General features: G+C 36.1%; 110 protein-coding genes and 1 tRNA gene (2 of these 111 running past the window's edge). 59 read left to right on the top strand and 52 right to left on the bottom strand.

Annotated elements, in window-relative coordinates:
- Together AC2A1G_RS05830 and AC2A1G_RS05825 are read left to right on the top strand one after the other, a co-directional pair.
- On the top strand, positions 1-693 hold the 3' end of the coding sequence (locus AC2A1G_RS05830; protein ID WP_484045993.1) for a BspA family leucine-rich repeat surface protein. Its footprint begins 981 nt before the window's first position; only the last 693 of its 1674 coding nucleotides appear in the window; the start codon falls outside the window, past its left edge; the stop codon is at positions 691-693.
- 37 nt (positions 694-730) lie between these two features.
- Positions 731-2449, top strand: a complete 1719-nt coding sequence (locus AC2A1G_RS05825) for a BspA family leucine-rich repeat surface protein (protein ID WP_484045992.1) — start codon at positions 731-733, stop codon at positions 2447-2449.
- A 245-nt stretch (positions 2450-2694) separates the two neighbouring features.
- On the opposite strand, the gene purE is transcribed toward AC2A1G_RS05825, so the two are convergent.
- Complete coding sequence (purE, locus tag AC2A1G_RS05820) at positions 2695-3198, bottom strand: 5-(carboxyamino)imidazole ribonucleotide mutase (RefSeq protein WP_484045991.1); 504 nt, start codon at positions 3196-3198, stop codon at positions 2695-2697.
- Between the two features lie 249 nt (positions 3199-3447).
- On the opposite strand from purE, the gene AC2A1G_RS05815 reads away from it, so the two are divergent.
- From AC2A1G_RS05815 to AC2A1G_RS05800, 4 genes are all read left to right on the top strand, one after another.
- Entirely contained in the window at positions 3448-4356 is a 909-nt protein-coding gene (locus tag AC2A1G_RS05815; RefSeq protein ID WP_484045990.1) for a DMT family transporter, read from the top strand.
- Positions 4357-4465: 109 nt separating this feature from the next.
- The gene (locus tag AC2A1G_RS05810; RefSeq protein WP_484045989.1) at positions 4466-5035 is read left to right on the top strand and encodes a hypothetical protein; all 570 of its coding nucleotides are present in this window, start codon (positions 4466-4468) and stop codon (positions 5033-5035) included.
- A gap of 6 nt (positions 5036-5041) precedes the next feature.
- Positions 5042-7162 carry a cation:proton antiporter gene (locus tag AC2A1G_RS05805; protein WP_484045988.1) on the top strand — a complete coding sequence of 707 codons (2121 nt, stop codon included), beginning with the start codon at positions 5042-5044 and terminating at the stop codon, positions 7160-7162.
- Between the two features lie 103 nt (positions 7163-7265).
- Positions 7266-7796 carry a hypothetical protein gene (locus AC2A1G_RS05800; RefSeq protein WP_484045987.1) on the top strand — a complete coding sequence of 177 codons (531 nt, stop codon included), beginning with the start codon at positions 7266-7268 and terminating at the stop codon, positions 7794-7796.
- 22 nt (positions 7797-7818) lie between these two features.
- Here the strand turns inward: AC2A1G_RS05800 and AC2A1G_RS05795 are convergent, their stop codons facing one another.
- Both AC2A1G_RS05795 and AC2A1G_RS05790 read right to left on the bottom strand, forming a co-directional pair.
- Positions 7819-8271: a thioredoxin family protein gene (locus tag AC2A1G_RS05795; protein ID WP_484045986.1), complete on the bottom strand. Its 453-nt coding sequence runs from the start codon at positions 8269-8271 to the stop codon at positions 7819-7821.
- 153 nt (positions 8272-8424) lie between these two features.
- On the bottom strand, positions 8425-10488 hold the full coding sequence (locus AC2A1G_RS05790; RefSeq protein ID WP_484045985.1) for a TonB-dependent receptor plug domain-containing protein: 2064 nt from the start codon (positions 10486-10488) through the stop codon (positions 8425-8427).
- Positions 10489-10754: 266 nt separating this feature from the next.
- Here AC2A1G_RS05790 and AC2A1G_RS05785 point away from each other — a divergent pair, with 266 nt between their 5' ends.
- From AC2A1G_RS05785 to AC2A1G_RS05760, 6 genes are all read left to right on the top strand, one after another.
- On the top strand, positions 10755-11942 hold the full coding sequence (locus tag AC2A1G_RS05785; protein WP_484045984.1) for a homogentisate 1,2-dioxygenase: 1188 nt from the start codon (positions 10755-10757) through the stop codon (positions 11940-11942).
- A gap of 204 nt (positions 11943-12146) precedes the next feature.
- Positions 12147-13421: an acetyl-CoA hydrolase/transferase family protein gene (locus AC2A1G_RS05780; protein ID WP_484045983.1), complete on the top strand. Its 1275-nt coding sequence runs from the start codon at positions 12147-12149 to the stop codon at positions 13419-13421.
- A 308-nt stretch (positions 13422-13729) separates the two neighbouring features.
- Positions 13730-14860 (top strand): 4-hydroxyphenylpyruvate dioxygenase, encoded by a 1131-nt coding sequence (gene hppD / locus AC2A1G_RS05775; RefSeq protein ID WP_484045982.1) that lies wholly within the window; start codon positions 13730-13732, stop codon positions 14858-14860.
- Between the two features lie 71 nt (positions 14861-14931).
- A complete protein-coding gene (locus AC2A1G_RS05770; RefSeq protein WP_484045981.1) occupies positions 14932-15399 on the top strand; it encodes a hypothetical protein in 468 nt (155 codons plus the stop codon).
- A gap of 151 nt (positions 15400-15550) precedes the next feature.
- The gene (gene fahA, locus AC2A1G_RS05765) at positions 15551-16798 is read left to right on the top strand and encodes a fumarylacetoacetase (protein WP_484045980.1); all 1248 of its coding nucleotides are present in this window, start codon (positions 15551-15553) and stop codon (positions 16796-16798) included.
- Between the two features lie 151 nt (positions 16799-16949).
- The gene (locus AC2A1G_RS05760) at positions 16950-17771 is read left to right on the top strand and encodes a flavin reductase family protein (protein ID WP_484045979.1); all 822 of its coding nucleotides are present in this window, start codon (positions 16950-16952) and stop codon (positions 17769-17771) included.
- Between the two features lie 49 nt (positions 17772-17820).
- Here AC2A1G_RS05760 and AC2A1G_RS05755 read toward each other — a convergent pair whose 3' ends face one another.
- The 5 genes from AC2A1G_RS05755 to AC2A1G_RS05735 form a co-directional block, all read right to left on the bottom strand.
- Positions 17821-18207: a lipocalin family protein gene (locus AC2A1G_RS05755; RefSeq protein ID WP_484045978.1), complete on the bottom strand. Its 387-nt coding sequence runs from the start codon at positions 18205-18207 to the stop codon at positions 17821-17823.
- Between the two features lie 10 nt (positions 18208-18217).
- Positions 18218-18799: an LOG family protein gene (locus tag AC2A1G_RS05750; RefSeq protein WP_484045977.1), complete on the bottom strand. Its 582-nt coding sequence runs from the start codon at positions 18797-18799 to the stop codon at positions 18218-18220.
- Positions 18800-18876: 77 nt separating this feature from the next.
- Positions 18877-20322, bottom strand: coding sequence for an aminoacyl-histidine dipeptidase (locus AC2A1G_RS05745; RefSeq protein ID WP_484045976.1), 1446 nt, complete (start codon positions 20320-20322; stop codon positions 18877-18879).
- Positions 20323-20461: 139 nt separating this feature from the next.
- On the bottom strand, positions 20462-20950 hold the full coding sequence (locus AC2A1G_RS05740) for a hypothetical protein (protein ID WP_484045975.1): 489 nt from the start codon (positions 20948-20950) through the stop codon (positions 20462-20464).
- 65 nt (positions 20951-21015) lie between these two features.
- A complete protein-coding gene (locus AC2A1G_RS05735) occupies positions 21016-21621 on the bottom strand; it encodes an LURP-one-related/scramblase family protein (RefSeq protein WP_484045974.1) in 606 nt (201 codons plus the stop codon).
- A 231-nt stretch (positions 21622-21852) separates the two neighbouring features.
- Between AC2A1G_RS05735 and recR the strand changes: the two genes are divergently transcribed.
- Positions 21853-22464 carry a recombination mediator RecR gene (gene recR / locus AC2A1G_RS05730; protein ID WP_484045973.1) on the top strand — a complete coding sequence of 204 codons (612 nt, stop codon included), beginning with the start codon at positions 21853-21855 and terminating at the stop codon, positions 22462-22464.
- Between the two features lies 1 nt (position 22465).
- A complete protein-coding gene (locus AC2A1G_RS05725) occupies positions 22466-23305 on the top strand; it encodes a glycosyltransferase family 2 protein (protein WP_484045972.1) in 840 nt (279 codons plus the stop codon).
- A 299-nt stretch (positions 23306-23604) separates the two neighbouring features.
- Here the strand turns inward: AC2A1G_RS05725 and secG are convergent, their stop codons facing one another.
- The 3 genes from secG to AC2A1G_RS05710 form a co-directional block, all read right to left on the bottom strand.
- Positions 23605-23955, bottom strand: a complete 351-nt coding sequence (secG, locus tag AC2A1G_RS05720; RefSeq protein ID WP_484045971.1) for a preprotein translocase subunit SecG — start codon at positions 23953-23955, stop codon at positions 23605-23607.
- Positions 23956-24077: 122 nt separating this feature from the next.
- On the bottom strand, positions 24078-26123 hold the full coding sequence (locus tag AC2A1G_RS05715) for a M16 family metallopeptidase (RefSeq protein ID WP_484045970.1): 2046 nt from the start codon (positions 26121-26123) through the stop codon (positions 24078-24080).
- 49 nt (positions 26124-26172) lie between these two features.
- Entirely contained in the window at positions 26173-27486 is a 1314-nt protein-coding gene (locus AC2A1G_RS05710) for a M16 family metallopeptidase (RefSeq protein ID WP_484045969.1), read from the bottom strand.
- A gap of 111 nt (positions 27487-27597) precedes the next feature.
- Here AC2A1G_RS05710 and AC2A1G_RS05705 point away from each other — a divergent pair, with 111 nt between their 5' ends.
- The 5 genes from AC2A1G_RS05705 to AC2A1G_RS05685 all read left to right on the top strand — a co-directional run bounded on the left by AC2A1G_RS05705 (position 27598) and on the right by AC2A1G_RS05685 (position 33331).
- Entirely contained in the window at positions 27598-28371 is a 774-nt protein-coding gene (locus AC2A1G_RS05705; protein WP_484045968.1) for a hypothetical protein, read from the top strand.
- Between the two features lie 95 nt (positions 28372-28466).
- The gene (locus AC2A1G_RS05700) at positions 28467-30803 is read left to right on the top strand and encodes an ATP-dependent helicase (RefSeq protein WP_484045967.1); all 2337 of its coding nucleotides are present in this window, start codon (positions 28467-28469) and stop codon (positions 30801-30803) included.
- A 168-nt stretch (positions 30804-30971) separates the two neighbouring features.
- On the top strand, positions 30972-32108 hold the full coding sequence (locus AC2A1G_RS05695) for a helix-turn-helix domain-containing protein (RefSeq protein ID WP_484045966.1): 1137 nt from the start codon (positions 30972-30974) through the stop codon (positions 32106-32108).
- 88 nt (positions 32109-32196) lie between these two features.
- Positions 32197-32736 (top strand): DUF3575 domain-containing protein, encoded by a 540-nt coding sequence (locus AC2A1G_RS05690; protein ID WP_484045965.1) that lies wholly within the window; start codon positions 32197-32199, stop codon positions 32734-32736.
- Positions 32737-32944: 208 nt separating this feature from the next.
- Complete coding sequence (locus AC2A1G_RS05685) at positions 32945-33331, top strand: lipocalin family protein (protein WP_484045964.1); 387 nt, start codon at positions 32945-32947, stop codon at positions 33329-33331.
- A 67-nt stretch (positions 33332-33398) separates the two neighbouring features.
- On the opposite strand, the gene AC2A1G_RS05680 is transcribed toward AC2A1G_RS05685, so the two are convergent.
- From AC2A1G_RS05680 to AC2A1G_RS05665, 4 genes are all read right to left on the bottom strand, one after another.
- Positions 33399-35240 (bottom strand): carbon starvation CstA family protein, encoded by a 1842-nt coding sequence (locus AC2A1G_RS05680; RefSeq protein ID WP_185113749.1) that lies wholly within the window; start codon positions 35238-35240, stop codon positions 33399-33401.
- Positions 35241-35482: 242 nt separating this feature from the next.
- The gene (locus tag AC2A1G_RS05675; RefSeq protein ID WP_484045963.1) at positions 35483-36481 is read right to left on the bottom strand and encodes an alpha/beta hydrolase fold domain-containing protein; all 999 of its coding nucleotides are present in this window, start codon (positions 36479-36481) and stop codon (positions 35483-35485) included.
- Between the two features lie 22 nt (positions 36482-36503).
- Positions 36504-36887: a DUF3037 domain-containing protein gene (locus AC2A1G_RS05670; RefSeq protein ID WP_484045962.1), complete on the bottom strand. Its 384-nt coding sequence runs from the start codon at positions 36885-36887 to the stop codon at positions 36504-36506.
- Positions 36874-37647: a HipA family kinase gene (locus tag AC2A1G_RS05665; RefSeq protein ID WP_484045961.1), complete on the bottom strand. Its 774-nt coding sequence runs from the start codon at positions 37645-37647 to the stop codon at positions 36874-36876. Before AC2A1G_RS05665 ends, AC2A1G_RS05670 begins: the two co-directional genes overlap by 14 nt.
- A gap of 167 nt (positions 37648-37814) precedes the next feature.
- Here AC2A1G_RS05665 and AC2A1G_RS05660 point away from each other — a divergent pair, with 167 nt between their 5' ends.
- Positions 37815-38672 (top strand): alpha/beta hydrolase family protein, encoded by an 858-nt coding sequence (locus AC2A1G_RS05660; RefSeq protein ID WP_484045960.1) that lies wholly within the window; start codon positions 37815-37817, stop codon positions 38670-38672.
- A 236-nt stretch (positions 38673-38908) separates the two neighbouring features.
- On the opposite strand, the gene AC2A1G_RS05655 is transcribed toward AC2A1G_RS05660, so the two are convergent.
- Both AC2A1G_RS05655 and AC2A1G_RS05650 read right to left on the bottom strand, forming a co-directional pair.
- Positions 38909-39238, bottom strand: a complete 330-nt coding sequence (locus AC2A1G_RS05655; protein WP_484045959.1) for a 2Fe-2S iron-sulfur cluster-binding family protein — start codon at positions 39236-39238, stop codon at positions 38909-38911.
- Positions 39239-39250: 12 nt separating this feature from the next.
- On the bottom strand, positions 39251-40306 hold the full coding sequence (locus AC2A1G_RS05650; protein ID WP_484045958.1) for an NAD(P)/FAD-dependent oxidoreductase: 1056 nt from the start codon (positions 40304-40306) through the stop codon (positions 39251-39253).
- A 151-nt stretch (positions 40307-40457) separates the two neighbouring features.
- Between AC2A1G_RS05650 and AC2A1G_RS05645 the strand changes: the two genes are divergently transcribed.
- Positions 40458-41225 (top strand): DUF3108 domain-containing protein, encoded by a 768-nt coding sequence (locus tag AC2A1G_RS05645; RefSeq protein ID WP_484045957.1) that lies wholly within the window; start codon positions 40458-40460, stop codon positions 41223-41225.
- Positions 41226-41971: 746 nt separating this feature from the next.
- Here the strand turns inward: AC2A1G_RS05645 and AC2A1G_RS05640 are convergent.
- From AC2A1G_RS05640 to AC2A1G_RS05620, 5 genes are all read right to left on the bottom strand, one after another.
- A complete protein-coding gene (locus AC2A1G_RS05640) occupies positions 41972-42607 on the bottom strand; it encodes a response regulator transcription factor (RefSeq protein ID WP_484045956.1) in 636 nt (211 codons plus the stop codon).
- Entirely contained in the window at positions 42594-44342 is a 1749-nt protein-coding gene (locus tag AC2A1G_RS05635; RefSeq protein WP_484045955.1) for a sensor histidine kinase, read from the bottom strand. Before AC2A1G_RS05635 ends, AC2A1G_RS05640 begins: the two co-directional genes overlap by 14 nt.
- Before the next feature lie 226 nt (positions 44343-44568).
- Positions 44569-45579: a phenylalanine--tRNA ligase subunit alpha gene (gene pheS / locus AC2A1G_RS05630; protein ID WP_484045954.1), complete on the bottom strand. Its 1011-nt coding sequence runs from the start codon at positions 45577-45579 to the stop codon at positions 44569-44571.
- A 124-nt stretch (positions 45580-45703) separates the two neighbouring features.
- Positions 45704-45970 carry a hypothetical protein gene (locus AC2A1G_RS05625; protein ID WP_484045953.1) on the bottom strand — a complete coding sequence of 89 codons (267 nt, stop codon included), beginning with the start codon at positions 45968-45970 and terminating at the stop codon, positions 45704-45706.
- A gap of 15 nt (positions 45971-45985) precedes the next feature.
- Positions 45986-46642 (bottom strand): YceI family protein, encoded by a 657-nt coding sequence (locus AC2A1G_RS05620; RefSeq protein WP_484045952.1) that lies wholly within the window; start codon positions 46640-46642, stop codon positions 45986-45988.
- Positions 46643-46790: 148 nt separating this feature from the next.
- Between AC2A1G_RS05620 and AC2A1G_RS05615 the strand changes: the two genes are divergently transcribed.
- Positions 46791-47726 carry a sulfate/molybdate ABC transporter ATP-binding protein gene (locus tag AC2A1G_RS05615; protein WP_484045951.1) on the top strand — a complete coding sequence of 312 codons (936 nt, stop codon included), beginning with the start codon at positions 46791-46793 and terminating at the stop codon, positions 47724-47726.
- Between the two features lie 164 nt (positions 47727-47890).
- Here AC2A1G_RS05615 and AC2A1G_RS05610 read toward each other — a convergent pair whose 3' ends face one another.
- Positions 47891-48295, bottom strand: a complete 405-nt coding sequence (locus tag AC2A1G_RS05610) for a hypothetical protein (protein ID WP_484045950.1) — start codon at positions 48293-48295, stop codon at positions 47891-47893.
- Positions 48296-48338: 43 nt separating this feature from the next.
- Positions 48339-48671 carry a zinc ribbon domain-containing protein YjdM gene (locus AC2A1G_RS05605; RefSeq protein WP_484045949.1) on the bottom strand — a complete coding sequence of 111 codons (333 nt, stop codon included), beginning with the start codon at positions 48669-48671 and terminating at the stop codon, positions 48339-48341.
- A gap of 373 nt (positions 48672-49044) precedes the next feature.
- On the opposite strand from AC2A1G_RS05605, the gene AC2A1G_RS05600 reads away from it, so the two are divergent.
- Positions 49045-50250 carry an RsmB/NOP family class I SAM-dependent RNA methyltransferase gene (locus tag AC2A1G_RS05600; protein ID WP_484045948.1) on the top strand — a complete coding sequence of 402 codons (1206 nt, stop codon included), beginning with the start codon at positions 49045-49047 and terminating at the stop codon, positions 50248-50250.
- A 145-nt stretch (positions 50251-50395) separates the two neighbouring features.
- Complete coding sequence (locus tag AC2A1G_RS05595) at positions 50396-52486, top strand: hypothetical protein (RefSeq protein WP_484045947.1); 2091 nt, start codon at positions 50396-50398, stop codon at positions 52484-52486.
- Between the two features lie 74 nt (positions 52487-52560).
- On the opposite strand, the gene AC2A1G_RS05590 is transcribed toward AC2A1G_RS05595, so the two are convergent.
- Together AC2A1G_RS05590 and AC2A1G_RS05585 are read right to left on the bottom strand one after the other, a co-directional pair.
- Positions 52561-54930 (bottom strand): TonB-dependent receptor domain-containing protein, encoded by a 2370-nt coding sequence (locus AC2A1G_RS05590; RefSeq protein WP_484045946.1) that lies wholly within the window; start codon positions 54928-54930, stop codon positions 52561-52563.
- Between the two features lie 64 nt (positions 54931-54994).
- Positions 54995-55924 (bottom strand): hypothetical protein, encoded by a 930-nt coding sequence (locus AC2A1G_RS05585; protein ID WP_484045945.1) that lies wholly within the window; start codon positions 55922-55924, stop codon positions 54995-54997.
- 134 nt (positions 55925-56058) lie between these two features.
- Here AC2A1G_RS05585 and AC2A1G_RS05580 point away from each other — a divergent pair, with 134 nt between their 5' ends.
- From AC2A1G_RS05580 to AC2A1G_RS05540, 9 genes are all read left to right on the top strand, one after another.
- Positions 56059-57723, top strand: coding sequence for a GLPGLI family protein (locus AC2A1G_RS05580; RefSeq protein ID WP_484045944.1), 1665 nt, complete (start codon positions 56059-56061; stop codon positions 57721-57723).
- A 323-nt stretch (positions 57724-58046) separates the two neighbouring features.
- Positions 58047-59717: an asparagine synthase B gene (gene asnB / locus AC2A1G_RS05575; protein WP_484045943.1), complete on the top strand. Its 1671-nt coding sequence runs from the start codon at positions 58047-58049 to the stop codon at positions 59715-59717.
- 96 nt (positions 59718-59813) lie between these two features.
- On the top strand, positions 59814-60689 hold the full coding sequence (locus tag AC2A1G_RS05570; protein WP_484045942.1) for a carbon-nitrogen hydrolase: 876 nt from the start codon (positions 59814-59816) through the stop codon (positions 60687-60689).
- Between the two features lie 21 nt (positions 60690-60710).
- Complete coding sequence (locus AC2A1G_RS05565) at positions 60711-61727, top strand: PDDEXK nuclease domain-containing protein (RefSeq protein WP_484045941.1); 1017 nt, start codon at positions 60711-60713, stop codon at positions 61725-61727.
- Positions 61728-61751: 24 nt separating this feature from the next.
- On the top strand, positions 61752-62816 hold the full coding sequence (locus AC2A1G_RS05560; RefSeq protein WP_484045940.1) for an agmatine deiminase family protein: 1065 nt from the start codon (positions 61752-61754) through the stop codon (positions 62814-62816).
- A gap of 167 nt (positions 62817-62983) precedes the next feature.
- Positions 62984-63799 carry a hypothetical protein gene (locus AC2A1G_RS05555; RefSeq protein ID WP_484045939.1) on the top strand — a complete coding sequence of 272 codons (816 nt, stop codon included), beginning with the start codon at positions 62984-62986 and terminating at the stop codon, positions 63797-63799.
- Between the two features lie 87 nt (positions 63800-63886).
- Complete coding sequence (locus AC2A1G_RS05550; protein ID WP_484045938.1) at positions 63887-65290, top strand: MFS transporter; 1404 nt, start codon at positions 63887-63889, stop codon at positions 65288-65290.
- Positions 65291-65376: 86 nt separating this feature from the next.
- On the top strand, positions 65377-65694 hold the full coding sequence (locus AC2A1G_RS05545; protein WP_484045937.1) for a GNAT family N-acetyltransferase: 318 nt from the start codon (positions 65377-65379) through the stop codon (positions 65692-65694).
- Positions 65695-65794: 100 nt separating this feature from the next.
- Positions 65795-66694 carry a pirin family protein gene (locus AC2A1G_RS05540; RefSeq protein WP_262152559.1) on the top strand — a complete coding sequence of 300 codons (900 nt, stop codon included), beginning with the start codon at positions 65795-65797 and terminating at the stop codon, positions 66692-66694.
- Between the two features lie 57 nt (positions 66695-66751).
- Here the strand turns inward: AC2A1G_RS05540 and AC2A1G_RS05535 are convergent, their stop codons facing one another.
- Positions 66752-67165: a hypothetical protein gene (locus AC2A1G_RS05535; RefSeq protein WP_484045936.1), complete on the bottom strand. Its 414-nt coding sequence runs from the start codon at positions 67163-67165 to the stop codon at positions 66752-66754.
- 305 nt (positions 67166-67470) lie between these two features.
- Here AC2A1G_RS05535 and AC2A1G_RS05530 point away from each other — a divergent pair, with 305 nt between their 5' ends.
- From AC2A1G_RS05530 to AC2A1G_RS05500, 7 genes are all read left to right on the top strand, one after another.
- Positions 67471-68001 (top strand): NADPH-dependent FMN reductase, encoded by a 531-nt coding sequence (locus tag AC2A1G_RS05530; protein ID WP_484045935.1) that lies wholly within the window; start codon positions 67471-67473, stop codon positions 67999-68001.
- 208 nt (positions 68002-68209) lie between these two features.
- A complete protein-coding gene (locus AC2A1G_RS05525) occupies positions 68210-68608 on the top strand; it encodes an OsmC family protein (protein ID WP_484045934.1) in 399 nt (132 codons plus the stop codon).
- A 1-nt stretch (position 68609) separates the two neighbouring features.
- Positions 68610-68891 (top strand): GNAT family N-acetyltransferase, encoded by a 282-nt coding sequence (locus tag AC2A1G_RS05520; protein ID WP_484045933.1) that lies wholly within the window; start codon positions 68610-68612, stop codon positions 68889-68891.
- Between the two features lie 78 nt (positions 68892-68969).
- Positions 68970-69320 (top strand): four helix bundle protein, encoded by a 351-nt coding sequence (locus AC2A1G_RS05515; protein ID WP_484045932.1) that lies wholly within the window; start codon positions 68970-68972, stop codon positions 69318-69320.
- 144 nt (positions 69321-69464) lie between these two features.
- Positions 69465-71039, top strand: coding sequence for a sodium:solute symporter (locus tag AC2A1G_RS05510; protein ID WP_484045931.1), 1575 nt, complete (start codon positions 69465-69467; stop codon positions 71037-71039).
- Between the two features lie 289 nt (positions 71040-71328).
- The gene (locus tag AC2A1G_RS05505) at positions 71329-72180 is read left to right on the top strand and encodes a transketolase (RefSeq protein WP_484045930.1); all 852 of its coding nucleotides are present in this window, start codon (positions 71329-71331) and stop codon (positions 72178-72180) included.
- Positions 72181-72267: 87 nt separating this feature from the next.
- Entirely contained in the window at positions 72268-73212 is a 945-nt protein-coding gene (locus AC2A1G_RS05500) for a transketolase family protein (protein ID WP_262148897.1), read from the top strand.
- 66 nt (positions 73213-73278) lie between these two features.
- Here the strand turns inward: AC2A1G_RS05500 and AC2A1G_RS05495 are convergent, their stop codons facing one another.
- Together AC2A1G_RS05495 and AC2A1G_RS05490 are read right to left on the bottom strand one after the other, a co-directional pair.
- Entirely contained in the window at positions 73279-73695 is a 417-nt protein-coding gene (locus AC2A1G_RS05495) for a DUF2147 domain-containing protein (protein ID WP_262148899.1), read from the bottom strand.
- 149 nt (positions 73696-73844) lie between these two features.
- Positions 73845-75773 (bottom strand): LTA synthase family protein, encoded by a 1929-nt coding sequence (locus tag AC2A1G_RS05490; RefSeq protein WP_484045929.1) that lies wholly within the window; start codon positions 75771-75773, stop codon positions 73845-73847.
- 128 nt (positions 75774-75901) lie between these two features.
- Between AC2A1G_RS05490 and AC2A1G_RS05485 the strand changes: the two genes are divergently transcribed.
- The 5 genes from AC2A1G_RS05485 to AC2A1G_RS05465 all read left to right on the top strand — a co-directional run bounded on the left by AC2A1G_RS05485 (position 75902) and on the right by AC2A1G_RS05465 (position 79674).
- Positions 75902-76621: a CDP-alcohol phosphatidyltransferase family protein gene (locus AC2A1G_RS05485; protein WP_484045928.1), complete on the top strand. Its 720-nt coding sequence runs from the start codon at positions 75902-75904 to the stop codon at positions 76619-76621.
- 51 nt (positions 76622-76672) lie between these two features.
- Complete coding sequence (locus AC2A1G_RS05480) at positions 76673-77437, top strand: exonuclease domain-containing protein (protein WP_484045927.1); 765 nt, start codon at positions 76673-76675, stop codon at positions 77435-77437.
- 350 nt (positions 77438-77787) lie between these two features.
- Positions 77788-78186: a putative signal transducing protein gene (locus AC2A1G_RS05475; protein ID WP_484045926.1), complete on the top strand. Its 399-nt coding sequence runs from the start codon at positions 77788-77790 to the stop codon at positions 78184-78186.
- Between the two features lie 381 nt (positions 78187-78567).
- The gene (locus tag AC2A1G_RS05470) at positions 78568-79173 is read left to right on the top strand and encodes a fumarylacetoacetate hydrolase family protein (protein ID WP_484045925.1); all 606 of its coding nucleotides are present in this window, start codon (positions 78568-78570) and stop codon (positions 79171-79173) included.
- A 63-nt stretch (positions 79174-79236) separates the two neighbouring features.
- Positions 79237-79674, top strand: a complete 438-nt coding sequence (locus AC2A1G_RS05465) for a universal stress protein (RefSeq protein WP_484045924.1) — start codon at positions 79237-79239, stop codon at positions 79672-79674.
- Positions 79675-79739: 65 nt separating this feature from the next.
- Here AC2A1G_RS05465 and AC2A1G_RS05460 read toward each other — a convergent pair whose 3' ends face one another.
- Positions 79740-79973 (bottom strand): DUF6341 family protein, encoded by a 234-nt coding sequence (locus tag AC2A1G_RS05460; RefSeq protein ID WP_484045923.1) that lies wholly within the window; start codon positions 79971-79973, stop codon positions 79740-79742.
- 42 nt (positions 79974-80015) lie between these two features.
- Between AC2A1G_RS05460 and AC2A1G_RS05455 the strand changes: the two genes are divergently transcribed.
- Positions 80016-80921, top strand: a complete 906-nt coding sequence (locus AC2A1G_RS05455; RefSeq protein ID WP_484045922.1) for a DUF6427 family protein — start codon at positions 80016-80018, stop codon at positions 80919-80921.
- A 144-nt stretch (positions 80922-81065) separates the two neighbouring features.
- On the top strand, positions 81066-81650 hold the full coding sequence (locus AC2A1G_RS05450) for a DUF3109 family protein (RefSeq protein WP_484045921.1): 585 nt from the start codon (positions 81066-81068) through the stop codon (positions 81648-81650).
- A 283-nt stretch (positions 81651-81933) separates the two neighbouring features.
- Here the strand turns inward: AC2A1G_RS05450 and AC2A1G_RS05445 are convergent, their stop codons facing one another.
- Positions 81934-84786: a M16 family metallopeptidase gene (locus tag AC2A1G_RS05445; RefSeq protein WP_484045920.1), complete on the bottom strand. Its 2853-nt coding sequence runs from the start codon at positions 84784-84786 to the stop codon at positions 81934-81936.
- Between the two features lie 182 nt (positions 84787-84968).
- Positions 84969-85661 carry a hypothetical protein gene (locus AC2A1G_RS05440; RefSeq protein WP_484045919.1) on the bottom strand — a complete coding sequence of 231 codons (693 nt, stop codon included), beginning with the start codon at positions 85659-85661 and terminating at the stop codon, positions 84969-84971.
- 171 nt (positions 85662-85832) lie between these two features.
- Between AC2A1G_RS05440 and AC2A1G_RS05435 the strand changes: the two genes are divergently transcribed.
- The 3 genes from AC2A1G_RS05435 to AC2A1G_RS05425 all read left to right on the top strand — a co-directional run bounded on the left by AC2A1G_RS05435 (position 85833) and on the right by AC2A1G_RS05425 (position 87116).
- Positions 85833-86360: a hypothetical protein gene (locus AC2A1G_RS05435; protein ID WP_484045918.1), complete on the top strand. Its 528-nt coding sequence runs from the start codon at positions 85833-85835 to the stop codon at positions 86358-86360.
- A gap of 307 nt (positions 86361-86667) precedes the next feature.
- Positions 86668-86874 carry a hypothetical protein gene (locus AC2A1G_RS05430; RefSeq protein WP_484045917.1) on the top strand — a complete coding sequence of 69 codons (207 nt, stop codon included), beginning with the start codon at positions 86668-86670 and terminating at the stop codon, positions 86872-86874.
- Between the two features lie 20 nt (positions 86875-86894).
- A complete protein-coding gene (locus AC2A1G_RS05425; RefSeq protein WP_484045916.1) occupies positions 86895-87116 on the top strand; it encodes a hypothetical protein in 222 nt (73 codons plus the stop codon).
- Between the two features lie 178 nt (positions 87117-87294).
- Here the strand turns inward: AC2A1G_RS05425 and AC2A1G_RS05420 are convergent, their stop codons facing one another.
- From AC2A1G_RS05420 to AC2A1G_RS05370, 11 genes are all read right to left on the bottom strand, one after another.
- Positions 87295-88629, bottom strand: coding sequence for a trigger factor (locus tag AC2A1G_RS05420; RefSeq protein ID WP_484045915.1), 1335 nt, complete (start codon positions 88627-88629; stop codon positions 87295-87297).
- Between the two features lie 140 nt (positions 88630-88769).
- The gene (locus tag AC2A1G_RS05415; RefSeq protein WP_484045914.1) at positions 88770-89330 is read right to left on the bottom strand and encodes a hypothetical protein; all 561 of its coding nucleotides are present in this window, start codon (positions 89328-89330) and stop codon (positions 88770-88772) included.
- A 239-nt stretch (positions 89331-89569) separates the two neighbouring features.
- Positions 89570-91951 (bottom strand): TonB-dependent receptor, encoded by a 2382-nt coding sequence (locus tag AC2A1G_RS05410; protein WP_484045913.1) that lies wholly within the window; start codon positions 91949-91951, stop codon positions 89570-89572.
- A gap of 462 nt (positions 91952-92413) precedes the next feature.
- A complete protein-coding gene (locus tag AC2A1G_RS05405) occupies positions 92414-92722 on the bottom strand; it encodes a hypothetical protein (protein WP_484045912.1) in 309 nt (102 codons plus the stop codon).
- A gap of 308 nt (positions 92723-93030) precedes the next feature.
- Positions 93031-94956, bottom strand: a complete 1926-nt coding sequence (locus tag AC2A1G_RS05400; protein ID WP_484045911.1) for an ABC-F family ATP-binding cassette domain-containing protein — start codon at positions 94954-94956, stop codon at positions 93031-93033.
- Between the two features lie 140 nt (positions 94957-95096).
- Positions 95097-95444: a hypothetical protein gene (locus AC2A1G_RS05395; RefSeq protein ID WP_484045910.1), complete on the bottom strand. Its 348-nt coding sequence runs from the start codon at positions 95442-95444 to the stop codon at positions 95097-95099.
- A gap of 171 nt (positions 95445-95615) precedes the next feature.
- Entirely contained in the window at positions 95616-96296 is a 681-nt protein-coding gene (locus AC2A1G_RS05390; RefSeq protein ID WP_484045909.1) for a response regulator transcription factor, read from the bottom strand.
- A complete protein-coding gene (locus tag AC2A1G_RS05385) occupies positions 96289-97005 on the bottom strand; it encodes a sensor histidine kinase (RefSeq protein ID WP_484045908.1) in 717 nt (238 codons plus the stop codon). The genes AC2A1G_RS05390 and AC2A1G_RS05385 overlap by 8 nt, the downstream gene beginning before the upstream one ends.
- Positions 97006-97040: 35 nt before the next feature.
- Positions 97041-97469: a hypothetical protein gene (locus AC2A1G_RS05380; RefSeq protein ID WP_484045907.1), complete on the bottom strand. Its 429-nt coding sequence runs from the start codon at positions 97467-97469 to the stop codon at positions 97041-97043.
- Positions 97470-97677: 208 nt separating this feature from the next.
- Positions 97678-98412, bottom strand: coding sequence for a hypothetical protein (locus AC2A1G_RS05375; protein ID WP_484045906.1), 735 nt, complete (start codon positions 98410-98412; stop codon positions 97678-97680).
- A gap of 84 nt (positions 98413-98496) precedes the next feature.
- Positions 98497-99114, bottom strand: coding sequence for a DUF5715 family protein (locus AC2A1G_RS05370; protein WP_484045905.1), 618 nt, complete (start codon positions 99112-99114; stop codon positions 98497-98499).
- Between the two features lie 239 nt (positions 99115-99353).
- Between AC2A1G_RS05370 and aqpZ the strand changes: the two genes are divergently transcribed.
- Complete coding sequence (gene aqpZ / locus AC2A1G_RS05365) at positions 99354-100067, top strand: aquaporin Z (protein ID WP_484045904.1); 714 nt, start codon at positions 99354-99356, stop codon at positions 100065-100067.
- A 52-nt stretch (positions 100068-100119) separates the two neighbouring features.
- Here aqpZ and AC2A1G_RS05360 read toward each other — a convergent pair whose 3' ends face one another.
- From AC2A1G_RS05360 to AC2A1G_RS05340, 5 genes are all read right to left on the bottom strand, one after another.
- Positions 100120-100665: a hypothetical protein gene (locus AC2A1G_RS05360; protein WP_484045903.1), complete on the bottom strand. Its 546-nt coding sequence runs from the start codon at positions 100663-100665 to the stop codon at positions 100120-100122.
- Between the two features lie 137 nt (positions 100666-100802).
- The gene (locus AC2A1G_RS05355; protein WP_484046036.1) at positions 100803-101786 is read right to left on the bottom strand and encodes a LuxE/PaaK family acyltransferase; all 984 of its coding nucleotides are present in this window, start codon (positions 101784-101786) and stop codon (positions 100803-100805) included.
- Between the two features lie 180 nt (positions 101787-101966).
- Positions 101967-102752: a UDP-2,3-diacylglucosamine diphosphatase gene (locus tag AC2A1G_RS05350; RefSeq protein WP_484045902.1), complete on the bottom strand. Its 786-nt coding sequence runs from the start codon at positions 102750-102752 to the stop codon at positions 101967-101969.
- Between the two features lie 27 nt (positions 102753-102779).
- On the bottom strand, positions 102780-103226 hold the full coding sequence (locus tag AC2A1G_RS05345) for a 6-pyruvoyl trahydropterin synthase family protein (protein WP_484045901.1): 447 nt from the start codon (positions 103224-103226) through the stop codon (positions 102780-102782).
- A gap of 49 nt (positions 103227-103275) precedes the next feature.
- Positions 103276-103659 carry an acyl-CoA thioesterase gene (locus tag AC2A1G_RS05340; protein WP_484045900.1) on the bottom strand — a complete coding sequence of 128 codons (384 nt, stop codon included), beginning with the start codon at positions 103657-103659 and terminating at the stop codon, positions 103276-103278.
- A gap of 106 nt (positions 103660-103765) precedes the next feature.
- On the opposite strand from AC2A1G_RS05340, the gene AC2A1G_RS05335 reads away from it, so the two are divergent.
- A complete protein-coding gene (locus AC2A1G_RS05335; RefSeq protein WP_484045899.1) occupies positions 103766-104416 on the top strand; it encodes a ComF family protein in 651 nt (216 codons plus the stop codon).
- A 74-nt stretch (positions 104417-104490) separates the two neighbouring features.
- Here the strand turns inward: AC2A1G_RS05335 and upp are convergent, their stop codons facing one another.
- Positions 104491-105141 carry a uracil phosphoribosyltransferase gene (gene upp, locus AC2A1G_RS05330; protein WP_484045898.1) on the bottom strand — a complete coding sequence of 217 codons (651 nt, stop codon included), beginning with the start codon at positions 105139-105141 and terminating at the stop codon, positions 104491-104493.
- Between the two features lie 145 nt (positions 105142-105286).
- On the opposite strand from upp, the gene AC2A1G_RS05325 reads away from it, so the two are divergent.
- Entirely contained in the window at positions 105287-107722 is a 2436-nt protein-coding gene (locus tag AC2A1G_RS05325) for a WG repeat-containing protein (RefSeq protein WP_484045897.1), read from the top strand.
- Between the two features lie 67 nt (positions 107723-107789).
- Here AC2A1G_RS05325 and der read toward each other — a convergent pair whose 3' ends face one another.
- The gene (gene der, locus AC2A1G_RS05320; RefSeq protein ID WP_484045896.1) at positions 107790-109100 is read right to left on the bottom strand and encodes a ribosome biogenesis GTPase Der; all 1311 of its coding nucleotides are present in this window, start codon (positions 109098-109100) and stop codon (positions 107790-107792) included.
- Between the two features lie 283 nt (positions 109101-109383).
- On the opposite strand from der, the gene AC2A1G_RS05315 reads away from it, so the two are divergent.
- Together AC2A1G_RS05315 and map are read left to right on the top strand one after the other, a co-directional pair.
- Positions 109384-109454 (top strand) — tRNA-Gln (locus tag AC2A1G_RS05315).
- Between the two features lie 111 nt (positions 109455-109565).
- Positions 109566-110330, top strand: a complete 765-nt coding sequence (map, locus tag AC2A1G_RS05310; RefSeq protein WP_484045895.1) for a type I methionyl aminopeptidase — start codon at positions 109566-109568, stop codon at positions 110328-110330.
- 2 nt (positions 110331-110332) lie between these two features.
- Here the strand turns inward: map and AC2A1G_RS05305 are convergent, their stop codons facing one another.
- Positions 110333-110830, bottom strand: coding sequence for a hypothetical protein (locus tag AC2A1G_RS05305; RefSeq protein WP_484045894.1), 498 nt, complete (start codon positions 110828-110830; stop codon positions 110333-110335).
- A gap of 119 nt (positions 110831-110949) precedes the next feature.
- Positions 110950-113223, bottom strand: coding sequence for a catalase/peroxidase HPI (gene katG / locus AC2A1G_RS05300; RefSeq protein ID WP_484045893.1), 2274 nt, complete (start codon positions 113221-113223; stop codon positions 110950-110952).
- 399 nt (positions 113224-113622) lie between these two features.
- Between katG and AC2A1G_RS05295 the strand changes: the two genes are divergently transcribed.
- The 4 genes from AC2A1G_RS05295 to murA form a co-directional block, all read left to right on the top strand.
- Entirely contained in the window at positions 113623-114084 is a 462-nt protein-coding gene (locus tag AC2A1G_RS05295) for a heme-binding domain-containing protein (RefSeq protein ID WP_484045892.1), read from the top strand.
- 3 nt (positions 114085-114087) lie between these two features.
- A complete protein-coding gene (locus AC2A1G_RS05290) occupies positions 114088-114501 on the top strand; it encodes a thiol-disulfide oxidoreductase DCC family protein (RefSeq protein WP_484045891.1) in 414 nt (137 codons plus the stop codon).
- Between the two features lie 80 nt (positions 114502-114581).
- Positions 114582-115250: a DUF4290 domain-containing protein gene (locus AC2A1G_RS05285; RefSeq protein ID WP_484045890.1), complete on the top strand. Its 669-nt coding sequence runs from the start codon at positions 114582-114584 to the stop codon at positions 115248-115250.
- Positions 115250-115343 carry the beginning of a UDP-N-acetylglucosamine 1-carboxyvinyltransferase gene (murA, locus tag AC2A1G_RS05280; RefSeq protein WP_484045889.1) on the top strand. 1214 nt of this gene lie beyond the right edge of the window, so the window shows 94 of its 1308 coding nt (coding positions 1-94); its start codon is at positions 115250-115252; its stop codon lies off the right edge, out of view. The genes AC2A1G_RS05285 and murA overlap by 1 nt, the downstream gene beginning before the upstream one ends.

The following is a 115343-nucleotide window of genomic DNA, read 5'->3' as shown; positions in this document are numbered from 1 at the left end:
AATTCTATGTTTTTTACGGCCACCGCATTTAATCAACCCATCGGAAACTGGAATATCTCTAATGTCACTACAACCAATGGCATGTTTTTCACAGCAACTGCTTTCAATCAGGATCTCAGCAACTGGAATACTTCACAGATGACCAATATTCAAAATATGTTCAACGGAGCTTCAAGTTTTAATCAGAACCTGGGAAACTGGAATCTCTCATCTCTTCTTTTGGGACAGGGACTGTTTTTTAATTCCGGCTTAACCTGCCAAAACTACGACAGTACGATCTACGGATGGAGCCTGAATCCCGCAACTCCCAATAACATCAGCCTCCAGAGTGCATCGCCAATGAAATATTCACACCCTTATGCAGTCACAGCCAGAAGCTACCTCATCACTTCAAAAGGCTGGTCGTTCACAGGAGACACCTACGATCCTACCTGTGAATCTGATCTGTCAGTTTCTGAAGCTACTAAAACAAGCGAAATTTCAATCTATCCAAATCCGGTTTCAGATTTTATTTATGTTAAAAATTTAAAAGATATTGACAGCTACAAAATTTTAGATACAAGCGGAAGAATAGTTTTGCAGGAAAAATTTAATGAAGATAAAATTGATGTAAAAAGTTTAACTAAAGGAAATTATCTCCTTCAGATCAAAACCAAAAACGATGTGAAAAATTTAAAATTTATTAAAAATTAAAATATTTCTAAACCAAATCACCTTATACCAAAGATCTATGAAAAAATTATTTTCGGTCATACTTTTAGTATTAACATTTCAAGTCTTTCAGGCGCAAAATGAATTTATTACAATCTGGGAGCCCGGATTTACGACTACTCCTGCAATCACTGTAAACGCACCTTATCAGGCAGGTATCAATCAAATCTGGTTTCCCGGCATAGGAGAAAATTACACCATTGAATGGGAAGAGGTAGGCTCTCCACAAAACAACGGCATAATGACCAATGTAACATCCACAAGCCAGGTTCTGATAGATTTCGGACCTGTTAAGGAAGGCAGCAATGGACCCACAAGATACAGGGTAAAAGTATCCAACGGAAATGGTATTTTCAGACAGATTAAATTTGCCAGCTATTTGCCTTTAAACCCAAACATCGAAGTAAATGTTCCCATTCTTCAGTTTTATGGTAATGTAGAAAAAATAAGAGAAATTGAACAATGGGGAAATATTGTATGGAGCTCTATGCAATGTGCATTTACCAATTGCCAGAAGTTGCAGCTTACGGCTACCGATTCACCCAATCTCAGCATGGTTACAGACGCGTCACTCATGTTTTACAGAGACTTTGAATTTCTGGGAGCAAGCTCAATGCAAAACTGGGATACTTCCAACATTCAGAATTTCAGTTTTATGTTTGCATCGCATTATAACGGGTTAAATTTTTCAGTCAACGCAAATCCTTTTAATTCCCCGTATATAACCAACTGGGATATGTCTTCAGCTACAAATTTAAGCTACATGTTTACCGGAAAAGGTCTTTTCAATCAAAACCTCAACAGCTGGGATGTTTCGAATGTGCAGAAAATGAACTGGATGTTTACTTTCTGTACAAACTTCAATCAGCCGCTGAATAACTGGAACACAGCAAGCCTTCAGGATATGCATTATATGTTTGGTCATGCCTCAGCATTTAATCAGCCTATCAACAGCTGGAATACTTCTCAGGTGATCAATCTTAACCGTACGTTTGCATATGCGGCAGCTTTCAATCAACCTTTAGATGCATGGAATGTGGGGACTGCGACAAAAATGACAGAGACATTTACACATGCGACAAGTTTTAATCAGCCACTTAATTCATGGAATGTAGGTAATGTAACCAATATGAGCGGTATGTTTCATACAGCTTCAAGTTTTAATCAGCCATTATCATCATGGAACACAAGTAAAGTTACCAGTATGTGGGGGATGTTTAAAGATGACAGCAGTTTTAATCAATCTTTGGAAACCTGGAATTTATCAGCATTGCTTCAGGCACAAAATATGTTTTCGAACACAGGTTTAGACTGCGTAAATTACAGCAAAACCTTGTCTGGCTGGGCAGACAATCCTGCAACTCCCAATTCTATAGACTTAGGAACTGCTTCTCCTCTGGTGTACGCAGCCAATATTGTCCCTAAAAGAAATTTCCTCATCAATAATAAAGGCTGGACGATAACCGATGATACAATGGGAACCTGTGTTTTATCTACAGGGGAAATCCGAACCGGGACAGATTTTTCAATTTACCCAAATCCTGCATCCGATTTTATATACTTTAAAGATTTAAAAGACGGTCTGAGCTACAAAGTTTTCGACAACAACGGCAGAATTGTTTTGCAGGGAAAATTTAATGAAGATAAAATTGATGTGAGAAATTTAACCAAAGGAAATTATCTGCTTCAGATCAAAACCAAAAGCGATATGAAGAATCATAAGTTTCTTAAACAGTAGCATTTTTACCTGCTTACCATCTTATTAGGCTTCAAAGCTGAAATTCGAACGGTAATTCAGGGGAAAGTTTAAAACACCCGTGCAAGAGACCTTCCCCTAAGGGAGAAAGCGCAAAACGCCCGTGCAACAGACTTTCTCTTAATGAGAAAACGCAAAGCACAGGTGCGACAGACTTTCTCACAAATTAGTCAGAGAAATAATCTTAAAGTAAACAAAACCCGCTAAGCAAGCGGGTTTTGTATGAATTAAATATCGAAATGATTGGGATGTTTAGATTTAATATCATCCACCGTTCCCAAAACTTTATCTTTCAAAGCATCCTGATATTTCTGAAGATTCTCGGAAACTGCTTCGTCTGCACTTGCAATAATTTTTGCTGCCAGAATTCCTGCATTCAAAGCTCCGTTCAAAGCGACGGTCGCCACCGGAATTCCGCCCGGCATCTGAAGAATCGACAAAACAGAATCCCATCCGTCAATAGAATTGCTGGATAAAATAGGAACTCCAATTACAGGCAGTGTAGTACAACTCGCTACCATTCCCGGAAGATGTGCCGCTCCTCCGGCCCCTGCAATGATGACTTTCAGACCTCTTTCTTTGGCTGTTTTGGCATAGTCAAACATTCTTTCGGGCGTTCTGTGGGCAGAAACCACTGTCAGTTCGTAAGGGATATCGAGTGATTTTAAAAATGTTGCTGCCTGTTCCATGATCGGCAAGTCGCTCTGACTTCCCATTATTATTCCTACCATTTTTGTCAGTTTATTAGATGGCTCAAAGATAAACATTCGAAATTCAATATTCAAGGTTTAAAATTTAGGGTTTAGGGTTTAGGGTTTAGGGTTTAGGGTTTAAAATTAAAAACTATTTTAATTGAAATATTAAAACACTACATCATTAAACGACCAAACTACTAAACAATTAAACCATTAAACAACTAAACCGTCACCTCCTCCTCCACTCCCCAAAAATCTCTATCTTTACCGCTACAATTCTCTGTCTTGAAAGATCTCAAACTCACCTTAGCCATTCTCACCGTTGCCATCGTCTGGGGAACCACTTTTTTATCGATACGTGTTGCTGTGGAAACCATTCCAGGATGGTTTGTGGCAGGGATCCGTCAGTTTCTGGCTGCTATTATCATGATGCTGATTCTTCTTTACCGAAAGGAATTTAAATGGATTGGCTGGAACAACCTTAAATATCAACTTATTTTCTCAACGCTCATGCTCATTGTTGCCAACGGAATGACGACGGTGGCAGAAGAAAGAGTAACGAGCAGTCTCGCATCTCTGGTCAGTGCCTGTTCTCCGATTATCGTTTTTCTGGGAAGCATTGCAATCGGTCTGCAAAAGTTCAGCTTCAGGGCAATGACGGGTATCATTCTCTGCTTCAGCGGAATTCTTTTCATCTTTTGGGACGGTTTGAATGACCTTGCCAATCCGGAATATCTTTTGGGTGTGATTTTCCTGTTTATCGCTATTTTCGGCTGGGCATCAGGAACGATTTTTACAAAGAAACTCAATCTGCAAAGTGGAAATATCACCCTGAATCTCTTCTATCAATTTATCTTTGCCGGAATTGTGCAGCTTTGTTTTGCACTGGTATTTTCAAATGATTACAATTTTGAAAACTGGAGCTTTAAAAGTATTTCAGCGATGCTTTATCTGTCGGTTTTCGGTTCTGTGGCGGCATTTTTTGCCTTTCACTATGCTTTAACTAAAATTTCGCCTGTGCAGGTTTCTATTTTAACTTATTTCAATACGATTATTTCCATTTTCCTCAGCTGGTTGATTTTAAATGAAAATATTTCAGCTAAATTTTTACTGGCTGCAGTTCTGATTATTGGCGGTGTTTTTATCATTAACTATACGCCGGAAATGTTTAAAAGAAAGCAGATTAATCAATAATTTATATCTGAAAAACGATCTGCTTCAGCTACAAAATCACTTAAAATCAGTCCGGACATTTGCCTCTGTCACAATTTTTGCCTATATTTTTAGAACAAAAAAGTGCCTTATGACAAAAAGATCTCCATTTTTACTTCTTATTTTATTTGTGTTTTTCCTCAACTGCAACGACAAAGAAAAAAATCAGCAACTTACCGATCGTGAAAATAAACTTTTGGAGAAGGAAAAACTTTTTGCAACGAAAGAATCAGAATACCAGTCTCTTTTAAAAATGAGAGACAGCATTTTCAGCAAAAAAGATTCTGTGGAAGTCATTAAAGAATGGCCGGCAGAAGTTTTTGGCGCATGGACGGGCAAGGTGATCTGTACAGAATCATCGTGCAGCGACTATGTGATCGGCGATCAGAGAATTGATACATGGGAATTTGACAGTGATTCCACGCAGCTGTTTTCAAAAATCATCAACAATAACAAACTTGTGAGATTATACGCAGGGAAATTTGAAAATAACGAAGTTAAGCTCAATTACAAAACCGATTCAACGGCAGAAAAAGCTGTGGAAATGAATGTTCTTCTGAATGAGTTTTCAGCCAATAAAATTCGCGGTCAGCGCACGGTAAATATCGACAACAAATGCATGGCGAAGTTTTCTGTAGAACTGACAAGAATCTCTAAATAAACACTTATGATTTTAAGCTTACACAATCTCAGCCTGCCTCTTGAGGATCCGGTTCTGAAATTTTTGATTGTTCTCATCATTATTCTGGCAGCTCCGCTTCTGCTGAATAAAATTAAAGTTCCGCATCTTTTGGGATTGATTATTGCTGGTGCCGTCATCGGCCCCAACGGCTTCAACGTGCTTGCCAGAGACAGCAGCATTGTAGTCACCGGAACTACCGGATTACTCTACATCATGTTTCTCGCCGGTCTGGAAATCGACATGGGCGATTTCAAAAAAAACAAATGGAAAAGTCTGACCTTCGGGCTTTACACTTTTATAGTTCCTTTTGTTTTAGGTTTTGCAGGAGCTTATTATATTCTTGATTTCTCCATTCTTACTTCAATACTGTTTGCGAGTTTATTTTCTTCCCACACACTGATTGCCTATCCTTTGGTGAGCAAGCTGGGCGTGGCAAAAAATCTTTCAGTCAATATAACAGTTGGCGGAACGATGATCACCGATGTTCTTGCATTATTGGTTTTGGCTGTAATAGTCGGGATGTCGCAGGGAGAAGTTGGAACTGAATTTTGGTTAAAACTTTCCGGATCATTTCTGGTATTTGGGTTGATTGTTTTGGTGATTTTTCCGATCATCGGAAGATGGTTTTTCAAAAAGGTGGATGATAAAATTTCGCAGTATATATTTGTTTTGGTGATGATTTATCTCGCTGCACTTCTCGCCGAACTGGCAGGTGTGGAAGCTATTATCGGTGCATTCTTCGCAGGTTTGGCTTTAAACAGACTGATTCCGCATACCTCATCATTAATGAACCGTGTGGAATTTGTCGGAAATGCCATTTTCATCCCTTTCTTCCTGATCAGCGTCGGAATGTTGATTGATTTTAAAGTCTTTTTCAAAAGCTGGGAAACACTGGAAGTTGCGGCGGTAATGCTTGTCGCGTCCATCATCGGGAAGTATATTTCTGCAGTTGCCACCCAAAAAACTTTCAGACTCACCAAAGAAGAAGGAAAACTGATTTTTGGTTTGAGTTCTGCCTCTGCTGCAGCGACTTTAGCGGCTGTTATGGTAGGTTACAACATTATTCTTTCTGAAAGTGAATCCGGAGAACCCGTGAGATTACTAAACGAGCACGTCCTAAACGGAAGTATTTTACTGATTTTGATTTCATGTACAATTTCATCTTTCGTATCGATGTCAAGTGCGCAGAAAATCGCCGAAAGCGAGAATGAAGACACTGTTTCAGGCAATAATCATGAAGAAGAAAATATTCTTTTAGCTTTAAATTACGAGAAAACCGTTGAAAGAATGGTGAACATGGGAATTTTAATAAAGGCTCATTCCAACACCAAAGATATTTTTGCTCTGAATGTCATTAACGAAGACAAAAATGAATCTTCTGTAAAAAATGCCGAGAAACTTTTACATCAGGCAACCGACACAGCGGCGGCGGCGGATGTGAATCTTCAGGCATTAAAAAGATATGACAACGACGTGATTAATGGCGTAAACAATGTCATTAAAGAACAGAAAATCACCGATTTGCTTATCGGTCTTGAAGATGAAAAAGGATTTTCTGCTTCATTTTCGCACAACCTTTATAATGGATATCTGCAAAACGATAATGTGAACGTTATTGTATATCATGCTGCTCAGCCGCTTTCTACCATTAAAAAATACGCAGTGATCATTCCTGAAAATGCTCATAAGGAAGCCGGATTTTTCCATGCACTCGTTCGTGTGTGGAATATTGCAAGAAATTCCGGTGCTACAGTTGTGTTTTATGCAAAAGAAAGTATTCTTGATATTCTACAGAAAATTGTAAAGAAAGCCAATATCGAAGCTGAATTTGTCATTATGAACAACTGGAAGGACGGTGAAGAAACGGCTGCCAAACTCAAAGAAAATGAAGGTCTTATTCTTTTTATGGCCAAACGCGGCATGAAATCTTACCTTCCAAAGATGCGCACGGTTCCCGATCTTCTCAACAGAGATTTGCGTGACAATAATTACTTATTGATATTCCCGTATTCTGAATATCAGGAAGATAATACCGAAAAACGTTCCGTAGGAAATCACGATGATTTTGTGGAAATCGGGAATGTGATTATGAAGATTTTTAAGTAGATTAAATCTAAAACTGCCATTAAAATCAATCAATCGGGAAAAATTTAATTTAGATGTAATAAAATTCTGATTTTAATTGATCATTTTTGTTTATAATAATTTTATGAAAAAGCTGAGTTTTATCTGCATTTTACTTTTTTCAGTATTGAATATTGCGAAAGCACAAACAAATAATCCAGAACTGAACAAAAGTCTGGATGCTTTAAGAAACTGTATTTTTAAAGAAGATTATGAGCAGTTGGCAAAATACACTCACCCTGAAGTCATAAAAATGATGGGCGGAAAAGCCAAAATGATCGAAACCACAAAGACAGCGATAGACAAGATGAAAGCTGATGGGTTCACTTATGAAAGTTTAGGGTTCAAAAATCCAAGTCTGTTTATTAGAAAAGATAATAACATTCAGTTTACGATTACTCAGGAAATTGTTATGCAAACTCCAAAAGGTAGAGTTATGGGAGAATATTCAATCATTGGAATCTCTAATGATAAAGGAAAAAACTGGGTGTTTATTGACACTTCCGGAAAAACTAAAGACGAGATGAAAAAGTACCTTCCATTTTTAAGCGACAAACTGATTTTAAAACCAAAAGTTCAAAAAATGCTTTCCGAGGACGCTGGTCCAACATTTTAATAGTTTTATAAATAGAATCTGTTTAATTCTTTAGTAATTCCCTAAGTTGATTTGATTTTATCATTCCTTCATGATAATAAATCAAATTCTGATTTTCATCTAAAATAATCCACAAAGGATAAACAGGCTGACTTCTATTTTTAGACAAAGCCAAAACCAATTCATGAATTCCTGAATTTCCGTTGGATAAATAATTAAATTCTTTCCCCAGAAAATTAATTTTCTCCTTCGTTTTTTCAGCTTCAAAATTGATGAAATGAAAATTTTCGTTGATGGTTTTTACTAAATCTTTGTCTTTATTTACACTGAAAGATTCGATTTTACAGATGGAGCACCAGTCGGTATAGATGTGAATGATAATCGGTTTCGGATCTACTTTTTGCTTCGCTTCCAACTCCGCAAAAGAAATCGATTTTATTTGCGAGAAATAAAATTGTGGAAGTAATAATATTAAAAACAGTATAGTTTTCATCATAATATCTTGAACCATTAAGCACTATAAGTTGTGAAGTTTTTTAAGAAAATATCTGAGATATTCATTAAGCGATCTGCTTAATTCAGATTTATCTGAATCTTAAGAAAACTTAAAAGCTAAAATATCTTAATGTTTTAAAATCTCTCTAAATCTTTATTTCAAATTATACTTCACACCCAAAAATCCTCTAATCCTCTGCATTGGCGCATATCCATACGTCGTATCAAAAGTATAATGGTTCGGATTATTGATCGGGTCATTCACATTATTATCAAACGGGTCAAACGGCCTCATCAATGGATCTCTCGGTGTAAAATTGAATAAATTCTTCACTCCGCAATACACTTCAAATCCAGAATCAAAAGCTTTCGAAACCTGAATATTCGCCAACGAATACAGCGGAGAATATTCGGGCCTATAATCGTTCGGCAAAACCGGCAATCGCATCGGGCCGTAAAACTGTCCGGTAAAATCTATCGCAAGATTATTCTTAAATTTATAGGTCATACTATAAGTTCCGCTCCATTTCGGTGCATGCAGCTGGCGGGATTTTTCTCTGTCATCATCAAATTTCTGATAAACATCCAGATACGTAACACCCAAATTGACAGTCAGCGGAAAATTAAAACTGAAATCAACATTCATGGAAGCACCTCGGGAAATTCCGTAACCATTTAAATTATCATAAATAATTTTATCAGGTTGAGAATCAAAATCACCGACGATTTTATTACTGAAATAAGTGTAGAAAGCAGACGCATCCACATTAATCAAACGATCACCTGCTGGAATTTTCCAGACATAATTTAAATTTCCATTAATAGATTTTTCAGGCTTTAAATAAGCCTGAATCACCACTTCACGCGAACCTGTCAAAGCAGCATGATCTTCGGTAAATAAATTCACCACTCTGAAACCCGTCCCAAAATTAAACCTGAAAGTATGATAAGGATTTGGAGAAAACTTCCACGCAAAACGCGGAGAATGCACAGCATGATGGACTTTATCGTAATCAAAACGGTAACCCAGCAACACTGTATTTTTTTCATTAATCTCCCACTGATCCTGAATAAATGCTCCAAAAATCGGTGACTTCATCGGCTGATTGGTTACTTCATCCGAAGCCATCGTTCCGGGAGTATTATCATCATAAAATGTCTTTTTGAAAGTCAGACCCAAAATAAAATCATGGTTTCCCAGTTTTTTGTCCCAATAGGTTTGGGCAAACGCAACTTTCTGCAACGCTTCGTAAGGTGTATTTCCGTAAAATGAATTCTGGTCATGGTAATTGTAAGAAAACTGCGTGAAAATCTGTTCTTTCAAAGGCAGCTGATACATTCCGAAAGCCTCTACCCTATTGGTATAAATACTTTCTCCATACACCTCGTCACCGCCACGATGCGATTTATTCCACTGCATTTCTCCGCCAAAACGGTCTTCATATAAATATCTCAGGGCAAAACTTGCCATTCGATTTTCTTTCCGTTTAAAGTTCCATTTATTAAAAACTGAAATTCTGTTTTGAAGCGCTGCATCTGTGAAATTATCTTTATTCTGATCTATTTTTTCATTAAAACTGAAATAATTTAAACTCAGTAAAGACGCCGCATTTTTACCGACATTAAATTTAGTTGAAAGATCTACATTGTTTTCCGCCCACGTGGTTGTCATTAGATTGACGCTCAGTTTTGCAGCAGTTAAGGCATTTTTTGTGATAATATTAATGACCCCACCCATCGCTTCAGAACCGTACAGCGACGAGGCCGGACCTTTTACCACTTCAATTCTTTCAATCAGACTGTTGGGAATTCCACTTAAACCATAAACCGTGGAAAGCGAACTGACAATCGGCATTCCGTCAATCAAAATCATCGTGTAAGGTCCCTCCAAACCGTTTATGTGGATATCTCCCGTGTTACAAACCGAACAGTTTAATTGTGGCTGAACTCCGTTGACCATTGCGATCGCTTCAAAAACACTCGGAGTAGGATTTTTCTGAAAAAATTTCTGACTGTAAATTTCCACATTTACCGGACTTTTAGATTTACTCACAGGCTTAATCGTTCCCGTAATCACCACATCGTCGATATCACTTATTCTCTCCTTTTTTACCGGAATTTTCACTGAGTCAGATTTTTTTATTAAATCTAAACTATCTGTTTCCTGGGAGAAACAAAATTCTGAAAAAAGTATGAAAAAAAATAATATTCGTCGCATGAATTAAAATTGTTAGACAAAACTAACAATTAATTTTAGAATGACAAAACTATTTTTTTACTATGAAAACTTAGCTGTTTTGAACACAGAGAAAATCTTAGATTTTCTTCTAATGTGTTCTAAATATTTTCAAAGAGATAAACTAAAACTAATGTGACTAATGTGTCAAAACTTTTGCATTTAGAGGACTAGATTCGAAGTCAAAAAATGTATCTGCGCAATTCATTAAAAAATATTAAATTTGAGAGTCAACATATAAAAGTAAAATGAGATATCATCATTCGGGAAATATCCCACAAAAAAGGCATACAGTTTTCAAATCTCCGGAGGATAAATTCTATTACGAACAGCTTTTCGGAACGGAAGGTTTTCACGGAATTTCTTCTCTGCTCTATCATATTCACCGTCCGACGCAGATCAAATCGATTGGCGAGCCGAAAGACGTTGCTCCAAAAATTGCGGTTGATAAAAACGTGACGCCAAGAATGTTTAAAGGAATGAATGTGACTCCTGAAGACGATTTTATGGACAGCCGAAAGTTTCTGATGGTGAACAACGACCTGAAAATGGGATTGTCGAAGCCAAGGAAATCGATGGATTATTTCTACAAAAACGCCGAGTGCGATGAACTTTTATATGTTCACAATGGAAGCGGAATTTTGAAAACTTTTGTCGGAAATCTTGAATTTTCATTTGGTGATTATTTGATTATTCCCAGAGGCACAATTTATCAGGTGGAATTAAATTCTGATGACACTGTATTTTTCGTTGTTGAAAGTCACTCTCCAATTTATACTCCAAAGCGTTACAGAAACGAATTCGGGCAGCTTCTGGAACATTCTCCGTTCTGCGAAAGAGATATCATCGCACCGACTTTTGTGGAACCGAAAGACGAAAAAGGCGATTTTTTAATTAAAGTAAAAAAAGAAAACCAGATTACCGATTTCATCTATGCAACGCATCCGTTCGATGTTGTGGGTTGGGATGGTTATTTTTATCCTTACAAATTCAATATCAAAAACTTCGAGCCGATTACGGGAAGAATTCACCAACCCCCGCCTGTACACCAAACCTTTGAGGCACACAATTTTGTGGTTTGTTCGTTCTGTGCGAGAATGTACGATTACCATCCAATGGCAATTCCTGCACCTTACAATCACTCGAATATCGATTCTGATGAAGTTTTATTCTACACGGAAGGTGATTTTATGAGCCGAAACCACATCGATTTAATGGATTTCACACTCCATCCAGGCGGAGTTGTTCACGGACCTCATCCTGGAGCAATGGAAAGAAGCATTGGGAAAAAATTCACTGAAGAATATGCGGTAATGGTCGATCCTTTCCGTCCGTTAAAAATTACTGAGGAAGCGATGAAAGTTGAAGATCCTTCTTATAAAACTTCGTGGCTGGAAAGTGAGGATCATAGTTTGGAGGACAGGTCGCAGGAATAGTTTTGCTTTTGGCGATTGGCTGATGGCTTTTAGCTTTAAATTAAATAAATGATGAAAGGATTGAATGTGAAAGTTCAATCCTTTTGTGTTATAATTGGGAAAAACATGACAAATATCTCTATCGCTTAAAACAAATATTTAGATTTATTCTAAACAATTAGACTTATCTTTAGATTATTAAAGTAAACGATAAAAAATTTCATTATGTATAATTATATCAGTGCAGAAGAAGCTATTTATACCATTAAAAGCGGTAACCGTGTTTTCTTCCATGGAAGCGCATGTACGCCAAATCATTTGATTGATGAGCTGGCAAGGCAATCTCACCGTCTGGATAATGTCGAAATGGTCTCCATTACCCAACAGGGAAATGTGGAAATCGCAAAACCTGAGTACAAAGACAAATTTTTTGTGAATTCACTTTTTGTTTCTACGCCGGTGCGTGATGCAGTCAATTCTGACCGCGGAGATTTTGTTCCGGTTTTTTTAAGTGAAATTCCAATCTTATTCAGAAAAAATATTCTACCGTTGGATGTTGCTTTGATTACGGTTTCGCCACCTGATAAACATGGTTTCTGTACATTGGGAACTTCCGTTGATGTTGCCAGAGCAGCCGTCGATACCGCAAAAATCATTGTTGCCATTGTAAATCCTTTGATGCCAAGAACCCACGGCGACGGAATGCTTCACATCAGTAAAATTCATAAATTGGTTTGGCATGAGGAAGAACTTCCGACCGTGGATTACGGAGCAAAAGTCGGTCCGGATGAAATGCTCGTTGGCAAGAATGTAGCTGAACTTATCGATGACAGATCGACCTTACAAATGGGTATCGGAACTATTCCTGATGCTGTTTTAAAATGCCTCGGAAATCACAAAGACTTAGGTGTTCACACTGAAATGCTGAGTGACGGCGTGATCGATTTAATTCAAAATGACGTTATCAACAATAAATACAAGGGTTACAATGACAATAAAACCATCACAAGTTTCTGCTTCGGGACGAGAAAATTATACGATTATGTTGATGACAACACCGTATTTTCTTTCGATGATGTAAGCACGGTCAATTTCCCGATTAATATTATGAGAAATCATAAAATGGTTGCCATCAATTCTGCCATTGAAATCGATTTAACCGGGCAGGTCTGTGCAGATTCTATAGGAACCATGCAGTACAGCGGTATCGGCGGACAAATGGATTTTATGCGTGGAGCAGCATTAAGTGACGATGGAAGACCAATTATTGCCATCACCTCAAGAACGAAAAGAGGCGTTTCAAGAATTGTACCTTTCCTCAAACAGGGAGCCGGAGTTGTGACGACCAGAGGTCATATTCACTGGGTAGTCACGGAATATGGAAGCGTTTACTTGTATGGAAAAAACCTCAGACAAAGGGCTCAGGAATTAATCAGTATTGCCCATCCCGATGACAGAGAAATGTTGGAGAGAGCGGCGTTTGAGAGGTTTAAACATTGAAATAGATATTAATCTTTGACACATAAGTCACATAGTTTTTAGTTTAAATTATTGAGGATATTTTAGAGCACATGAGATTTAAAAAAATCAAAGATTTTTATGAGTAATAACCGAAAATCTTTGATTTTCTCTGATGTGGTCTGAAATATTTTCAAACCGTCAGGAAACCTAATGTGACTTATGTGTTTATAAGTTTGTGAGCTCCAAATATTTTATTAAAACTTTAACTTTCAGCTGTTTGTTTCAATTTTAACATTATCGCAGAATTTTGTAATTTGCAACATCAATAAAAGTAAAATACAGAAAATATGTCAACATTAACATTTGCCGAAAAAATTGCTCAGGCAGAGAACTTTTTGCCAATTAACGGTACAGATTATATCGAGTTTTATGTGGGGAATGCAAAGCAGGCAGCTCATTATTATAAGACAGCGTTCGGTTTTCAGTCGGTTGCATATGCCGGTCCTGAAACGGGTGTGAGAGATCGTGCATCTTACGTTCTTCAGCAGGGAAAAATCAGATTAATACTAACTACAGGTTTAAAATCTGACTCGCCAATCAGTGAGCATGTAAAAAAACACGGTGATGGTGTTAAAATTTTGGCACTTTGGGTTGATGATGCCTATTCAGCGTTTGAAGAAACTACAAAAAGAGGTGGAAAACCTTATTTGGAACCAACAACTTTAACTGACGAATTTGGTGAAGTAAGAATGTCCGGAATTTACACTTACGGAGAGACTGTTCACATGTTCATCGAAAGAAAAAATTACACAGGTCCTTTCATGCCTGGATATAAAAAACTGGAAAGCGATTATCAACCTGAAGAGGCAGGTTTATTGTATGTTGACCACTGCGTAGGAAACGTAGATTGGGACAGAATGATCCCAACTGTTGAGTGGTATGAGAAAGTAATGGGGTTTGTAAACATTCTTTCTTTTGACGACAAACAGATCAACACAGAATATTCTGCTTTGATGTCTAAAGTAATGTCAAACGGAAACGGTTTTGCAAAATTCCCGATCAATGAGCCTGCGGAAGGTAAAAAGAAATCTCAGGTTGAAGAATATCTTGATTTCTATGAAGGCGAAGGCGTTCAGCACATCGCAGTTGCAACAAAAGATATTATCCACACGGTTACTGAATTGAAAAAAAGAGGGGTAGAATTCCTTTCTGCTCCACCGGAAGCTTATTATGAACTGGTTCCTGAAAGAGTAGGTCACATCGATGAAGATCTTAAAAAACTTCAGAGTTTAGGAATCTTAATTGACCATGATGAGGAAGGTTATTTGCTTCAGATTTTTACTAAACCAGTTGAAGACCGTCCTACGCTGTTCTTCGAAATCATCGAGAGACACGGTGCTCAGAGCTTCGGAGCTGGTAATTTCAAAGCATTATTTGAAGCCTTGGAAAGAGAGCAGGAAAAAAGAGGAAATCTTTAATTTTTTTTAAACAATTTACAGTTTTTGTCAGGACAAACCATCCTGACAAAACTTTTTATAAACACAAGATTATGAACAAAATTTTCAGCGGATTAGTGCTCATCGGGGCAGGGTTTTTTGCCAATGCTCAATACGGAAGTATCAATGCTATCCTTACAAAACTGGAGGAAAGAAAAGGCATTAATCAAAATTTAAGCGACGTCAATATTGATGATAAAAAGTTTGTTTTGATCAAAGATTTCAGTGATCACACAGAACGGAATTTTATTGTTATCAAAGGAAAAAATGCGACTTACGTGGAAATGTTTGACGATAAAGCCACCAACCAAAGTACTTCGAATGTTTTTTCCGGTGACATTGTGAGAAGCAGAAAAAATATTGTTTCTTTAAGAGCCGATATGCTTGAAAACAAAAAAGTTCCGATTCCTGTTACTAAAACTCTTTTGCTGACAAAACTGGATGACATTCTCTACCTCATCGATGTCAATAGCAAAGACCGCTGGATCGATGAAGCATCATTTTCAAAAGCAAAAAAATAATTTGTTTTTGGCTATTAGAAATTGGCAACCGGATTAAAAATTCATCTAAAAAAATTTAGTTTAACACAAATTGCACAATTATTTTTAAAAAAATAAATACTAATTTTCAGTAAATTCTAAAAAATTCGTGCAATAAAAATCTTAATACCTTATGAAATCATTTGTAGAATATAATTCAGATTCAGACTTTTCGATACACAATATTCCGTTTGGAGTTGCCGTGTTTAACAAAGAATTCATCGCTTGCTGTACAAGAATCGGTGATCAGGTGATTGATCTGGCGACATTGTATGACCTTGATTATTTTGAAAATATTAAAGGTCTTGAAGACAACGTTTTTGAAGCATACTCATTAAACGAATTTATCGAGCTTGAAAAACCTGTTACAAACGCCGTTCGTCTGAAACTTCAGGAATTACTTTTGGAAGGTTCTATTTTGTCTAAAGACGAAAAAACAATTGAAGCAGCGTTCTACGATTTGGATCAGGTAAAAATGATGATGCCGGTTCATGTTCCAAACTATACTGATTTTTACAGCAGCATCGAGCACGCAACCAACGTTGGAAAGATGTTCAGAGATCCTGCCAACGCATTACTTCCAAACTGGAAACATCTTCCGGTAGGTTATCATGGTAGAGCTTCATCAATTGTGGTTTCAGGAACTGAAATCAACCGTCCAAACGGTCAGACCAAACCTGCAGATGCAGAAAAGCCTGTTTTCGGACCTTCAAAACAATTGGATTTTGAACTTGAAATGGCGTTCATCCTGAATAAAAATACAGAAATGGGTGAAACTATTTCTACGAAAGATGCTGAAGACGCCATCTTCGGAATGGTGGTTTTCAACGATTGGTCGGCGAGAGATATTCAGGCTTGGGAATACGTTCCGCTTGGACCGTTTTTAGCAAAAAATTTCGGCTCGTCAGTTTCTCCGTGGGTGGTTACTCTGGAAGCTTTAGAACCATTCAAAACGACTTCTCCAACTCAGGATCCTGAAGTTTTGGATTATTTAAAATTTGAAGGAGACAAAAATTACGACATCAATCTTGAAGTATATTTACAACCCGAAAACGGCGAAGAAAACCTCATTTCTGAAAGCAATTACAAACACATGTACTGGAATATGACGCAGCAACTTGCTCATCACACTGTAAACGGCTGTAATGTTGAAGTCGGAGATATGTATGCCAGCGGAACCATCTCAGGTAGCGACCCAAAATCTTTCGGCTCTATGCTTGAACTGACTTGGAGAGGACAAAACCCGATCACACTCAGCAACGGCGAAGAAAGAAAATTCATCAACGACAATGATACGGTAACGATGAAAGCGTGGGCTGAAAAAGATGGCGTGAGAGTAGGTTTCGGGGAGGTTTCCGGTAAAATTGTGCCTGCTAAATAAATTCTTAACCATTTAAAGAATTTAAAGAATCTGACCACCGATTTTGTCATTCCGTAGGAATCTAAGCGCTAAAGAAACCGTTTAGATTCCTACAGAATGACAGACAGAGTGGATAAAATTATATTGAAAAACTCCTAAGTTTTAAATAAAAATGAAAACAGTTATCCCATCAGAAATAACCTCCGTTCAGTTGCAGACAATAATGCAGACAGCCGTTTCACCGCGACCAATTGCTTTGGCTTCAACGGTTGATAAGGACGGAAACAGCAACTTATCGCCTTTCAGTTTTTTCAATATGTTCAGTACGGTACCGCCGATTTTGATTTTCTCGCCTTCGAGAAGAGTTCGTGATAATACAACGAAACATACATTAGAAAATGTTCTGGAAGTTCCAGAAGTAGTGATTGGAACGGTGAATTTCCCTATTGTACAGCAGATTTCTCTGGCTTCAACCGAATATGGGGATGGTGTAAATGAGTTTACAAAGTCAGGATTGACGATGAAAGATGCTGATTTGGTTCAGCCAAAATTAATTGCAGAATGCCCAGTAAATTTTGAATGTAAAGTTTTGGAAGTAAAATCTTTGGGAGATCTGGGCGGTGCCGGAAATCTTGTGATTTGTGAAGTTCAGAAAATCCACATCAGAGAAGAATATCTGAATGAGGAAGGAAATCTGGATCAGGCAAAACTGGATATGGTAGGCCGTTTGGGAGGAAATTTTTATTCAAGAAGCAATGAGAACAGCCTTTTTGAAGTCCCGAAACCTTTGGTAACAAAAGGTATAGGTTTTGATCTTCTCCCCGACTCCATCAAACTCAGCAAAGTCTTTACAGGAAACGATTTGGGAATGCTTGCGAATGTAGAAGTTTTGCCGTCAGAAAACTGTCACGATGACAAAAATATTCATCTGGAAGCTCAGAAGTTTTTGCTTGAAAGTAAAATTGATGAGGCCTGGAAGGTTTTGATAAAGTAAACTACTTAAAAAATTAAACCGCTTGAAGATTCTTCAGGCGGTTTAATTTTTAATTTTTCCTGTCATATCCCAAATTAGGGATTAACATTCCCTCCTCTTTTAATTCTAATCTATCAGAGTTCAATCTCATAACTTCATACAAAAGAGAAATTTTATTTGAAAAATTCAGCTGTAAATTGTTTCCTATTAAAATCCATTTTCCATTCAAAATACCGGTATCTGTTTTAGCTGTAAAGTTCTTTTCGGTAAACGTAATAGATTTAAAAAATATCTTGTTTTTTGTTTTAAACTCAACTTCAGGAAGATTTGGAAATGCAATGGTGTCACTAAACACTTTGAATTCCCATTGGCTGTCAATCAGTCTTTTGTCATCCCGGATCTGCCCGAATGCCAAGCTATTATAAATTAAAAATAAGACTATCGCTATTGCTTTCATAATATCAAAATTACAATTCGTTTTTAGAAATCCATTTCCCAACTGTCGGAGCCTGATAATTTCTCATTTTCTCTAAAAGCTCATCGATATTTTCGCTCACCAATAGCATTTCCTGATTGATTTGCTTTAAAAATCCTTTATTAACCATTGTTTGAACCAGTTTTATCAGATCATCGTAAAATCCGTCGATATTGAGAATGGCGATTGGCTTTTTGTGAAGTCCGAGCTGTGCCCAGGTTATCATTTCGAAAAACTCTTCCAGAGTTCCGTAGCCGCCTGGAAGTACGATGACACCGTCGCAGAGGTCATTCATTTTGGTTTTTCTTTCGTGCATGGTTTCCACTAAAATCAGCTCGGTAAGATGCGTGTGTGCAATTTCCTTTGACTGTAAAAAGTGAGGAAGAACGCCGATCGCCTTACCACCTTCAGACAAAACCCCGTCAGCGACTGCGCCCATCAAGCCTACATTGGCACCGCCGTAGATCAGTTGAATATTTTGTTTTGCTAAAGTCTGTCCGAGCAAAATTGCCTGCTCTTTATATTTTTCGTCCGAACCGAAACTCGATCCGCAGAATACTGTGATGCTTTTCATTTGTTTATTTTCATTATTTGCAAACCAAAAATATCCAAAATCAAACGACTTTGGATATTAAAATTTATTTTTTAAGATTATTTCAAAGGAATATTCGCTAAAATATCCTTCGTAAAACCCCAGAATTTCTGGGTGGAAGAAATGCTTGCTTTTTCGTCAGGAGAGTGAGCTCCTCTGATGGTCGGGCCGTAGCTTACCATTTCCATTTCAGGATAATTGGCGCCGATAATTCCGCACTCCAAACCGGCGTGACAGGCAACAACGTGTGGCTTTTCACTGAACTTTTCATTGTAGATTTTCTCCATCATCTGAACAATCTCAGAACCTGGTTTTGGTTTCCAGCCTGGATATGAACCGCTGAATTCTACATTCATTCCTGCAAGTTCAGAAACAGATTTCAACTGTTCAGCAACAGAATCTTTCGACGAATCAACTGACGATCTTGAAAGGTTTAAAATTTTCAACCCACCTTCTTTTAACTCAACTCTTGCGACATTGTTTGATGATTCCACCAGATTCTGCACATCAGGACTCATTCTGTAAACGCCGTTGTGAAGCGATTTTAAAACCAGAATAATTTTCTTTGAATCTTCCTGAGAAAGTGCTTTATCAGAACTTGTAGAATTTTCAATACTAATCTGAAGTCCGGCCTCGATTGAAGCGAATTCTTCTAAAATTTCTTTTTTAATACCTTCGGTCACGTTTTCAATAAACTCTGCTGAATTTCTTACAGAAACCAAAGCAACGGCTTCTCTCGGGATTGCATTTCTCAAACTTCCACCATCAATCGAAAGCAACTGAACGTTTTGTTTTTCCAAAGCCTTGTACAAAATTCTGCCTAAAATAATATTGGCATTACCAAAACCTTTGTGAATATCCATCCCGGAATGACCGCCTTGCAAACCTTTTACTTCAATTCTTACAATCTGTCCGTTTGAAGCTTCAGTAGAATAGTTTTGACTTACCGTTACATCAATTCCTCCAGCACAACCGATATCGATTTCATCGTCTTCTTCAGTATCTAAATTTAAAAGAATCTGTCCGGTCAGCTGTCCTGGTTTTAAACCTAAAGCTCCGGTCATTCCCGTTTCTTCGTCGATGGTAAACAAAGCCTCCAAATCAGGATGCGGAATGTCTGAACTTTCCAAAACCGACATAATCGTTGCCACACCCAAACCATTATCTGCTCCCAAAGTAGTGCCTTTTGCCTTTACCCAGTCACCGTCAACTTCCATTTGAATTCCCTGTGTTTCAAAATCGAAGTTCACATCGTTGTTTTTCTGACAAACCATATCCAAATGCGACTGCATTACGATGGATTTACGGTTTTCCATACCTGGAGTGGCCGGTTTTTTAATAATTACATTTCCAACTTCATCGACAGTGGTTTCCAAGCCTAAATTTTCGCCGAATTCTTTGATGAAAGCGATTACTTTTTCTTCTTTTTTAGATGGTCTCGGAACAGCATTTAATTTGGAAAAATTCTTCCAGATGATCTGCGGTTCTATATTTGATAGTTCCATAAAATTTATTTTTATCAAAATTACGGATAAAAAAAATGCTCCCGAAATTCAGGAGCAGTAATTTTTTCAATGATGGATGCGGGGTGTTAGGTGCTGGATGTTAAAAGCTAGAAGCTAATCGCCAGTTGCCAACAGCCATTTAACAACCACACTCCCCGTAAATAGGAATAACTGTTCTCGTTCCATCTGGTTTTTCGATGGTTAAGGTTCCGTCAAAAAGCATAGCTTCTTCAGATTTCAGTTTTTTACCTTTTACCGAAATCTTGTAACTTTCATTTTCAATTTCTTTGGTTAAAACATCGTCTACTTCCATATCACTTGACGAAATCAGGGGCAAAGCAAGACGCTTTCCATCAATTTTCATGTAGGCTAAAGTTCCGGCATTGTCTGCATAAATATAATTTTCGTTTTCAAAATCTTTTTTACTGCTTGCGAAATAGCAGGAACACTCCTTGATTTCCGTTGGGAAAGGAAAAGCTTCCACCGAAATTGCCGAATTCGGTTTTCCGATGACAGAATCTTTCTTCAGAACCTCTGTGCTGTCGGAACCTTTGTCGGTATCGGTTTGAGTTTCTTTTTTGCAGGCTGTCAATAAAAGTGCAGTTGCGAAAACAAAAATATATTTCATTTGAAGTAGTTATTAAAAAAATAAAAATATAAGCCAAAAGCCAATTGCCAGAAGCTAAACGCCACTTACCCTCTTGCTCTTTCCAGCAAAATCATCATCAATAAAGAAAGAATTACCAAGCTTTCGTCTTCATCGTCGATATCGATCATTCTGTCGAGCTGAAATCTTCTTCCAAACATCGACGGCATTTTTTTCAGTTTAAAATAATCTTTTCCGTCAATACCTTTTACCGTGTAAGTTGGATTTAGAAAATATCCTGTAAACATTCCGATGATTGGAATTTCGCCCACCATTCCGTCAAGAAATTTCACCCATGCATTGTCTTCAGTGATGGTAAATTTCGCTTTATCATTGGTATCAAGTACATCGTAAGTTGATTTCCAGATAGAACGCATCCCTTTTCTCGCCAATCTTCCGAAGCTTTTTCCAGTCGCAATTTCGGTAAGAGAATACGAAGCATTAAAGTCAATCCACTGATTAGCTTTGATTCTGAAAAGTTCTTTTGTTTTGCTGTCATTTTCGAAAACGACAACGTCTTCTTTCAGTTTAAACATTTTCTGACGCACATACGCTACAGCGTTTCCGTTTTTGTCAGTGATATTGAAATCACTTGCCAGTGTTGTCAGTTTAAATTTGAAATCCAGTGGATAATTCAAGTTGTTAAGTGCCATAATTTTCTTTCTGTTTATTGTTTGAAATTCAAAGATAAAGCTTTTTATCGAAGAGAAAAATGTAAAAAGGAACAGTTTTAAATTCAACTAAATTAAAAATAGTTCATATAAAAATCTCTTTAAATTAAAATGATATCATTTAGAAAATAAAAATCAGAAAACAATTTAATTTTCCATGCAAACCTTAGTTAAATCATTAATTTTCTAAATCGAAAATCCTATTTTTGTGCAATGGATTATCCAAGTAAAGTTTTGGCAAAAGCAGTTGAAGAAATTTCGGGATTACCCGGAATTGGTAAGAAAACGGCTTTGCGGCTTGCACTTCATTTACTAAAACAACCCAACTCAAGAGCGACGAGCTTGGGAACTTCAATCGTTAATTTGGTTAACGAAATTAAATACTGTAAAGAATGCCACAATTTTTCTGATTATGACATCTGTGAAATCTGCAGCAACGAAAAACGCAGTGATGAGTTGATCTGCATTGTGGAAGATGTTCGCGACGTTATTGCTATAGAAAATACCGGAAAATACAGAGGAAAATACCTCATTCTGGGTGGAAAAATTTCACCGATTGAGGGTGTGGGACCTCATCAACTCAACATTCCGAGCATTGAAAAGAAGTTACAGCAAGGTTTGGCTAAAGAGTTTATTTTTGCTCTGAGTGCTACGATGGAAGGCGATACCACGGCTTATTATATTTACAAGAAATTCAAAAATTCGGGAATACAGTTTTCCAGTATTGCCAGAGGAATTTCTGTGGGAGATGAACTGGAATATGCAGACGAAATTTCATTGGGAAGATCCATCATCAACCGACTTCCGTATAACGAAAAAGATTAAAATGACTCCAAAACTTTCAATCATCATCGTTCATTACAATGTGACTCAACTTTTGAGAGCATGTCTTTTTTCCGTTGAGAAATATACAAAAGATATTGATTACGAATTGATTGTAGTGGATAACAAATCTACAGACAGTTCGTGGGGCGATTTGGTTCCTGAGTTTCCAAAAGTGCATTTTGTTGCTTCCGAAGAGAATGAAGGTTTTGCAAAAGCCAATAACAAAGCGGTAAAGATTGCCCGTGGAGAATATATTTTACTTTTAAATCCTGATACAGAACTGGAATGTTTTTATTTAAATGAAATTTTAAATTTTGCTGATTCTAAAGCTGATTTCGGATGCCTCGGCGTAAGAATGCACGATGCCAATGGAAACTTTTTACCTGAAAGCAAAAGAGCAGTTCCGGACATGTTTAATTCTTTCGAAAAACTCTTTACAGGTTTTAAAAAGAACAATTCAAAATCCTATTACCGAAATGATATTAACGAATACGATATTGCTGAAGTGGAAGTGATTACCGGTGCATTTTTCCTTTGTAAAAAAGATGTTTACGAAAATTGTGGCGGACTTGACGAAAAGTATTTTATGTATGGCGAAGATGTAGATTTGTGCTATACTTTTCTCCGAAACGGGTTTAAAAATTATTATTACGGAAAAGTTTCTATTCTTCATCACAAGGGTGAAAGCACAATAAAAGATGAAGTTTATTTGGAAAGATTTTACGGCGCAATGCAGATTTTCATTGATAAATATTACAAAAAGCAGAAGCCTGTGCAATATTCATTTTTAAAAGCAGGCTTGAAACTGAGGCATAAAATTGAGCAGATAAAACTAAAATAAGTTTCGGTTATGTTTATTTAAAATGGGCTAAAGCCCATTCCAATTGATATTTGAAATCGTATTTAATACAATTTCTTGTCTTTTAAGATTTACTCCAAATAAATTTCATCAAAATTATTTCCCCGACCCTAAAGGGAGTAATTTTGATGAAATTTTCAATATATTTTTTCGCCCTTGAGGGTTGGGGTAAAGAAAAATACATTGAAAATTTTATTCTTTAATATTATTAAAGATATTCTCAGTCCAACAAAAAAGCAACCTCATTAGAAGTTGCTTTAGTTTTATATAAATCGTTACGATTATTTTGTTGGAGTAACCGGAGCTGTCTGTGCCGGAGCTGTACCTTGAGAAGCTGGAGCAGATTGCTGAGCCGGAGCCTCTTTTGATGTAGGAAGAGCCGGAGCTTTCACTGACGGTTTTCCTGTAATCACAACGCTTACGAGTATTAATACAATGATTACCGAACCTAAAGTCCATGTAGCTTTTTCCATAAAATCGTTGGTTCTCTGTACACCAAACTGTGCAGAAGAAGCACCCCCGAATGTACTGGAAAGGCCTCCACCTTTAGGATTTTGAGCCATGATAACGATTACCAATAAAATGCTGGCAATCATAATTAAAACCATCAATAGTGTAAATATAGTATCCATTAATTCTGATATCTTTTTGAATGGGCAAATTTAATCTTTTTTTGGCGAACGGCAAAATAAAGATTTCCTTTAAAACAAAAAACGGCAACAAAAGTTGCCGTTGAGATTAATTATGTTGATTATTATTTGAAATCTGCGTCTGTAGCTTTATTCAGCTCATAAGATTTCACCTCCATTTTCATTTCCATTCCCATTTGGCTCACAGAGATTGTAAAAGGCATTTTCACACCATTTACATCTTTGTAATTTGAAAACGTTGTAGGTATGGTCATCTTTTGACCTTGCGCTTCCATTGTTTCAGTTTCTCCGGTTTTCAATCCAGATTTTACACTGTAATAATATGTTTTATCACCAGATTTAATTGCATAAGAATCTTCACCAGCTACCTGCTCAATTCCTGCCAATTTATAATCTGCAGATTTTGCAAAACCTAGTTCTTCGAAAAGCTCCGTGTTTTTAAGATTATCAGCGATTTCTTCTTTAGTCATTGGTACTTTTTGACCTTGTTGTTCAGAATAACCTGTTTTTCCGTCAAAAACCTGCTTTTGAAAAGTCATTGCTCCCATAGAAACTGTCTGCGCTTCTTTACCTCCTTGAGCTTTCACCATTTTGATATCAAGGTTCTGTCCCTGAATGCTCATGGTAGCGTTCGCAGTATAAGAAGTAATTTTTGCCAGATTAGCTTTACCTCCGATAGCATTGATGTATTTATCAACAACAGAAGCTACAGTAAGATTAGAATCAACTTTTTTCACTTCTGGTTTTGCCACTGGGTTTGCATCACTGTCGAAATACTTTACAGGATATCCCAATTTATCTAAACCTTCAGAAATATCAGCCGCTTTACCTGCGATGAAAATTCTGCTTTGGTTTGGTAAAATTGTTGTTTTTACAGCATTAGAAACATCTGCTGCAGTAACTTTATCAATAGATTTCAGATAATTGGTATAATAATCTGCCGGAAGATCCTGTACTCTTTGGTTTAAAGCAAATCTTGCAATGGTTGCAGGTTGCTCAAGAGACATGATGAAACTTCCTTTCAATTTTGCTTTTGCATTTTCAAGCTCTTCAGGTTTAATGGTAGAAATTCCTTTAAGCTCATTCATGAATTCAACGACTGCTTTGTCGGTCACTTCATTTCTTACACTTGCTTCAGCAGAAAATTCCGGAGAATATTTACTTGCAGTCATGCTAGAATAAGCTCCATAAGTGAAACCATTTTTTTCACGAAGATTCATAAACAATCTCGCTTCACCACCACCTCCAAGAATGTAGTTGGCAATAGTTGCAGGGAAATAATTTGCATCCTTCATTTTCAAAGTATTCAAATTTCCTACAGAAACTACTGATTGTACTGCAGAAGGTACATCTACAACGTTGATTTCAGTTTTTGCTACATTTGAAGCAGGTTCTAATGCCGCAAATTTAGTGTTTGCTTTTTTCCAGTTTCCAAAGGCTTTTTCCACCATTGGCTTTACCTCGTCAAGCTTCACGTCACCTACAATTACCAGGTAAGCGTTGTCCGGAGCGTAATATTTTTTAAATGTACTTTCTACGTCAGAAAGCTGAATTTTGTTGATAGACTCTACAGTTTCAAACTCTCCTCTTGAAGTATTTTTACCGTAAGCTAAAGCATTTGATACTTTAGAAGCGATGGCTGAAGCATTCTTTTCAGAGCTTTTAATTCCTTCAATAGATCTTTCTTTAGAAGTCTGAATCTCTTTTGCATCAAATTTAGGATTGATAATCGCATCGGCCATTAAGTTTAATATTTCAGGGAAATATTTTGATAATGAATTTGAAGATGCTCCTGCAGAAGAAAAGTTCAGATTTGCCCCAAGGAAATCTACTTTTTTGTTGAATGCTTCTTTGCTGAGTGTAGTCGTTCCGTTACCCAACTGATCTGCCATGATGTCGCTTACTCCGGCTACAGCTCCTTCAAAATAAGGTTGTCTGTCCATAGAAAGGCTCATGTTTACTCTTGGCAATTTATTGTTTTCAACCACCATTACGGTAAGACCGTTTTTCAGCTGAAAAGTTTTTGGTTTTGCAATGTTGATGCTCGGTGTAGGTCCCGGTTTTGGCATTGCATTAAGGTCAATTTTTTGTGCAGAAATCATTCCTGAAAACAAAAATGCTGCTGCTATATAAGTGAATTGTTTTTTCATTGGTAAAATTTTAATTTTAATAATCAACTTTTAGATAGACTGTAAGTGATTATTTTTTTTCAGGTACGTAGTTAATGATTACTCTCTGGTTAGAATTCAGATATTTCTTTGCAGCATTCTGAATGTCTTGCTTTGTAATAGCTCTGTAGATATCAATCTCTTTGTTGATAAGATTAGTATCTCCGTTGAGTACACGATAAGTCGCCAATGAAGATGCAATCCCCTGAATACTTGAATTTGCATTTACAAACTGGTTTTCAACCTGGTTCTGAAGTTTTTTATAATCTTCATCTGAAATTAAAGTAGTCTGAAGTTTTTTAATCTCACCATCGATATCTGCCTGCAAAGTAGCTTTTGAAGTCTGCCCCATTGGGATTGCGAAAAATGCAAAAATTCCATAATCTTCAAGTCCCTGATTGAAAGCAGAAACCTGAAGTGCTTTTTTCTCATCATCTACCAATTTTTTGTACAAAACAGAAGATTTTCCGCTGCTTAAATAAGACGAAAGCATGTCTAAAACATAAGCATCTTTGTCTTTATTTCCCGGAGTTCTGTAAGCAAAAACATAAGCTGGAAGCTGAATGTTCGGGTCTGTAGCCGTTATTTCTTTTTCTTTTGTGATAGGCTCATCTTTTGGGAAGTTTTTAGGATAAACAGTTCCTTTTGGAATGCTTCCGTAGTAAGTTTCGATCCATTTTTTTGTTTCCTCAGGTTTAATGTCTCCTGCAACTACCAAAGTAGCGTTGTTTGGGACATAATATTTTTTGTAGAATGCCTGGAACTCTTCAAGTTTTGCAGCATTCAAATCTTCCATAGAACCAATGGTTGGCCAGTTGTATGGGTGATTAGTGAATAAGTTTTTCTGTACTGTTGTGAAAAGATTTCCGTAAGGCTGATTGTCCATTCTCAGTCTCTTTTCTTCTTTTACCACTTCTCTCTGCGTGTCTACACCAATTTGGTTGATGATTCCGTGGCGCATTCTTTCAGCTTCCATCCAAAGACCCAACTGCTCGTTGTTTGATGGGAAAGTTTCGTAGTAGTACGTTCTGTCGTTGGTAGTATTGGCGTTGTTTTGCCCTCCGTTTGAAGAAACGATTTTAAACCATTCTCCTCTTTTGATATTTGGAGTTCCTTCAAATAAAAGGTGCTCAAAAAAGTGAGCAAAACCCGTTCTTCCTTTTACCTCGTCTTTAGCTCCTACGTGATACATCACTCCTGTTGTTACCACCGGAGCAGAATTATCTTGATGTAAAATTACGTGAAGACCGTTTGGAAGGTCGTATTCTTCAAATTTAATTTGCTGTGCATTCAGACTCATTCCGAAGAAAGCCGCTGCAGCAACAGAAAGAAGTTGTTTTTTCATAAAATAGAAATTGTTTGTCAATTGGTGGTAAATTTACTTTAAATGTTACATAAGGGCGAAATTTTTAATGAAATAAAAGTAATTTTATCTACTAAAATTTTAAATTAAATCATGAAAACGATTCTTTCACTGGTGTTCATTATATTTTGTTCGATTACTGTTTTTGCACAACGAAGCTATAGAGAAGATTCTTTACGTTGTTCTAAGTTTATGCATGAAGACAGTCTGCTATTTAATCAACTAACTACCGAAGCACGAAAGATTAATTACACGAAATTATCTGCAGAAATTATTGAAGACATTGATGCTTCCAAGCTAAAGGAAAAAAATATCGTGATTATTTATGAAGATCGAACGGTGAGGCATTATGCTGATGAAATGCCTTGCTTATGTTGTTTTGAGCGTCTTTCAATTCATCCGAATTATAACCAGTCGCATTTTTGGGTTAAAAAAAACATCAAAACTTTAATTAAAAAATTAAAAAAGAATCTTATTCCTTACGAGGGGCAGTTTGCAACCTATATTTCTGATGAGTCTAAAGATTATTCATTTACGATTTTTCAAAATTTAATCAAATTCACTGCTTCGCAGCAAAAAGGTAAATATCAGATGATTACTGATGATGGAATTTTTAACCAAAAAAAATTCTATTACATTTCTTACTTTCAAAATGAAGATTTAACATTAGAAGAAAACTTGAAATCTTCTGACAAAGAAAATAACATCGGCCGATATAATTATGACACTTTAAAAATCAATTTTTACAATGAACTTAATCAGAAAGTGATGTTAGAGTTTTTCTATAATCAAGGGCGGACTGATGCGGAAAGGATTGTGAAAACCTATCAGTTTGAGAATAAGAGCTGGAAAACAGTGTCAAATTAAAACATTACAAAATATCATTCACCACAACTGTTATTTCAAAATTTGAATTCTCCTTTTAATAACTTAATTTTGTCTTCCCAAAATTTTTTTGCTGTATGGAAGATTACCTGAAAGGTCTGAATGAATCACAATTTGAAGCCGTTACCACATTACAGGGACCTTTGATGGTACTTGCAGGAGCGGGTTCCGGGAAAACGCGTGTGCTTACCATGCGTATAGCCCACTTGATTACCAACGGAATCGATCCTTTTAATATTCTTTCGTTGACGTTTACCAATAAAGCGGCAAAAGAAATGAAAGAACGTATTGCAAAAGTAGTTGGACCAAGCAATGCAAAAAGTCTCTGGATGGGAACTTTCCACTCGGTTTTTGCAAGAATCTTGAGAAGCGAAGGTCATTATTTGGGATATCCTTCCAATTTTACGATTTATGATCAGCAGGACGCTTTGAATGTACTTAAAAAAGCAATCAAAGATCTGAATATTGATGGAGATCTGTACAAACCTAAGAAAGTTCTGTCTAGAATTTCAAATTATAAAAACAATCTGATTACCGTAAGAGCTTACGAAAATAACCCTGAATTGATTGAAGCCGACGAAAAGGCAAACATGAAATTTATGGGGAAAATTTACAAAAAATATGTGGAGGAATGTTTTAAAAACGGCTCCATGGATTTTGATGATTTATTGTTGAAAACCAACGAACTTTTAACCAGATTTCCGGAGGTTTTGGCTAAATATCAAGACCGTTTCAGATATATTTTGGTAGATGAGTATCAGGATACAAACCACTCTCAGTATTTAATTGTAAAAGCTTTAGCCTCAAAATTTGAAAACATTTGTGTGGTGGGAGACGATGCACAGTCGATTTACTCTTTCCGTGGAGCAAATATTTATAATATTTTAAATTTCAAAAAAGATTATCCTGAAGCGGTAACCGTTTCATTGGAACAGAATTACCGTTCGACTCAGAATATCGTCAATGCGGCCAATGTTGTCATTGCAAAAAACCTTCAGCAGTTTAAGAAAAATGTTTTCAGTGAAAATGAGGTAGGTGAAAAAATAAAAATTTACCGATCTCTTTCCGATGCTGATGAAGCAAATTTCGTTGCAGGAAACATCTGGGAACTTCACAATACAGAGCAGAAAAAGTTTGGTGATTTTGCGATTTTATACAGAACCAACTCGCAGACGAGAGCTTTTGAAGATGCTTTAAGAAGAAAAAACATCCCTTATAAGGTTTACGGAGGACTCTCTTTCTACCAAAGAAAAGAGGTAAAAGATTTAATTGGATACCTGCGTCTTTTGGTGAATGAAAATGATTCTGAAGCTTTAATGAGAATCATCAATTATCCCGCAAGAGGTATTGGTGAAACTACTCAGAATAAATTAATTGTTTTTGCAGATGCTCAAAATCTTTCGGTTTCAAAAGTTTTGGACAATCTCGGAATGTACGCTCCACAACTGAAATTTAATAATGGTGTTTTAACCAAGTTGAGTGATTTTTGGGCGATGATCAAAGCATTTCAGGTTTTGCTTAAAACAGAAACAGCATACAGCGTTGCGATGGAAGTCGCTAAAAGAAGTGGTTTGATCAAATTTTTAAAAGACGATCAGACTCCAGAAGGAATTTCACGTGTAGAAAACGTTCAGGAATTGATGAACTCGATGCAGGGTTTTATCGAAGAACAGATGCAAATTGAAGATGGAGATCCAAGTTTGCCTAATTTCCTTGAAAATATTGCACTTTCAGCTGATACCCAAAAGAAAGAAGGCGATGAAGAAGATATGGTTTCTCTGATGACGATTCACCTTTCCAAAGGTCTTGAGTTTCCGGTGGTACATTTGGTGGGTCTGGAAGAAAATCTCTTCCCAAGTTTTATGAGTTCATCCACTCGTGAAGATCTGGAAGAAGAAAGACGTTTGTTCTACGTTGCTTTAACAAGAGCCGAAAAGCAGGCATTTTTCTCTTATGCCATATCAAGATTTCAGTGGGGAAAAATTACAGATGCCGAGCCTTCGAGGTTTTTAAGTGAAATCGACAGTGAATATTTAGAATTCCTAAACCCAGCTTTAGAAAAGAGATTTATCAACAATTCCGGGATAACTTCTAATATTTTTGATGAACATCCTTCTGAAATGAAGAGTTTCAAAAAAATAGAAAAGAAAACAATTTCTAAAACCGAAAACGACAAGCCGATTGCTGAACCAAGAAAACTGAAACCTGTTGCTACTGCAAAAATCATCAATCCAAGTGGTGCATCTTCCCAAGATATTGAAGTGGGCGATAAAGTGAGACACGACCGTTTTGGAATTGGCGAAGTCGCATTTTTAGATGGAACAGATCCTCAAAATATCAAAGCAAAAGTGGTTTTTGTACATGAAGGCGAGAAGAATCTGATTTTGAAGTATGCGAAACTGACGAAAATATAAAACAAGCGGATTCATGTTGAATCCGTTTTTATTTTTTTTTAATGTTACAGGTTTGAATCCTGTCGAAGTCACAGAAATAAATTAATTTCTTAAAAATAGTTAATCACTAAAATTCCTCTTAGTAATTCACTCGAATGAGCTATATTTAAAATCTATTTTAGATAAAAATTGATTTATACAACACTTTTAAGTATAGCTGTTTTTCAGGGAGCAGTTTTAGGCTTTGTGATTTTAAAGTCGTCGCTGTTCAACAGCAAATCCAATAAATATTTAGCGTTTTTACTGTTTGCGCTATCTATTGTTCTACTCAATCATGTCTTTGAACTTGAGGGTGTTTTCACATCCTATCCTTTATTGCTTTTTATAGACAATATCGACTGGGTATTTTTGTTACCCGTTTTCACGTTTCTGTTTATTATAAACCGTATTAATGATGATGTTAAAAATAAACAGAAAGTGTATTTGTTTTACATCCCATTTGTTTACAATAGTATTCTCAATACTGTAATTTGTCTTGATACTGTAGCTGGAATTTATAAAATTCCTGAATCCTACATGCCTCTAATCAGTATACTTCAGATAATTCAGTTTTTATTGGCAATTATCATTATTTTATTTTTGCCTTTTTACTCTTATTTTATGGTAAAGCATTTAAAAAATATTGAGGAGAAAAAGTGGGTGGTTACTTTGTTGACAATGATGTATTTGCTATTGTTAGTTTGGTTTACAACGTATTTGGTTGGATATTTTCTTCAAACTGATACTTTTTCTGTTATGAGTGGAGTCGCTATATTTGCAACCTTTTTTATTCATTGGACGGCTTATATTGGCGTTTACAAGTATAGATTAGCAAAGAATAAAAATGCGGTTTACAATTTTCTAAACAGTGATTTCTCAGTTTCATCTGGAAGTTTACAAATTGTGGAGAGCAATATTCCGCAAGAGTACAAAGAGTCGATTACTGCAGATAATACTTACTTTCAAAAACTTGAAATTCTTTGCAAAGAAAATCACATCTATACCGACAGTACCTTGAACAGGGAAAAAGTTGCGGAAAAATTAGGAATCAGTACCGGATATCTTTCACAAATTGTAAACACGATAACGGAAGACAACTTTGCTAACTACATCAATCAATATCGGGTGGAAGCGGTTAAGAAAATGATATCGGATCCTGAATTTGAAAATTACACTTTATTGACGATGGGATTAGAAGCTGGCTTTACATCAAAAACAACTTTCTATAATTCTTTTAAAAAAGTGACGGGTCAGACTCCAAATGAATACAAAAACACCATCAAATAAGTACCATTTTATACAGTTTTAAGCTTTTGAAACCCGCTTTAATTTGAATTAAATGAGTTTTGCACTGAAATAATTTAAATTAATCTTTATGAAAAAAAACTTTTTAGCATTCATCATCTTGTGTGTTTTTTATTCTCTCAATGCGCAGGAAAAAACTGACATCACTCCTTATCAGAAAAACAATGAAATCAAACTGAACGTCATTTCGCCATTATTCGGAGCCGTTGAGATTGGTTATGAAAGGTTCCTGAACAAACATTCAGCATTAGGAATTTCGGGATTTAAGGTATTTGAGCATTCATCAAATGATGACATGAATTACTATATCTCTCCGCATTACAGATATTATTTTGGAAAAAAATATGCTTCAGGTTTATTTGCAGAAGGATTTGGAATGTTCGCTTCCACCGACGGAAAAAAAATCTACAGTGCAGACAAAGTAACTTTCACTGAAGGCAAAGATGTCTATGATCTTGCAGTTGGTGCTGGTTTGGGCTATAAACTGGTCACAAAAAAAGGATTGGTTTTCGAAGCCAATGCAGGTTACGGAAAACTTTTGTTGAATGCAGATAAAACAGATCACGACATTGTTGCAAAATTTGGATTAAATATAGGCTACCGGTTTTAGAGTGTGATTACTCAGCAAAAAATTATTATAGTTTTAAATTAAACCTAAAATCAAATCCTGACTTCGGTTGGGATTTGATTTGTGAAACATTTGTAATGATTTATCTTAAAAAATAAATAAATGATATGGATTGCAGTTACAGAGAAATGGCTTTTCCTTTGCTTTTAAATGAAATTGAAAGGATTATGAAAATTAAAAATATTAAAAGATGAAAAAAGGGTTTATTGGATTTTTAATTCTGCTGTTTTCTTGTCAGAGTAACGATAACAAAACACTTGTCGGAAGCTGGCAGCTCAGCGAATCCACATTGGGAACCGGAGCCGATATGATTTCACGAAAAATTGATTCTGAAATTGTAATTAATTTTGCTAAAGACGGAAACTACAGAGAGTACACCAACGGAAAAGAAATTTCCGATAAGTATTATATTAACAAAAATGATCTTCTGGTTTTGATTAATTCTAAAACGAAAGACAGTACCTGTTACTCCTATCAATTTAAAGGAAATAAGTTAATTCTGGATGAGGTTGACAAAAATGGCAGTTTTATGTGTGATGAAGGTTGCTCATCAATTTATGAGAGGCTCAAAGAATAAAAACGGCTAACAATAAAAGAGGTACAGTAAAACCGTACCTCCCATTCATATAGTTTAGTTAAGAAATTTATCTTTCCACCAGTTCCTTCACATTTTCACCATAAAAATCGGTGTGCGAAGTTTTAACCTGCAGCAGCTGATACCATTTCCTGAATGCACCCACAAAAACCACAAGCATTAAAACCATCGCAACAATCGCCAAAGTAGCGAGTAAATATTGTTGTTTTGGAATATAAATATCCATCACCTGAATGTAACCAGCCCAAAATGTAATAATCGCCATAAAAACTCCCGGGATTGCCGAGCATAAAGCATATTTTCCACGATTTAGTCTGATGAGCATCGTCGTGCAGACAATCAAACCACACGCTGCGAGGAGCTGATTGCTGATTCCGAAGAGTGGCCAGATGCTGCTTACGTTTCCGGTGAAAACCAAATATCCCCAGGCAAAAGTGAACAGTAAACTGCTGATGATAATTCCCGGTGTCCAGTTTTTATCATTGAATTTTGGAATCACTGAACCCAGCATTTCCTGTAAAAAGAATCTTCCCACTCTCGTACCCGCATCAATTGCGGTTAAAATAAACACCGCTTCAAACATAATCGCAAAGTTGTACCAGTATGCCATCAACTGATCCATGTAAGGGATTTTATTGAAAATATGCGCCATTCCGACTGCCAGCGAAACTGCACCACCCGTTCTGCCATGCAGATCAATACCGATTCTTTCCGAGAAATAATCAATATCAACACCATGCAAAGCTGGATTGGCAGCTAAAAATGCGTCGTAAGTGTCTTTGGGCGTGTTGATGGCAAAATAATCTCCCGGCATCAAAGTACAGGCGGCAATTAAAGCCATCAATGCTACGAAACCTTCCACCAACATCGCTCCGTATCCTACAAAAAGAATTTCTTTCTCTCTGTTCAGCATTTTTGGAGTAGTTCCAGTCGCAATCACTGCATGAAATCCTGAAATCGCTCCACAGGCAATCACAATAAAAATAAACGGTAAAACAGGACCACCAATTACAGGACCGCCACCGTTGATGAACTGGCTGAGAGCAGGCATCTGAATCGTCGGATGAATCACAATTACTCCGATCGCCAACATAATAATCGTTCCGATTTTAAGATAGGTTGAAAGGTAATCTCTCGGCACCAGAAGCAACCAAACAGGAAGTACAGAAGCTAAAAATCCATATAAAGGAATTGCGATTGAAATTGTTGTAATGTCCCATGTAAACATATTGTTCATGGTTTCGTTCTGCATCAAACTGTGTCCGCCGATGATTCCTGCAATTAACAAAACTCCACCCAAAATACTCGCAAAAGTCACTGAGTTTTTTCTGTATCTCATAATTAAACCCATAATAATTGCAATCGGCATCGTGATGACAACCGTAAACAATGACCATGAAGCTTCATGCATCGCATTGATGCAGGCAAGAGAAAGTCCGGCAAGGGTTAAAATTAAAATGAACAAAATAGCAAAACCGGCAACTGTTCCCGTTGTTTTTCCAATTTCCTTGGAAGCGATAGTTGCCAAACTTTGTCCCTTATGTCTTACTGAAGCAAAAAGCACTACCATATCATGAACTCCACCTCCCAAAACACAGCCAATCAAAATCCAGATAGCACCGGGAAGATAACCAAACTGAGCTGCCAAAACGGGTCCAACCAATGGTCCTGCCGCAGCAATAGCGGCAAAGTGATGTCCGAAAAGTACATTTTTATTGGTGGCGACGTAATCTTTACCGTCAGCAAATTCTACTGCCGGAGTTGTATTTTTATCATTTAAGCGAAGAACTTTATTAGCCAGGAAAATTCCGTAAAAACGGTAGGCAATTGCAAAAATGAGCAGGGATGTGAACACCAGAGTGAGTGCATTGATTCCATTTAGAAATTCCATATCATTTCGATTTTATATGAATAAATATTTTAGGGTTTCCGCTTATTCATTAATGATAATGTAAGCATTCAGCCAAGATACTTATTTTCTATATAAAATAAATCAATATGTATATCAATTTAGCAAAGTTATAGATTACAGTAAATTAATTTCGATTTAAATAAATGATTACCTGACATTTAAATTATTGCTTCATTTTGAAAAATACTCCTTTTGAGAAAAAGAAACTCTTAATAAAAAATCTACTTTTTTTGTGAAACAATATAGTCGACCATGGTATTGTTAAGCTCGTCCTGATAGGCTTTGTCGGTATCTTTAAAACCGTGATTCCCTTTTTTGACGATCACCAATTGATGCGGAGTTTGAGTTTTGTTCAACATCTTATTCAACCTTTTTGAATGTCTGACAGGTGCAATTTTATCTTTATTCCCATGTAAAATTAATGTGGGAACTGTATTTTGAGTGTAATAAAGTGGTGAAATAGTTTTGCAGGCTTCAATGACTTTTCTTCTTTCGGTATTTACGTCGTAACCCGTCATTCCTTTCGCAATATTGGTTCTGATATCTATGATTTTTTTTGAGATTAAACCCACAATAAACAATAAAGGTTTGGGAGCTCTGGTATGCAAAAGCCGGTTCATATCAGTCGGGCCGAAATTATCAACAACATAATTCACCCTTCCCGAATACTTCGAGAGTTCCTGATTTCCTACAAATTCGTTATCAGGCGTGTAAGCAGCCAGAAGCGACAGATGAGCTCCCGCCGAAACGCCCCAATAACCAATATTTTCCGCATCAAAACCATATTGGCCGGCATTTTTTCTTACCCATCTTACTGCATCTTTGGAATCCTCAACCGGACCCGGAAAATGAACATCATCACTCACCAAACGGTAATTGACACTTAAAACCGCAAAGTTTTTCTCTGTCAGTTTTATAATCATCTGTTCGACATAATTGTCCGGAGCTATGACTTTATCTCCCAGCGCCCAAGCGCCACCGTGAAGAAAAATAACCACCGGCAATTTTTCCTGACCTGAATTTTTTGGTTTGTAGATATCCAACTTTAAATCCTTGCCCTGACCGTCTTTTTTGTAGGTAATATTTTCAGAAACAGCGGTCTTTTCCTGAAGTAAAACGCTTTTTTTTGTCTGTGAAATCAGGGATGCCGAAAAAAAGAAAATAAAAAACAGGTTTAGAAAAAACCTGCTCATATTTGTATTATTGATGGAAAAATTCATAAAGTAAATTTGATGAGGTGTATTATTTTACCAACTCCTCAAAAAGTTTACCAAAAGTAATTTCAAGATCTTTGGATTTTCCGGGATGTGGTCTTGAAGTCTGTACCACAGCACTTCTTACGGCAGTCAGCCAACGAAATCTGTCAGGAATTTCAAGCATTGCGATTGGGCCGCCATCCTTTTTTCCTTCTGCAATATTTTTAAAGCTGTCTAAATTTTTAACGATGTCGTCATAATCCAGTTTGCTGTGCATCAGCTTAAATTTATCAGGACAAAGGTAAAATTCTACTTTAATAAATTTTTCTTTTTTCGAAAACATGACCAATCCTATATTGAAAAACTCTTCTCTTTCAACCTTTGGTACCAGACGTATTACGGCATATTCGTATATTTTATCCTCTTGCATTTTTGGCTTCGTTTACAAAGATTTGAGAATTTTCAAGGCGGGTTTTCAGGAAGTTAAAATACACTTCACGTATTTCATCAGGACTTTCTTCAGCGTCGTCCCAATGCAACCAATCCTGAGGAATCAAATTAACGATTTCTCTGAAAATTTCATCATTTAAAACTTCATGTGCCCACTTTTCTGCTTCATCCAGTTTCGTCGCTTGTGGAAGCAGAACGTGATCTTTTACATATTTAAAAGGAGTTTTCGCAGCCGAGTCAAAATTCTGCCATGAGTGATGGAAATAAAATGAAGCTCCATTGTCGATTACCCACAATTCTTTATGCCACATCAAAAGATTTGTATTTTTGAAAGTACGGTCGATATTGGTGATAAACGCGTCTAGCCACACAATTTTCGAGGCTAAAAGTGAATCAACTTTCACACTTGAATCGAATGCAATGGATTCGGATAAATAATGCAATCCTAAATTTAAACCTTCAGAATTTTTCAGCAAATCCTGAATTTCTTCATCAGCTTCTGTTCTTCCGAAATCTACATCGAGATTGGCAAAAACCAGTTCAGGAATTTTTAAACCTAAAGCCTCTGTAATTTTTCCGCCCAAAAGTTCTGAAATCAACATTTTGACACCGTGACCTGCACCACGGAATTTTAAAACATATTTAAAATCATCATCTGCCTCTGCCAACGCCGGCAAAGAACCACCTTCCCGAAGCGGAATAATGTAGCGCATGACCGTTACAGTTCGTAAATTCAACATATGCAAAAATAAGATTTTCCTTTGTGTTTAAATCTATTTGTGCTATTTTTAGGTTTAAAATTTGTTTAAAGTAAAATATTCCTCACGCAGACCGATTTGTTTTGGCAGATTTAATTCAACATAAAATCTCCTGAATTTGTGGGAAATTAATTTTTAGAAATGAAAATATGAAAGTTAAAATCAATAAAAACATCATCATTCCCAATCCTGAAACCAAAGATTTTCTTGCAGATGCTTATTTTCAGGAAACAGAAAATAAACTTCCTTTAGTCATTTTTGTTCATGGATATAAAGGTTACAAAGATTGGGGAGCATGGGATCTGATGGCGGAACGTTTTGCAGAAGCCGGATTTTATTTTGTAAAATTCAATTTCTCCCACAATGGAACTACAGTTGAAAACCCTAATGAGTTTGGTGACTTGGAAGCTTTCGGAAATAATAACTATTCAAAAGAACTCTCAGATTTGAGTTGTGTGATCAATCATTTTTCTAAACAAGAAGAGGTTGACGAAAATAAAATCGTTCTCATGGGTCATAGCCGCGGTGGCGGAATTTCTATCATTAAAACTGCTGAAGATATCAGAATTCATGGTTTGATAACTTTGGCGAGCGTAGATTCTCTGGAGAGATTTCCTAAAGACGGCGCTTTTGACAACTGGAAAAAAGATGGTGTTTATTTTGTGGAAAATGGAAGAACAAAACAGCAGATGCCGCATTACTATCAGTATTTTGAAGATTTTGAAAACAATTTCCACCGTTTTGATGTTGAAAGATGCATGGAAATGGCGAAAGCTCATGTGTTGGTTGTACACGGATTGGCAGATGAATCAGTTTCCTCCAAAAATTCTGATCATCTTCATCTTTTAAACCCAAATTCCGAACTTTTTCTGGTAGAAAATGCTAACCATGTTTTTGGTGCAAAAGAGCCATGGGAAGAGGATTTCCTGCCTTACGAACTTGCGTTGGTCACAGAAAAATGTATTGATTTTTTAAATGAAAAAATTGTAAATGAGGATTTTGTTTAATAATTAATGAATGTTCGTTTTTAATCATAACCTTAAAATCAATAGTTACTTTGTCATTCCGCAGGAATCTCAACACACTGAAAATAAAGCAGTTTAGATTTCTACAGAATGACAAACCGTTATTACCAATTGCGGACAATCATAAATATTTATTATTACTGTTGGTAAAAATTTAGATAAAAAAAAACTCCCAAAGAAAAAATCTTCGGGAGTTTCTATATCATTTAAATAAAATTTTAAGGATAAGGTGCAATTGCCACTTCAAGACCTTCCATTTCCATAGACATGTGCAACTGGCAACCCAATCTGCTGTTGCTTTCAACGTGATAAGCTTCACCCAACATCGCATCTTCTTCATCGCCCATGGGTTCCAGTCCCGGATCGTTGATCACGTAAACCTGACATGAAGCACACATTGCCATTCCGCCACAAACTCCGATGGTTCCTTCCTCCGCCAATTCATAAGCACGAACGATTTCCATCAGGTTCATCGACATGTCTGTCGGGGCAACAATATCGTGCGTTACACCTTCTCTGTCGGTAATTTTAATATTAATATCTGACATAATTCCGCAAAATTAGTCAATTTTTTTCACAACCGCTTTTTCTGCTTCTTTTCTTGAACCGTCAAAACCGTCTACTCCACTTACTGTTGTATATTTCAAAACGAATTTTTTACCCGGATTCAGTCTGTTATAAACACTCTGACACATTAAAGTTGCCTCATGGAAACCACAAAGAATCAACTTCAATTTACCCGGATAAGTGTTGATATCACCAATTGCGTAAATGCCATCGATATTCGTTTGATAATCTAAAGCATTGTTTACTACGATAGCATTTTTTTCGATATTTAAGCCCCACTGAGCAATTTCTCCTAACTTCGGTGTTAATCCGAATAACGGAATAAAATAATCTGTTTCAATATCGAAAGGCTCCTGTCCGTCAACTGCCACTGTAATAGCTTCTACTTTTCCATCTCCTTTAATAGCAGTTACTTCAGCAGGTGTGATCAATTTAATTTTACCCTGATTTTTCAAATCCTGAACTTTTTCTACAGAATCCAAAGCACCACGGAATTCGTTTCTTCTGTGAATCAAAGTCACTTCGCTGGCAACATTAGATAAGAAGACACTCCAGTCTAAGGCAGAATCTCCGCCTCCGGCAATGACCACTTTTTTATTTCTGAAATGCTCGGGTTCTTTTACAAAATATTCAAGACCTTTCTCTTCATAATCTGCAATATTGTCCATCGTAGGTTTTCTCGGTTCAAAAGTTCCCAAACCACCAGCAATTGCAATTGCCTTACATCTGTGAACAGTTCCTTTGTTGGTAATTACCTCAAACCATTCGTCATCAACCTTAGTGTAAGAAATTGCCGTTTCTCCCAAAGTAAAACCCGGCTGAAACTGCTTGATCTGCTCCATTAAATTATCTACCAATTCCCCTGCATTTACTGATGGATAACCTGGAATATCGAAAATAGGTTTCTTGGGATAAAGCTCTGCCAACTGGCCACCCGGCTGCGGAAGTGCATCGATGATGTGGCATTTCATTTTTAGCAAACCAGCTTCAAATACGGCAAAAAGCCCTGTTGGTCCCGCCCCTATGATCAATATATCTGTAGTTATCATACGTAATAATTTTAATGAAAATAATTAGATGCAAAAATACAAATTTTAATGCAACGCATATTTAATTAAGTCTAAATAAAAAACTGAGATTTATCAAATCGCAAACGAGAAAGGTGGTATATTTGGCAATGTTTTTGAACCACAAAAGTTTATGAAAAAATTATTCAGCATTGTTACGATTTTTTTACTGAGTTTTTCGCAGGCTCAGCTCAGCAATATTGCAGACGGAGAATCTATTACCCTCAGAATTCACTACGGATTCCTGACCGCCGGAAACGCTACCTTAACTACGAAAAAAGGGAATTTCCGCGGAGTTCCTCACATGTATGTGAAAGGCGTGGGCTCTACAACCGGAGCTGTAAAAGCTTTCTTTAAAGTGGAAGACCTTTATGAAAGTTACATTAATACAGAAACTGAACTACCAACATTCTATGTGAGAAATGTAAAGGAAGGCAGCTACAGACAGCATTTTGAGACTAATTTCAATCACGCCAATAATACTTTACTTTTAACTGATAAAAAAACTCCGGCTAACGGAACAAAAACCATAAAATCTGTAAAAGGTGTACAAGATATGCTTTCATGTTTCTATTACCTTCGAAGCAGGACTCCTAATGAACTTCGTACCGGAACGGTAATTAATATGAATGTGTGGATCGATGATGAGATGTTTGCTTTCCAGCTGAAAGTAATGGGAACAGAAACTCTAAGTACTAAATTCGGTAAGATTAACTGTCTTAAAATTATTCCGTCTGTAAAAAGCGGAAGGGTCTTTAAAGCAAAAGAAGGCGTTACGATGTGGGTTACCAATGATGTAAACCACATTCCGGTTCTCCTGAAAGCTGAGCTTGCGGTAGGATCTCTAAAAGCGAGTTTGGATAGTTATAAGAATGTAAAATATCCGTTGAAGTTTGAGTAATCTCACTTTAATAAAAGTACAAAAGCCTTCAGAATAATTCCGAAGGCTTTTGATTTATAAAAACTAAACTAAACTGTCGTGGTTAAAAAAATCGCTATACAAAACGTTGTTTTTTTTCCTTTTAAAGTATCTATCTACAGAGATAAACTCTGCAAATAGAACACTTTATCAGGTTAATCAATTGTGTTTTTTTGATTTATATAGCTTGTGTTTTTTTCTAAATTAGTACCAAAACGCAGAGCTTTTCAGCTCTGCTGGTATGATACTAGGTGTTTCATCATTTGTGCTTATTCACACCAAATCAAAAATTAATATAAGAAATAATTTTCTCTACTCCCTGTACTCACAGATAAGATGTGTTTTATAAAGTTTAGTTTGTAAACCACTTAATCTTATCAGGAAACCTTATGTTAACCTTTATTTGTATGAGCAATTTTCTTATGACAAAGATAGGGTGGAAAACAAGTACTAATCAAAAAAAACTTGTAGATATTTATCGCAATACTTGTAGATTTTTATCTACAAATCACTCCGTATTTTTACGGTAATTTATGATAAGACCTATTTAAAATAAATTAAAAGAGGAATAAACCATCAATAAAACCACCATAAAATCATTGATAAACAGATTCTTCAGAGAAGTAAATCAAGAATATGCAGTGAAAATAAGACATATTTGTATATGATAAGAAAATCAATCTTCAAATCAACCAGGAAAATAAACATCAAAATAACGTGAATAAAATCTAATATTTTTTCAGAAGTGTGGCCAGCTCCAGCAAACTGTCGATATCCAGTTTTTCGAATACTCTTTTCTTCATGGTACTCACACTGTTTTGCTTCAAACCGAGCTCGTTGGCAATTTCAAGGTTACCCATTCCGTCTGCATACATTTTTGCAACTTCAAGTTCTCTTTTTGTAAGTTTATCCAATAAACTGTGGCGATTCCTTTTCTGTAAAGAATTCAGCATTAAACCCTGTGTAAAAGATGAGACATAACTTCCCTCTTCGAGCACTTTAATTAAAGCATTTTTAATATCCTCTTCTTCGCTAACTTTAGTCAAAAAACCGTTGGCTCCGGCATTTAGGAAACGTAGAGCATAATCGCTTTCTTCCAAACCAGAAAAAACCAAAATTTTAAGTTCAGGATTTTTTGATCTGATTTCCGGAATAATCTCCAGACTGTTACCATCCGGAAACGCAGCATCAATGACCAACATTTCGATATTATTTTCTTCTAAACAAGCCAAAACTTTCTGTAAAGTAGAAGCATGGAAAACATTTCCTTCAAAACCTAAATCTTCAATAAGAATTTCGACTCCCTGCCTTATCAGACTGTGATCGTCTGCCAAAAGAAAAGTTATATTTTTATGATCTGTCATTTTTCATTTCTAAATTTAAAGAGAATTCCACTCTGGTTCCTACATTTTTCTCACTTTCCACTTTAATATCTCCAGAATACAATTGGGCGAGCTCTCTGCAGAGACTCAAACCGAGACCTGCACCCAAATTTTCTACTTTATCTGAAATTACTCCCTGATAATAAGGTTCAAATATTTTTTCAAGATCAGCCGAGGAAATTCCTACACCAGTATCTGTAATAACGGTTTTTAATGTGACAATATTTGATGTGTCTTTAATTGCTTTGGTTACTACTTTAATTTCGCCGTTTTCTGTGAACTTGTTGGCGTTCCCCAAAATATTCATGAAAATCTGATTGATTTTATTGTTGTCAGAATACACTTGGAGATTGGCATCGATATCCTGTTCTACGACAAAGCGGTTGTCGCGGGTTTCGATATAAGGCTGAACAGAATTTAAAATCGAATCAATTTCGTTCTTTAAATTAAACTCTACAGGAATCAATTTATTTTCCGCCTGCTGGTTTTTTGTATAATCTAAAATCTGATTAGCCTGAATCAACAAAGTATTATTGGTAAAACTTATCGATTTTAAATATTCCTGAATGCTTTCATCAGTCGTCTTCTTTTTAATTCTTCTGATGAAAATATCCATAATTTTAAGCGGTGAACGCAATTCGTGGCTCAACATTCCTAAAATTCGATTTCTGAAATTAAGATTTTCTGTAATCTGAAGATTGGCTTTATTCAGTTTTTTCTCGTAAACAAAGGCAATTCTTGTGAGAATCATGATCAGAATAGAAACAATAAACATCAAAATCATAGATCCGAAAACCAGATATTTTCTGATTTCATTATTCTTAGACTTTTGCTTTTCATATTCTTTCTCCAAATCAGATTTTGATGATTTTACGGCAGTTTCATACACATTCATCAAGCCGTTGCTGTACACAAAAAGATCATTAAACACTCCATAAAAACTATCGTTTCCTACCTGATTATCTTTTACTCTGATCTTAATTTTATTATTTTCTACGGTATAATGATTGTTTACCTGTTTAATGATGCGATCAAAATCAGCTTTGATGCTTTTAGCATTAGGCATTACTCCTTCTTTCACTGTGATGACTACACTGTCTTTTTCACGTTGACCTTTTCCTGAAATCGCCTCGCCAAGCCTTCCAAATAAGCCTTTCTTCTTAATTGTATCACTGTAAACTTTGGTATCTAAAACCACATTGAATTTTTCAAAATCATAATTCAAATTATATTTTTGAAAAGTCGGTAATTCATTCAACTGACTGCGATCCACCTCAGAAGTGTACTTTTGAGTAGAATCAATCATCTTTTTTAAATCTTTTTCTGTGGTAATGCTGGCTTTTGGAGCAGCAATCATTTCTTTTATTTTCGGAAATTTGTTTTCGTAACGGTTGATGTTGGCTAAATTGCTGTCTAAAGATTTTAATGAAGCAAAATAAGAATCTAAAAAAATCTCATCTTTCGTAGACATAAATTTCTGAAGAAACCCTTGAGCATTAAGAATTTCTTTTCTGGATTGGTCTGTAAGATTTTCAAGTGTATGAATCTCATCCAGCTGTTTTTGTACGAAAGTCAGTTTTTTATCCTTTACAAATTCATTATAAAAAAATGCAGCAATAATTAATTGGATAAAAAGAATACAAAAAATAAGAGAATAGTGTACAAGCTTTCGGTATCGAAAACCATAAGGTTCTGAAATAACAGTATCATTTCTCATACTCAGTCAGTTAGCGTTTAGTTTAATGTGTTTTTTTGGTGTAAACAGAATAAAAGACCGCAAATTTACACTTATTTATAAAACCATACTATGGCTTGACCTAAATAAGCGAATTTTATCCTATACCTAAATAGAACAGTATTTTCCTTAGTTTACATTTTCACAGAAGTAATTTACAAAAAAAATCCCGTGATATACCACAGGATTGAAAAATATTATGTTAAAATTACAATGTCTTAAACTGTTCCAGCGTTCTGATGTCGTTTTCAAAGAACATTCTGATGTCGCTCATTTGATAAAGAAGCATTACGATTCTCTCAATCCCCATTCCGAAAGCATAGCCTGAATACTTCTCAGAATCGATGTTAACATTCTTCAGAACCGCAGGATCTACCATACCGCAACCCATGATTTCAAGCCATCCCGTACCCTTTGTGATTCTGTAGTCAGTCTCTGAGTTTAATCCCCAATACACATCAATTTCTGCACTTGGTTCGGTGAATGGAAAGTATGAAGGTCTTAATCTGATTTTAGATTTCCCGAAAAGTTCTGTTGTAAAAAACTGAATAGTCTGTTTTAAATCTGCAAAACTTACGTTTTCATCTATATACAAACCTTCAATCTGATGGAAAATACAGTGCGAACGTGAAGAAACCGCTTCATTTCTGAACACTCTTCCCGGAGAAAGAATTCTGATTGGCGGCTGATTTTCCTCCATATATCTGATCTGAACGGATGAAGTATGTGTTCTCAACAAAATGTCAGGATTCTGTTCGATGAAAAAAGTATCCTGCATATCTCTTGCCGGATGATATTCAGGAAGATTCAAAGCTGTAAAGTTGTGCCAGTCATCTTCAATCTCAGGGCCATCTGCTACAGCAAAACCTATCGATTTAAAAATTTCGATAATTCTGTGTTTTACTATATTGATAGGATGTCTTGAACCTAAATCCAACGGAAAGGCCGGCTTTGTTAAATCATCTTTTTCAAGAATTAGCGAAGATGAAGAAGCATTTTTAAGATCTTCCAGCTTTACAGCAACTGCATTTTTAAGAGTATTAATCTTTTGTCCGAATTCTTTCTTCTGATCATTGGGAACTTCTTTGAATTTTTCAAAAAAATCATTTAAAATTCCTTTTTTCCCACTGTATCTGATACGGAAATTTTCGATTTCATCCTTCGAAGTCGAATTGAAACCGTTTACTTCCACCAAAAGCTCTTCTATCTTTTCTATCATTATATTACCCTTTCAAAAAATGTTTGTGCAAAAATACGATTTTCAGTTTAAAAACGTTTTCAATTTATCATAAAAAAATCTGCTTCCGAAGAAACAGATTATATAATTGGTATTTGAAATTTATTTAATTGTAATCTAAAACTGTAGCTACCACACACATAATAATTGCTATAACATTAATAATCATTGGCAACAAATATTCTTTTCTACTTTTTAAAACATTAACGAGACTGAAAGAAAATGCAAAAATTACAAATAAGACCGACGGAATGGTGAGCAATTCTACAAAAAACTGAATAATCTGATTATTGTAAGATAAATAGTAACCAATCTGAAGGCTCGATAAGAAAATCAGACAGGCGATACTGATGATTAAAACTATCTTTCTCATCAGATTTACTTTAAATTATTTCTGCTCCATTCCTTTCACGCGGATCTGCAGTGTAACTTCATTTTTAATAACTCCGTTTGCTGCAGGCGATTGAAATTTCACACCAAACTCTTCTCTCAAAATATCTTTTGGTTCTGTAGCAATATTGACTTCACTTCCGTTCACAGAAACATTTGCCTTGAATTGAACAGGTTTTGAAATTCCTTTGATTACCAAATTCCCGTCGAGTAAAGTATTGTAATCCCCGTCGGCTGTAGGCGTTACCTTTGTGATTTCATAAGAAGAAGTAGGAAATTTTTCAACCTCAAAAAAATCTGCACTTTTCAGATGACCGTTCAGTTTTTGCTGATCTTCTTTTTTATCTTTTAAATCTTCCGAGCTCAAAGTAGACATATCTGCAACGAATTTTCCGCTTTCCAGCTTGCCGTCTTTGATGGTTACATCGCCACTTTCAAACTTAATATTTCCAAAATGACTTGTATTCTCTGATTTGAAAATTTTGTAGCCCTTCCACTCCACTCGGCTGTTTAACGTATCCAAAACGAATTTTGCACCGTCTTTGGTTGTAATCACGTCATTAGATTCGCTGTTGAGCGGCTTTTCTTTACCGCATGAAACCGCCAATCCACCGATGATTAAAGACATCATTAAAGGTAAAAGTATTTTTTTCATCTTTTTAATATTTAATAAAGGGAAAATTCAACATTTAAAATCAACATGAATGAGTTGCCGAAAATGAATGTTTCATCTTTTTTTAAATTTTACCAGGCAAAATTACTAAAAAAACACAATTTTTTGGCAAAAACCTTACATTTGTGTTATGCTTTTGGAAATAAACAATCTCTACTTTTCTTATTCTGAAAATCAACCGCTTTTTCAGAATCTCAATCTGAAATTTGATGCAGGAAAAATTATCGCTCTTGCTGGCGAAAGCGGCTGCGGAAAATCTACGCTATTAAGTTTGATTTACGGCCTTCTCAACTGGGAAAAAGGTGATATTATTTTTGACGGTAAGAAAACGTTCGGACCTAAAGCCAACCTCGTTCCCGGCGAACCGGAAATGAAATATGTCGCTCAGAATTTCGATTTAATGCCTTACGCAACAGTTGCTGAAAACGTGGGGAAATTTTTATCAAATATCAATCTTGCAAAAAAGAAAGAAACAGTAAATGAACTTTTAGAAGTAGTAGGATTGACAGAATTTGCCAATACTTTACCTAAATATCTGAGTGGCGGACAACAACAGAGAGTTGCGATTGCGAGAGCACTTTCGGTTTTGCCAAAGCTTTTGGTACTCGACGAACCCTTTTCAAATCTTGATTTTTCACGAAAAATTGAGTTAAGAGAAAGGCTTTTTAAATATGTAAAACAAAATAATATTTCGCTGATTATTTCTACACACGAAATTCAGGATGTTTTGCCATGGCTTGATCAGATGGTGGTTTTGAAGCAGGGAAGATTAATTCAAAACGATCATCCGAAAGAAATTTATAAAAATCCTTACAATGAATATGTAGCTAAACTTTTCGGAGAGGTCAATATTTTTAATGAAGAGGAAAAGAATGAATTTAATATCTCAAAGTTTGCATATTATCCCAGAGAAATCAAAATTTCAGAAAACGGAATTTCGGCAGAAGTAACTGAAAGCCGTTTTGCAGGCAGTTTTTATTGGAATAAATTAGTTTCAAAAAGCAAAGAAATCATTGTTTACACGGAAGAAAAAGCCGAGGGATCTGTTAACATAAATTTCATTTAAACCACAGCAAAGCAATTACTTAATGTTAATATGTGGATAAATAAAACCGTAACGAAATTATAAATTAATTACCTTCGCAGTCCACAACATAAGGAAATTCTTGGTTAATTCTCTTTCTGCCTTCCAGACCAAAGTTAGCAATCAGCAATCAGGTCTTTGAAAGATTACACTGTCCAATTCTTTCCTTTTTTTATTTGTCTAAGATTTTGGTATTTAAATCCTACCATTTGAGCGGAAATAAAAACAATCAAGAGACAAACTATTTCCATAGAAAACTCTCTTTCCAAAGAAGCATAGATGAGTATCATCAAAAAAAACAATGTAGCATTTGTAATTATAAGCGGTAAAAAACCTTTTCTTTTCATCATAAAAAAAAGAAGGTTTTCTAAAACAGCAGTGTAAAAAAATAAGCCTGCAAAAATCATAAAGATTCCAAAACCTGCCAATAGGATTTCTTCACCCGTTTCAGTATTGAATGCACTGAACATCATCCAGCAAAATACAAATCCGGCTGCAGAAGCCAAGATATTTCTCAGAATATTATTTAAATAAATTTTATTTGAAAGCATATTTGTCTTTTTTCATTTTCCACAATCCCATCTTCAAAAAAAACTACGCTTTCTTCACAAATTCCGATTTCAAAGCCATTGAGCCAAATCCATCAATTTTACAGTCGATATTATGATCGCTGTCTGGTCTTAAACGGATATTTTTCACTTTCGTTCCCGCTTTCACAGGTTTCGGAGCTCCTTTTACAGGTAAATCTTTTACTACGACTACAGAATCGCCATCTTTCAGTACATTTCCGTTGGCATCAAGAATTTTATCTGAATCATCAGTTTCCGCAGGATTCCACTCGTTGAAACACTGCGAACAAACCATCAGATCATCCTGTGCATAAGTAAATTCAGACTGGCATTTCGGACAAATCACTGCGTCGCTCATTATTTTAATTTTTTGCAAAGGTATGGTTTTGGGTTGGAAGATGGAAGCGGAAAGGTGGAAGATGGAAGTTATAAAGATGTCGCTCCTACGGAGCTTTGTTTTGGCAATCCTTGATCTGCTACAAAGGTTTTGCCCCGCTGGAGCATTATTCAGAATGCGATAAATTTAATCTTATGATAAGGATATCTGAATTAAATGGTCGTTAAGAAGAATTAAATAAAAACATTGAATTTTAAACATTGAATCTTGAATTTCAAACATTGAATCCTGAATTTTGAGCCTTGAATATTAAATTTTGAATCTCAAATCTCAAACTTCAAATCTCAAATTTAAAAGTTGTATTTTTGCAGATTCAAACAGCTTACAGCAATTTATGGAATTAATTCACAGAAACCTCGCCATCGGTATTCACGATGCTTTGCAGGAAACTTTTTTCGAGAAAAACAAATATGCAGACAAAGTAATAGAAAGACTTTTGAAATCCCACAGACAATGGGGAAGTCAGGACAGAGCTGTTGTTTCTGAGATTTTCTATAATATCATCCGCTGGAAAAAACGCCTTGAATACTACATGGGCGAAGGTGTGAAACCCAATAATATTTACAAATTAATCATCGCTTATCTGCTTTGGAGTAAAACCAATTACAAAAGATTTGAAGAATTTGAAGGCATCAAAATCGCTGACATCACCACAAAACTTAAAAAAGGAACTGTTCCTACCAAAGCCATCGAACATTCAATTCCGGAATGGTTGGTTGAAACTCTGGAAAGAGAATTAGGCGAAAAATGGGAAAAGGAAATGATTGCCCTGAACGAAAAAGCACCTACTGTTTTGCGTGCTAACTCGTTGAGAACAACACCGAGAGAACTTATTTCTGATCTTTCTGATGAAAATGTAAATGCATTTACCGTAAGAAATTATCCTGATGCAGTACAGCTTGAAGAGAAAAAGAATGTATTTCTTACCACTGCTTTTAAGGAAGGTTTGTTTGAAGTACAGGATGCCTCTTCACAGAAAATCGGCTATTTTCTTGATGTAAAAGAAGGCCAGAGAGTGGTTGACGCCTGTGCTGGTGCGGGTGGAAAAACCCTTCACTTAGCTGCTTTGATGGGAAATAAAGGTCAAATCATCGCTCTTGATATTTTCGAATGGAAGTTAGCCGAACTGAAACGCCGTGCGAAAAGAGCCGGAGCTCACAACATCGAAACGAGAGTGATCACCGATACCAAAGTCATCAAAAGACTTCACGATAAAGTAGACAGACTTTTGATTGATGCGCCATGTTCAGGTTTGGGTGTTTTGAAAAGAAACCCCGACAGCAAATGGAAAATCGATCAGGATTTCATCGACAGAATCAAAAAAGAGCAACAGCAGATTATGCAGGATTACTCAAAAATGCTGAAAGTAAACGGAAAAATGGTGTACGCAACCTGTTCGATCTTACCTTCAGAAAACAATCTGCAGGTTGAAGAGTTTGTGAAAAACAATCCGAATTTTAAATTAATCAAAGACGAAAAAGTAATGCCAAGCGAAGGCTATGACGGTTTCTACATGGCTTTGATTGAGCGAGTTTCATAGATAGTTTTTAAACTTCAAAATCATAAAAATTAATCTGCTTCCATTCACTTTGGAGCAGATTTTTTTTGAAATTCACATATTCATTCAAATTAATATATCATATTCTTATTTATTGTACCTTAGTTAACAAACTAATACATAATAAATGGATTCACTTAAAAATATCACATTAGACAACATTGCGAACGAAAATATTCAATCAATCGCAAATGACATTGCAGATTTTGCATTATTGTCAGCAAAGAAAAGTATACAGACGATTCACAATCAGGAAATCTTCAGAACAGATCCAAGGGCTTACAGTAGTGATGATTTTCTTTTGCCATTTCTCTTGAAAGATTATAAAAATGAAATTGTTAGCATCAGAAATTCAGAATCTACCAACAGACCATTTTTAAATTTACTTTCTACAAGAAAACGAACTTTACTGGAAAGAATTGATTTAAATGATAATGCAGAAATAAGCAGGCAAATTAAAAATTTATTTCCTGAAAAACTCTCGCTTTCTCAAAACCAAAGGACTCTCGACGGAAGCTGGCAAATGCAATCAGACTCTGAGCTCACCTGGAAAGTACCCAGATTATTTTGCAATTTAGAGTCAGATAAGGATCATGTTTACCTTCAGGGTTTAAAGATAGACCCTTATGGAAATTCGGAGATAACCAACCAGCTTGATCTTGAAGGAGGATGGGACACAGGAAATCATGTCAACTGGACAGATAAAGTGATATGCACCTCTAAGATTTCAACTAATAACCGATGGCCACAATCATACACTCTTGTTTTAATGTTATCGGTAAATGCTTCCAGCGAACTGACAAAAGCAATGCACAAAATTGCAGATATTGCCCAAAAAGAGGTTACTGAATACATAACTGCTACAGCCGGAGCCTATCTCGGAGCTAAAGCAGGAGCTTTAATCGGGGCCGGATTGGGGCCGGTTGGTCTGATTGCCGGTATTGCAATAGGTGCAATCGTAGGCGCCATCACTGCCTTCGTTATCGGAAAATTATTCCAGTTTTTTAAAGATTTGTTCTCTGACAAAAAATTGCTTTTAGGACCTAATTCTTTCACAGTAGATTTGCCTTATCATGGAAATGACTTGGCAGGTGAAATTTTAATTTCCGACCAAAAAGCAAAATTTGTAAATGAAGCTAAATACACACTTTACGTTCAAACAAATGTAAAATGGAAAGACAGCTTTGTACCTATTCCAATTAAATTACCCGATAATAAAGTTGATGTTGTGAGAATAAGACACAATGAGTTTCAGAGCAACAGGATTGAAGAAAACCTCTGGGCAAACTGGAAAACTGATAATAACTTCACATTTTCATCAGATACCATTATTCACAGCTGCGCAAAAAACAGATTAGCTTATAATCTTTTTGCTGTTGGTCTGGACAATAGAATATGGACAAAAACCACATCTTACGCACCTATACGAATTCCGGGAAGCCAAATCTGGTCTCCTATTTTGGATGCAGTTTTCCCAATGAACTCAAGCATCGCCTCAGCAAGTAAAGACTCCGGATCATTAGATATTTTTTTAATTGGCTACGATGGGCATGTTTGGACAGCAGCTTTAGGACATCAGACAGACTATAAATGGGCTGGATGGTGGAATCTGGAAGGCGCAACATTTTTACCGGGAACTTCCATCACGGCAGTTTCCAGATCAAAAAACATTCTGGATATTTTCACCATTGGATTAGACGGTTATGTCTATTCAAACAGTTATGACGCCAATATCGGAAATTGGTCAGGATGGTTTACAATTCTGGCAAACAGGCAATTCGTCTCAGGATCGCCAATTACTGTCATTTCAAGAAAAGAAAATCAGCTTGATCTATTTATTTGTGATGAAAACGGATTAATTTATACCGCGGAGTGGTATCCAGACAGCGGATGGCAAGGATGGACAAGAATTACAGATAGTAATGGTGAATTCCCTGCCTGTTCTGAAGTTTCCGTAATAAGTCATTCTGAGGATAATATAGATGTTTTCGCATTGGGACTTGACGGCAGATTATGGACTGCTGCAAAAGGACCTCAAACCCAAAATATTTATGCCGGATGGTGGCCGATAGGAGACGAATCGTTTGAAGAATACACTCCACTTACCGCCATTTCTCCCGAACCCTATATGTTGCAGGTATTTTTAAAAGGTAGAGATAATTCAGTAAATGTAGCCACGTTCAGAAATAACAACTGGAGCTGGGGTAAAAATGATTAATCATTAAAATGTTAAAAAAACTGTTTCTGAAAGACAATATATCTTCAGAAACAGTTTTTTTTATTGAAACACAATTACTTCGCTCTGTTTTGATCTTCAAATTTAAGTTCTTTTGTAGCACCTTTCACATCGTTATTCCCGAATTTATAGACTACCGACAAACTTAAAGTTCTGCTTATTCCTTTAAAATAATACTGAGTACTGAAATTCTGATAAAACTCTGTTCCTTTTTCTCTTTCGGTATTCAGAATATCGTTCATCAAAAGATTGAGCGTCAGTTTTTTCTCCATTAAATTTAATTTTAAACCTGAATAAACCGAAGCAACACCTTTGAACGAAGTATTGCCCTCTTTATAAGGAATATTTCCCCATGCTCCGAGCGTGAACGAAACAGTTTTGGATTTGTTAAGGAAAAAAGTATTGTCCCAATTAAAATCTGAACCATAACTTCCCGGCATCTGAACAGTATCATCAATAAATGTTTTTGAGGTGACATAATAGGCGTTCACAAAAACATTGGATTCCAGCCAGCTTTTTTTGGTGTAATTGTAACTCAAACTTACTCCGGTTTGGTTTTGATTGTAAAAATTGTAAATGATGGTGTATTTCATTCCATTATCGATTCTTTGCAGTCTGTCCCAATCGTTTTTGCTGTAATTATGGAATGCTGTAAGTGTGAAATTATTTTTGAAAACATAACTGAATTCCACATTATCTGTAAATGATGGTTTTAAAAGAGGGTTTCCACTTGAGTACTCAAAAGCCGAACTGATGTATCGGAAAGGATTTAAATCTCTGAACGACGGTCGGTTGATTCGCTTTGAATAATTTAAAGAAAAAACATTATTCTCATTGGTTTTATAGCTGATGTAAGCCGTCGGGAAGAATTTTCCGTAATGATTTTTGGTGGTTAAATTTTCGTTGGGAGAAACACCTGTCAATTCTGTAAATTCATATCTTAAACCCGCTTTGGCACTCCATTTTTCTGAAATTTCATAGTTTCCGGAAATGTAGGCCGCGTAATTATTTTCATCGTAGAAAAAGTTGTTACTTTGATTGAAATTCATGGTTGGAACTCCATTATTCAAGTCATAATAATTAAAATAAGAATCATTTTTAATTTTGGTAAACTTCAAACCGGATTCTGTTTTCAGTTTTTTAAAATTCTTCTCCAGATCCGCCTGCCCGGAGTAAATTCTGTATTGATTTATCGGATTGATGTAAGTTGAAACCAACTGATCAGCTTGTGTATTATAATAATCATCGGCATTGGCATTATTTGAAATTAAATTCCCGGAAACGCTCAATTTACTTCCCAAACTGTCGATTTTCACATCATAAAACAGCGTCGCATAATGATTATTCCGATGATTGAGCGCCACTGCATCAGAAGTGAAACCTCTTTCGCCTGATTCATCTTTTATACTTGAATTGTTTTTCACCGTCTCCACGGGATTGGCAAAAAAGTAGTTGTAACTCCCTCCTATCGTGCTTTTGTCCGTCAGTTTATACTCCAGTTTCCAGTCTGTGCTTTTGTTTCGCAAATTATTAAAGAAAAAACTATTTGTATTCCAGTAACTTTCGTTTCCTGAACTGTATTCGTACGCTCTGCCCCGCCAGAAGAAATTTCCGTCGGTGAAACTTGCAGACGCAGAGAGTTTTTTACCTTGATAATTAACTGTTGCACCATATCTTGTGGAAACCGACGGCACATTCCAATATAGGTTTTTAAGACTCGACTGTAAGGAAACATTCCATCCTAAACTTGTATTTTTTTTGAGAACAATATTAATGAGGCCGCTTTTCCCCTGAGCTTCATATTTTGCAGGCGGAGTTGTGATGACTTCAATTTTCTGAATATCATCTGATCTTAGATTTTTAAGATAATTGATGAGTTCTTCTCCCGAAATATTCAGCAATCTGTCGTTGATCATCACAGCAACACCACTTTTTCCGGCAATACTGATGCTTTTATCGGTGGCGCGAAGCATCGGAGTTTTCGCTAAAGCTTCCACCGCATCAAGTCCTTGTGAGGCGATTGAATTTTCGACATTAAAAATAAGACGGTCTACCCTTCTTTCGATGACTTTCTTTTTTGCAGTAACCACAACACCTTCAATCTTCTTCTCTTGAATATTCGATTTGTTCTGATTGTTATCAATTTCAAAATTCTTAAAAATATCATCTTCAATTTTTAAAACTTCGGAAAAAACAAGCTCGCCCTCATTAAAAATTTCAAAATTATAATCGCCTTTTTCTTTTACCTGAAATTTAAAATGACCTTTTTCATCCGTAATCGCAGTAAATTTCTGCTGATTTTTTTTAAGAATAATTTCGGCATAAGAAACAGGTTTTTTGTCTTTTAGAATAATATTTCCTTCAACGGTTTGTGAAAAAATAAACGATGCGCAAAGCATCATCAACAGTACAAAAAATCTTTGCATTAAATTTGAGTTTGAAAGTAAGACAACAGGAATAGAAGTTTTATTACATGGTTTTAAAAATCTTTTAATCTATTTTTTGCAGTGTCTTTTTGTAGATGTCGTAGATGAAAAAATTATCTCGGTTGTAAATGATTATTTTGTTATTTATTTTTTCGCGTGAAATGACAAACGGATAAAAATTACTATTACCATCAATCTCAATACTATTCGCTTTATTATTATCATTTCCATCAAAAAAACTGAACAAATTTTCATTTATGAAGACAACGAAAAAATTATAAGTATCAGATTGAATATAATATTTAAAGTCTCTCACCCTCAATTCATCTTTCCATAAATCTTTGTAAACATTTTCAGGTTTGAACCTTTCTAAATTCATTTTAAAAGAAAATTCATTATTTACCCACGAAATCATTTGATCATCATCTTTAAAAAGTAAAAAGTCATATTGTATTAATTCTTTTACTAAAACAGATTCTTTTGATATTATTTCTGTAATAAGCTTTGGAGGGTTCGCTGATATTGGAATTTTAACTTCTTCATCAAAATAGTAATCTGTTTTAATTAAATATCTTTTTAGCCGACTTCTATTTTTAATAGCAAATTCAACCAATTTTAGCACATTTTCAACATCAACTTTTGGACTCAAAATTCTTAATGCAATTCCACTTCCACCTTTCATTTCTGTATAATTATCATTAAACTTTAAGAATTTATAATTGATATCATTCTTTTCAATTATATAAATATCATTTTTGTTGGGATATAAAAATGTTTTTCTTTCAAGCATGATTGTATCTTGAAAACCCATTTTTTCTGACAATTTTCTTGTTAGTTCACCCAAAATCTTCATTTTAAGTTCTTCAGCCGAAACAATTCTCTCACCAAAATTAAACTCAGAGCTGTACAGTGTTTTTACATTTCCATAATTTTTAATTATAACTTTATCCTTATGTGCTGAAAAAGAGTTTGAGAAAATCAGTAAAATAATCAAGGAACAAATCGACTTCATGTTTTTAGTTTAATTTATAAAGAAACTTTAGATTATATATTTTAAAAGGTAAATCTACTGAAGTGAATTGAAATATTAGACTTAAAAATTATCTTTGTAAAAACCATCAATACATCATGCAAAAATCAATTCTCTTATTTTGTTTTTTACTTTTAACCATTTTAAATCAGGCTCAAACTTATGAAATTGAGTATGAAAGTTCTTACAACGGAAAAGTACAATCTGATCAGCCCAAAACTGTGGCGTGGATAAGCGAAACAGAAAATTATATTTTAAACACCAATATTAAAAATCAAAAGACAGAATTTCCTTTTGAAATCAGTAAAATCGAAAAACCAAGCAACACGATTGTCTCTTATGGATTTTTAAACTCAAATAAAATCGTTTCAACTTCAGATTCTGAATCTATTGCTAAACAGGAATTTGAAATGACTTCAGAAACCAAAAAAATCCTTGGCTACAACTGTAAAAAAGCAATCACAAAAATCAATTCAAACACTATCGAAGTCTGGTACACCACCGATTTAAAACTGAAAGGCGGACCATCAAGTCTTGGACAGAATTTGGGATTGGTTCTTCAAATTGAAAGAAACGGAAACTCAGCAACAACCGCAGTTTCCATTAAAAAAATAAAGAAAGCAGGCATTGAAAAAATTATCAATAAAGAACCTTCAAAAACCGACTTTCTGAGTTACAGAGATTTGCTGTGGAGAAGTAAATTTACCACGATAAAAGTTTTTGAAAATGAAATAATCAATTTTTCAGAAGAATCTAAATCAAATGATAGTATTAAAAGATTTGCCAATGGAACAATTATTTTAAAGAAAGTAAAGTTCCCTAAAATAACGGAAGGTGAAAATATTTTTGTGGAAGTAAAACAGCAATCAAACGGCGATGCCTACGACAGAACCGGAACGGTTTTCTACATTCCTGAAGATAAAAAACAAAGTTTTTTCGACGGACTTCAAAATGGAGTAAAAACGCTTCCACTGTTCGAAAACGGAAATGGGAAACAATATTACGGCGTAACAGCAACAGAGAATTATCTTCCGGCAGTTGAAATGATGCGCTTTTTCACGTCTTTTGGAATCAATAAATTTAACCACATTCAATTGAAAGATAAGGTTTGGCAAACAGTAAGCCCGTTTCGCCAGGATATCACTGAGTTAAAACCTGCACTTTCCGAAAAAGAAATCTGGGTAGGAACTTTTATCGGGAACTACGACAAAGGCGGTCACAAACTAAGTTTAGACATTACGATTCACAAAAGTTCGCAGCAGGTTCACAAAAACAATATGGTGATCCCGGTTTTCAGTACCATCAATATCATGGAAATGGCTGGTCAGGATTATGCCACGATGTTCAGCAGTGAAAAAGGTCTTGAAATGGAATTCACCCTTGATAGAGAAATTAAAAATATTACCATGCGATACATAACAACCGGACATGGAGGATGGGAAAATGGCGACGAATTCCTACCAAAAACCAACACAATTCTGGTTGATGGAAAACCAATTTTTTCATTCATTCCGTGGAGGTCAGAATGTGGTTCTTACAGACTTTTCAATCCTGCTTCCGGTAATTTTGCAGATGGTCTTTCTTCCTCAGATTTGAGTCGCTCAAACTGGTGCCCTGGAACTGTCACGAATCCTCAGTTTATTGAAATAGGAAATTTAAAAGCAGGCAAACACCGCATTCAGGTTAAGATTCCTCAGGGTGCTTCAGAAGGAAGCAGCTTTAGCGCGTGGAACGTTTCGGCTGTTCTTTTGGGTGAGGGCTAAAAAAACAAAACCTCCTTGCAATTGACTTGCAAGAAGGTAAAAACACAAATGATGAAAAAAAATTATTTCGGTTCAAAGTACGTGATTTTTTTTCATATCACCAATACCCAATTACCATTATTTTTTAAAAAGTTTTAATTTCCGAGCATTTTACAGCTTTCAATGCTTCTTTATGAAAAATTTTAACCAAATGTACAAAAAATAATTGATAAAATTAATTTAATTAACTGAACGAAATTATTTAGTTAAAAATATTAAGCAATCTACAATTTAATTTGATAAAAATTAATTATAATTCTATTTTTGTCTTAAATAAATAAAATATGTGCGGAATTGTATGTCTGTTTGATGCTAAACAAAACACAGAAATCCTGAGACCACAGGTTTTGGAGATGTCAAAAAAAATTCGTCACCGAGGTCCAGACTGGAGCGGAGTGTTTCAAAGTGAAAAAGTAGTTTTCTCTCACGAAAGACTGGCAATCGTAGATCCTACCTCAGGAAAACAACCTTTATTTTCAAAAGACAGAAATATTGTTTTGGCAGTAAACGGAGAAATTTATAATCACAGAGAACTGAAAACCGAATTTCCAGATTACGAGTTTCAAACTGAATCAGATTGCGAAGTCATAATCGCTTTATACGAAAAATACGGCAAAGATTTCATCGAAAAACTGAATGGAATTTTCGCCTTCTCTTTATATGACATCAAAAACGATGTTTATTTAATTGCCCGAGATCACATGGGAATTTGCCCGCTGTATCAAGGTTGGGACAAAAACGGAAATTATTATGTAGCATCCGAGCTCAAAGCTTTGGAAGGCGTTTGTAAAACCATAGAAACTTTTTTGCCGGGTCACTATGTTTTCAGTCTTGAAGGTTCAGAACTTCAACAATGGTACACAAGAAACTGGGTAGATTTTGATGCTGTGAAAGACAATGAGACAGACATTGCCGCCATCAGAAAAAGCCTTGAAGAGGCAGTTCACAGACAGTTGATGAGTGATGTTCCTTACGGTGTTTTGCTTTCCGGCGGTTTAGATTCATCCATTATTTCTGCGGTTACGGCGAAATATGCCAGACAAAGAGTTGAAAGCGGAGACACTCAGGAAGCATGGTACCCGAGATTGCACAGTTTTGCAGTTGGATTGGTAGGCTCACCGGATCTTGAAGCAGCAAGAAAAGCTGCAGACCACATCGGAAGTGTTCATCACGAGGTTCATTTCACCGTTCAGGAAGGTGTTGATGCTGTAAGAGATGTGATTTATCATTTGGAAACCTATGATGTGACAACGATCCGAGCTTCTACCCCAATGTATTTGCTTGCAAGAGTGATTAAATCGATGGGAATTAAAATGGTTTTATCTGGTGAAGGATCTGATGAATTGTTTGGCGGATATTTATATTTCCATAAAGCGCCAAATGCAAAAGAATTTCATGATGAAACGGTAAGAAAACTCAATAAACTTCATTTGTATGACTGTTTGAGAGCCAATAAAGCTTTGATGAGCTGGGGAATTGAAGGTAGAGTTCCGTTTTTGGATAAAGAATTTATGGATGTTGCCATGAATGTAAATCCTGCAGACAAAATGATTAAAAAATCTGAAGGAAAGATTGAAAAATGGGTTCTCAGAAAAGCATTTGAAGATCTTTTACCTGAATCTATCGCATGGAGACAGAAAGAACAGTTCTCAGATGGCGTTGGTTATTCGTGGATTGACAATTTAAAAGAAATTGCTGAGAAATATGTTTCAGATGAAATGATGACCAATGCGAAATTCAGATTTCCTTTAAATACTCCTCAAAACAAAGAAGAATACCGCTACAGAACTATTTTTGAAGAACATTTCCCAAGCGAAACTGCAGCAGCAACTGTGCCGTCTGTGCCTTCAGTGGCTTGCTCCACTCCTATCGCTTTGGAATGGGATGAAGCATTCAAAAAAATGAATGATCCGAGCGGAAGAGCAGTCATTTCGGTGCACGATGATTCTTACTAAAATTTAACAATTAAATAATTGATTTCCCGTGAATTTTCTTTGCGGGATTTTTTTATTCTGTTTTTTAAACCTTAATTTTGTAAAAAAAAGAACCCAATGTCTAAAGTAAAAGTCGGAACTGTACAAATGTCTTGCGTTGCAGACAAGCAGACCAACCTCAATAAAGCCATAGAAAAAGTACGTGAAGCAGCAGCAAAAGGCGCTCAAATCGTTTGCCTGCAGGAATTATTTACTTCATTATATTTCTGCGACGTAGAAGATTACGATAATTTTGATTTGGCTGAAGCTATTCCCGGGCCTTCCACGGAAGCACTTTCTCCAATTGCAAAAGAATTAGGTGTTGTCATCATCGCATCATTATTCGAAAAGAGAACGCACGGTTTATATCACAATACCACCGCTATCATCGATGCAGACGGAACTTATCTAGGTAAATACCGAAAAATGCATATCCCTGATGATCCTGCTTTTTACGAAAAGTTTTACTTCACACCGGGAGATTTAGGATATAAAGTTTTCCAGACTAAATTTGCCAAAATCGGTGTCTTGATTTGCTGGGATCAATGGTATCCGGAGGCTTCAAGAATTACTGCTTTGATGGGAGCTGAAATCATGTTTTACCCTACTGCAATCGGCTGGGCAACAGATCAGGATGAAGAAACCAATGCAGACCAATACAATTCATGGCAGACGATTCAGCGCTCGCATTCAGTTGCCAACGGCGTTCCGGTGGTTTCTGTCAACAGAGTTGGATTCGAACAGGATGGCGCAATGAAATTCTGGGGCGGAAGTTTCGTGACTAATGCACAGGGTAAACTTTTGTATTTAGGATCTCATGATAAAGAAGAGGTGGAAGTGACCGAACTTGATCTTGCACAAACCGATTACATCCGCAAACACTGGCCTTTCTTAAGAGACAGAAGAATTGACAGCTATCACCCGATTACCAAAAGATTTATTGACGAAGATTAATATAATTTATATTAAATCTGAATGAAAGACAGCATTTACCCACATCTACTGACAGAAATTAAGCAGAGAATTCTGAGTTCTCAGCTGAAAGCTGCCTTGTCTGTAAATGCTGAAATGATAACATTATACTGGAATATCGGAAACGATATTGCCCAAAAACAAAACGAGCAGGGCTGGTCTTCTGGCGTAATTCCTCAGTTGGCAAAAGATTTAAAATCTGAATTTCCCAATCTGAAAGGTTTTTCTGAAAGAAATCTTGGCTACATGCTTAAATTTGCACGTGAATATCAAGACATTGCAATTTTGCAACAGGCTGTTGCAAAATTACCTTGGGGACACAATATTCTTCTGATTGAGAAAATAAAAGATCCGAATTTAAGATTTTGGTATGCTAATAAATGCATAGAAAATAATTGGAGTCGCGATGTTCTGGACGTTCAGATTAAAACAAAATTAATCGAAAGACAGGGAAAATCTGTTAATAATTTTGAAAATACTTTACCAAAACCTCTATCAGATTTAGCCAATCAGACTTTAAAAGATCCTTATATTTTCAGCTTTTTGAGTTTCGACCAAAATATCAAAGAAAGAGATATTGAAAACCAACTCATACAGCATATTGCCAAATTTCTACTGGAGTTGGGAAAAGGTTTTGCATTTATTGGTTCGCAATATCATTTGGAAGTTTCAAAAAAAGACTATTATCTTGATCTTCTTTTTTATCATACAAAATTAAAATGCTACATCGTTATCGAGTTGAAAAATACAGCATTTAAACCTGAATTTACAGGAAAACTAAATTTCTATCTTTCAGCTGTAGACAGTTTGGTAAAAGAAGCTGAAGACAACCCCACAATCGGCATTCTTCTTTGCAAAGACAAAGACAATATTGAAGCTGAATTTGCTTTAAGAGGAATCACAAATCCTATTGGCATCAGTGAAATCAGTTTTGTGGAAAAATTACCCGATGCCTTAAAAAACAGCCTTCCAACAATAGAAGAAATAGAAAACGAACTGAAGAATTTCAGCAAAAACTAATCTTCCATTTTTAAATAAATTAAAATGAATATCGAAAAAAATAGTAATAAAAATACCCCGAAGCAACTTGGCTACAGATTCCCGGCAGAATGGGAACCACATGAAGCAACATGGCTGAGCTGGCCTCACAAAGAAGAATCGTGGCCGGGAAAACTGGATGAAATTTATCCTAAATATTCTGAATTCATCAAAATATTATCTCAGGATGAGTTTGTAAGAATCAACGTGAAGGATGATGAAATGCAGAAATTTGCGATGGATTGTGTAATGCAGGCCGGAGCAAATATTGAAAACATTGAATTTTACCAAAACGAGACCAACGATGCCTGGTGCAGAGATCACGGTCCTGCTTTTTTGGTGAATTCAAACGCGGAAGAGCAAAAAGTAATTGTGGACTGGGGTTACAATGCGTGGGGAAACAAGTATCCGCCATTTGATCTTGATGATGTGATTCCAACCAAAATCGGGGAGGAATTTGAAATCCCTGTTTTTCATCCCGGAATCGTTATGGAAGGCGGAAGCGTAGAATTTAACGGGAAAGGAACTATTCTGACTTCAAAATCATGTCTTTTAAATAAAAACCGAAACCCTCATCTTTCTCAGGAAGAAATTGAAGAGTATCTGAAAAATTATTACGGACAGGAACAGATTCTTTGGGTAGAAGACGGAATTGTTGGCGACGATACCGATGGTCACATCGATGACACCATCAGATTCGTTAACGAAAACACCGTTCTTACCGTTGTAGAAGACAATCCTGAAGATGACAATTATGAAATTCTTCAAACCAATCTCCGTCAGCTTAAAGAAATGAAGCTTCTGGACGGAACTCCTTTGAATATTATTGAACTTCCAATGCCTGATCCCGTAATTTGGGAAGATCAGAGACTTCCTGCTTCATATGCTAATTTTTATATCTCAAATCATCATGTGATTGTTCCGACTTACCGTTGTGACAAAGATCCTGTGGCTTTGGAGATTATTCAAAAATGTTTTCCGGAAAGAAAAGTGGTGGGAATAGATTCTACGGAGATAATCTGGGGATTAGGAAGCTTTCATTGTTTGAGCCAACAGGAACCTGCAATATAATTTGTTTTAAATTTTGCTTAAAATATTTCAGTTTATATTCTTTCTAAAGTTTTTTTGAATGAAATGAAGAATATTTTGATAATTTAACTAAATATTAAACTTATTATCTAATAAATAATTATATTTGAAAAGTTAAAAAATATTTATATCTATAATCTGTGTTTGTAATGAAAAGAAAAGTAAGTGTTTTGTTTGCTTTGTTGGCTGTGGGTATGGCTTTCGGACAGGGTAAATTTGGAAAATTCCTGAATTCAAAGAAACTCGCTCTCCAGTATAAAACTGTAAAAGATAAGGAAAAAGAAGACTATTATCAGCAGTATTACTGGCTGGTAAAGGCAGAGCAGCTTAAAACTTATCCTCACCTTAAAGATGTAAAACCTGTGGTTTTATATGAATTCGTAAAAAAGGTAAACCCTCAGAATCCTACAAAGAAAATTGACGATCAGGGGAAAGAAATCAGAGACAAAGCAGAACTTTCTTTAGATCAATACTTTAAAAACAAGAACTTCACAAATAATCAGGTTTTACTTCTAAACCTTGAAACGTATGTAGATCCTTCGAAAGGTGCATACTGGACAAAAGTTGATCCTGAAAAAATCAAGGAACTGGTTCCTAAAGAATTCTTCGGATTTACATCTCGAAACAGAATGACGGGAGAAGAAAAAAACTACTACTTGTGGATCAACAAGAAAAAAGACGATTTCAAAATTGTAGACATCATCCCGAACGAAAAGGGGAACAAATCTTTCTACGCTTCAGTAAAACAGTATCTTCCCAAGTATAAATTTGAGACCAAATATATGCCGACGATGAAAAAAGGTAGCAAGGCAGATAAAACAGATAAAGATTTCTACTATATCATGCCGTTTGAGCAAAACAAAGATAATATCGAGTACAAAACCGACGACTTCGAAAACTACACCCTAAGTCAGGTGAAAAGAGAAGGCGAAGACTGGATCGGCGTTGAAAAAGTTAGAAAATAAAATTTAAAAGTCCTGTGAGAAATCACAGGACTTTTTGCATCTAAAAGTGGATGGTTTTAAAATTGCATCTACAATTACTTTTAAAATATGCCGACAACCACCTCTCCCCGACAAACCGTAAAAAAAGTTCTTCCTTTAATTTTAGCAACTGCCATCTTCATGCAGATGCTGGATTCTACCATTCTTAATACTTCCCTGCCATCCATTGCCAGAGATTTAAACGAATCTCCGTTGAATATGCAGAATGCAATTATCAGTTACGTCCTGACGCTGGCAGTTTTCATGCCTGCAAGCGGATTTTTGGCAGACCGTTTTGGAACGAGAAGGGTTTTTATTTTTGCTTTGGTACTTTTTAGTTTGGGGTCTGTATTTTGTGCACTTTCGCAGAACCTTACGCATTTAGTGATTTCGAGAGTGATTCAGGGAGTTGGCGGAAGCCTGATGACACCAGTTGGAAAGTTAGCTTTAATTAAAACTTTCAACCGGAATGAACTGCTCAAAGCCATGAATTTTGCAATTGTTCCCGCATTGATTGGACCGGTTTTAGGCCCATTGGTCGGAGGTTATATGGTCGATTACCTTTCGTGGCACTGGATTTTTCTCATCAACATTCCGATTGGGGCTTTAGGAATTGTTTTAGGTTTAAAATATATGCCGAATTACAATTCAAGGGAAACCGATTTCGATTTAAAAGGCTTTATGATTTTTGCGGCAGCCTCTCTCCTGCTCTCAGTTTCACTGGAATTGTTTGGTGATATACAGAACATCACGCCTGTTCTTCTGGTTTTCATTTTAGGATTTTTATTCCTCTACTATTATTACCGCCACGCCAAAAGAGGGAACAATCCTATTTTCCCTCTGAGTTTATTTCAGGTTCGGACATTTCGTGTTGGAATTATAGGAAATCTTGCCACAAGACTGGGAATCAGCTCGGTTCCTTTGTTACTTCCTTTGATGATTCAGATTGCGTACGGTCAGTCCGCCGTTATTTCCGGCTGGATTATCGCTCCGATGGCACTCACAGCTATGTTTGGTAAATCTTCTGTCATTAAAATTTTAAACAAATTCGGCTACAAGCGAACTTTAATGGTCAATACTTTCATCATCGGAATGCTGATCTGTTTTCTTGCCATTCCGGATATTCATACTTCGATTTACTGGTTTGTTCCGGTGATAGCGATTTTAGGATTTTTCAATTCGATACAGTTTACATCGATGAATACAATTTCCATCGCCGATTTACGGAATTTCCAGACCAGCAGCGGGAATTCTTTAATTTCGGTAAATCAGCAGCTGGCCATCGGATTTGGGATTGCATTTGGACTCATTGTTTTAAAGATTTTTGAAAACAGCCCCGAACTTATTCGCCACGAAACCCACAACGCTTTCCGCTACACTTTCCTTACAGTGGGAGCTTTAACAATTCTCTCAAGTTTGGTTTTCAGAAGACTTCACGTTTCCGATGGCAGAAATATGAATTCAAAAGAGTAAAATTTTATTTAAATTTAAAACTTATCACACATCAACGTCAGATTTCTAATCAATGCATAGCTTTGTTTTAATGAAAAAATAAAATTATGAAAGCAGAATTTGACAACATTGACTTAGTAAAAAATGAAGAGAAAAAAAGATTCGAAATCGAATTTAACGGTCACTTCGCATTTATCGATTACAAAGAAACAAGTCAGCAAATCGCCTTGATTCACACAGAAGCCGAACCCGAACTGGCCGGAACCGGAGCCGCCGCCGCAGTTGTTGAAAAAACTTTGATCTATATTGAAGAAAGCGGTAAAAAACTACTTCCTTTCTGTCCGTACGTTTTTGCGTTTATTAAAAAAAATAACGGTTGGAAACGCATTGTTGATGAGAGATTTGAAAGCTACAACAAGCTTTAATTCTTTGTTGCTACGCAAAATCTTTTGTGATGTAAGTTGAAAAACAACTATATTTATTTCTAAAACTTCAATTAAATTTAAACTAAACTCAAATAGTATGATGTCAAATATAGGCCTGATTGTAGAAGAAAGAGCTGCAGACATAGGCAATTTTTTAGTGGGCAGACTTTTGCCTTTTCGTGAAAAAAGAGCCGTTGGACCTTTTGTTTTTATTGATCACATGGGACCGGCAGAACTCAAAGATTACCAAAATCTTGACGTTCCTCCACACCCTCACATCGGACTATCCACATTGACTTATCTTTTCGAAGGTTCGATTTTTCACCGCGACAGCCTTGGTTCTGCTACTGAAATAAAGCCCGGAGCCGTCAACTGGATGACTTCAGGAAAAGGCGTTGTTCATTCGGAAAGAACTCCTGAATATCTGAGAAATTCACCGCAGTTTCTACACGGTTTCCAGATCTGGATTGGATTACCTAAAGAAATGGAAGACACCGAACCCTCATTTTTCCACATCGAAGCAGATGAAATACCATCATGGACGGAAGGAGACACAGATTACAAACTGATTGCCGGCGAGGCTTTCGGAAAAAAATCTGCAGTTCCAGTTCACAGTCCATTATATTTTGTTGAAATAAAAAGTAAAACCAAACAGAAACTCAATATCGGACAACATCTTTTCGGCGAAGTGGGAATGTATGTTTTGGAAGGCACAGTGAATATCGAAGGACAGGAATATGGAACGAAACAGTTGTTAATCGCCAAAAATGCTTCGCTCTGTGAATTTGAAATCAACGAAAATACCACGATTTATCTTTTTGGAGGAGAACCATTTCCTGAAGAAAGACATATTTTCTGGAACTTTGTGCATTCAGACAGGGAAAAAATTGAAGAGGCAAAAGTGAACTGGCAAGATCAGAATTACGATGCATTTCCTTTGGTTCCGGGAGACGACAAGGAATTTGTGCCGCTGCCTAAGGCTATTTTGAACAGAAAATAAAGTTGAAAAAGCCACTTTTCTGCAAAGTGGCTCAGGATTTTGTTTTGAAATCAAAAGTTATTTTGGCATTTGAGCCTGAGATAGTTTCATTGCGAAATCAGACCACAATTTTGCATCTTCAGGAGTCATTTTTGACGCCATTTCCGCCTGCTTTGTAGCCCACTCCTGAGTTTTTTTACTGAATTCCTGCATTTTTGCAGCATCTCCGGATTTAGAAACTTCAGTTGCTTCAGCCATAAACGTAGCATATTCGTCCGCAAATTTTTGTGCCTCAGGATTGCTGAATTTTGGAACCTCAACTCCCATCACAGTTTTTGGAGCATCTGTTGATGCAGTGTTGTTAGTCGCCGTGTCGTTCGTAGAAGCTGTATTTTCTGTCGGTGTAGTGTCCGTTTTTGTAGCTTCTTTCTTTTCACATGATGTCATGCTGATTAGTGCAACAGCACCTAATGATAAAATAATTTTTTTCATAAAATATAATATTTAAAATCGACACAAATATAGAATTAATTATGAATAATTTAATAAAAATAAACAAAAACTATTATAATAAGCAATATTTGTATTTATTTTAAATAAAATTGATAATTTAAAAACTTTACATATTTATATATTGTTTCCGAAATTTCAATGATTAATATTTATCATTAATCAGAATTTAAAAATAATGAATTATAGAAATATTTCTTAAAAGCGTAATATTCGTTTGCAGACAACTTTAAATCAATTTTTCTATATTTACGTAATTCAAACAAAAGAATCAAATAAAATAACTGATGAAAATATTAGCATTTGCCGGAAGCAATTCTTCCACATCGATCAACAGGGAGCTTGTGAAGTTTGTTCTGAAAAGTTTTCCTGAGGATGAAATCAATCTAATAGATCTTAATGACTTCGACATGCCCGTTTTTTCGGTAGACCGTGAGAAAAATGGTTTTCCTGAAGAAGCACACAATTTTTTAAAGCAAATTGAAGATTGCGATATAATAATCTGCTCGCTTGCAGAGCACAACCGTTCGTATTCAGCGGCGTTTAAAAATATTTTTGACTGGTCTTCAAGAATTAATGTAAAAGTTTTTCAGAATAAACCGATGTTTTTGATGTCAACATCTCCCGGTGGTTATGGCGGCGGAAATGTGATGAACACTGCAAAAACGTTCTTTCCAAACTTTGGAGCAGAAATCAAAGAAACGTTTTCACTTTCAAAATTTTACGAAAACTTTGATTTGGAAAGCGGTGTCATCAATCCTGAAATGCTCAAAGATTTGAATGAAAAAATTGAAAGTTTTAAAACGCAGATTGGATAATTTTTAACCACAAAAGCTTTGACACATAAGTCACAAAGTTTTTTATTAAAATTATTGCGCATATTTCAGAACACATAAGATTGAAAATCAAAGATTTTCTTAATCAGAGAAATTTGTGAAATCTGCGGAAGACTTTCATCAAACATCAATTATAAATCATCAATCATAATTATAATTACTCATTACCCATAACTCATTACTTATAAACATGTCTGTAACCGTAAAAGCAAGCTTAGGCAAAACAAAGTATTACACACAAGTAATCGCTGGTGAAAATACCCTTATCACCGACGAACCCATCGACAAGGGCGGACAAAACAAAGGTTTTAATCCTTTTGAAATTCTCGCAACCTCTTTGGCGAGCTGTACCGCAGCGACTTTGAGAATGTATATCGACCGAAAAGAATGGGACATCGAAAACATAGACGTAGAAGTAGAACTGGAAAATTTTCCCCTTACAAAATTGGCCGTTTTTAAAAGAAATATTAGTTTTGAAGGTGGCAATGTAAACGAAGATCAACTGAAAAGACTTCATGCCATCGCAGATGCCTGTCCGGTACACAAAATATTACTCAACGAAATAGATATTCAAACCAAATTTTCATAATATGATAGAAGTAAAACAAAACGACGACAAAAAACACGGAAGCTTCGAAGCTTCAATAGACGGAAAAAAAGCCGGATTAATGACCTATACATGGGCCGGTGAAGACCGCTTCATCATCGATCACACCGAGGTGGAAGAAGCCTACAACGGAAAAGGCGTTGGAAAGGAAATGCTCATCAAAGCAGTTGAATTCGCAAGAGAAAACAGCAAAAAAATCATTCCTCTCTGCCCGTTTGCAAAAGCAACGTTTCAAAAGAATGAGGATTTGCAGGATGTACTTTAGGAGAGGGAAGATGGAAGTTGGGAGATGGGAGATGGAAGTCTATGAATTTATACAAGTTTTACAATAAATAAAATTAAAATGAGTTTCAAATTTGAAAAGCTGATTATTTGGCAAAAATCAATGGAATTGGGAGAAACTATCTTTCAAACTACAATTCACTTTCCATCAGACGAAAAATTTAATCTCACAAGTCAGATAAGGAGAGCAGTTGATTCAATTGCTCTCAATATCTCTGAAGGATCGATACTTCAATCAAAACCAGAATTTAAAAAATTTATTGGTTATTCCATCCGCTCTTGCGCCGAAGTCGTCACCTGTCTGTACAAAGCAAAAAACCGAAATTACATCTCTGAAGAAAATTTTCAGAAATTGTATTCTGACAGCTATAACTTAACCAATATGATGATTGGCTTCCGAAATCAACTTTAGAAATCTTCCACCTTCCTTCATCCCTCTTCCCTCTTCCATCTCCCATCTCCCATCTCCCATCTCCCATCTTCCATCTTCCATCTTCCATCTTCCATCTTCCCGCTTCTTAAAAAAAACTATATTTGCTGAAATTTAATTTAAAGCATGAATCCGGGAACTGTACTTTTACTGTTTGTATTTGTCTATTTTGTAGGGCTTTTGGTGATTTCCTACTTCACCAGCCGTAACTCTGATAACCAGTCTTTTTTCATTGGTAACAAAAAAAGCAAATGGTGGCTCGTTGCCTTCGGAATGATTGGAACCAGCTTAAGCGGAGTAACATTCATTTCTGTGCCGGGTACGGTCGGAAAAATGACCGGAAGCGAATATATTTTCGGCGGGTTTGAATATTACATGATGGTGATTGGCTTTTTCATCGGGTATTTCATTGTGGCGGCGATACTTCTCCCACTCTATTACAAGATGAATCTGACATCGATCTACACTTATTTAGGAAGAAGATTCAATGTGGAAGCACATAAAATCGGTTCAGTATTCTTCATTGTTTCAAGAGCGATTGGGGCGACTGCAAGATTGTATTTAGTGGTAAATGTTTTACAGATATTTTTGCTTGAAGGCCTTGGCGTCCCGTTTTGGGTCACGGCTTTGGTGCTTTTATTAATGGTGCTTTTATATACTTTTGAAGGAGGCGTAAAAACCATTGTGATTACAGACACGCTGCAGACTTCATTTATGATCATCAGTCTGATTGCGTGCATCGTTTATATTTTATCCAATTTAAACCTTTCATTTGGGGAAGCTTACACCATTTTAGAGCAGAAAAATTACACCCATTTCATCAATTTTGATCCCAATTCCAAAACATTCTTCCTGAAAACCATTCTCGGCGGAATCTTCATTACGATCGCTATGACAGGTTTGGATCAGGAAATGATGCAGAAAAACATCTCCGTAGACAACCTGAAAAATTCCAAAAAAAACATGCTGACTTTCGCAGGAACATTACTTTTTGTGAATTTGGCGTTCTTATTTTTGGGTGGTTTACTCTATCTTTTTGCTTTACAAAACGGCGCTGGATATTCTGAAGTTACAAACATTGTTGACGGAAAAGAAGTTGTTTCCAATATATTCGGATTTAAAGATGCCGCAGGAAACGTTAAAAATATTATGGGTGACGACCTGTTTCCCGCTCTGTCACTCAACGGATATTTCCCAATGACAATCTCTGTAATATTCATCATCGGTTTGATTTCAGCTTTATTTCCTTCTGCGGATGGTGCATTGACGGCAGTTACCAGTTCATACTGTGTAGATTTGCTGAATCTAAATGAAGACAAAACCAGAACCGAAAAGCAGAAAAAACACCTCCGCATGAAGATCCATTTGACATTTACGGTGGTTTTCTTTATTCTGATCATGGTTTTCAAGGCTATGAATGACAAGTCAATTGTTTATCTTATCATGGAAATCGCTGGCTACACGTACGGACCACTTTTAGGACTTTTTGCCTTTGGAATTTTCACTAAATTTAAAATTTCTAGAAAATATTCTATTCTGGCGGTTACGCTTTTAGCACCGGTAATCACCTATCTCATCAACTATTTCGTCACTGAAAATACCGATTACAGAATTGGTGTGGAATTAATTATTCTCAATGGATTACTGACGTTTATTGGGCTGTGGTTGGTGAAGAATAAGAATTATTTGAAGGTGGTTTAATTTTTTTCATTTGACTTCGTCGAACCACTTCGTTAGGTTTGGGCAGCTTAACCGCCTTCCGTTCCCGCTTTTTTGTGCCTGAGCTTTTCCCTAGCTTACAAAAGGAGCTCCACTCAAGTCGGGCTGCGGAATTAAAGCAATAATTTAAGTTTTCAAACCTTCAAGGTTTAGTATACATAAAAAATCTTTTCCAAAATCCGGAACTCAAACTCCGGATTTTTCAATTTCCGTAAGCCGGCAAAAAATTGTAAATTCGCATACAATCAATTCTAATAATAAATCCTAATATATGAGTAAAAGTATTGAAGAGCTGAAATCTCTTACAACACAAATCAGAAGAGACATTTTGAGAATGGTTCACGCTGTAAATTCAGGACATCCCGGCGGAAGTTTAGGCTGTACAGAGTATTTTACGGCACTTTACGGTAAGGTTTTGAACTACAAATTACCATTCACCATGGAAGGGAAAAATGAAGATCACTTCTACCTTTCAAACGGACATATTTCGCCGGTTTTCTATTCTACTTTGGCAAGATTTGGCTTCTTTCCGGTTGCAGAGCTGAAGACTTTCAGAAAATTAGATTCGAGATTACAGGGTCACCCAACTACTCATGAAGGTCTGGAAGGAATTAGAATTGCTTCAGGATCTTTGGGACAGGGACTCTCTGTAGCTTTAGGTGTTGCTCAGGGTAAAAAATTAGACGGTGGTTCTTCTTTGGTTTACACCCTTCACGGTGACGGTGAATTGCAGGAAGGTCAGGTTTGGGAAGCTCTTATGTATGCTGCTGCCAAAAAAGTAGACAATATCATCTCAACCATCGATTATAACGGACAACAGATTGACGGAAGCACAGACAATGTACTTTCTTTAGGAAATCTTCACGCAAAATTAGAAGCTTTTGGATGGACCGTTCTGGAAGAGAAAAACGGTAACGATTTAGAAACAGTGATCGCAATTCTTGAAAGAGCAAAAACCGAAACAGGAAAAGGAAAACCAGTGGCAATCATCCTTCACACTCAGATGGGTAACGGAGTTGATTACATGATGGGAACTCACGCATGGCACGGTAAAGCTCCGAACGATGAGCAGTTGGATACAGCATTCAAACAATTATATTTAGAAGCTCCGGCGGATTACTAACATGAATGATCAGTGATAATTGATAAATGATTTTTCACTTGTATCAATTATCAGACATCATTTATCAATCATAAATTTAAACTTCACATGAAATATACATATACAGAAAAAAAAGATACACGTTCAGGATTCGGAGCAGGATTGGCTGAATTGGCTGATAAAAACCCGAATGTTGTTGCCCTTTGCGCAGACCTTATCGGTTCGTTGAAAATGGAAAAATTCATCGAAAAAGCACCGGAAAGATTTTATCAGGTGGGTATCGCTGAAGCAAACATGATGGGCCTTGCTGCCGGTTTGAGCATCACCGGAAAAATTCCTTTTACCGGAACTTTTGCCAACTTTTCTACTTCAAGAGTGTACGACCAGATTCGTCAGTCGATCGCTTATTCAAATAAAAACGTTAAAATCTGTGCTTCTCACGCAGGTCTTACTTTAGGGGAAGACGGAGCAACGCACCAGGTTTTGGAAGACATCGGAATGATGAAAATGCTTCCTGGAATGACCGTAATCAACACTTGTGACTACAACCAAACGAAAGCGGCAACTTTAGCAATTGCTGATTTTGAAGGTCCGGTTTATTTAAGATTCGGAAGACCGGTAGTTCCTGTTTTTATTCCTGAAGATATGCCTTTTGAAATCGGAAAAGGAATTCTTCTGCAGGAAGGAACTGATGTAACGATTGTTGCAACAGGTCACTTGGTTTGGGAATCTCTACTTGCCGCTGAAGAGCTGGAAAAAGAGGGAATTTCTTGCGAGGTAATCAACATCCACACAATCAAACCATTGGACGAAGAAATTATCTTAAAATCTGTTGAGAAAACAGGTAAGATTGTAACTGCCGAAGAGCATAATTACCTTGGTGGTTTAGGTGAATCTGTAGCCGGAATGTTGGCTAGAAAAAGACCTACAAGACAGGAATTCGTTGCGGTAAACGATACTTTCGGAGAATCTGCTACACCAGCTGAATTGATGAAAAAATATAAAATCGATTCTGCTGCTGTGATTGAAGCAGTGAAAAGAATTTTAGCTTAATCACTATTTTTGAGCATAATAAAAGGAGGTCATTTTTTGACCTCCTTTTTGTTTTATTGAAACTGATTAGTTTACTTTATGCCAAGTCTGCGTTTTCACAGCAATACCCATAATTAAAGCTTTTACTTTCAAAGTATTACCATCTTTTTCGATTTCGGTTTTGTAGCTTTTACCATCTTTTGGATTGGTGATCGTTCCGCCTACAAATTCATCATCGTCTTTTGACAGTCCTCTGATGATTTCTAAGCCTAACAATGGCTTATTCTTACGGTCGTCTTTACATTTTACGCAGTTGTTATTTTCAGGTTTAATGAGAAGCTGAACAATTTTCCCGTAATATTTACCGTCATTTTTCTTGAAAATTTCTACGATAGATTTTGGCTTTCCGGTTTCGTCATCAATGGTTTTCCACTTTCCTTCGATCTGTGCAAAAGACATTACTCCGATAAGAGAAAACGCCAGTGTTAAAAATAATTTTTTCATATTATAAAGTTTAATTCTAATTGATAAGATTTCAAAATTCTTAATTAGTTAAAAGTATAAATTAATTTTAAACACACCAACTTTTTTGCTATCCAAAGCATAAATAGTAATACTTTACAGAATTTTCATTTTTAAACACCCCTTAGAAATCAATTGAGTTTACGGTGAATTACCCTATCCATATAATCCTGATACCAGGCTTTTGCGATGAGTTTTCCTTTTTCAACCTCGGGAGTTTTCAGTTTATCAATTTGATTGTTATCGAAACCCAGATCATCTTTAAAATAAACACCCGTAATATTTTTGCCATCAAATCTGTACATAAAGTTTCCGTAAATAAACTGCTCCGAACTTCCGTCTGAATTCACAATCAAAGGTTGATATTGCTTTTCGCTCAACAGACTTCTTCCCCAGCTTCTGATTTTCTTATTATAACCAATTAAATCTGCTAAAGTTGGATAAATATCAATCTGTTGAGCCAGTTCGTTATTCACACCTTTCAGCTGATAAGCCGGATTTGGAGAATAAAACAGCAACGGAACAGCAAAACGATTCATCGCTTTTTCATATTCAGGATAAGCAATCTGATTGGTGTGATCGCCCGTAAACACGAAGATTGTATTGTTAAACCAAGGTTGTTTTCTGGCAGTTTCAAAATACTTTTTAATGGCATAATCGGTGTACTGCATTGGCTCATGCATTTCAATTTTCCCTTTTTTAAATTTTCCCTGATACTTTTCCGGAATTTTAAAAGGATGGTGTGAAGAAGCTGTAAAAACTGTTGACATAAAAGGTTGTTTTTTACCTACATTTCTAGCAAAATACTGTAAAAACGGTTCATCCCAGATCGCCCACATTCCGTCGAAATCCTGCTGGTTATTGTATTCGTTCAGTCCGTAATAATTTTTAAATCCTAAAATATTTCCAAATCCTAAAAATCCCATCGAACCATTCGGAGCACCGTGATAAAAGGAAGTTTCGTAACCCAAATCATTGCAGACCGAAACAATGGACTGTATTTTTTGATTTGAATACGGCGAACTCGTAAAAGCATCCGTCAGACTCGGAATTCCTGCCAGAATACTGCTCATCCCGTGAATAGACTGCCGTCCGTTGGCAAAAGTATTCGGAAAAATCAGGCTTTCATTTGCCAGACTGTCGATAAACGGCGTGTACGAAACGAAATCTTTAATATTTTTATCTTTATTAAAAGCTCCGGAATATTCCCTTCCGAAAGATTCTACAATAAAAATAACGATATTAGGTTTATTCTGAACCTGTCTTTCATAAGTCTTGTATGGAAAAATATTTTCGTTAATAAATTTCTCATCCACGAAATGAACTTCTTTAAAATTATTGCTTCCCAGAGTTCTGAAAAATGAAAAAGTAGAATTCAAGACCAAATTTCCCTGAATCGGAGTTTTGACAAATTTGTTGGCATCAACGAGATTGATCGGTCGTGTACTGTGTTTAAAATCGCCTCTGATTCCGCCAATAATTAGCACTGTAGAGAAACATAAAATCAAAACTGACCATAAAAAATAAGGAACAAGTTTGACAGGTTTTCTGTAATTAACTTTAAATCTTTTGTAGAGAAAAACCCACAGAATCATTAAAATCACAAACCAAATAATCACAAAAGGATGTTCTTTGCTGGAAGTGGTAAAAACTTTGAGAATATTGGTTTCATGCTGAGCCACCTGGAAAGCAGCAACCGTCAACCTTGTCTGCGAAAATTTATAGTAAATAAAATCACCGAAATTCATCACATAAGCAATGCCGTTGGTGATAAAATACAACCAGAAGAGAAATTTCTGATAACCGCTTTTCGTATTGACAACAATTGGAATCAAACTTAAAAAAATAAAAAGCATATTCACATACAGAATCGCTGTGAGGTCAAATGCAATCCCATGGAAAGCAAGACTCAGGTAGTCTGAAACGCTGTCTACTTTGATTAAATCTTTATTGAAAAACCAAAACAGAAGCCTTGCGATCTGATAAAAAACAAAGGCCAAAAAAATTCTGTAGCAGAGCACAAGAACCTCATCCCTTCTGAATTCTTTGAAAAATTTCATCTTTAAATAAAACTGTTTTTAAGAGTCAAATATTTTACGGGCGTAAATTTACATTAAATTCACACTATTGTCATTTTTAGTTTACATTAATGAAGTCTGAAATCGTTAAAAAATGTAATTTTGCTGACATGAATTTCATTAAAAACAATCTGGCCAACGCCATCACGCTGGGAAACCTTTTTTCGGGCTGTGTGGGTGCTGTGCATTTGATTTTGGGCGATTACCAGACAACCGCAATCTGCATTATTTTATCCCTCGTTTTAGACTTTTTCGATGGTTTTGTGGCAAGAGCTTTGAAAGCAAATTCCAATCTCGGAACGCAGCTCGATTCTTTGGCGGATATGGTAAGCTTCGGTTTAATTCCAGGACTGGCGATGTATAAAATACTGGAGCCTTTCGGCAATGAAGCTTTTGGAATGCAATTGCCTTTTGCCATTAAATATTTTGGATTTCTGATTACGCTTTTTTCGTGTTTAAGACTGGCAATTTTCAATCTGGATGAAGACCAGAAATATTATTTTAAAGGTTTGAATACGCCGAGCAATACGATTTTGATTTTTGGAATTTATTACGTTTTAAAAGAACATGCATCACCAAGAGTTTTCGATTCTGCACTTTTTGAAACAGCATTTATTTTAATTACAGTTTTATCTTCCTGGCTATTAATTTCTCCAATAAAAATGATTGCTATGAAATTCAAATCGATGAAACTAAAGGATAATTATCCAAAACTCGCATTATTAATCGGTGCAATTTTAATTTTAGTTATCTTTCAATTTGTCGGAATTCCATTGGTAATTCTTTATTATATTTTTATTTCTTTAGTATTTCAAAAGCAATTAAAATAGCATCAAATCCATTTTCAAATTAACCCATTCTCAAATTTTCAAATTAACATAATGAACCTAAAATTAGATAAACCACTCTGCGTTTTCGACCTTGAAACTACCGGAACCAATGTTGGAAAAGACCGCATTGTTGAAATCTGCATCCTGAAAGTAAATCCTGATTCTTCAAGAGAGAGCAAAACATGGAAAGTCAATCCTGAAATGCCGATCCCTGCAGAATCGAGTGCTGTACACGGAATTTATGATGAAGACATCAAAGACGCTCCGACTTTCAGAGAAATTGCCTCAAAAGTGGTTGAAATGATTACCGGTGCTGATTTGGGCGGATTTAATTCCAACCGTTTCGATGTTCCTTTATTGGCTGAAGAACTACTTCGTGCAGATTATGATTTTGATTTAAGCAAATTCAAATTGGTGGATGCACAAACCATTTACCACAAAAAAGAGCCCCGAAATCTAGGTGCAGCCTATCAGTTTTACTGTGGGAAAGTTCTGGAAAATGCCCATTCAGCTGAAGCGGATGTGATGGCAACATTTGAAGTTCTGGATGCTCAGGTTGGAAAATACGAAGATATACCAAACGAAATCAATGCTTTAAGCGAGTTTACTTTTCACAATAAAAATGCTGACCTCGCCGGTTTTATCGGAATCAATGATAAAGATATTCCTGTTTTCAATTTTGGAAAATACAAAGGTCAGGCGGTGAAAGATGTATTTAATAAAGATCTGGGATATTACGGATGGCTGCAGAATGCCGATTTCCCTTTGTATACGAAGAAGATTTTTACTAAAATTCAGTTGACAGGGAAGGTTTGATTTAACCACAAAAGTCACAAAAGTTTTAAAGTTTTTATTTTCCTGCTTTAAAATTCAAATGAGGTTTGAAAACATTTTGACACATCAGTCACATTAGTTTTAGATTAAAATCTTTGTGAAGAATTAGAGCACATAAGATTGAAAATCAGAGATTTTCTTTTGACGATCTCGAAAACTTTGGACACCTGCTTTAAAAGTAAATAGCCACGAATGCACGAATTTTAATTTAATACGTGCATATAAATTTATTCGTGCATTCGTGGCAACAAAATCTGTGCAATCTGTGTGACACAAAACATTCGTGGCACAGAAATCTGTATATTCTGTATGAAACAAAAAATTAAGAAAGAATGAGTGATTTAGTTAAATTCAAATTCTACGAAACTGCTTTGGAAGCTAACCGCGACAAGCAGATTCTTGCAGAAAGCGGTATCAACAGTTTTATTGCCAACGAACAGCTGATTCAGTCGGATTGGTTGCTGTCGCAGGCTGTTGGCGGAATTCAGCTGCAGGTTTTTGAAGAAGATCTTGAAAAAGCCGGACAGGTTTTGAAAGATTACAAGGAAAACGATGAATTTGCACTCGAAGTAGAACATACCATTGAGAATCCAGATTTTGATTTTGTCTGTCCGAAATGTGGCTCAAATCACATTTACAAAGACGACAGCTCGACGAGTTTTTTTGGAATTTCAGTTTTATCGAGTGAAAACTATGTTTGTTATCATTGTGGGAATAAGTTTAAGCAGTGAGAAGATGGAATCGGGATGATGGAAGCTGGGTGTTTAAATGATTGAGAATATTTTTAAGCTAAATGATAGTGATTCTATAAGTTAAAATTCAACCCTAAACCCTGCCAGCGTTTGAAACGCTGGCAGGGTTTCCAAAGAATCTGAATTACAACTAAAAAACAATTATTGAAAAGAAGCCTCATCGTAACTAGCCCCGATTGCAGCGGCATCCTTTTTAGCTTTTAATGAAATTCCGTTTTGGTGAAAAATTTTCTGAAGCAAAAAAGATACAGCGGAAAGCGGGAAAAAGCTCCCAAAAATATGGGCAATGAGTAATTCGTAATGAGTAATAATTGAGGTGAAGTGAGATTGCTTCGTTCCTCGCAATGACAAAAAAATAATATGAAAATAATCTGCATAGGAAGAAATTACAGCGAGCACGCTAAAGAATTGGGAAATGCTGTCCCAGACAAACCTGTAATTTTTATGAAACCAGATACTGCGGTTTTAAAAGGAAATGATTTTTATATTCCCGAGTTTTCCAATGATGTACATTACGAACTTGAAGTGGTAGTAAAAATCTCAAAAGGCGGAAAATACATTCAGAAAGAAGCTGCAAACAAGCATTATGAGGAAATCGCTTTGGGAATTGATTTTACTGCTAGGGATTTGCAAAGTGATCTAAAATCTAAAGGTCTTCCGTGGGAACTGGCAAAAGGTTTCGACGGTTCGGCAGTTGTCGGAAATTTCTTTAAAAAGGAAAATTACAATCTCGAATCTTTGAATTTTTCACTTTTAAAGAACAAAGAGAAAGTTCAGGATGGAAATTCAAAAGACATGATTTTTACGGTTGACGATATTATTGCTTTTGTTTCCCAATACTTCACGCTGAGAGTTGGAGACCTTATTTTCACGGGAACTCCGGCAGGTGTGGGCAAAGTTTCTGAGAACGATATTTTGGAAGCTTATCTGGAAGATGAGAAAGTTTTAGACCTCAGAATTCTTTAAAATTTCGTTTTCGGCATTATTTTTTGTATCTTTAAAATAACCAAAACCTAAAAAATTAAAGTTATGATCAATATTGTATTGCCCGTAGATTTCGGAGATAAGACAGAATATTTGATAGAAGGAGCAATAAAATTTGCTAAACAGCTAAATGCAAAAATCAATCTGATTCACGTTGCCCCAATGGAAATTGGTTTTGCAATCGGCGACATGGGTTACCAATATTTTCCGGAGGTCGAGGAAAACGAAATAAGAGAAGAACTGGTACTTCTGAACAAAATAAACCAGAGAATTCTTTCTCAGGATGTAGAATGTGAGCATCTTCTGAAACAAGGTGTTGCCAAAGATATTATTCTGGAATATGCGGACACCAAAAATGCCGACTACATCGTAATGGGCTCCCACGGCAGAAGCGGAATTTATGATGTTTTTGTAGGGAGTCTAACGAAAGGAATTACTAAAGATTCTAAAATTCCTGTTTTGGTATTGCCAATACATGAATAAAAGTATAAACGTAAAAAGACCGATCAAAAAATATTTGACCGGTCTTTTTCTATATAACCAATTAATTAACCTTCTTTTTTGTAGATCGTTGGATCGTAGTAAGGATGCTTGCCTTCTGTAGGAGAATAATATTCTTTGTCTTTATCGCCGCCCAAAGTTACTACCAAAACGTAGCACCAATATGTGAAAAGCACACAGCAAACGAAGAATAGAACCCAGTTTAAAACGTTTCCGAATGTATCGTAAAAACCGAATGTGCTTCTGAAAACTTTACTTAAGAATAGAAAGAAAGACGTCATTATTTTCCTTTTTTAAATTAACTTTGCACAAATTTATAAAAAATGTTTAGATTACTTTCAAAAGAAAGCAATATTTTTTCAATTCCTGTTTACATTGGTTTTCTTCTTTTAATCGTAATCATATTTAATATTCTTGATTTCAGCACATTAGGCGCTATCACTACGGCTGTCACATTTTTGGGTATTGCCCTTGCTTATTTTTGTTTTAACAGCATTGCACTTAATTATCATACCCATTTACCACTTCTTCTCTACACTTTTTTTATTTTCGGGCTTTATCCCGGTCATGTAGATCTCGGTGTTGCAGTGGCTTTGCTTACCAATTCTTTTCTTCTGCTTTTATTGACAAGTACCAACGAAGACCTTCGAAAAAAATCTTATGTTTTGGTAGGAGCTATTATTTCACTGAACTTTATTTTTCTTCCAACGACGTGGCCAATGGCTGTTTTTGTTCTGATCCATGTGATTGCGACTTCTGAACGTATTGGTTTAAATATATTCAGATTTCTACTCGGTGTTTTACTCATTTCTTTAAGTTATTTTTCGGTTGCTTATTTCTTAAATCTCAGAGAATGGAATGAAATTTATTTTCCTTTTGGTAAATTATGGATCATTAAAGATTTCACTGTATTTATTCCGTTAATTCCCATTGCTTTAATGCTGATCTATGCAGTTTATGACCATTTTAAATATTATAATCAGAAAAGTCCGATAAGCCGTTATAAATATACCTTTTTGCTTGTATTTTCATTGGCACAGCTCGTTACTGTAATTTTATATATGAATAAGAATTATGAATACCTTTTGCTGCTTGCATTTCCGGTAACGATTATTCTGAGCAGGATGCTGAGATTTATGCCTAAATACTGGATGAAGGAAGTGAGTTTGTGGATTATTATCGTCAGTCTCGTTTCTTACAGAGTTTTGCTACAGTTTGATTTAATTTAAATTTAAAATTGATTCATAACGTAATTTCAATATAACAAAGACTGGTTCTAAACTAGTCTGTCCTCTTTCTTTCAAACGTTTCTTTTGATACTTTTGCAGTTGAAAAGAAGCTTTGATTTTTTCACATTTACTTAATAAAAGATTATGATTCAAATAGATGATAAACTGATCTCTGAAGATATTTTTTCTGAAGAATTCGTTTGTAACCTGAGCAAATGCAAAGGTGCATGCTGTGTGGAAGGCGATGTGGGAGCTCCTTTAGACAAAGATGAGCTGGAAATCTTAGACCGCATTTACGATAAAGTGAAACCCTACCTTACTGCTGAAGGCGTAAAAGCTCTCGACGAACAAGGCACCTGGACAACCGATCCTATGGATGGAATGTATGTTACCCCAATGGTCGAAAACCGCGAATGTGCCTACGTAACTTTCGACGAAAGGGGCATCACAAAATGCGGAATTGAAAAAGCGTATGAAGATGGTGCCGTTGACTGGCAAAAACCTATTTCATGTCACCTCTACCCTATCAGAATTACGGAATATTCTACTTTTTCAGCCTTAAATTACCATGAATGGAACGTTTGCAGTGACGCCTGTACTTTAGGAAAAGAACTTCAGGTTCCTGTTTATAAATTCCTGAAAACTCCGTTGACGAGAAAGTATGGAGAAGATTTTTACACGACCTTGAGCGATGTTGCCGAGGAGTGGAAGAAGGAGTATGGAGGGTGATTGTGTGGGAGAGTTTTAGGGTTGGAGAGTTTGAGTGATTTAGTAGTATGGTAGGTAAAATGTGATTTCGGAATATAGAAACCTTCAAGGTTTTTGAAACTTTGAAGGTTTAGAAAGGAATAAGTGATCTTTGTTAGGTTACCGGTTAAACCCTTATCAATAAGCTTTTGGAACAATTTCACCAACTATTTTTAGCCCACCTTGAGCCTCTCAGAATATTTATAAAACAAAACCACCGCAGAAAATTTCTGCGGTGGTTTTTTCATTTATAATCGGACAAAAATTATTTTGCTACCGTTGCCTTTACAGCTGCTGGCGCGTCTGCTTTTGGCGCATTTTGCCATCCATCTTCAGGCATCAGGGTTGCTACAATTCTGTTTTTGGTCAGGTATTTTTTAGCAACATCCTGAAGGTCTTTCACAGTAAGAGCTTTTACTTTTTCCGTGTAGTTCAGAATTTCGTATTTGTCGGTTCCGTCTAGTTGATTCTTAGTCAGATTATTCATCCAATACATATTATCACGCATATTGGTTTTGTCATCGTTGTACTCTCCTTCTTTGTACTTATCAAGATCCTTTTGTTCAGGTCCTTTATCGATCAGTTTCTGAAGTTCTGCAATAGCGATTTTAGTAAGCTTGTCTGCATTTTCAGGACCACAAGGGAAACTTACACTGAAAGAATAACTGTTGAATGGTATCTTATTCATTCCACCTCTTGCGCCTCCACCGTAGATTCCACCTTCATCTTCTCTTAGTTTTTCTACAACTTTTATGGTTGCTACTTCACCTAAAGCTTCCAAAGCTATAGCTTCCTTTTCATTGTAAGGCGCTTCACCAGCGTAAGAAATTGTCACCATACTCTTAGGATCTTTTCCTTTTTTGTAGGTTTTAGAATAATCTCCTACCATTTGTCTGTAGCCTGTATCTTTGAAGTTTCCGGTTTTTCCAGTTGAAGGTAAACTTGCGATGTACTGCAATACTTCATTTTTAAATTTAGCCTCATCAATATTTCCTACAAAATAGAAATGGAAATTCCCTGCATTGGCAAATTTTTCTTTGTAAACATCATACGCTCTTTTGTAGTCAGTAGCTGCCCAGTCTTTTTCCATCGGGATAATTCCGATAAATCTTGGGTTTTTCTGATTCATAAACTTCGCATGCTCACTTGAGAAATAGAATTGCGGATTAGACATCATATTATCCAGCATCGCAGATTGCTTTACTTTATAAGCATTGAATGCCTCAGGACTGTAATTTAAACCTGTAAAATAAGCATACAACAACTCCATCGCTGAGCCTAAATCTTTTTGGTTTGTTCTACCACTAACTCCCTCGAACAATGGCCCAACAAATGTGTTAACACTTGCCTGTTTTCCTGCAAGATAATTGGTAAGATCAGCTTTGGAAAGACCGTTTACACCCGCTTCAGATAACGCTGAATAAGCAAACTGAGTCTTATTATAATCTGCATCACTCAATAAAGAACTTCCTCCTAAACTTCTTGCAGAGAATACGATTTCGTCGTCTTTAAAGTCAGTTTTCTTGAAAGTTACTTTTGCTCCGTTACTCAATGTCCATGTAGTAGTTCCTAATTTTGCATCGGTTTCAGTTTTAGCAATTTTACCTTCAGATTTGAAAGGTTTAACTAAATTTTTAATCGCTGCTTTCTCTTCATAAGGTTTCAGATCAGCCATTTTCACATCGTCAAAAGCCTTTAAAACAGCAGCTTCTGTCGGCATTACTACGTTATCCTTTTTGGGGCCCGTCACTACAATCACACGGCTGTCATCTTTTACCATTTGCTTCATTACATCATTGGTCTGAGCCAAAGTAACGCCCGGTAAAAACTTCTTGGTATCTTCATATTCCCAGGCAATTCCAGGCATTGGTTCCTGCTCAAGGAAGTTTCTTACGTATTCGTCTACCAAAACATCACTTTCGGTTTTGTCACGGTTGTTGTAAGACCTTTCCATATTAGACATGATCTGAGCTTTTGCTCTGTCTAATTCTCCCTGAGTAAACCCAAATCTTTTTGCTCTTTCTGTTTCTTCCAGAAGAACTTTCAAAGCACTCACCTGTGTACCTTCTTTTACCATCGCAAAACCTTGTAAAGCTTCTTTGGTTCTTGCATAAGTTCCGCCATGATAAACAGATCCGAATGTGAAAGGAGGATTATTTGAATTGATTAATTCTCTCAATCTGTTGTTGAGCATTGTAGTTGCTAAATTCTCAACAAGACTCTGGTTATACTGCTCTACAGTAACATCCGGCTGATAAGAACCAGAATCTTTCATCATAAACTGAACCATAGAGTTGGTTGCATCAGGGTCAGTTTCAATAGCAACTAAAGTTTCTTTGTGACTTGGAAGATCAAAAACTTTTCTTTCTCTTGGTTTAGAAGGATTTTTGTATTTACCGAAATTCTCCTTCACTTTCTTTTCAACCTCATCTACATTGATGTCTCCTACCACTACAATCGCCATCAGATCTGGTCTGTACCAGTCTTTGTGGAACTGTCTGATTACATCCGGCTTGAAGTTCTGAAGAACATCTTTTGTCCCGATTGGAAGTCTGTTGGCGTACTGAGACTTGTACAACATCTTAGGAAGGTATTTGTCAGACATTCTTTTGTCTGCCCCTAAACCCAATCTTAATTCTTCCAAAACAACGCCTCTTTCTTTATTGATCTGCTCATCGGTAAGGGTTGCGTTGAAAGCCCAGTCTTCCATTACTTTTAAACCTGAATCAAGATTTCCCGGCTTGTCTAATGGTACCGGAAGCATGTAAACCGTTTCGTCGAAACTTGTGTAAGCATTCAAGTGCTGTCCGAATTTTACACCGATTGACTGTAGAAAATCTACCAGTTTGTTATCCGGAAAATTTTTGGTTCCGTTGAAGTTCATGTGCTCCATAAAGTGAGCAAGACCTCTTTGGTTTTCGTCTTCAAGAATAGATCCGGCATTGATTGCCAGTCTGAAGTCTACTTTTTTCTCCGGTAAAGTGTTTTTTTTGATGTAATACTTCATTCCGTTCGGAAGAGTACCCGTTTTCACAGAAGGATCCATCGGGATATTCTGTGCAAAAGACATAGACGACATTAGAACAACTGCCGCTACGGACGATAAAATTTTTCTCATGTTTTGATTTTTAATTCTCGTTTTGTTTAACGCGATAAAATTAAAAAAATTATTCACGCGTAAAAGAAAATTAGAATCTGGTATGAGTTAAAATATAGTTAAATAAAAAACCGGAAACAACTTCCGGTTCAGTATTATAATTTATAATGATTTAAATGAAAGTTTAAGCCTTATAAATACGATCATTCAATTTTAAAATCGGCATCAGAAACACCTGAATTCAGAGTAATTTTTGTGGTTTTGATAGAAATTGTTTGTCCTTTACTTTCCGCTTCCACTAATTCCGGAAATTTGATTCCCTCAAAAGTCATGTAACTTTTAACTGTAGAATTACTGCCTCCGTTGATTTCGGATTTATAAAGAAGACCGGTGGCGGCATCAAAGAAATATCTGCCTTTCGGTGAAGTAAGAACATGGTAGTTTTTACCATCTACCTGTTCTGATGTAACTCCTGTAAAGGTAGACGCTTCATAATTCAGAGCATCCAGCATTCTTTTAGTTTTAAGATCGGATATCGTCATGGCTGGAATTTCCGTTTTCATTCCTTTCTGTTCCAAAATTCCTTTTTTACCATCAAAAACCTGACTCACCTTAGTTCCCATGATATCCTGAACTGAGTTGAATTTATTTCCCATTTTCTTTGTGGTCATCTTTACCTCCGCATTTGGTGCAGACATGGTATTCTCAATAATGATGGTCTTCACAGATTCAAGTTTAGCTCTGCCACCCAATGCTGTAAGATAATTATCTATAACCTTTTTAGCGGTCATTTGAGAACTTGCAGATGATTCTCCTGATGTAGAAGTCATCGTCTGTGCTGAAAATGGCTCAGAAAGTGTGAGAATCAATATAAATGGAAGAATTATTTTTTTCATTTTAAATAAAATTTTGAGCAGTAAAGATAGGAAATTTGAATTACCGAAAAGAAACGGTTTATAGCCCATCAGACAATTATTCAGCAAGTCAAATCCTTATTGCACCCATTCTTCATTTTTTCAGCTAATCTTATTTCTATATTTGATTATCGTAAATTAAATTGAAATAAGATGCTGAAATCAAAAAACTATCTGTTGCTTGTTACTCTTTTATTCTCTGTCTTCCTGCATGCTCAGGCTTCCGGAAGTGCAGATTTTAAATTTAAAGTAAAGTTTGAAAAAGACATCCCTGTAGACAAAATTGAAGTTTTACATTTCAGGAACGGTGGCAATTATTTTGAAAAAATAATCCTTAAACGAAACATCACCGCCAATGAAATTGAATTTTCCGGAAGAAATCATTATATCGTTGGGGCTCAGTTTCCCTTAATTGTATTTAGCTTTAGAGAAAGAAAGAATGATTATTACGAGCCTGAAAAAAAGATTGAAACGCTGAATTTCTTTTATCTTAAAATTGCAAGAGATAAGATTGGAGACATCGATAAAGAAATCAGATTTACCCGTCAGTTTTTGGCACTGACGTTGGATTACAAATATATAAAGGAGAAAATTTTGTATAGCATTGCAGCAAAAGAATCAGATTATCTGCAGAACGAGATTCCTGTACTCAGTGAGCTGGTAAAAGTGGATGAAAATTAAGCGTAACATTGTGGTTTACTAAAAAACAGCAAAACCCTACAACGCGGATTTGAACTGCGACTGTATGGACTAAGCAAAGATATTAAATTTGTACTATCGAAGTTTTGGATTTGTAGATTGGTTTTGGGATACTTGGCGGGATAGGTTTTCTGTTCCTGGTGTAAATTTAAATTTCCTGTATCTGTTTATTTGAGTATTTTTATTGAAAATATAGTTCGGATTGACGAAATGCGTGAAGATGAATGTTAGCTGCAATTATGTTACTACATTATTGACGAAATTTAATCATTTGACATCAAAATAAAATATGAGTAGGGCAGATATTGATTATAAAGATAAAGGATTTGTAACATCAGATTTATTTATTCAACTGGCATTGTTTTACATAAATGAAGAGTTAAAAGATGATAAATATACTTTTTCCGAAAAGAATTCACTCCTAAAGTATAATGAGGAAGTGATAAATGGAGTATTTGCGGGATGGTTTACTTTTTTTTGGGATTCATACTTCTAAATTTAAAAGATGAACAAACAATGATTCAAATTTTGGAAAATGTAAAATCCGCAATAAGAATTAAAGGGGATTTTATTTCAGTAGAAGAATTGCAATCAATACCAACAAAAGACGGAGATTTTAAATTACTATATCGTAGACCATTTCCCACAACAGAATTAATTAGAATTTTTAATGCATTATCAGAATTACTTAAAGGAACTTGGCAATATGAAAATTATGAAATGGAAATTGAATATTGATAATAATAACTTATAACACCAAATTATAACTGCCGCTAACAAGGGCTTTGCGATAGTGGGGCGAAACTGCAAAGTTCAACAGTAGTTCTTCGGTTCAACTTTTGTGAAAAAAGGATGACGAACACAAACAACAAAACCCACCAAAGCGGTGGGTTTTGATATATTTAGAGAGAGAAAATTACTTCTTCAATTCTTCCAAAAACTCGTCGTGAGAGATGGCAGTTTCTTTTTTGGTAGCTTTTTCAAGGATAACGTCTTTCAACTTAGCCATAGCAACTTCAGAAGATAACTGTCTTACCTGCTCTTGATCTTTCAACATTTCAGCAGCATATTTCTGGATCTCCTCGTCACCTAAGTGGTGGATTCCGTAGATTGCCAACTGGTTTCTTACCAACTGCTCAGCCTGACCTAAAACATCTGTATAATCAATCTGAACTTCATTTTCAGACATTAATTTACCTTCGATGATCTGGTATTTTAACTGACTTTTTTCTGCTTCAAGAATTTCTTTTGCCTGCTCTTCAGACTGGATGTTCTGGTTTGAGTATACCAACCATTTAGTTAAGAAAGCTTCAGGAAGTTTCACTTCTTCTTTTTCTGTAACCTGCTCCAACACTTTGTTTACGAAGTGTACGTCTGCATTCTGCTGGAAATATTCGTCTAATTCAGTTTTTACTTTATCTTTAAGCTCTTCTTCAGATTTAATAGTATCTGCACCATAAACTTTATCAAAAAGCTCCTGGTTTAATTCAGCCAATTTCAAGCTGTAGAAATCTTTTACCTTTACCTCAACTTCTGCGTGGTGCAAGTGCTCAGCTTCTTCTTTTGAGAAACCTAATTCTTTTGCAAGCTCTTCGTTTTCAGCTAAAGTTTCTTTAGATACTTTCACAGACTCGTCCATTTTCAAAGACTTGATCAGTTTGAAAGCTTCTTTGTTTTCAGCATTGATTACTGCATTTTTCGGAGCGTGGTTGTGCTCACCTTCCGCACCTTCTTCCACTACCTGAGAAATCTCCAAAGCTACGTAAGAATCTTTAGTGATTTTTTCCTGAGGCTCCTGCTCTGCGAAACGCTTCTGCATATTTTCGATACTCTTGCTGATTTCTTTATCTGAAGCTTCCACTTTGTAGTGAGGTGCTTCATATTTAGCAAGATCGATAGAGAATTCAGGCTCGAAACCAACTTCAAAAGCCACCTCGATTTTCTCTGCATTGTGGTTGAATTCGTTTACCGGCTGAGGAACTGGCTGACCTACCAATCTCAGTTTGTTTTCGTTTACGTAGTTATTAAGAGCATCAGAAACCTGCTTGTTGATTTCGTCAAAAGCAATTCCTGCTTCATATTGTCTTTTCACCATGCTCAAAGGCACTTTCCCTTTTCTGAATCCAGGAACCTGTGCATTTTTAGCATAGTTCATCAACTGCTTTTCTACTTTATCTTTGTAGTCAGATTTTTCTAATGTAACAGTAAGCAATGCACTTACATCATCATGATTTTGAGCTGTAACGTTCATTATCGATTAAAATTTTAGGTTGCAAAAATATGAATTTTTTATTAAAACAAGCGATTCGTTTTGTTATAATACGTTAAAATAAAAAAGACATTACCGAAATAATGTCTTTTTGTGATATTAAAATAGATGTGAATTAGATTTTAGTGTGCATCAACCGTGATATCCACATCGCTTTCTCCTCCCTGAGTTTGACCCAACTGGTTGGTAGCTGAAGGATAATTCTGGTTTACCGCTGTTGGCCCATGAATCAATTTGATGTTCATTTTCCCTGTTGTCTGTGTAGAATTGATTTTCCATTCAGATTTCAAACCTAATTTTTGTCCGTCTGTTCTTACGACATCATTTGAAGCTCTCATCACCACGATGTCAGCATTTGCCGGAGCGAAAGTGATGAAGTGATGGTCTTTTTCTTCCACAATTTCTTCGGAAGAATGGTAATGATCGTCATGTTTGATCTGGAAATCCAGTTCAGCAAGATAAGTATCTCCTGCATGCAAATGTAAATGTGCATCAGCAACACCTGAAATTACATTGACGGTTTGTACATCAGCAGCATCAGCTTTATTGGTCAGTTTTAAAACCACTTTTCCGATCTCGTCGTGCTCGTGAACATCTTCAGGAACAGCGTCGTCGTCGTTTCTACAAGAGAAGATGAATAATGCTGCGAATAAAACCAGTGTAATGTTGAATATTTTTTTCATTTTAAATTTAATTTTAAGTTTTAATAATTTGTTTAAATTTTAATTAATTGTAAGTAACGCTTCGACAAGCTCATCTAAATTTCACTAGCTTGTCTGAATTTCATCAAAATTAATTTCCCCGTCCCTAAAGGGAGTAATTTTGATGAAATTTTCAAGGCATTTTTCCTCCCTTAAGGGGTCGGGGTCAAGAAAAATGATTTGAAAATTTGATACGAATCCTTTTTAATAATCTCAGATAATTAGAAACTGTATTTCAGAGTAACCACGAAATTCCTTCCCGATTCAAACATATAATATCTGAGGCGGTTGAGATATTCGCGGTAATCTGTGTTGAAGATATTGTTGATTCTGAAGTTTAAATTCAGATTTTTAACCACGTCTGCTCCCACCGAAGCATGGAAAAGGCTGAAAGCCGCCGGCGTAGAGCTGAAATCTACAATTTCATTTCTTTCCACACCATCTTTTATAAACGATACCGGAAGATTTCTGATCGGGAAACGGTTTTGCTTAGCCGTATTTTCGTTTTCCAGACTGACATAGAAATTTTTAGGTTGGTTTAAATTGATTTGAATTGAATTTCTCAGTTTCGCAGGCGTCATCAAAATCAGAGGTTCATTATTTGAAAGATCGTCACCTCTCAGAATGCTGAATCCTGATTTCCATTTCAGCTGATCCGTAATTGCCAATTCCGCATCAGCATCAACTCCGAAAATCCTCGCTTTGATCTGCTGATAAGACCAGACAGGAAATACACCTCTGTTGGTATTCAAAATACCTGTCGGGATTTGGTTTACAAAATTATCAGATACCATCAGATACGGACTTGCTTCGATGTGAAGACCTTTCAGAACATTAAACTGTGCAGCAACAGAAAGATTGACATTGTAAACCGTTTCTTTCTGAATATTTAGATTTCCTTCTTCCATCACAGCCGCCGAATGATGCAGTCCATCTGAGAAAAGCTCTGCCGGATTGGGCGTTCTTTCTGCTCTTGAAAGATTTAGTTTTAATTCTAAATTTTCAAGCGGCTTATAATTTAAACCAAGATTTGCCGAGAAATTATGATAATCGAGAATCGGTCTCGTCAAAGTTCTGCTTCCTGATTCGCTCACTTCAAACTGAGGGAAAGTGTCTGCATAATTGGCTTCCCATTTGTCTGAATCATAATATTTATAGGCATCATATCTGCTGAAATCGTATCTCACGGCCGCTTCGGCATTTAATTTTGAATTAAATCTGTATTTAAAAACCGAGAAAGCACCGGCATCATATCGATAATAATCAGGAATCAGACGCCTCGCTTTGGTTGCCGGATTCGGATAATTATCCTGAAAAGTTCCTGAAATACCGCTTTCCAGACTCCAGTTTGCTCTTTCCAGAAGATGAACCAGACTTGCAGAATGCGTGATTAATCTTAAATCCATAGCTGGAAGATTGCTCAGTTCGCCTCTTCTGATGTCATACTCTTTTCTTCTGTTCAGCTGAAAACTGTACTGGAAAGTCAGCTTCCCAAAATCAGCAAATCTTCTGTAAGCAGAAAGTTTGGCAATGTGATGCGCCACTTCCTGCTTCGGATTGTCAATATCATAAGTAAAGTTATCTAAATAATAAGACTGCCCGAAATTCACTGCATTGTAAAAATCTTCGGGGCTCGCCAAATGCGCACCCGTGTAAATCCCGAATTCCTGATTGATTCCGCTGTACGACACATCAAATCCCTGCAGAAAACTGTGCTTCCCGAATGAAAAATTGAATGAATTAAATTCCTGTCCGGTGTTCTGCAAAGTATAGTGCGGCATGTACAGATCGCCCGTTTTTCTGTATGAACCGCCCGTTTTTACAAACCATTGGTTCTTCCATGCTTTTGCGACATTGGCACCAATCTCACCTCCTTTACCATTGGAAATTCCTGAAAGTCTCAGGCTTCCCATGATGGTATCTTTTTTAGGTAAAACTGAAGGTTCCAAAACGACAACACCGCCTACGCCTTCATTTCCATACTTCAAGGCGGATGCACCTTTGATGACATCAATGTGTTCAAAATCGTTCACATCAATGTTTGGAGCATGCTCTACTCCCCACTCCTGCTCGGCCATTTTCACACCGTTGTTGATGATGGAAATCCGGCTTCCGTAAAGTCCGCGGATAACGGGTTTTGTGATATTATTTCCCGTTTTTAGTGAGGAAACTCCGGAAATTCTGGATAAAAGATTTCCCAGATTTTCTGTGGAATTTCTTTCGATTTCAGACTTATCCAAAGTCGTCATGATGACAGAACCTTTTGTTTTGTGGCTTCCGTGGATAGTTACAGTCTGGATTTCTCCCACGTGATGCTCTAATGTTATTGCCAGATGCAAATCTCTGTCGACTCCCACATTTTCAGTATAATCATCGCAGAGTGGATGTCTGGCTACGAGCTTATAATTTCCGGCAGGAATATTCGGAAAGGAAAACTGACCGTTATTATCGGTTTTTGTTTTAAATTCTCCGATTTCCACCACGGCATTATCGAGCATGGTTTTGTCGTGAAAATCCTGAACAGTTCCCTGCACTGTATATTTCTGCGCAGATACCAATGCCAGTCCAAAAAAGACCAGCATTAGATTTATAATGTTTTTCATTATTTTTTGTAAAATGTAAAAAGTACAGTGTACTTAATTGAAATTTGAATTAAATTAAAACATGTTTTGTAACAGCGAATTGCATGCAGCCCGACTTGAACGGAGCTCTTTTTGTTATTGCGATTTTACAACAGCTCAACAATTTTACCACGTTGTTCGCAATAACAAAAAAGCGGGAGTGGAAGGCGGAAATAGCTGCCCCAATCATCATTATTACACCGACATTTCGGAGCTTCGTACCTTATTGATGAGGAACGCGAACTCTTTTCTACCAAAATTTCTAAGCTTCGCTTCTTTTTTATGCTGCTTTTGCTAAATGCTGACGTAGGAATTTCTAAAATGTGATTTGCAATTTTGACATTACAGTTCTACGATTTCGAAACTTTTGTGTTACAAAAAAATGGATTTAATTAATTCAGGAAAGATTCCTCAAAACTCTTATGAATATTGAGAAAAATAGAATTATGAAATTGCGGGAGGTCCCCGAAGTTGAAAGGTAAATTTAGTTTGTGACCATATTTTTTCCTGTACTGCTAAAATCTGCTCTGCTTCATGCGTATGTTTGATCAAAGTGAAACTAAATTCCTGCGGTAAAACGGTATTTCCCGTGGCTAAAAAGTGACACGCGAGACAGTCGCCGGCTTTTTCTTTGGCTTCTGTTTTGGAAATGGAATTTTCTGATTTTTTGAAGTTGAAACCTGCAAAAACATCTGAAGACTCATGACTGTGAAAGCTTGAAGAAAACAGCGCAAAAAAGTATATCCCAAACATCAGTTTGGAGATAAAGCTCTTGAGTTGTCTGCTTTCCTTAAAAATCATCGCACAAAAATAAGGATAATATTTTAGAATTAAATTACAATATTATGTTAAATGAGGTTTGGGATGTTGCGGGAAGATTAAATTTGAGCAAATTTCACTTTTTTGTAATTAGTTGATATTTGTAAATCAAAGGTGTCGCTCCTACGGAGCTGTAATTTCCTCACTCTTCCTTACACAAAGGTTTTTGCTCCTCTGGAGCAATCTATATTTCACAAAAAAAGATGAACCGAAGCCCATCTTTTATTATTATTTTTCTTAAATTAATCCAGCTGCGTTCCCAAATGCTCCCATTCCTGCAAAGCAAGATCAAGTTCTTCTTTGGTTTTGTTGTATTTTTCCAAAGTTTCTTCTGATGGATTGTCTTTTGTGAAAGAAGCTTCGTAGTTTTCAATTGCTGTTTCCAGCTCAGAAATTTTCTCTTCTACTTTTTTGAGTTTATTCTGAATACTTTTCTGTTCTTTAGTTACAATTACATTAGACTGAACTTCAATCTTTGGTTCAGACTTGACCTTAACCTCAGCCTTAGCCTCTTCCCCATGAAGTTTTGCTTTCTCCGCGGAAATTTCCCTGATGGATTCTTTCTGTCTGAATTCAAGATATTCGTTGATGTCGCCTAAGAATTCTTTCATTTTACCGTCACGGAATTCGTAGATTTTATCGCAAAGTCCCTGTAAGAATTCTCTGTCGTGAGAAATTACAATCAAAGTACCTTCAAATTTCTGCAAAGCCAGTTTGATAATCTCCTTAGACTGAATATCTAAGTGATTGGTTGGCTCATCCATAATCAATGTGTTGAAAGGACGTAACAACAATTTACAAAGTGCCAGACGGTTTCTTTCACCTCCGGAAAGTACTTTTGTTTTTTTATTTACCGCTTCTCCCTGAAAAAGGAACGAACCTAATAAATCTCTTACTCTCGGTCTTGTTTCTTCGGTTGCAGAATCTTCAGCTTCCTCCTGAACGGTTTTATTTGGCGTTAAAACTTCTTCCTGATTTTGAGCGAAATATCCGATATTCACATTGTGACCCAAGTTCCAGTCTCCGGAATAATCTTTAATATCTCCGGCAAGAATTTTAGCTAAAGTGGTTTTTCCCTGACCGTTTTGTCCAAGGAGGGCAATCCTGTCGCCTCTCTGAACGATGAAATCCACATCATCAAAAATCTGTTTCTGTCCGTAAGATTTTCCAAGATTTTCAGCTTCAAAAATAACTTTTCCGGGAACCTGCGACTGTACGAAACGGATATTGAATTTTGAAACGTCTTCGTTATCAATTTCAATACGCTCGATTTTATCTAATTTTTTAATCAAAGACTGGGCAAAAGATGCTTTGGTAGCACTTGCACGGAATTTATTGATGTTATCTTCCATCTGCTTGATTTCCGCATCCTGATTTTTCTTGGCCTGAACCAGTTTTTCACGGCGGTCTTCACGCATCACCAAATATTTGGAATAATTGGCTTTATAATCGTCTACTTTTCTGTTGTTGACATCAAAAGTTCTGTTACAAACTGCTGTCATAAACTGCTTATCGTGACTTACCAAAAGAATTCCTCCCGGATAATCTTTCAAAAAGTTTTCCAACCAGATGATAGATTCCATATCGAGGTGGTTGGTAGGCTCATCGAGAAGCATCAAATCGTTCTTTTGAAGAAGCAATTTTGCCAATTCGATTCTCATTCTCCATCCTCCCGAAAATTCGTCTGTAATTTTTTGGAAATCATCCGCTTTAAAACCTAAACCAAACAATACTTTTTCAATATCACCTTCCAGATTATAGGCATCATGGTGCATCAAAAGATCATTCAGATCGGTCATTCTGTTGATTAGATCTGTGTAAGAATCACTTTCGTAATCGGTTCTTACGGTCAGTTGATGATTTATTTCTTCCAGTTCTTCTTTCCAGGCGTTGATTTGCTCAAAAGCCTGCATTGTTTCAGCCCAAACCGTTCTTCCTTTCACAAAATCGAGATCCTGTTTTAGAAAACCAATGGTAATATTTCCTTCGGGAACTACATTTCCTTCGTAGAAAGTAATTTCTCCGGAAAGCATTTTCAGAAGTGTGGATTTTCCGGCTCCGTTTTTACCGACCAAACCGATTTTATCATCTTTTTTGATGGTAAAATTGACGTTTTGAAACAAATAATTTCCTGAATGATGTAATCCTAAACCCTGAACCGAAAGCATTTGAAATGAGTATTATAAAGTGAATATTAAAGATGAATCTTTTTCGGGTGCAAAAGTACGGAAAAATTTAAGATTTAAATATAAATAAAAGAGCCGCCCAAAAAGGCAGCTCAATAATAAAATCAGTTAAGAATCAAGACCTATTTCTGTAATTCCGCAGGTTCTACATAATCTTCCGGCAAAGCTTCTGCTGAAAGGTTGACAATTTTGGTCACTTCAAAAGAAGTAGGCCCGGTCTGGATGATAGCAAATCTGCTATCTGCAGTTCCAATTGAGGTATGAAAAGGTTTAGCTTTAATAGTTCCCTGTGGTGTTTTAAGTTCCGCTGAAATTTCTCTCAGCAAACAGATTCCTCTGCTTTTTGCCTGCCAGGTGGTGTTTGGCGTTACAGTATAATGATCGTCTGAGCAAAATGCGCTCACATAAATTGCCTTTCCTTCGGCAATGTAAGGTGTAGAATTTACAATCTGAACTAATGAATAAGACATAATTTTATGATTTTTGGTTATTAATTTCCTACTCTTTGGGGTTTTTCGGAATCCACCCTTGTTCATTTTTTTTTTGAAGCTTCGTATTTTGAACAAGACAAAGTAACGCCACAAAAAAAACTTTTCATAGCGTATAAATTACCAAATAAAAAATTCCGCATTTCTACGGAATCATAATCTGATATCTACGGTAAAAATATCATGAATAATAGCGTAAATAACGATGCCTATTGAGTTTTTCACACCCAACTTCTCGATAATCCGCTGTCGGTGACTTTCTACAGTTCTGGGACTGATGAATAATTTATCTGCGATTTCTTTGTTGGTAAATTCCTGACAAATCAGCTGTACAACGTCTTTTTCGCGATCTGAAAGCTCGTCTTCGATAGCGAAAAGTGATTTTTGCTTAACTACATTATTTTTGAACGTTGCAAGCATTTTCAAATCTTCTTCAGAAAGATAAACGCCTTTGGTATGAACACTTTTGATGGCTTCAAGAAATGTTTTTCTGTCTGAATTTTTGGGAAGAAAAGCAGAAACCCCGAGCTTGATCATGTGCCCGAAAACTGAAGTTTTATAATGTGAAGAAAGAATAATAATCTTTAAATCAGGATATTTATTTTTAAGAATTTCTACCAGTTGAAAACCATCCATCGGTAACATTTGAATATCTGACAAAACAATATCCGGAAAATCTTCAGGTGAAGATTCTTCAAGCATTTTCAGAAAACTTTCGCCATCATTTGCCGTAAAGTTCACTTTGATTTGCTTATCACTTGACAGCAGCATTTTTACACCTTCCAAAATCAGCTGCTCGTCGTCAACCATAACTAATTTTATAATGTCATTCATTTTTCAAAGGTATTTTTATGATTAGTCTGGTGCCTTTTCCGATAACACTTTTCCATTTAAAAACAGCGTTGAGTGACTGTAATCTCGATTCGATATTTTTAATTCCCATTCCCTTTTTTACCAATTCATAGTCGAAACCTTTTCCATTATCTGAAATAATTACAAAAAGAATATTTTCTGAATCTCTCAACAAAATTTTCACTTCTTCAGCTTCAGAATGTTTAATTACATTCGTGGTAAACTCCTGAATAATCCGATAGATCTGAACTTCTACAAAAATATTTTTAGGCTGATAAGGTTTCAGTTCAAAAAGTGATATTTCTATTTTTTTGGAGAGATTAGCAATTAATTCTTCCACATAAAGAATAAAACCCAATTTTTCCAGATTGACAGGGTATAAATTATGCGAAATCTTTCTTGCCGAATCTACCAGTTCTTTAATCTGACCATTGATGACTTCAGATGCTTTTTCGTCTTCAATTTCAATATTCTGCAACCAAAGAGAAAGAATATTTAAGCGATTCCCAAGATCGTCGTGCACAGCAACAGCAATTCTTTTACGTTCTTCTTCCTGAGCTTTTACATTTTCGAGAGCCAGGTCTTTCTCATGCTGAATATCTGCAAGATTCTGAGCGTCTTTTTCCTTAATGATACGGTCTACAAAGGTTTTATAGGCTACCAAAATAAAGATGAGAATAACTGCGATCATCACAATTATTAAAAAGAAGAGCTTTATATTTAATGTTATTTCTTTAATTTTAAAAATGTATATCCGATTAAACCATATAAAACTGCTGCAAAAAAAGTATTGAAAATACCGATTAAGGAATAATCATCCTGCGACAGATTTTGAAGCTGTTGCTGTATCACAAAATTGAATACAGAAACAGAATAATAAAAAAATATGCCTACATCTGCAAAGAAAAACCGCTCCATTTTTTTTCCGTTTCTGATTTGTGCAATTAAAAAAGTAGCTGCAAGACAGATAATCAGAATATTAGAAATTACTTTAGCGATATCATGATTAAATTTGATTTTGAAACCAAATATAACAATCAGAAAAACCACCGCTAAAAAAGCAGATAAAGCAACAAAAATTTTATTTAGTTTTAATTTAGCGCAAAACAAACTGGTAAGCAGAAAAAAATCTCCGGCAATGTAGATAGGGTACATAAAAAAAAGATCAGTATATCCTAAACCTGAGCTTAGCAACCAGACCGTCATTTCTATACAAAAAAGGAAAAGAATATAAAAAATATAGAACTTTTCGCTTTTTATAAAATAGCTGTACTTTCCAAATCCCAAAATTACATTTATAAAAAGTAAGAGGTAATTTAAGTATAATAAAACTTCGTAAAAAGTATACATTGCTGTTTTTAGTTTACCCTAAATCGAATATCTGCCCATGCGGAGGACAAGGTTTAGCATAATCCATTGTATTTGAATCTACTACCGTACTCTGATTGCTCAAGTTATCCGGTGCTGAAATGAAAATAAGTGCAGGAAGCTGTTTCTGGTAAATTTCTGAAAATTTCAACCCGAATACTGAGATAAACATTACCCCTTCCTTTACCTCAAATATTTTTTCTTTAGGTACATAGAATTTAGTGAAAATCTCCTTCCCTTCGTTTGCCTGCTCTGAATAAAACCAATCGAAAGCATTGTTTTGCCATAATTCTATCGCATCCAAAGCTTTTTCCTGCTGTAAAACGGGTTTATTGTAAATCGGAAGAAACACATCTGAATCACTATCTGTTGTTCTCATCTTGGTAGACAAAACAGATTTTTTCACAACCGTATATGTCAGTTTTTCTGTAAGGCAAAGATCTTCCTTTAAAGTGTCAAATGATGAATACGAATACTGTGTGAGACTTACAGGATATCCTATTTTGTCCAGCGGTACAGGAATCATGATTAGTTCATCGTTTTCTGTAACGCCAATCTGTACACAAAAATCATCATTATCATTACGATTTTTGATAAGCTCGATTTGATCCCTGTGAAGATTAAAAACAGAATTTTGTTTGAAGAGTTTTTCAATTCTGATCATGTCGTTACGACATTCAGACCATCTTTTGGCAGCGTCAGAAAACTGCTGCGGAGAGAGTATTCCCATGTTAAAAGTTTTTGTTTTGGTTTTATCCAGTAAAAATACCTAATCTCAACAAAGTACACAAACGGCAGATGTAAAAAAGAAAAATTAATAATTTTTCACAGTCACATGGAAACAACTTTGCTGTCTTTCTTTGATGTAAAAAATTTTTCCGGCATTGTGGTAGTATTGAAGAACCTTCTCAAGGGCTGCCTCCAGTTTTGGATTGCTTTTTAAAACTCCATTGAAACGAACATAGGAAATGTCGAAAGAGTTGCCGTAATTGTGTGAACTGATTCCCAAACTGGCATTAGAATTCACTTTTCGTAATCTGCATTGATCTTCAAGCGTTCTCGTAATGGAAGTTACCGTAAAATAAGAACCACCTGTATTTTTGCTGAATCTTGCACCTATACGTTCAAGACTCAAGCTTGCTTTAGAAACCAACCATGCCTTGCTGTAATCTAATTTCTGAACCCTAAACCCTGTCCCTGATTTTTTAACCTTATGAAATTTTCCGCTGTTGATGTATTTTGTAACAGTGGTAGAATTTTTAAGAATTTTTACATTAAAACTTTTCGAAGCATCTAAATGCGGTTTGTAAAGCGCCGTAGGTTCAACCTTTAAAATCTCGTTAAGATCGTAGCAAGGCTCCGCTTTCTTTGATTTCTGGCCATGAAATACCTGACAAATAATGATTGGAAGGAGATACAAAAACTTCTTCATCTTGGGGTGGTTTTGAAATATAAAAAGTAAAAATACAGTTTTTGTTAAAAGCAAAAATAGTAATTCAATATAAAATCATAATAATTTACGTTTAAATATATTGTATTAAATAAAGTTAATTAAATAAATAATAATCCATTAAAATACCACAATAATTTAAAGTAAAATAATTAAAACAAATTAAAAACAAATTATTAATTTTTGTACTTTCGTTTTCTAATTTAAAAATACATTAAAAGATGATTTCAAACACTTCAAAATTTGTTGCCGAAATGATAGGCACAATGGTTCTCGTTTTAATGGGTTGCGGAAGCGCAGTAATTGCCGGTGCAGACGGCACTACAGGCGTTGGACTCCTAGGAATTTCATTCGCTTTTGGTCTTAGCGTTGTCGCAATGGCTTATGCAATTGGTCACATTTCCGGTTGCCATATCAACCCCGCAATTTCTATCGCCATGGTTGCTGCAGGAAGAATGAAAATGGGCGAAGCCGCCCGTTACATTGTTGCCCAAATACTGGGAGCTATCATCGGAGCCGGAATTCTTTACGTGATTTTCACCAATCATCCAGGAGCCGAAATGAAAGAATGGGCTTTAGGATCCAACGGTTGGGGAACAGGATATATGGATGCTTACAATATGACTGCGGCTTTGGTTGCTGAATTTGTTTTCACATTTATCTTTTTGATGGTTATTTTAGGATCAACTTCTACAAAAAATATCAACGGTGGGTTTGCCGGATTAGCCATCGGTCTGGCTTTGGTTTTAATTCATATCGTTGGAATTAAAATCACCGGAGTTTCTGTAAATCCCGCAAGAAGTATCGGTCCTGCGATTTTTGCTGGCGGTCAGGCTCTTTCTCAGCTTTGGTTATTTATCTTAGCTCCGGTTTTAGGAGGAGTTTTTGCGGCTTTTACTTATAATCTTTTGATTGAAAAGCCTGAAGCAAAATAGCTGAACGTTACATTAAAAAAAATGAAATTCCTGTCTTAAAAGGCAGGAATTTTTATTTTGTTTTCTTTATTTCAAAAGGATTTTTAAAGATCAGCTCTTCATGCTTTCCTTTGATTTCCATTTTTCTGTATAAAAGATTTAAAGCCATTTTTCTAATGAAAATATCTTTATCTGTAAGTTTCCAGTAAGAATCTTCGTGCACTGTTTTCGGTTTTCGGATGAGATAAAATTCCGTTTCCCATGAATCGACGTTATGGTAAAACTCGATAATTCCGCAGTGTTCTGGAATTGTTGAATGCTCAATCATTCCCATCGGTAAAAGAAAACTGAATGAATTGCAAATGTAATCGCCACAACAGATTTTATCGTGTTTCAGAAATTTTTCGCCAGTCGAACTGTTGACATACGATTTTTTAAAATCATTTTTAAAATCACTTTTAGAAAGTTTGATTTCAATTTCGTGACTGAAGCCTTCTGAATTGATAATCAAAATATCTGCTTCCCAATCTGCCTGAAAATGATTGGTCAACACAATTTCTTTCTCAAAATCACATTGAGAATGAATGTAAGCGTGAACGAGTTCTTCTATTTTTAACACTTCTATTTTTTAACGCAAGGTTCGCTAAGATTTTTTAATTATTCTGAATATTTTCCGTTCGCAAGGGCGCTTCGCTCAGCAAATGACAGCAGAATTTCAATGTTAAATATCATCAAAAATACTTCAAACTAAACACATCAACTCACGAGCAAGCTGCATCCCCGAATATCCGAGTGATCGATTCTTCCCAAAACCTGAAATTTACTTTCAGGAAGTGTTTTACCCAAATCCTGAGTTGCTATAAATGAACAGGAATGGATATTAGCCAAATCAATGATATTGATCGCTCCCGTCCTACCCTCTTTTTCGTAACTGAAAGGATCTTCCACATTTCTTACCAAAACCCGCATCCAGTTTGGACATTGATAGATGTTTTCTCCTAAAGAATAAGCCTGCGAAAGCAATTCTGTCATTGAATATTCTGAATAGATCTTGTCGGTTTTAAAACCTTCCTGCAAAATTTTCAAAAGCTCGTCTTTAGTCATTTCTTCTTTTCTACCTTTCATTCCGCCGGTTTCTATCACTGTCAAAGAGTTGGAGGATTGGAGGGTTTGAGAGTTTGAGTTGCAGAAATCCAGGAAATCTAAAAGCGCAAAAGAAACTCCGAAGAGAATTACTTTTTTGTCTTTTAATTCATTTAAAAGCTGAAACAAATCTTGGTGGTTGTATAAAAAATATCCATTTTCAGGTCTGTTTGATTTCTTCATTAAAAAATCGACCATGTAGATCAGGGACGAATTTTGTTTCTCCAGATAACTTGGCAATAAGCCGAGAAAAATAAAATCTTCAGGCTTACCGATAAACTGCGCGAAGCTTTTGTAAATACTTTTCTCGTACAAATCTGTATCAGCGATGAAATGTTTAGACAAATTCATCTGAGTCGTTCCGGAGCTTTGAAAAAACAGATCCGTGGACACATTTTTATCTAAAATCTGATGATTTTTAAACATTTCAATCGGTAAAAAGGGAATTTTCGCAACCTCATCTACTTCCTGAGAATCAATGTTCAGATAGTCCACAAACTTTCTGTAAATCTCAATATTTTCATATTGAAATCTGAAAGTTTCGAGACAGGCTGTCAGAAAATCTTCGTCAGTTTGTATGTCAAAAATATTTTTCAAAGTATTTTCAGATTTTTTCAAAAGCTTTATGATTTAAAATGAAGCATTTAGAGTTTCAACCTTAATAATTCACATTTTATTCATTTACATCGCTTTGTTTTGGTCGGGTATTTGCAAAACAAAGCTCGGAATATGGATTAGGAATATGAGTGTCAGAACTCATAATTCGGAAATTACCTCTTAATGGGGTAATTTTTTATTTTCAAATGTCTTCAGTTCAAAATCATGCTCAAAGACACCATAGGTAAAATAGGAAATCCAGTCTCCTAAGTTGATGTATTTTGAGTTTTCATTTAAATTTAAAATCATTGGCAAATGCCTGTGACCGTAAATAAAATAGTCGATTTTCTCTGTTTCCAGTTTCTTTTTAGAATAGATGATCAAAAATTCTTTTTCTTCTCCTAAAAAAGCCTTGTCTTCGTCACCCGAAATCATTTTGTTTTTCTGAGACATGTAAAGTGCAATTTTCATCGCAATATCAGGATGAAGCCATCTGAAAAACCATTGCGCAATTGGGTTGGTAAAGACTTTTTTCATTCTTTTATAGCCTTTATCGCCCGGTCCCAGACCGTCTCCGTGAGCGAGCAGAAACTGTTTTCCACCCATTTCGAAATATTGTTTTTTGTAGAAAACGGTGCATCCAATTTCTTCCTCAAGATAATCTTTCATCCACAAATCGTGGTTTCCGACAAAAAAATAAACCTGAATTCCGTGGTCTTTTAATTCTGCAATTTTACCTAAGACCCGAACATAACCTTTGGGAATAACGTGGTTCCACTCGTGCCAGAAATCAAACAGATCACCCATCAAGAATAAAACCTGCGCATCTTCCTTAATCTGATTCATCCAACGGATAAATTTTCCCTCGCGCAGTTTGCTTTCCTTCGGATTCGGTGCACCGAAATGCTGATCTGAAGCAAAATAAACTTTCTTTCCGGGTTCTAAATTGATGGTTGTCTTAAGCACTTTTCAGAATTTAAATTCAGCAGAAAATTATTGATTATCTTCTGCAAACCACTCTCCGTAAGAGTTTTCAGTCTCATGAAGTTTTAGATATGCCAAAGAAATCCCTTCCGGAAGTTTTGCTTTTACTTTTGCAGCGACGGCGTACAACATATTTTCGCAGGTTGGCTGAAAGTTGCAGTAAATCACTTTCTGACCTTTGTTTTCAAGCTCCTCGCCCATTTCTCTGTGCGGAGAAACGCCATTAATTAAAACCGCATGATCCCAAACATCAACGATTTCAGCTTTTACAATCGTTTTTATATCTCCGAAATCTACCACCATTCCGTTCTTTGGATTGTCCAGATCATTGATTGGTTTTCCTTTTACCGTAACGAAAAGTTTGTAAGAATGCCCGTGCATATTTTTACATTTCCCGTCATAATTGTACAAAACATGAGCAGTTTCGAATGTAAAAATTTTTGTAATACGTATCATGGTGCAAAGATAGGGAATTTGGATTTTGAATTAATCATCAAAATCAACCTTAAAGTTTGCTCAGCCAATTTTCATCCAACCTTTTAATCCTCTGCGTTTTCTTATCAATAAAAACCCAAAGCGTTGAAGAATCTACCACCAAAACATCATTGCAGTAGAATTCAACTTTTCTGGGCTGGCGAATTCCTTCAGGTGGTTTGGGATACGTTTTAATGATTAAAATATCACCCAGATAAACCTGTTTTTTATATTGAATATGATGATCCACCAACATCCAGATATCTTCAGGAAAACCTAATTTATCTTTCACAGTATCCCAGTGCTCACCTGCAATTTCTTCCACCCACTTCACGTATTGAACGTTGTTGACGTGATTATTAAGATCAATATGCTCCTCTGTAATCTTTATTTTTTTCTCAAAAATCAAACTCATATTCAAAGATATTGATTTTATTTTTTTTTAGATTAAACCAAAAATCTCAATTAATATATTTCAAATTTCAGAGAAAATTATTATTTTAGTTTTATAAAACACACAAATGATTTTAGACGTATTCTTTCCAAACCGCTGCATTCACTGCAACCGAATTATTGATGGCAATTTATTGGTTTGCAATCTTTGCTTTGAGCACATTCACTTCACCCACCACGATTTTTCTTCTGAAAATAATTTAAAAGAAAAATGCAAACTACTCTTTCCCATAGAAAATGCTTTTTCGCTGATGCAGTTTGAAGAGGAAAATTTAAGCCGGAAAATCATCCACGAACTGAAATATAAAAGTCGGGAAAATGCCGGAAAAGTTTTAGCAGAATGGACGACTGAATCTTTGAAATTTAAAGAAAAACCAGATTTACTCGTCTCTGTACCTTTGCATCCGAAGAAATTAAAGGAAAGAGGCTACAATCAGCTTCACCTTTTTACAGAAACCTTGTCTGAATTCTACAAAATTCCTTTCAGTCATGATTTAATTAAAAGAAATCACTACTCGAAAGCTCAGGCTTTGAAAGACAAACAACACCGTCTGGAAACTCAGAATATTTTTTCAATCACTAGAAAGATTTCAAATCAACATATTTTGCTGATTGATGATGTTTTCACCACCGGAAACACTTTGGCGACCGTTGCATGGGAAATTTTGAAAGCCGGAGACAATAAAGTGAGCGTTTTGGTGATGGCGATGGACGAGTAAATATGGGTAATGAGTGATGGGTAATGAATAATCAGCAATAAATAATTTTCCGAGAATTGTACATTAACTTGAAATTATCTCTGCAGTTTTTCTCCGTAGCTTAAATCTCCGGCGTCACCTAAGCCTGGTGTGATGTAACCTTTTGAAGTTAAGTTTTCATCGATAGCTCCAACCCATATTTTTGCTTCGGGATAGGCTTTTTCGATGGTTTCAACACCTTGTCTTGAGGCAATTGCGGCAACGATGTGAAGTTGAGTAGGTGTTCCATTGGTCAATAAATCTTTGATGGCTTCGATGAGGGAAGCTCCTGTTGCCAACATGGGATCTGCAACGATTAACGGTCTTCCGTCGATATTGGGACACGTAAGATAATCTTGTTTTATAGAAAAATAATCATTAGCATCGTGCTTTCTGTACGCTGCGACAAAACCACAGTCTGCTTTATCAAGATAATTTAAAATTCCTTCAAACAAAGGAACTCCGGCTCTTAAAATGGTGGTGATGACAGGTTGTACGGCAATTTCTTTCACTTTAAGTTTATCCAAAGGAGTCTGAATTTCAACTTCTTTCGTTTCTAAATCTTTGCTAATTTCAAAAGCGGCAATTTCCCCTATCCTCTCCATGTTTCTGCGGAATCTCATTCGGTCGTGCTGAATTTCTACGTTCCGAAGCTCGTTAATCCATGAATTTACAAGAGAAAACTGTTCTGATAAAATCGTTAGCATAATTGTTTGAAATTTTTAATTAAAATTAATGTAAAAGGCTTAAAAACACAAGCACTACAATACAAAAATAGACATTTCACAAATTAGTTTTCCATTGCATCAACTATATTTTTACTTTTGCGAAATCTTTACTAGAAGAACTTACATGAATTCAAAAAAAATATACTTTTTGCTCGCTGCAGCTCTCTTTTCAGAAGTTTCAGCACAGATTCCTACCGCTCGGGAATATTATGAGATTGCACCCAACAAACCGCCAGATCCCATTAACGAAGTCAGTGGAGAATATACCTTCTCTCCTGACAAAAAGAAAAAAGGAGTTAAAATTAAAGGAAAAGTGATTTTGGAGCCTGTGTACGACGAAATCAGTGTATATTATAGCTATCCAGAGAAAATTTTAAAGGTAAAGAAAGACAACAAATATGGCTTCTTTGATTTGACGGGTCAAAACCTCATCCCTGTTAACTTTGACAATATTGAGAGTAGCGATAATCGTTTTTTTGTGGCTAAAAAAGATAAAAACATTTCAATATTCGACATTGAAAAGAAAAAGACCATCATCAGCGGAAATTACGGTAAACTGATAACCTACAATCAAAAAAGTGCTTTGGTAGAGGATGAATCGGGAGCTCAGTTTGTTATTTTTGAAGGCGGGAAAAAGATTAAAAGCGATTTTGAATCTGTAGAATTTTACCCCAACGCATTGGTTGTGAAGAAAAACGGCAAGCAGGCCATTTTAACCGAAAAAGGAAATCCCAACTATGAGTTTGACCAACTTTTCTTTCCATTATTAAAAGGTTCGAAATTGGGTAACCACGTGAAATATTCTTTAATGATTAAAGATTTTGTTGCGGTAAAAAACAAGATGTACGGACTTGTAGACATTACAGGAAAGACAAAACTACCCTTTGAATACAACAACATCAGCAGAGACGAGCGTATCGAAGGTTTCAGACTTGAAAAAAATAAAAAAATCGGACAGTATTTTGATGAAAATAAAATCCTGAAAGCCGAATACACCACCATTTACCGCGATGGTCTCTCAGACTATCTTACGCTTGGAAAAGACGGAAAATTCAGTATTGTAAATTATGCCACACTCAAAACCATCATCCCTTTCATCGCAGATGAACACATGATTCGCATGGGAAATGGCTATACTGTGAAGCAAAATCGAAAATCGGGTTGGTACGACCGGGAAGGAAATCAAGTTTTACCACCAGAATACGACGAAATCAGTAATTATTATGATGCAGACCATTTGCTGCGTTTGGTAAAAAACGGCAAAAAAGGAATTTATGATTTAAGAAAAAAGCAAATCATTGTTTCCACAGAATTTGACGAAATTACAGATTATTTCACTGGTTTTTTGGTCGGAATTAACGAAAACAGAGTCAACAATCAGACTACCACCCGAAATTACACGTTGATGGATGTTAACGGAAAAAAACTTTTGAATGAAAAATTCAATTCATTTGAAAAAAGTCCGGTAAAGAATTCTAAACTGCTTTTTGCTTCGAAAAATGATAGCTACAGCATCCTGACTTCCAAAGGAGTCGTTTCTCTGGAAAATATTGCTTCCTACGATTATATTTTTGATGAAAACCAGCTCATCAGCCCTGATTCTCAAAATGAAAATGCTCTGATCGCTCTTAAAAACAAGCAAAACAAATGGGCCATCTATGATGAAAAACAGGAAAAACTGAAATCAGATTTTAGCTACGACGAGATAAAACAGAAATTTGAAGACGAAAACACCTACCTTATCGTTTCAAAAAACAAAAAATACGGCATCATCGATCAAAACAACAAAACGATTCTAAACTTCAGCTACGACGATCTTTCTTTTGATCTGATAAATGCTTATAACAACGACAAACAGACGGTGGTGGCCAAAAAGAACGGCAAATATGGTTTGATAGATTTGTCGGGAAAAGAGGTTATTCCATTCAGCTATGCGGATCTTCAGAGAATTTCGGGAGATGATTTGTTTAAGGCAAAGCTTGGCAAAAGTTATATACTTATTAATTCTCAAAATACAGTTTTAAATAAAGGACCTTTCGATGACATCAGTAATTTTGAAGATGAACAAGCGCTGAGTTTTTCAGGTCAGAGAGCTAGAGAAATTGACAGCAAGGGACAGTTTAGAAAATTTGAAGGTCAGTTTTCAATACATCAGGGTTTTAAAACTTTTGATGAAATGAAGTTTGGTTTTTTGAAAATGCTCAACAGTAAAACCGATGCTGAAGTAAAAGAATATGCCCGAAAACTGGCTCCATCACCGCATTTACTCTATTTTTTAAAAGAAAGTTCTTTCAAAAACAGAGTCGCTTATCTGGATTCAGAATCTATTGTGAATGTGTATTATTCAGAATTATTAAATTTAAAAAACACCAACAGAAACCGAACGTATCTGCATGAAAAACTTTCTTTGGTAAAAGATTTCACAGGCTACAATGATGGGATGACGACCAGCTACAGAAGCGGAATTCAGGATTATGGAGATGGCATTGCCGAGCAGTTTCTGAGAAACAGTTTCAAAATCAACGGCTATTGGATCAGCAGTAGATTTTTGTATTATTAAAGTTCAAAGAAAAATTCATCTAAAATCAAAAACCCTTTCAAACTAAATCTGAAAGGGTTTTTAATTTTTATTTCTGTCTGAAATATACTTCGATTGGAACTCCGGTAAACCCGAATTGTTTTCTCAATTGATTTTCGGTAAATCTTTTGTAAGGTTCTTTTACGTATTGTGGTAAATTACAGAAGAACACAAACTGCGGCGACGGCGTTGGAAGCTGTACACAGTATTTGATTTTAATGTACTTTCCTTTGTTTGCCGGCGGTGGCATTGCTTCAAAGATAGGAAGCATCACTTCGTTTAGTTTAGAAGTTTTGATTTTCTTCTTACGGTCTTCATAAACAATCATAGCCATTTCAACCGCTTTCAAAATTCTCTGCTTTGTTAAAGCCGAAACAAACAAAATAGGAATATCATTGAACTGACCAATTTTATCTCTGATTGATTTTTCAAAATCTCTAACGGTATTGGTATTTTTATCTTCTACCAAATCCCATTTATTCACCAAAATCACAATACCTTTTCTGTTTTTCTGAGCCAAACCGAAGATATTCATGTCCTGAGATTCCCAGCCTAAAGTAGCATCAACCATGATGATTACCACGTCTGAATATTCAATAGAACGGATAGAACGCATTACAGAGTAGAATTCCAAATCTTCATTTACTTTAGATTTTCTTCTCATTCCTGCAGTATCTACCAACACAAACTCGTGTCCGAATTTATTGTAAAGCGTTTGAATACTGTCTCTGGTAGTACCTGCAACATCGGTTACAATATTTCTTTCCTCATCAAGCAAAGCATTGGTCATTGTAGATTTTCCTACATTCGGACGGCCGGCAATGGTAATTTTTGGTAAACCTTCAAAAGGATCTTTGTATTCTGTAGTTGGGAAATCTCTTACGATATCATCTAAAATCTCTCCCGTTCCAGAACCTGTAGCTGAAGAAATAGTGTAATATTTGTCGATTCCTAATTGATAGAATTCTGTAGCGTCGATTTCTTCTTTGGCAGAATCTACTTTGTTGATGACGATATAAGTAGGTTTGTTTGACCTTCTCAACATCTCATGAATTTCATGATCGGTATCGGTAAGACCTTCTTCTACATTCAGCATAAAAATGATTGATGTAGCTTCATCAATTGCCAATTGCACTTGTTTAGAAATTTCACCTTGAAAAACGTCATCGTTATTCACATCATAACCTCCGGTGTCGATTACAGTAAAATCTACTCCGTTCCAGTCAGATTTCCCGTAGTGACGATCTCTGGTAACGCCGGCAGTAGAGTCTACTATAGCCTCTCTCCTTTCTAATAAACGATTAAATAACGTGGATTTTCCTACGTTGGGACGTCCAACGATTGCAACAATATTTGACATAAAAAATGTTTAATAATCCCTCGCCAATGCGATAGGACAAGATTATCAATGAGTTACTCCAACTTTTGGAGCTCAATTTTTTGCAAAGGTAAGCTAATTTTATCTAAATTGAAGTTTAAAAAATTTTTGGTTTTTGATAAACAATCTTTTTAAACCGAAATTCCATTTAAATTCAGGTTAAAATTAATGCTCTGTATTTCAATATTTAAAGGTTTTCAGGAGGAAAATTTTTATTTAAGATTTTTATTTTTAAAATAAATTATATAATTTCGCAGTCAGATAAAGACCTATAGTGTAACGGTAGCACTCCGGTTTTTGGTACCGTCAGTCGGGGTTCGAATCCCTGTGGGTCTACAAACCATCCTTTTTACAGGATGGTTTTGTTTTTTTTACATCTCTGTTTTTCCGCTCTTATTCAACAGAAATTTTTATTCCCTAAATTTGTATTTTCAAAAACAAAAAATTATGTCAATCACCAACGAACAGGAACTTCAGGGAATGCAAAACATCAGCAAAGCTGTTGCATTAACTTTAAAAGCCATGATTGATTATGCCAAACCAGGCATGACCACGAAAGAACTGGATGATTACGGAGCACAAATCCTTGAAAGTTTCGGAGCGAAATCAGCTCCGTACCTTACTTATGGATTTCCCGGATGGACTTGTATCAGCGTTGACAATGAATTCTGCCACGGAATTCCCTCAGAAAACAGAATTCTGAAAGAAGGCGACCTCATCAATATCGATGTTTCCGCAGAACTCGACGGATTTTGGGCTGATAACGGAAGTTCTTTTGTGATTGGAAAAGACCTAAATCAACATCAAAAACTGGTGGATGCTTCAAAAGAGATTTTAGAAAAAACCATCAGCAACATCAGCGGTGGAAAAAAGATTGCCGACATCGGGCATTTAATGGAAACTGAAGCTAAGAAAAGAGGATTTAAAGTAATTAAAAACCTTGGAGGTCACGGCGTTGGAAGAAGCCTTCACGAAGAACCTGATGAATTGTTAAACTACAAAAACCGTTTCGACAACAGAAGATTTAAGAAAAATTCTGTAGTAGCGATTGAAACTTTTATTTCAACAGATTCAAGCATTGCCGTGGAACTGAATGACGGCTGGACAATGGTTGGAAACCGTGGTGGATACATGGCTCAGCACGAACACACTATTTTAATTACCGACGGAAAGCCTGTGATTCTAACCAAAATGAACGGAATCTGGAATTAGTTTTACATTCCTTTAATAAAAGCATAAATCCCAACACCAATACCAACATACGCTAAAACAGTAATAATGTCAGCAATAGGTTGTGAAAAACGTTTTTCTGCAATTTTCTCAGCGTCAATCTGATTTTTATGAAACTTCAGAATGGTTTCAGGTCTTTTGACGGGGTGCGCAACGAGAGTATCGCTTGCCCATTTGTCCACAATGATTTTATAAGAGCTGCCACCAACATTTATTCTGTAATTTTTACCTACCGCCAGTTTATCCTGAATATTTACCGGAATCACCACTGAACCATTATTTACTGGCTGTGTTTTCTGCGCCATGGCTTCAGCAGCTTCGGGAGTCATCTCAAGAGAAGCAATATTATTACCGGTATTTTTTTTCGCCGGCTGCTGATCTTGCACTGGTTGCACTGGTACTTCGATTGGCTTTTTAACCTGATAAGTGTAGCAACTCACGAGTGAAAAAAGTAAAGCTATGAGATAAATATTTTTTTGCATTAGCCAAATTTAAGAATTAAACGGATTATTTTGAGTTTTGTTTTGAAAGTTTTTACTTTTCTGAAAAGCAAAGCCACCAAAACAGAATTTCAGTGGCTTTGATGTACAATTTTAAAATTTTATTTTAAATCAAATCGATCCAGTTCCATTACTTTTTCCCAGGCTTTTACGAAATCTTTCACAAATTTTTCTTTTGAATCTGATGAAGCGTAGATCTCTGCGATCGCTCTCAACTCAGCATTAGAGCCGAAAACCAGATCAGCACGGGTTGCCGTCCATCTATTTTCGCCGGAATTCCTGTCACTTCCTTCATACAGTTCTCTGTCCTGCGAAGTGGCTTTCCATTGCGTATTCATATCCAGAAGATTAACGAAGAAATCATTGCTTAAAGTTTCTGAGTTTTGCGTGAAAACTCCGTGTTTTGAACCGTCAAAATTGGTATTTAAAGCTCTCATTCCTCCCAACAAAACTGTCATTTCCGGAGCAGTTAAAGTTAAAAGCTGGGCTTTATCAATTAAAAGAGATTCTGTAGAAACATTTCTGTTTCCTTTTCTGTAATTCCTGAAACCATCGGCCAACGGCTCAAGATAACCAACAGATTCTACATCAGTTTGTTCCTGAGAAGCATCCGTTCTTCCTGCATTGAATTTTACTGAAACTTCTAAACCTCCGTTTGATGCAGCTTTTGCAACTGCAGCATTTCCAGCCAGAACAATTAAATCAGCCAATGAAACCTTTTTGTTTCCTGATTGATTATCATTGAATTTTTTCTTAATATTTCCCAGAATATCCAAAACTCTCTGAAGTTGTGAAGGATTGTTTACCGCCCAGTACTTCTGTGGAGCCAGACGAATTCTCGCCCCGTTCGCACCACCGCGCTTATCACTTCCTCTAAACGTAGAAGCGGAAGCCCATGCTGTAGAAACCAGCTCCGAAATACTTAAGCCTGAATTTAAAACTTTAGATTTCAGATTTTGAATATCATTTTCATCAATTAATTCATGATCAACTTCCGGAACAGGATCCTGCCAGATCAACTCTTCTGCCGGAACTTCTGTTCCCAAATACCTTGCTTTTGGCCCCATATCTCTGTGAGTAAGTTTAAACCATGCTCTTGCAAAAGCATCAGCAAACTGATCAGGATTTTCGTAAAAACGTCTTGAAATTTTCTCGTAAGCCGGATCTAATCTTAAAGATAAATCCGTCGTCAACATCGTTGCTCTGTGTTTCTTATTCTCATCAAAAGCGTCAGGAATGATTTCCGCACCGCCTTTTGCCACCCACTGATGAGCTCCGGCAGGACTTTTGGTCAGTTCCCATTCATTTTCAAAAAGGTTTTTAAAGAAATGATTGCTCCATTGGGTCGGAGTTTCTGTCCACGTTACTTCAAGTCCGCTGGTAATCGTATCTTTTCCTTTTCCGGTATTGAACGAACTTTCCCATCCGAAGCCTTGTGAAGCCAAATCGGTTGCTTCCGGCTCTTTCCCTACGTGATCTGACGGTCCAGCACCGTGGGTTTTTCCAAAAGTATGACCGCCGGCAATTAAAGCCACTGTTTCTTCATCATCCATTGCCATTCTACCAAAAGTATCTCTGATGTCTTTTGCTGCAGCGATCGGATCAGGATTTCCGTCCGGACCTTCGGGATTTACATAAATTAAACCCATGTGAGCCGCTGCCAAAGGTTTTTCCAAATCCCTGCTATGGGTGCCACCGCCGGCATTTTCGTCTGAAGAAACTACTCCGTGAGCATCTAAACCTGCTTTTCCGTCGGAATAACGTTCTTCATTTCCGAGCCATGTGTGTTCTGAGCCCCAATATACATCCTGATCGGCTTCCCAAACGTCTTCTCTTCCTCCTGCGAAACCAAAAGTTTTGAAACCCATCGATTCCAAGGCAACATTTCCTGTGAGAATCATCAGATCTGCCCACGAAATTTTGTTACCGTATTTTTGTTTGATTGGCCAAAGGAGCCTTCTTGCTTTATCTAAACTTACATTATCCGGCCAGCTGTTGAGTGGTGCAAATCTCTGCTGACCTCTCGCTCCGCCACCACGACCATCAAAAACCCTGTATGTTCCAGCACTGTGCCACGCCATCCTCACGAAGAGCGGTCCGTAGTGTCCGAAATCGGCTGGCCACCAATCCTGAGAATCGGTCATTAAAGCGTGAAGGTCATTTTTTAAACCCTGATAGTCCAGAGATTTGAAAGCTTCAGCATAATTAAAATTTTCATCCATCGGATCCGAAAGTTTTGAATGCTGTCTTAAAATATCAACTCTTAACTGTTTTGGCCACCAGTCGCGGTTGTCTGTTCCACCACCTGCTACCGGTTGATTGAGTTGCCCGTTGTGGAAAGGGCATTTGCTGATGTCTCCATTTTGGTTTTCCATATATAATTTTTAATGTTTGATGTAAATTTAGGAAGTTTTGATTATAATTTTAATCTATTGATAAAATTTTTATGATTTATAAAAACTATTATTCAATATATTTAAGTTAAAAATTATCAAGTTTTTAAAATTTCTAGATCGCGCAATTTTTTGCCTGCAGGATTTCTCTTTCTATTTTTAAAACAAAGTCTCAGTAATTCAAGCCTAACTATTCATACTCATTTTTAAAATTAATAAAAAAGAGATAAAAAGACTTCGGAAATTTAAAGTTTAACCAAATTTTAAATTTAAAAAATGAAATTTAGATTTATTCCAATTTGGAAAATGATTAAATTGAAGTTTTAAAAAATTGGTAAGAACATTGCAGTTTACACTTCACTTTCTAAAATACCCATCACTATGCTTAAAAAAATATTCGTTATCGTTTTGGTAGGATTTATTATCATTCAGTTTTTTCCGATTGACAAGACCAATCCGCCACTGGAGCCGGGCATGGACTTTCTAAGAATAAAAGACACACCGCCGGAAATTGCTAAATTGATCAGAACCTCCTGCTACGACTGCCATTCCAACGAAACGAAATATCCGTGGTATTCGAGCATTGCACCGTCATCATGGTTTCTGAAAAACCACATCAACGAAGGAAGAAAAGAACTGAATTTCTCTACTTTTGCGACTTACGAACCATCAAGACAGATTCATAAAATGGAAGAGGCAGCAGAAATGGTGGAGAAGAAAAAAATGCCATTGGATTATTATTTCATTGGGCATCAGGACGCAAAACTTTCGGATGCAGACAGAAAAAAGCTCGGCGATTATTTTAGATTTCAAATCAAAGACACCAAAATTAAAAACAATTAAACCATGGAAAACCGGGAAAACAAACACATTATTTTTTTTGACGGAGACTGCGGCGTATGCAATTTCTGGGTACAGTGGATTTTGCAGAGGGACAAAAAAAATCAGTTTATGTTTGCTTCCCTTCAGTCAGATTTTGGCCAGAAATTTTTGGGCGAAAGAAATTTAGATCAGAAACAATTCAACACTTTATATCTCTGGAAAGTAGGTTCCTATTATTTAATAAAATCAAAAGCGATTATTAAGGTTTTAAATTTACTTGGAGGAGTTTATAAAGCGGGAGGATTTTTAGGACAAATAGTTCCAACCGCAATCAGCGATCAACTTTACAACGTGATTTCAAGAAACAGAATGAAAATAAGCAATCAGAAATGTTTTTTACCAACACCGGAGGAAAGAAAGAAATTTATTGAAGTCTGAAGCTTTGAAATTTATTAAATATTTTTAAACTTTAAAGATTTTCTGAACATTTTTTTTATTAATCCATATATTTGCAAACTATGGAATACAACACCCAAAAAACTCAGCTTCTTTTGCCTGAATATGGCAGAATCATACAACAGTTGGTTGAGCGTTGCAAAGAGCTTCCTACAAAAGAAGAACGAAGCGAAATGGCAATGGCAATCATTGATTTTATGGGGCAGAGAAATCCGCATTTGAGAGACGAAGAAAATTATAAACATAAACTCTGGGACCACTTATATATTTTGGCAGATTATGATCTGGATGCCGATTCGCCATACCCTTTCCCAACAAGAGAAGAGCTTGCCGAAAAGCCTAAGAGAATGGAATACCCTAAACTTCAGGGAGATTTCAAATTTTACGGAAAAAGTATTCTTCAACTGATAGAAAAAGCAATAGAACTGGAACCTGGCGACGAAAAAGAAGCCTTGATTGAAGTGATTGCCAACAACATGAAGAAGTCTTACAATGTTTATAATAAAGAACACGTAACCGATGATGTGATTTTCCGTCACTTGAAAGAACTTTCATCCAACAGACTTGATTTAACCAATATTGAAGCTCTTGAAAAAAGCAAAATCTATTATGCAACTGCCAATAGAAACAACGCCAACAAGAACAATAATAACAGAAATCAAAGCAATTCTAACAACAACGTCAACAAAAGAAGATTCACAAACAACAATAACAACAAGAACAGAAGGTAATGAGCGGGACTTTTCAAATAAGAGGAGGAAAAAGACTACAGGGAGAAATCACTCCACAAGGGGCAAAAAATGAGGCGCTCCAAATTTTATGTG

Source organism: Chryseobacterium sp. HNCC26DJ240, from assembly GCF_057180485.1.
This window is presented reverse-complemented; position numbering and strand designations above follow the sequence as displayed.

Coding starts and splice junctions, on each gene's coding strand:
- AC2A1G_RS05660 (WP_484045960.1), top strand. CDS start 37,815: ATGAAAGTTAAAATCAATAAAAACATCATCATTCCCAATCCTGAAACC.
- AC2A1G_RS05770 (WP_484045981.1), top strand. CDS start 14,932: ATGAACAAAATTTTCAGCGGATTAGTGCTCATCGGGGCAGGGTTTTTT.
- recR (WP_484045973.1), top strand. CDS start 21,853: ATGGATTATCCAAGTAAAGTTTTGGCAAAAGCAGTTGAAGAAATTTCG.
- AC2A1G_RS05790 (WP_484045985.1), bottom strand. CDS start 10,488: ATGCGACGAATATTATTTTTTTTCATACTTTTTTCAGAATTTTGTTTC.
- AC2A1G_RS05490 (WP_484045929.1), bottom strand. CDS start 75,773: ATGAAATTTTTCAAAGAATTCAGAAGGGATGAGGTTCTTGTGCTCTGC.
- AC2A1G_RS05530 (WP_484045935.1), top strand. CDS start 67,471: ATGAAAATATTAGCATTTGCCGGAAGCAATTCTTCCACATCGATCAAC.
- AC2A1G_RS05590 (WP_484045946.1), bottom strand. CDS start 54,930: ATGCAAAGATTTTTTGTACTGTTGATGATGCTTTGCGCATCGTTTATT.
- AC2A1G_RS05650 (WP_484045958.1), bottom strand. CDS start 40,306: ATGATAACTACAGATATATTGATCATAGGGGCGGGACCAACAGGGCTT.
- AC2A1G_RS05420 (WP_484045915.1), bottom strand. CDS start 88,629: ATGAACGTTACAGCTCAAAATCATGATGATGTAAGTGCATTGCTTACT.
- AC2A1G_RS05340 (WP_484045900.1), bottom strand. CDS start 103,659: ATGAGTTTGATTTTTGAGAAAAAAATAAAGATTACAGAGGAGCATATT.
- hppD (WP_484045982.1), top strand. CDS start 13,730: ATGTCAACATTAACATTTGCCGAAAAAATTGCTCAGGCAGAGAACTTT.
- AC2A1G_RS05485 (WP_484045928.1), top strand. CDS start 75,902: ATGAATTTCATTAAAAACAATCTGGCCAACGCCATCACGCTGGGAAAC.
- secG (WP_484045971.1), bottom strand. CDS start 23,955: ATGGATACTATATTTACACTATTGATGGTTTTAATTATGATTGCCAGC.
- AC2A1G_RS05680 (WP_185113749.1), bottom strand. CDS start 35,240: ATGGAATTTCTAAATGGAATCAATGCACTCACTCTGGTGTTCACATCC.
- AC2A1G_RS05610 (WP_484045950.1), bottom strand. CDS start 48,295: ATGCTTTCAAATAAAATTTATTTAAATAATATTCTGAGAAATATCTTG.
- AC2A1G_RS05655 (WP_484045959.1), bottom strand. CDS start 39,238: ATGTCAGATATTAATATTAAAATTACCGACAGAGAAGGTGTAACGCAC.
- upp (WP_484045898.1), bottom strand. CDS start 105,141: ATGCTAACGATTTTATCAGAACAGTTTTCTCTTGTAAATTCATGGATT.
- AC2A1G_RS05705 (WP_484045968.1), top strand. CDS start 27,598: ATGAAAACGATTCTTTCACTGGTGTTCATTATATTTTGTTCGATTACT.
- AC2A1G_RS05685 (WP_484045964.1), top strand. CDS start 32,945: ATGAAAAAAGGGTTTATTGGATTTTTAATTCTGCTGTTTTCTTGTCAG.
- AC2A1G_RS05450 (WP_484045921.1), top strand. CDS start 81,066: ATGATTCAAATAGATGATAAACTGATCTCTGAAGATATTTTTTCTGAA.
- AC2A1G_RS05715 (WP_484045970.1), bottom strand. CDS start 26,123: ATGAAAAAACAATTCACTTATATAGCAGCAGCATTTTTGTTTTCAGGA.
- AC2A1G_RS05475 (WP_484045926.1), top strand. CDS start 77,788: ATGAGTGATTTAGTTAAATTCAAATTCTACGAAACTGCTTTGGAAGCT.
- AC2A1G_RS05555 (WP_484045939.1), top strand. CDS start 62,984: ATGAAAAGAAAAGTAAGTGTTTTGTTTGCTTTGTTGGCTGTGGGTATG.
- AC2A1G_RS05405 (WP_484045912.1), bottom strand. CDS start 92,722: ATGTTTGGGATATACTTTTTTGCGCTGTTTTCTTCAAGCTTTCACAGT.
- AC2A1G_RS05545 (WP_484045937.1), top strand. CDS start 65,377: ATGAAAGCAGAATTTGACAACATTGACTTAGTAAAAAATGAAGAGAAA.
- AC2A1G_RS05410 (WP_484045913.1), bottom strand. CDS start 91,951: ATGAAAAACATTATAAATCTAATGCTGGTCTTTTTTGGACTGGCATTG.
- AC2A1G_RS05505 (WP_484045930.1), top strand. CDS start 71,329: ATGAGTAAAAGTATTGAAGAGCTGAAATCTCTTACAACACAAATCAGA.
- AC2A1G_RS05795 (WP_484045986.1), bottom strand. CDS start 8,271: ATGATGAAAACTATACTGTTTTTAATATTATTACTTCCACAATTTTAT.
- AC2A1G_RS05385 (WP_484045908.1), bottom strand. CDS start 97,005: ATGATCGCAGTTATTCTCATCTTTATTTTGGTAGCCTATAAAACCTTT.
- AC2A1G_RS05400 (WP_484045911.1), bottom strand. CDS start 94,956: ATGCTTTCGGTTCAGGGTTTAGGATTACATCATTCAGGAAATTATTTG.
- AC2A1G_RS05550 (WP_484045938.1), top strand. CDS start 63,887: ATGCCGACAACCACCTCTCCCCGACAAACCGTAAAAAAAGTTCTTCCT.
- AC2A1G_RS05430 (WP_484045917.1), top strand. CDS start 86,668: ATGAGTAGGGCAGATATTGATTATAAAGATAAAGGATTTGTAACATCA.
- AC2A1G_RS05580 (WP_484045944.1), top strand. CDS start 56,059: ATGCAAAAATCAATTCTCTTATTTTGTTTTTTACTTTTAACCATTTTA.
- purE (WP_484045991.1), bottom strand. CDS start 3,198: ATGGTAGGAATAATAATGGGAAGTCAGAGCGACTTGCCGATCATGGAA.
- AC2A1G_RS05725 (WP_484045972.1), top strand. CDS start 22,466: ATGACTCCAAAACTTTCAATCATCATCGTTCATTACAATGTGACTCAA.
- AC2A1G_RS05520 (WP_484045933.1), top strand. CDS start 68,610: ATGATAGAAGTAAAACAAAACGACGACAAAAAACACGGAAGCTTCGAA.
- AC2A1G_RS05740 (WP_484045975.1), bottom strand. CDS start 20,950: ATGAAATATATTTTTGTTTTCGCAACTGCACTTTTATTGACAGCCTGC.
- AC2A1G_RS05565 (WP_484045941.1), top strand. CDS start 60,711: ATGAAAGACAGCATTTACCCACATCTACTGACAGAAATTAAGCAGAGA.
- AC2A1G_RS05800 (WP_484045987.1), top strand. CDS start 7,266: ATGAAAAAGCTGAGTTTTATCTGCATTTTACTTTTTTCAGTATTGAAT.
- AC2A1G_RS05525 (WP_484045934.1), top strand. CDS start 68,210: ATGTCTGTAACCGTAAAAGCAAGCTTAGGCAAAACAAAGTATTACACA.
- AC2A1G_RS05380 (WP_484045907.1), bottom strand. CDS start 97,469: ATGTACCCTATCTACATTGCCGGAGATTTTTTTCTGCTTACCAGTTTG.
- fahA (WP_484045980.1), top strand. CDS start 15,551: ATGAAATCATTTGTAGAATATAATTCAGATTCAGACTTTTCGATACAC.
- asnB (WP_484045943.1), top strand. CDS start 58,047: ATGTGCGGAATTGTATGTCTGTTTGATGCTAAACAAAACACAGAAATC.
- AC2A1G_RS05535 (WP_484045936.1), bottom strand. CDS start 67,165: ATGAAAAAAATTATTTTATCATTAGGTGCTGTTGCACTAATCAGCATG.
- AC2A1G_RS05295 (WP_484045892.1), top strand. CDS start 113,623: ATGCTTAAAAAAATATTCGTTATCGTTTTGGTAGGATTTATTATCATT.
- AC2A1G_RS05445 (WP_484045920.1), bottom strand. CDS start 84,786: ATGAGAAAAATTTTATCGTCCGTAGCGGCAGTTGTTCTAATGTCGTCT.
- aqpZ (WP_484045904.1), top strand. CDS start 99,354: ATGATTTCAAACACTTCAAAATTTGTTGCCGAAATGATAGGCACAATG.
- AC2A1G_RS05600 (WP_484045948.1), top strand. CDS start 49,045: ATGGAATTAATTCACAGAAACCTCGCCATCGGTATTCACGATGCTTTG.
- AC2A1G_RS05665 (WP_484045961.1), bottom strand. CDS start 37,647: ATGTTGAATTTACGAACTGTAACGGTCATGCGCTACATTATTCCGCTT.
- AC2A1G_RS05620 (WP_484045952.1), bottom strand. CDS start 46,642: ATGAAAAAAATACTTTTACCTTTAATGATGTCTTTAATCATCGGTGGA.
- AC2A1G_RS05625 (WP_484045953.1), bottom strand. CDS start 45,970: ATGAGAAAGATAGTTTTAATCATCAGTATCGCCTGTCTGATTTTCTTA.
- AC2A1G_RS05455 (WP_484045922.1), top strand. CDS start 80,016: ATGTTTAGATTACTTTCAAAAGAAAGCAATATTTTTTCAATTCCTGTT.
- AC2A1G_RS05470 (WP_484045925.1), top strand. CDS start 78,568: ATGAAAATAATCTGCATAGGAAGAAATTACAGCGAGCACGCTAAAGAA.
- AC2A1G_RS05605 (WP_484045949.1), bottom strand. CDS start 48,671: ATGAGCGACGCAGTGATTTGTCCGAAATGCCAGTCTGAATTTACTTAT.
- AC2A1G_RS05515 (WP_484045932.1), top strand. CDS start 68,970: ATGAGTTTCAAATTTGAAAAGCTGATTATTTGGCAAAAATCAATGGAA.
- AC2A1G_RS05755 (WP_484045978.1), bottom strand. CDS start 18,207: ATGAAAGCAATAGCGATAGTCTTATTTTTAATTTATAATAGCTTGGCA.
- AC2A1G_RS05785 (WP_484045984.1), top strand. CDS start 10,755: ATGAGATATCATCATTCGGGAAATATCCCACAAAAAAGGCATACAGTT.
- AC2A1G_RS05670 (WP_484045962.1), bottom strand. CDS start 36,887: ATGCAAGAGGATAAAATATACGAATATGCCGTAATACGTCTGGTACCA.
- AC2A1G_RS05325 (WP_484045897.1), top strand. CDS start 105,287: ATGAATTCAAAAAAAATATACTTTTTGCTCGCTGCAGCTCTCTTTTCA.
- AC2A1G_RS05540 (WP_262152559.1), top strand. CDS start 65,795: ATGTCAAATATAGGCCTGATTGTAGAAGAAAGAGCTGCAGACATAGGC.
- AC2A1G_RS05810 (WP_484045989.1), top strand. CDS start 4,466: ATGACAAAAAGATCTCCATTTTTACTTCTTATTTTATTTGTGTTTTTC.
- AC2A1G_RS05750 (WP_484045977.1), bottom strand. CDS start 18,799: ATGAAAAGCATCACAGTATTCTGCGGATCGAGTTTCGGTTCGGACGAA.
- AC2A1G_RS05710 (WP_484045969.1), bottom strand. CDS start 27,486: ATGAAAAAACAACTTCTTTCTGTTGCTGCAGCGGCTTTCTTCGGAATG.
- AC2A1G_RS05735 (WP_484045974.1), bottom strand. CDS start 21,621: ATGGCACTTAACAACTTGAATTATCCACTGGATTTCAAATTTAAACTG.
- AC2A1G_RS05675 (WP_484045963.1), bottom strand. CDS start 36,481: ATGAATTTTTCCATCAATAATACAAATATGAGCAGGTTTTTTCTAAAC.
- AC2A1G_RS05465 (WP_484045924.1), top strand. CDS start 79,237: ATGATCAATATTGTATTGCCCGTAGATTTCGGAGATAAGACAGAATAT.
- AC2A1G_RS05285 (WP_484045890.1), top strand. CDS start 114,582: ATGGAATACAACACCCAAAAAACTCAGCTTCTTTTGCCTGAATATGGC.
- AC2A1G_RS05415 (WP_484045914.1), bottom strand. CDS start 89,330: ATGAAAAAAATATTCAACATTACACTGGTTTTATTCGCAGCATTATTC.
- pheS (WP_484045954.1), bottom strand. CDS start 45,579: ATGATAGAAAAGATAGAAGAGCTTTTGGTGGAAGTAAACGGTTTCAAT.
- AC2A1G_RS05640 (WP_484045956.1), bottom strand. CDS start 42,607: ATGACAGATCATAAAAATATAACTTTTCTTTTGGCAGACGATCACAGT.
- AC2A1G_RS05825 (WP_484045992.1), top strand. CDS start 731: ATGAAAAAATTATTTTCGGTCATACTTTTAGTATTAACATTTCAAGTC.
- AC2A1G_RS05560 (WP_484045940.1), top strand. CDS start 61,752: ATGAATATCGAAAAAAATAGTAATAAAAATACCCCGAAGCAACTTGGC.
- AC2A1G_RS05460 (WP_484045923.1), bottom strand. CDS start 79,973: ATGACGTCTTTCTTTCTATTCTTAAGTAAAGTTTTCAGAAGCACATTC.
- map (WP_484045895.1), top strand. CDS start 109,566: ATGTCAATCACCAACGAACAGGAACTTCAGGGAATGCAAAACATCAGC.
- AC2A1G_RS05395 (WP_484045910.1), bottom strand. CDS start 95,444: ATGTCTTATTCATTAGTTCAGATTGTAAATTCTACACCTTACATTGCC.
- AC2A1G_RS05440 (WP_484045919.1), bottom strand. CDS start 85,661: ATGAAAAAAATAATTCTTCCATTTATATTGATTCTCACACTTTCTGAG.
- AC2A1G_RS05435 (WP_484045918.1), top strand. CDS start 85,833: ATGCTGAAATCAAAAAACTATCTGTTGCTTGTTACTCTTTTATTCTCT.
- AC2A1G_RS05690 (WP_484045965.1), top strand. CDS start 32,197: ATGAAAAAAAACTTTTTAGCATTCATCATCTTGTGTGTTTTTTATTCT.
- AC2A1G_RS05510 (WP_484045931.1), top strand. CDS start 69,465: ATGAATCCGGGAACTGTACTTTTACTGTTTGTATTTGTCTATTTTGTA.
- AC2A1G_RS05570 (WP_484045942.1), top strand. CDS start 59,814: ATGTCTAAAGTAAAAGTCGGAACTGTACAAATGTCTTGCGTTGCAGAC.
- AC2A1G_RS05615 (WP_484045951.1), top strand. CDS start 46,791: ATGCTTTTGGAAATAAACAATCTCTACTTTTCTTATTCTGAAAATCAA.
- AC2A1G_RS05595 (WP_484045947.1), top strand. CDS start 50,396: ATGGATTCACTTAAAAATATCACATTAGACAACATTGCGAACGAAAAT.
- AC2A1G_RS05780 (WP_484045983.1), top strand. CDS start 12,147: ATGTATAATTATATCAGTGCAGAAGAAGCTATTTATACCATTAAAAGC.
- AC2A1G_RS05645 (WP_484045957.1), top strand. CDS start 40,458: ATGAAAAAATTATTCAGCATTGTTACGATTTTTTTACTGAGTTTTTCG.
- AC2A1G_RS05370 (WP_484045905.1), bottom strand. CDS start 99,114: ATGAAGAAGTTTTTGTATCTCCTTCCAATCATTATTTGTCAGGTATTT.
- AC2A1G_RS05375 (WP_484045906.1), bottom strand. CDS start 98,412: ATGGGAATACTCTCTCCGCAGCAGTTTTCTGACGCTGCCAAAAGATGG.
- AC2A1G_RS05500 (WP_262148897.1), top strand. CDS start 72,268: ATGAAATATACATATACAGAAAAAAAAGATACACGTTCAGGATTCGGA.
- der (WP_484045896.1), bottom strand. CDS start 109,100: ATGTCAAATATTGTTGCAATCGTTGGACGTCCCAACGTAGGAAAATCC.
- AC2A1G_RS05390 (WP_484045909.1), bottom strand. CDS start 96,296: ATGAATGACATTATAAAATTAGTTATGGTTGACGACGAGCAGCTGATT.
- AC2A1G_RS05700 (WP_484045967.1), top strand. CDS start 28,467: ATGGAAGATTACCTGAAAGGTCTGAATGAATCACAATTTGAAGCCGTT.
- AC2A1G_RS05805 (WP_484045988.1), top strand. CDS start 5,042: ATGATTTTAAGCTTACACAATCTCAGCCTGCCTCTTGAGGATCCGGTT.
- AC2A1G_RS05495 (WP_262148899.1), bottom strand. CDS start 73,695: ATGAAAAAATTATTTTTAACACTGGCGTTTTCTCTTATCGGAGTAATG.
- AC2A1G_RS05335 (WP_484045899.1), top strand. CDS start 103,766: ATGATTTTAGACGTATTCTTTCCAAACCGCTGCATTCACTGCAACCGA.
- AC2A1G_RS05305 (WP_484045894.1), bottom strand. CDS start 110,830: ATGCAAAAAAATATTTATCTCATAGCTTTACTTTTTTCACTCGTGAGT.
- AC2A1G_RS05745 (WP_484045976.1), bottom strand. CDS start 20,322: ATGGAACTATCAAATATAGAACCGCAGATCATCTGGAAGAATTTTTCC.
- AC2A1G_RS05345 (WP_484045901.1), bottom strand. CDS start 103,226: ATGATACGTATTACAAAAATTTTTACATTCGAAACTGCTCATGTTTTG.
- AC2A1G_RS05635 (WP_484045955.1), bottom strand. CDS start 44,342: ATGAGAAATGATACTGTTATTTCAGAACCTTATGGTTTTCGATACCGA.
- katG (WP_484045893.1), bottom strand. CDS start 113,223: ATGGAAAACCAAAATGGAGACATCAGCAAATGCCCTTTCCACAACGGG.
- AC2A1G_RS05480 (WP_484045927.1), top strand. CDS start 76,673: ATGAACCTAAAATTAGATAAACCACTCTGCGTTTTCGACCTTGAAACT.
- AC2A1G_RS05760 (WP_484045979.1), top strand. CDS start 16,950: ATGAAAACAGTTATCCCATCAGAAATAACCTCCGTTCAGTTGCAGACA.
- AC2A1G_RS05290 (WP_484045891.1), top strand. CDS start 114,088: ATGGAAAACCGGGAAAACAAACACATTATTTTTTTTGACGGAGACTGC.
- AC2A1G_RS05425 (WP_484045916.1), top strand. CDS start 86,895: ATGATTCAAATTTTGGAAAATGTAAAATCCGCAATAAGAATTAAAGGG.